Origin of the sequence: Kitasatospora sp. NPDC097643 (assembly GCF_040302625.1) — a bacterium.
In the GTDB taxonomy this organism is placed as follows: Bacteria; Actinomycetota; Actinomycetes; order Streptomycetales; family Streptomycetaceae; genus Kitasatospora.
The window spans coordinates 1-113,803 of the sequence record NZ_JBEOSA010000010.1 but is presented as its reverse complement, the minus strand read 5'-3'; the positions used below and the strand labels follow the sequence as shown (position 1 = coordinate 113,803).

The window sequence follows — 113,803 nt, the reverse complement described above, 5'->3', positions numbered from 1 at the left end:
GAGCCTCGCCGAGGCCGTCGTCACCGAGCCGCACGCGTGCGGCGGTTGGGAGCGGTTCCCGCTGGACGCGCTGCCGGAGCCGATGTTCTACCCGTCCGCGCTGGTCCTCGGCAGCTGGCTGCCCGAGCGGCCGTCCGCGGTGCGGGCCGGCACGAGCGCGTACCCCGTCGCCCGCTGAGCACAGCCGGGACGACGGGGTACGAACGGCACCTGGCCGTCAGCCGTTGCGGGCGGCCTCGGGGCCGGTGATCCGCTTCAGCAGCGGCAGCGTCGAGGCGATGATGCCGAGCGAGGCGACCAGCCCGAAGGCCGTCAGCCCGTAGTAGAGCGCGCCCGGCGACACCAGGTCGTACTTCATCTGCGACTTCAGGAACATGGCCGCGGCCGCGAAGCCCGTCCCGATCGAGAAGGCCGACACCAGCAGCAGCGGCAGCGCGCTCTCCAGGCCGATCACCCGTTGCAGCAGCCGCAGCGGCGCGCCGGTGAGCCGCAGCATCGCGAACGGCCGGCGGCGGTCGGAGAGTCCGGCCACCACGCTCACCGCGAGGCTGCACCCGGCGATCGGCAGGGTGGTCAGCAGCACCACGTCGGCGAGCTGGCGCCAGCCCTGGAGCTCCTTCTGCGAGGTGGTGCCGAAGTCCTCGACCATGCGGGCCTCGAAGGTCGGCTGGGCCCTGGTGAGCACCGTCCGCACCTGCTCCATGGCCGCCGGCGAACCGTCGGTGGTCACGTAGACCATCTTCACGGGCAGCTTGGCGACCCCCTCCGGCGTGACCGGGGCGGTCGGCCACTGCTCCGGTGTCGCCCCCCGCAGGTCGAGGAACTGGGTCATCGGCACAGCCGCGACGCTCGCCCCGGGCGCGCAGTGGCCGAGCACCGGCGCCTGCGCCAGCTCCGAGCAGAGCACCAGTGCGGGCACGAACGGACGGGGATCGGTCGGATCCTTGCCGATCCCGGTCGGATTGACGTGCGCCAGCGCCAGCCCCCGGTACCCCGGGACGGCCCGGGTCTCCGCCAGCACGCCCTCGGGCACGCTGTCGATCGCCCGCGGGCCCAGGATGTCGCCCGGGGTGAGCACCACGGCCTTGCGGGTCTGCGGATCTCCGCTCAGCACACCGCGGTTCTCGTTGATGGTGCCGATGATGCAGACCGTCGCGGTGGTCACGAACAGCGCCAGCACCAGTCCGGCGACCGAGCGGAACCCGGCCTTGGGATCGTCCGCGAGCCGGCGCACCGCGATCAGCGCGGCCGGGCGGCTGGTGCGCCGGGCCACCGCGCGGGCGGCGACCATGGTCAGCCACGGCCCGGCGATCACCAGCCCGAGCATCACCAGCAGGAAGCCGGTGAGGTAGGCCGCCGTCTGCCCGTTGGTGGTGGGCGGGCGGTTGTCGACGAAGTACCCGAGTTCGGCGAGGCCCAGCACCAGCGGGACCACCCGCCAGACGCTCGGCGGCCGCGGGGTCACCCGGCGGCTGACGCCCAGCGGGGAGATGACGACCCGGCGCAGCGCGAAGCGCGCGGCGAGCGCGGCCGCCAGCGGGACGCCGAGGGCCACCCCGACGGCCTGCACCACGCCCAGGCTCAGATCGGCGGGGAAGAAGCGGTCCCCGGTGAACGGCACCGTGGCGACCACCGGGCGCAGCGCGAGGTACACCCCGAAGCCGACGACCGTGCCGATCACCGCCGCGACCGTCGACTCGACCGCCGAGATCACCGAGATCTGCCCGGGCGTGGCCCCCACCAGCCGCATCGCGGCGAAGCGCTGTTCGCGGGTGGCGGCCGACAGCCGGGTGGCGGTGCCGATGAAGATCAGCACCGGGAAGATCAGCGCGCCGGCGACCACGGAGAGGATGAGCGTCAGCGCGTCGCCGCGCACACCGTGACCGAAGCACTCGTTGTCGCAGTCCGCCGGCACCGCGGCGGCGATGGTGGTGACCTGGGTGGCGTGCGGCCCGGCCCGCACCTCGTCCACCGTGCGGCCGATCACGACGGAGAGGGTGTCCGGGGAGATCAGCGCGTCGTCGCCGAGGACGCCGGCCAGCCTGCCCGGGAGGCGGTCGGCCAGTTGAACCGCCGGGACGTCGCGCAGCAGCTTCGCCAGGGCGGGCGAGGCGTAGTACTCACCGGGGGCCGGCAGCCGGGTCAGCCCGGGCGGGACCGGCGAGCTCGGCCCGGTCGGCGCGACCTCGGCCTCGAAGATCGTCTTGCCCTGGTAGTAGTCGCCGTGCGCGTACCACCAGAGCGGGTCCACCTGTGCCGTCTCGGTGCCACCCTTGACACCGGTGTTCATCCAGAGCTGGCGCTCGTTGGCGCGGTCCACCGCGTTCAGGCTGGCGAGCGTGGACAGCAGCAGGCCGACGCCGATCGCGACGGCCGCGGCGATCATCAGCAGCCGGGCGACGGCCTCCCGGCCGCCGCTGACCGCGAGGCGCAGCGCGAAGGGGATCACCCGGCCGGCGGCGGCGGTCGGCCGACCGTAGGCGGAGCTCATGAGGCCACCGGTCCTGACGCCACCGGTCCTGCGGCCACCGGCCCCGACGCCACCGGTCCGGCCGAGAGGACCCGGGCCCGGCCGTCGCGGACGATCGCCTCGCGGTCCGCGTAGGCGGCGACCCGGGGCTCGTGGGTGACCAGGATGACGGTGGTGCCCTGCTCGCGGGCCGCGCCGACCATCAGCTCCATCACCTGCTCGCCGGTCAGCGAGTCCAGCGCGCCGGTCGGCTCGTCGGCGAACAGCACCTCGGGTCGGGCCACCAGGCCGCGCGCCAGGGCCACCCGCTGCGCCTGGCCGCCGGACAGCTCGCCCGAACGGCGCCCCTCCATGCCGTCCAGGCCGAGCCGGGCGAACCACGGCCGGGCCTCGGCCAGAGCGGCCGCCCGGCGCACACCGTTCAGCAGCAGCGGCAGGGCGACGTTCTCCTCGGCCGTCAACTCCGGTACCAGCTGGCCGAACTGGAAGACGAAGCCGAAGCGGTCCCGGCGCAGGGCGCTGCGCTGGGCCTCGTTCATGGAATCCAGGCGCTGCCCCTTGAACAGCACCTCGCCCGTGTCCGGCACCAGGATGCCCGCCAGGCAGTGCAGTAACGTCGATTTGCCCGAACCGCTCGGGCCCATCACGGCGAGCACCTCGCCGGCCTCGACGGACAGGTCGGCCCCGCGCAGGGCGGGCGTCTCCCCGAAGGCGAGGGCGACGTTCCGGGCCTCGATCACGGCGGTCATCCGCGCACCTCGCTCGCCAGCGCGTCCAGTCGGGCGGAGGTCAGGTCGATCCAGCGCAGGTCGGCCTCCAGGTGGAACAGGCCGTGGTCGGCGAGCAGGGCGTCCACCAGCGGTCCGGTGCGGCGCAGTTCGGTGAGCTCGCGCATCCGGCGCAGGTGGGCGGAGCGCTGGGTGTCCAGGTACTCCTGGGCGTCGCGGCCCAACATCAGGGCGAGCACGACCTTGGTGAACAGGACGGTCTGCAGGGTGGGTTCGGGGGCGACCGGCTCGGTGAGCCAGGTCTCGAACTCCGTCACCCCGGCCTCGGTGATGACGTAGCGCTTGCGCTCGGGCCCGTCGCCGGGCTCCGCCTCGCCCGCGACCACCTTGCCGTCCCGGGCCAGCCGACCGAGGGTCGCGTACACCTGGCCGTACGGGAGGGGCTTGCCGCGGCCGAAGAAAGCGTCGTAGTCCCGCTTGAGGTCGTAGCCGTGGCGCGGCTCGCACTCCAACAAGCCCAACAGGGTCAAAGGAACACTCATGGGAGGACCATACACCGGGAGTACACACCGAGTGTATAGCTGGCGAGAATACGGCCCTGAACTGAGGAGACGTCAAAGCTGGTGACCGGCAGAAGTCCTGATGGACGGAAAGGCGGCGCGGGCAGGAGGCGGCCCCACCCGCCTCCCGCACCGCACCACAGCCCGGCACCCCCACGGTCGACCGGGCGAGGACCGCGCCCCGGCACGTGAGGCGCGACCGGACCCAGCCTGCCCCGGAAGCCGTACGGCTGCCGAGGGCCGAACGTCCCGGGTCGGGGCCGCGGCCTGGCCGGGGCCTGGGTCCGCGCCCCGGCCCGGGTGGTGCGGACGCGTGCGGCTCTTGTGCGGGGACGGCCATCGGGTGGAGATTGGGTGACGGAACCGCGACGGACCCACCGCCGCACCGCCACAACGTCTTTGAGGAGTCCTCACCGTGCGCAGCACACCCCGCCCGGCCCGGCCCGCGTCGCTCCTGCGGCGAACCGGCCGTCAGCTGCGGTGGGCCCTCGGTACCCGGCACGCGCCGCTCGTCCGGGCCGTCGACCGGGCCCGCGCCCGGACCTGGCTGCTGGCCGTCCTCGGCGGACTCGTCGCGCTCGTCCTCGCCACCGGCGGCGCCCTCCTCGACTACCGCACCGCCGCGCCCCGGGCCGACGCCGACCGCGGGCGGCTCCACCAGGTCGACGCCGTCGTGCGCACCGTCCCCGACAAGGCCTCCGCCGGCAGCCGCTACGCGGGCGGCTACGACACCCGGATGGACGTCCAGGCCTCCTGGACCGGCCCCGACGGCAGTCCGCACACCGGCACCGTCGAGGCCCCCCGCTCGGCCACCGCCGGGAGCGTCGTCCCCGTGTGGATCGGTCCCGACGGCGCCGCCACCGGCGCCCCCGCCGACCACGCCGCACTCGCGGTCGCCGCCGGCTGCACCGGGGCCGGGGCGTTCCTCGCCCTGCTCGCCCTGCTGGTCGTCGCCGTCCGGGTCCGGCTGCACCGGCTCGACCGGCGCGCCGAGGAGGCCTGGGGGCGCGCCTGGGAACGGCTCGAACCCCGCTGGAGCGGCCGGGCCGGGCACCGACGGGAGGAGTGAAACCGGCGGACGTGTCCACGCGTCTCCCCCGGCAGGCAACCAGTCCCCGGGGGAGGACACATGAAGGACCGTCGTACCGTCGGCGCCGCTGCGCTGCTCGGCGTCTGCCTCGGCGCACTGCTCACCGCCTGCGGACCCGACGACCCCGACCCGGCTCCGGCCGCCGCCCCACCGGTCGCCACCACGGCCGCCGGCTCCGGCCCGGCGCCGGCCCCGACCTCGGCCTCACCGCAGCCGACCGGCCCGGCGCCGACCGCGACCGCCACCCCCTCGGAGGCGGTCAAGCCCTGCTACCAGGACCCGGCCCGCCCGGAGACCGCCAAGCTGAACTCCGCCACCACCGCCAACGGGGTCACCCGGGCCAACCTCACCCTGGTCGGCTGCACCTACCAGGTGAGCAACGAGGAGAACGTCGAGTACACCCCGACCGCGGCCCCGGCGGACTACCGGCTGACCCGGGACGCGGTCATCCACGTGATCCGGATCAGCGGCAAGGGCACGAGCGAACACACCATCTCCCCCGCCGAACTCCCCACCTACCACCTCGCGAGCACCCCGTACTTCACCATCCACCGCGACGCCCAGGGCCGGATCACGGCCATGACGGAGATCTACCACCCGTAAGGCATGCCTCGCGGATCCGGTCTTATCGGATCGAGCCGGATCGAGCCGCAACGGCGGGGCGCGGGCATCGCGAGGGTGACGTGGGGCCCGGCGCCGCCGATCCGACCGCGCCCGAGGAGGCGCCGCCCGGACCGGGGGGGGCGGGGCCCAGGCCCGGTCACGGGCGCAGGCCGGACGCAGCGCCCACGCCCGGCCCAGGCTCCGGCGGGGGCGGTCACTCTCCCCAGGGGGAGGCTGCGGCGGCGCGTTCGAGTTCCGTGGTGCCGGCGGCGCGGCGTTCGCGGAGCAGTTCGCCGCCGAGCGAGTAGCGGGGCGCGGCCGCGGTGGAGCGGGCCGCGCGTTCCACGATGGCGTCGGTCAGCGAGCGGGCCGTCGCGAGCCGCGGGTACGCGGCGTGGATCTCCTTCTCCCGGTGGGCGACGATCTCCACGGTGCGTCCGAAGTCGATGCCGATGCCCCCGCGGGTCAAGTGGGCGAGCAGTCCGCGTCGTTCGGCGATCCCGGGCGAGGTGTGCAGGGCGATCGCCTCCCAGACCCGGTCCACGTCGGCCGCCTCGACGTCGTGCTCGGTCAGCAGTGCGGCGGCGAGGTCCGCGCCTTCGACCTCGAACCGGGCCCGGCCGGGGGCGAGTTCGCCGGCGCCCAGATCGTGCATGACGGTCGCCGCGAAGAGCAGGTCGCGGTCGTAGGCCGCATCGTCCAGGGCGCCTTCGTGTTCGGCGAGGAGCTGCGCGAAGTAGAAGCTGCGCACGCTGTGGTGGGCGATCGGGGTGCTGACCGAGCTCCGGACCGTGTGCAGCACCGCGTCGGCGAGCGGCCCGGTCGGCAGATCAAGGGTGAAGGTCATGCCCGGAACGCTATGCAGCGCCGCCCGGCACTCGCGAGTGGCCCGATGGCCAGGTACCGCGAGGATCGGGCCAGCCCGCCGGGCCCGGACCTCAGCGGGCGGCGGGGCGGGTCCAGGCGGGCTGGGGTTTGGCCGCGTGGTGGGTGAGGGCGGCAACGGCGAGGAGGAGGGTGAGCGCGAGGGCCAGGGCGACCGGGACGGTGGTGTGCCGGACGAGCAGAGCACCGACGAGGGCTCCGGCGAACATCCAGGCGGCGGAGGCGAGGCGGCGCGGGCCGGTGCGGTCGGCGGCGAGGGCGGTGATGGTCATGGTGAGCACCGTGGTGGTCAGGTCGGGCACCCTGAGGGCGCGGACCACCGCGTTCTGGCCGCCCATGGCGAAGCCGAGCAGCCCGATCAGGGTGTACCGGACCTGGTCGCCGGTATGTCCGGCGAACGCGGCCAGGGCGGTGCTCGCCGTGACGAGCACCGCCTCGGCCGCGACGACGGCCACCAGCAGGCGGCCCCGGTGGCCGGGGAGCCGTTCGGCGAGGTGACCGCCGGCCAGTGCGCCGAGCAGGAAGGCGGCCAGCGCGGTGAGTGAGGACGTGGCGGAGAGCCCCGGGTCGCCGGCGAGGGCGAAGCCGAGGAAGACGACGTTGCCGGTCATGTTGGCCACGAAGACGTGGCCGAGGGCGAGGTAGCTGACGGCGTCCACCACGCCGGTGACGACGGTGAGGAGCAGCAGCATCGGCACCAGCGGCCCGTGTTCGGGGTCGGGCGTGAGCACGGGTGCGAACAACGGGGGCCTCCTGGTGCGATGCGGTGCGGTCGGACGCGCGAGCGGTCGGATGCGCGCGGGCTGTCGGACGCGCGCGGGGCGGTCAGGCGAGCGCGGGGCGGGCCGGGTCGTCGGGGTCCTCGTCGAGGTGCCAGTGCAGGTCGCGGACGCCGGGTTCGAGCGAGAGCCGGGTGACGACCTGTTCGAGCGCGGGGGCGACGTGCCCGGTGATCGCCACGGTGGCCCGCAGGCTGGTGGCCTCGCCGCGGTCGTCCCGGCGGGCGCGCAGGCCGGTGGGGGCGAGTCCGGAGGCGGTGAGGGCCTGGAGCAGCAGGGCGCGGATGTGGGTCTCGGTGTTGCGTTCGCACTCCAGGTGGACGGTGGCGCGGGTGGTGGAGTCCGGGTCGCTGCCGGCCTGCGGGGCGCGGTCGAGCATCCGGCCGGCCGGGCGGAGGACGAGGTGGACGGTGAGGACGGCGAGCGTGCCGAGGACCGCGAACTCCAGCTTCCCGGCCGCGGCCAGCACCCCGACGGCAGCCGAACACCACAGGGTGGCAGCGGTGTTGAGGCCGCGGACGCCGGCGCCGTCGCGCAGGATCACGCCACCGCCGAGGAAGCCGATGCCGGAGACCACGTACGAGGCGACCCGGGTGGGGCTGCCGGCGTCGCCGACGGCCTCGCTGTAGAGGACGAACAGGGTGGCCCCGGCGGCCACCAGGGCGTTGGTGCGCAGGCCCGCCATCCGGGCCCGCCACTGGCGTTCGACGCCGATCAGCGCGCCGCAGGCGACCCCGGTGGCCAGCCGGATGAGGAACTCGACGGTGGTCAGGGTGTGCACGACGGCACCTCCTTCGGGTGCGGAGGGGACGGTCCGGCGGCGGGCGGCGGCGCCCGCCACCGGTCGGCGGGCCGGTCAGGCGCCCAGGGCGGTCTGGACGATCTTCACGATCACCAGGATCATCGCGACCAGCAGGTACGTCCGCAAAGCTCCCATGCCGAGCTTGTAGCCGGTGGAGACGACGGGCTTGGCGAGGCTCTCCAGCGGCGGCATCCGCCAGTCGGCCCGGCCGGTGCGGTCGAGGGGGTCCTCCTTGGTGGCGGTCCGACGGCGGGTGAAGGCGTACCCGGCGGCGAGCACACCGGCGGTGCCGCAGCCGGCCATGATGGTGAGGATGGCACCGGCGCTGATCCCGGGGAACAGCACCGAGGCGGTCAGGATGACCGAGAGCGTCACCAGGACGCCGACGACGGCCGAGGTGAAGGCGTTGGTCCGGGGGCCGTTGACCCAGGGGCCGAGGACGTCCTTGTCGTTGCAGAGCAGCAGCAGGAAGACCGAGGCGGAGGGCAGCAGCACCCCGGCGAGGGTCTGGACGCCCGCAGTGAGCAGGCCGAGCGGCGAGCCGGGGATGAGCACGACGGTGGCGGCGAGCGCGACCAGGCCGGCGTAGACGGCGTAGAAGCCCTTGGCGCCGCCGACGCCCCGGTGCAGCGAGTGCTTGATCCCGAAGACGTCGCCGATCGCGTAGGCGGTGGAGAGCGAGACCGCGAAGGCGCCGATGATCGAGGCGTCCAGCAGGGCGATCGCGAACAGCACGCCGGCGGTCCGGCCCGCCTTGTCGGCGAGGCCCTGCGCGATGCCGGCCGCGTCGGTGAACTGCCCGAGCCCGTCGGTGTTCGCGAAGGCGGCGGCGGTGAAGCCCGTCATGGCGGCGGCGCCGACGATCACGACGGCGATGCCGATCCACAGGTCGATCTTCTCGTACGTCATGAACCGGGGGGTGATCCGCTTGTCGATGACGTACGACTGCTGGAAGAACAGCTGCCAGGGCGCGACGGTGGTGCCGACGATGCCGATGATCAGCAGCATGACGCCGGACAGTTCGCCGGTGCCGCCGGGCAGCTGCGGGACGACGAGGTCGTGGGCCATCCGCCCGGTCGACGGGTGGACCAGGAAGTAGACCGGCACCAGCAGCAGCGAGCCCGCGCACAGGGCTATCGCGACCCGCTCGAAGCGCCGGAACGAGCCGGTGAACGCGGAGGCGATGATGACCGCCGCGGCGAGGACGACGGACAGCGCCTTGGGCAGGCCGAGGTAGCCCGCCGCGAGGGTGATGCCGATGAACTCGGTGACCAGCGTGAGCGCGTTGAGCAGGAAGAGGTCGATCACCGAGAACGCGCCCCAGAACCTCCCGAAGCGCTCCAGGATGAGGCGGGCGTGGCCGACTCCGGTGACGGCGCCCAGGCGCAGCACCATCTCCTGGTTGACGTACAGGACGGGGATGAGCAGGAGCAGCGTCCAGAGCAGCCCGGTGCCGTAGTTCTGGCCGGCCTGGCCGTAGGTGGCGAAGGCGCCGGCGTCGTTGTCGCCGACCATGACGATCAGGCCGGGGCCGACGACCGCGAGCAGCGTCTTGAGGCGGGCGGACAGCCCGTGGCGCGGGGCGGTGTCGTCCAGGCGGACGGTGCCGAGCGCGCCCTTGATGTCGCCGAGGTGGGCGTCGTCGAGGACGGCGGTGCGGGTGGGAGTCGTGGGGACCTTCGGGTCGAGCGTCAGGTTGGTCATGTCGGGCCTCCCTGCCCCCTCACCGGAGGGGGCGTTCGGGCAGCACGCGCCAGCCCTCCCCTGCGAGGACGTGCGGGCATGACGCCGCGCCGGACGGCGGAGTCACGGACAGGAGCGCGTGACGGCGCGTCAGGAGAACGTGCAGGGAGGGTTGTTACCGCGTGCCGGAGGTGGTCGAGGGCATGCGGGGGCAGGGGCAACTGTGGCCCGGACTACTGCAGTCCATGTCTCTCGCCTCCTCCCGGCCGGGGCGCACCGAGCGGGGCGCCGTTTTGCAACCTCGCCGAGCATAACCCCTTCCACTGACAACTTCGACAGTCCTGTAGAAGATCGCGGCCGTGCGGCCCGCCCGGGCCGGTGCGGGCCGTACGATGGGCGGGTTCCAGCGGGCGGAGGTCGCCGGCGGTCGGCGAGGGAGGAATCGGACGGTGCTGCGCGGGTTCGGTGACCTGGAGGCCGAGATCATGGACCGGCTCTGGTCCTGGGGCCGGCTGGCCACGGTGCGCGAGGTCGTCGACGACCTGCAACAGCAGCGGCCGGTCGCGTACACCACCGTGACCACGGTGGCCGACATCCTGCACACCAAGGGCTGGCTGCGCCGGGACAAGGTCGGCCGGGCCTGGGTGTACGAGCCGACCTGCACCCGGGAGGCGTACACCGCCCAGCTGATGCACCAGGCGCTGGAGACCACCCCGGACCGGGCGGGCGCGCTGCTGCACTTCGTCGACGGCATCAGCGGCGACGAGGCCGGCGCACTGCTGGCCGCCCTGGAGCAGGTGAAGGCCCGGGACGCCGAGTGACGCTCGCGCTGCTCGTCCTCTGCCTCGCGGTGACCGGGGTGCTGCTCCCCCGGCGGCTGGCCGGCTCCGCCCGGCTCCAGGCGCGTCCGGTGGCGGGCGCGGTGCTCTGGCTGGCCCTGATGGCCTCCTTCCTGGTCGCGCTGCTGCTCGCCGCGCACCACGCGGCGCAGCCCTTCGCCCACGAGCCGGCCGGACTGATCGGACTGCTCCCGCACGTGGAGCCGGCCCGGCCGCTCGCCGTCCACGCCCACGGCTGGTGGCTGCCGACGGCCGCCGCGGCCGCGCTGGGCGCGGTGGTGACGGCCGTCGGGCTCCGCGCGGAGCGGGCGCGGCGGCGGCACCGGGCGGTGCTGGACGTGGTCGCGGTGCGCGACCGGCGCTGGGGCGCCCTGGTCCTGGAGCACGCCCACCCGACGGTCTACTGCCTGCCCGGCCGCCGCTCCCGGGTGGTCCTCTCGCGCGGGGCGCTGCGGCTGCTGGACGAGCGGCAGGTCGCGGCGGCGGTGGCGCACGAGCGCGGGCACATCCGCGGCCGCCACCACCTGTTCCGGCTGCCGGCGGACGCCTTCGCGGTCCTGCTCGGCCCGCTGCCACTGGCCCGGCTCGGGCGGTCGGAGCTCGCGCTGCTGCTGGAGATGGCGGCCGACGACGCCGCGCTGCGGCAGGTGTCGCGCGCTGAACTGGCCTCCGCGCTCTGCGCCCTGGCCACCTCGGCGGGCAGCCCGGTCGACACCCCGCCGGGCACCTCGTCGGGCGCCTCGCCGGACACCCCGCCGGACACCCCGCCGGGGACCTCACCGACCCGGACGGACGGGTCGCTGGCGGTGGCCGCCACCGGGGTGCTGGCCCGGGTCCGGCGGCTGGCCCGGCCCGGCGCGACCGGGCGCGGCCACCAACTGGCCTGCCGGGTGGGCGCGCTGGCGGCACCGGTGCTGCCGTACCTGCTGGCCTGCGCCCCGCACCCGTAGCCGCACCCGTGGCCCGCGCTCCGTACCCGTAGGCGGCCGTGGCCCATCGCCGCCGGGAAACGGAGGAGCGCTGATCGTCCATCAGGATGTCGGACCGATCCGCTAGCCTGCCCCCGACACCGCAACGTGCGGTGCACAAGGGGGATGTGATGTCCAAGAACACTCGGGTGAAGACCGTCCGCTGGACCACTGTGGCCGCGGCCGCGGCCGTCCTGGCGCTGACCGGGACCACCGCCGGGGCGGCCGCTCCGGTCTCCGGCACCGAGGCCGTCATCACGGTGGGCGCCCGCGCGGCCCTGCCGGTGGTCAGCCCGGACGGGTCCAAGGCCTACGTCGTGGCGACCGAGGCCGACAACACCGTGAAGGTCAAGGCGGTCAACACCAGGACCGACGCGGTCACCGGCCAGGTCACCCTGGGCACCACCACGTGGAGCGTGTACGCGGCACTCAGCTCGGACGGCTCGCGCCTGTACGTCCTGAACGGGCCGCAGCTCACCGTGGTGAACACCGCCTCGCTGACCGTCGTCAGCACGGTCGCCCTGCCCGACCAGCCCCGCCAGGCCGGCTGGAGCGCGGGCACCGTCACCGGGCTCGTGGTCAGCCCGGACGGCACCACCGTCTACGTGGCCCAGAACGGCCCGACGGCCTACCGCCAGTTCGGTCAGGGCCGGGTCCTGACCTTCGCCACCGCGCAGCAGGCGTTCACCGGCTCCGTGCAGGTCTCCGCGAGCTTCACCGGCTCGGTCGTGGTCCGGCCGAACGGCCGGGACGTGTACGTCGGCGGCAACGCGGGGGTGCTGCACCTGAGCACCGCCGGCGGCGCGCCGACCGTCGTCGGCACCGTCACCGGCACCGCCACCGCGGTCGAGTACGACCTCGCCCTCACCCCGGACGGCAGCAAGCTGCTCGCGCTGGCCGGCGGCGCCGGCGGCGGCCAGGGCGATCTGATCAACCCCGCCACCGACACCGTCACCAAGCACGTCACCCTCACCGCCGGCTACGCCGACCTGCACGCCCCGCGCGCCAGCGCCGACGGCAGCCGCTTCTACGTGGCCCAGGAGGACTACAACGCGGGCCCGTCGGTGCTCTCCCTCGACGCCGTCGCGGGCACCACCGTCGCGGACGAGACGGTGAGCCCCGACGAGGAGCAGATCAACGGCCTGGCGGCCGGCCCCGACGGCCACACCCTCTACGTGGGCGGCACGATCGGCAGCAGCGCCAAGCTCCAGATCATCAACAACTGATCCGTCGGCCCGGCCGCTCCCCACGAGCGGCCGGGCCCCGATCGGTCGAAACGCAGGCGACAGGTCTTAGGGCCGGACGGCGCCGACGTAGGGCATGGCGTCGATCGGGAGGATCTCGACGTTCTTGCCGGTGCGCGGGGCGTGGATCATCTTGCCGTCGCCGACGTAGAGGCCGACGTGGTGCAGGTCGGAGTAGAAGAAGACCAGGTCACCGGGCTGGAGGTCGGCGCGGGCGATGCGCGGGCCGTCCTTCCACTGGTCCTGGGAGACCCGGGAGAGCGAGACGCCGGCCGCGCGGTAGGCGGCGCCGGTGAGGCCGGAGCAGTCGTAGCCGGACGGGCCGGTGGCGCCCCAGACGTAGGGCTTGCCGAGCTGGGCGTAGGCGAACTGGACGACGGCGGCGGCGCGGCCGGTGGCCGGGCCGGTGTAGCTGGGGCGTTCGGCGGAGCGGGAGGCGCGGGCGGCGGCGTCCTGGGCGTTGACCTTGGCCCGGTCGGCGGCGCCGAGCTTGTTGAGCAGGGCCTGGGCCTGCGCCAGCCGGGTCTGGATCTGCTTCTTCTGCTCCGCCAACGAGGCGCCCACGGAGTCGAGTTGGGCGAGGGTGGCGGTGGCCTCGGCGCGGTCCTGGTCGAGTCGGCGCTGTTCGTCGCGGGCCTGCTTGAGCAGGGCGGTCTGCGAGTCGGCGACCTGGTTCTGCACCGAGGCGCGTTCCAGGTAGGCGGCCGGGTCGGAGTCGAGCATCAGCTGGACGGACGGGTCGATGCCGTTGCTGCGGTACTGGTCGGCGGCCACCGCGCCGAGCCGGCCGCGCAGTTCGTTCATCGCCTCCTGGCCGCGGGCGACCTTCTCCTGGATCCGGTTGGCCTCGCCCTGGAGCTTCTGCTGCTTGTCCTGGAAGCCGTTGTAGCGCTCGATGGACTGCTCGGCCTCCTCGTTGAGCTGGTCGACCTGCTCCTTGACGGAGGCGAGGGTGGGCGTCGGTTCGGCGTGGGCGCTGCCGGCGGTGAGGACGGCGCCGCCGGCCAGGGCCGTGGTGACCGTGCTGACCACCGCGAGGCGGGCCCGGCTCGGGGGGCTGGGCTTGCGGCGCTTTCCCATCGCGGTGGGCTCCTTCGGGGGACGGGCACGAGCACGGGGACGGGCACGGGGGGCGCGCCCGGGGGCGGGCACGGCGGAGGCAGGCGGGGGCGCACGGGGGAACGCCCCCGCCTTCTTCTAAGTAACTTAATAGATGAGGTGCCGGGTTCCGCAATCCCCCCGCCCCCACCCCGCGAACGCCACCCGCGACACCGCCCCTGACCTGCGGTGCCACCGTTTCGGGCACTCCTCGGCGTCCGGAGTGCTGAGAACTCACCAAATCGAGGGAAAGGTCACACCGGCCGCCCCTGCTGTGCCTACGCGAACGGGCGCTAACCTGCGGTCATGAAGGTCCCGCCCGAAGGGCTCCCCCTCGCCGCCGAGTTCCCGGCCGCGCACCGTGAGCAGTGGCAGCAGCTCGTCGAGGGCGTGCTGCGCAAGTCCGGTGCCCAGCCCGAGGACGGCGCCGCCGCCGAGCAGGCGCTCACCACCGAGCTCCAGGACGGGCTGCGCGCCCGCCCGCTGTACACCGCCGAGGACACCGCGGTCGCGCCCGGCTACCCGGGCTTCCCGCCGTTCCTGCGCGGCGGCCGGCCGCAGGGTTCGGCCGTCGCCGGCTGGGACGTCCGCCAGCGGCACGCCGACCCGGACCGGCGGCGCGCCAACGAGGCGGTCCTCGCCGACCTGGAGAACGGCGTCGGCTCGCTCTGGCTCGAACTCGGCGGTGACGCGCTGCCGATCGCCGCGCTGCCCGAGGCACTGGCCGGGGTGTACCTGGACCTGGCCGCCGTGGTGCTCGACGCCGGCGCCGAATTCGCCGACGCCGCCGAGCAGTTGTTCAAGCTCTACGAGGAGCGCGAGGTCTCCCCCGGCGCCGCCGCCGGCAACCTCGGCGCCGACCCGCTGGGCCTCCAGGCCCGCACCGGCGACGGCGCCCGCACCGACGCGCTGCTCACCGACGCCGCCGCGCTCGCCGCCCGCTGCGCCGACGGCCACCCGCAGCTGCGGGCGCTGACCGTCGACGCCCTGCCCTACCACGAGGCCGGCGCCTCGGCCGCGCAGGAGCTCGGCTGCTCGCTCGCCACCGGCGTCGCCTACCTGCGCACGCTGACCGGGGCCGGCCTGTCCGTGGACGCCGCGCTCGGCCAGCTGGAGTTCCGCTACGCGGCCGACGCCGACCAGTTCCTGACGATCGCCAAGTTCCGTGCCGCGCGCCGCCTCTGGGCCCGGGTCGCCGAGGTGTCCGGCGCCTCCCCGGCGGCCTCGGCGCAGCGCCAGCACGCCGTCACCTCCCGGGTGATGATGACCGCCCGCGACCCGTGGGTGAACATGCTGCGCACCACCGTCGCCTGTCTGGCGGCCGGGGTCGGCGGAGCCGACGCCGTCACCGTGCTGCCCTTCGACACCGCGCTCGGCCTGCCCGACGCGTTCGCCCGCCGGATCGCCCGCAACACCCAGTCGATCCTGCTGGAGGAGTCCCACCTGGCCCGGGTGATCGACCCGGCCGGCGGCTCCTGGTACGTCGAGCAGCTCGGCGAGGAGCTGGCGCAGGCCGCCTGGGCCTGGTTCCAGGAGATCGAGCGGGCCGGCGGCCTCCAGGCCGCGCTCGCCTCCGGGCTGGTCGGCGAGCGGATCGCCGCGACCTGGGCCGAGCGCTCGGTGCGCCTGGCCAAGCGGCGTGAACCGGTCACCGGCGTCAGCGAGTTCCCGCACCTGGACGAGCAGCCGCTGGTCCGCGAGCCGGCCCCGGCCGGGCCCGGCGGCGGGCTGCCCCGGGTGCGCCGCGCCGAGGCCTACGAGGCGCTGCGGGACCGCTCGGACGCCCACCTGGCGGCCACCGGCGCCCGTCCGGCGCTGTTCCTCGCCTCGATCGGCGGCGCCGCCGCGCACACCGCGCGGACCACCTTCGCGGCCAACCTGTTCCAGGCCGGCGGGATCGCCACCACCTCGGTGGAGTCCGTCGACCCGGCCGCCTTCGCCGAGGCCTTCGCCGCCTCCGGCGCCACCGTCGCCTGCCTCTGCTCCAGCGACACGCTGTACGGCGAGCACGCCGAGGCGGTGGCCGGGGCCCTGAAGGCGGCCGGCGCGCAGCGGGTGCTGCTGGCCGGCCGGCTCGCCGAGGTGCCCGCCGGAGTCGACGGGTTCATCTTCGCCGGCGGTGACGCGGTCGCCGCCCTGACCTCCCTGCTGGACCTGATCGGAGTGGCCCGATGATCCCTGACTTCACCGGAATCGGGCTGGACGGCAACGCCCCCGGCGTCACCGGCGAGCAGTGGCAGGCCGCCTGGCGGCAGTCCACCGGCAAGGACGTCGACGAGCTGGTCTGGGACACCCCGGAGGGCATCGGCGTCAAGCCGCTGTACACCCCGGCCGACCTCGCCGGCCTGGACTTCCTGGAGACCTACCCCGGCGTCGCCCCGTACCTGCGCGGGCCGTACCCGACCATGTACGTCAACCAGCCGTGGACGGTCCGCCAGTACGCGGGCTTCTCCACCGCCGAGGAGTCCAACGCCTTCTACCGCCGCAACCTCGCGGCCGGCCAGAAGGGCCTGTCGGTCGCCTTCGACCTGCCGACCCACCGCGGCTACGACAGCGACCACCCGCGGGTCACCGGCGACGTCGGCATGGCGGGCGTGGCGATCGACTCGATCTACGACATGCGCCAGCTGTTCGACGGCATCCCGCTGGACAAGATGTCGGTGTCGATGACCATGAACGGCGCGGTGCTGCCCGTCCTGGCGCTGTACATCGTGGCGGCCGAGGAGCAGGGGGTGCCGCCCGAGAAGCTGGCGGGGACCATCCAGAACGACATCCTCAAGGAGTTCATGGTCCGCAACACCTACATCTACCCGCCGCAGCCCTCGATGCGGATCATCTCGGACATCTTCGCGTACACCTCGCAGAAGATGCCCCGGTACAACTCGATCTCCATCTCCGGCTACCACATCCAGGAGGCCGGGGCCACCGCCGACCTGGAGCTGGCGTACACCCTCGCCGACGGTGTGGAGTACCTGCGCGCGGGCCTGGACGTGGGGCTGGACGTGGACGCCTTCGCGCCGCGGCTGTCGTTCTTCTGGGCGATCGGCATGAACTTCTTCATGGAGGTCGCCAAGCTGCGCGCGGCCCGGCTGCTCTGGGCCAAGCTGGTCAAGCAGTTCGACCCGAAGAACGCCAAGTCCCTCTCGCTGCGCACCCATTCGCAGACCTCCGGCTGGTCGCTCACCGCCCAGGACGTGTTCAACAACGTGACCCGGACCTGCGTGGAGGCGATGGCCGCCACCCAGGGCCACACCCAGTCGCTGCACACCAACGCCCTCGACGAGGCGCTGGCGCTGCCCACCGACTTCTCCGCCAGGATCGCCCGCAACACCCAGCTGCTGCTCCAGCAGGAGTCGGGCACCTGCCGGGTGATCGACCCGTGGGGCGGCTCGGCCTACGTCGAGAAGCTCACCCACGACCTGGCGCGTCGGGCCTGGCAGCACATCCAGGAGGTCGAGGCGGCCGGCGGCATGGCCAAGGCGATCGACGCGGGCATCCCCAAGATGCGCGTCGAGGAGGCCGCGGCCCGCACCCAGGCCCGGATCGACTCCGGCCGCCAGCCGGTGATCGGCGTCAACAAGTACCGGGTGGAGAGCGACGAGCAGATCGACGTGCTCAAGGTCGACAACTCCTCGGTGCGCGCCCGGCAGCTCGAGAAGCTCCGCCGGCTGCGCGCGGAGCGCGACGAGGCGGCGTGCCAGGACGCGCTGCACGCGCTGACCCGGGCCGCTGAGGCCGGCCCGCAGCGCGGCGGTTCGCTGGACGGCAACCTGCTGCACCTGGCGGTCAACGCGGCCCGCGCCAAGGCCACCGTCGGCGAGATCTCCGACGCCCTGGAGAAGGTGTACGGCCGGCACTCCGGCCAGATCCGTACCATCTCCGGTGTGTACCGAGACGAAGCGGGCCCGTCGGCCTCCCTCCAGCGCACCCGTGACCTGGTCGAGCGGTTCGAGCAGGCCGAGGGCCGGCGGCCGCGCATCCTGGTCGCCAAGATGGGCCAGGACGGCCACGACCGCGGCCAGAAGGTGATCGCCACCGCCTTCGCCGACCTCGGCTTCACGGTGGACGTCGGTCCGCTGTTCCAGACCCCGGCCGAGGTCGCCCGCCAGGCCGTCGAGGCGGACGTGCACATCGTCGGCGTCTCCTCGCTGGCCGCCGGTCACCTCACCCTGGTGCCCGCGCTGCGCGCCGAGCTCGCCGCGGCGGGCCGGGAGGACATCACCATCGTGGTCGGCGGGGTCATCCCCCCGCAGGACTTCGACGCGCTGTACGAGGCGGGGGCGGCGGCGGTCTTCCCGCCCGGCACGGTCATCCCGGACGCCGCGTACGACCTGCTGAAGTCGCTGGCGGCCGACCTCGGCCACGAGCTGTGAGCCGCTGAGCTCCATGCCTCCGCGGACGATCGACCTCGACAGCTATGTGACGGGTGTCCTCGACGGCTCGCGCGCCTGGATCGCGCGGGCCGTCACCCTCGTCGAGTCCACCCGGCCCGACCACCGCGCGCTCGCGCAGCAGTTGCTCCAGCGGCTGCTGCCGCACGCGGGCGGGGCGGTCCGGGTGGGCATCACCGGCGTGCCCGGTGTCGGCAAGTCGACCTTCATCGACTCCTTCGGCTCGATGCTGACGGCGCTGGGCCGACGGGTCGCGGTGCTCGCCGTCGACCCGACGTCGAGCCGGACGGGCGGCTCCATCCTGGGCGACAAGACCCGGATGGAGCGCCTGGCCGTCGACCCGCACGCCTTCGTCCGCCCCTCCCCCACCTCCGGGACCCTCGGCGGCGTCGCCAAGGCCACCCGGGAGTCCATGGTGGTGATGGAGGCGGCCGGCTACGACGTCGTCCTGATCGAGACGGTCGGCGTCGGCCAGTCCGAGACGACGGTGGCCGGGATGGTCGACACCTTCCTGCTGCTCAGCCTGGCCCGCACCGGCGACCAGCTCCAAGGCATCAAGAAGGGCGTGCTGGAGCTCGCCGACGTCATCGCGGTCAACAAGGCGGACGGCCCGCACGAGCCGGATGCTCGCGCTGCCGCCCGTGAACTCGCGGGCGCGCTGCGGCTGTTGCAGGCCCCGGACGCGCCGTGGACGCCGCCGGTGCTGACCTGTAGCGGGCGGGACGGCGCCGGTCTGGACGTGCTGTGGGAGCGCCTCCAGCAGCACCGCAAGGTCCTCGACGCCACCGGTGCGCTGGCGGCGAAGCGCCGCGACCAGCAGGTCGAGTGGACCTGGGCGATGGTCCACGACCAGCTCTACGCGAGGTTGCACGAGCACCCCGACATACAGCGCCTCGCCCCGCAGTTGGAGCACCAGGTGCGGGACGGCTCGCTGCCCGCCGGCCTGGCCGCCCAGCAGCTCCTGGACGCCTTCTTCGGCGCCGCGCAGCAGGGGGCGTAGCGGTCACACCCCGCCGCGAACGTGAAGGCTGAGCGCCGTGCCCCACCCGTGTGGGGGCACGGCGCTTCTGCGTCTGCACGCACTCGGACCGGCCCTCATCCGGTTCGCGGAAAAGCGGTAGCGCTCGCACAGATGATCGATATGCTCTCGCCGATCACGCGGGCGCACAACCAAGTTGACGGTTCGTCCGGTGATCTTCCATTGGCACGAACAGGGGGACTGCTGGTGAGCGAGCCGATCATTGTCGTGGGTGCGGGCCCGGTGGGGCTGACCGCCGCATTGGAGCTGGCCCGGCGCGGGGTGCCGGTGCGGATCGTGGACCGGCTGGCCGAGCCCACCACGGAGTCCCGCGCCATCATCGTGCACGCCCGCAGCCTGGAGATGTTCGAACGGCTGGGCCTGGTGGACGAACTGGTCCGGGCCGGGGTGCGGACCACCGCGATGGAGATGCACTCGGACGGCGAGGTGGTCGCCAGGATCGCCCTCGACCTGGTGGACAGCCCGTTCCCGTACTCCGTCACGATCGCGCAGACCGAGACCGAGCGCATCCTCACCGAAGCCCTCGCCGGGCACGGCGTCACCGTCGAGCGCGAGGTGACCCTGACCGGCCTGACCCAGGACGAGCACGGTGTCCAGGTGGTGCTGGAGCACGCCGACGGGCGCCGGGAGACCGCCGGCACCAGCTGGCTGGTGGGCGCCGACGGCGGGCACAGCAAGGCACGCCGCCTGGTCGGCAGCGCGCTGGAGGGCAGGTTCAAGGGCGAGAAGTTCCTGATGGGCGACGTGAACGCCGAGCACGACCTCGACCCGCACAGCATGTACACCTTCTTCTCGCCGCACGAGGGCCCGCTGCTGGTCTTCCCGATGGAGGGCGACCGGCTGCGGCTGATCGCGAACATCCCCACGACCGAACAGCGCACCGCGACCCGGGAATGGCTCCAGCAAGTGGTGGACGCACGGGCCGAGCGCCCGATCCGGATCCGCGACGCGCGCTGGCTCACCGTCTTCGAGGTGCACCACGCCCAGGTGCCCGCGTACCGGATCGGCCGGGTGCTGCTGGCCGGCGACGCGGCGCACGTGCACAGCCCGGCCGGCGGCCAGGGCATGAACACCGGCATCCAGGACGCGCACAACCTGGCCTGGAAGCTCGCCCTGGTGAGCCGCGGCGAGGCCGCTCCGGCCCTGCTGGACAGCTACCACGCGGAGCGCCACCCGGTCGGCGCCCAGGTGATCCAGTTCGCCGGCACGCTGACCAGGGTCGGCACCCTCGCCAACCCGATCGCGCAGAAGCTGCGCAACAAGGGGATGCAGCTGCTCACCGCCCTGGCCCCGGTCCGCCAGGCGATGGCCGACCGCACCGAGGAGACCGCGGTGGCGTACCGGAAGAGCCCGATCGTGGTCCAGGGCCGCGGCCGCGGTGAGCTGCACGCCGGCGACCACCTCCCCGCGGCCGGCCCGGAGCTGCGCGCGGTGCTCGCCGGAGCGCACGAGCACGTCCTGCTCACCGTGGCGGTCGACGCCCCGGCCCCGGCCCCGGTGCCCGGCGTGCCCGCCCGTCAGCTGCTCGTCGCCCCCACCGTCACCGCCGACACCGCCTCGGCCGGCTACGACGCGGTCTTCCAGGACCCCGACGGCCACACCGCCACCCGCTACGGCCTCCCGAACGGCGGCCGGATCATGGTCCGCCCGGACGGCTACGTCGCCGCCATCGCCCCACTCGACAACGACGCACCCCTGCACACCTACCAGGCCCTGCTCCAGCCGTAGCACGCACCACGGCCGGGGTGGGCCCTGCCCACCCCGGCCACGCGGTCAGCTGTCCGGAGGGGGTGGGGTCACGGGGTGGTGATGACCGGGAAGCCGGTGGGGCGGCCCTGGTCCTTGAGCCAGGTGAGCACCTGGTCGAGGGCCTCGACGGTCTGCTGGCGGTCGCCGCCTCCGTCGTGGAAGAGGAGGGTCGGGCCGTTGCCGATCTCCTTCTTGACCGTGTCGACGATGGCGGCGGTGCCGGGCTTGTTGAAGTCCTTGGAGTCGATGTTCCAGCCGAGCGGGCGCATGCCGTTCGCGGCGGCGATGCGGCGGTTGTCGGGGGTGAACGAGCCGCCGGGGGCCCGGAAGTACAGGACCTTGGCGCCGCCGGCGGCGTCCTCGATCATCTTCTTCGCGTCCAGGACCTGCTTCTCCTGGTAGGGCACGGGCTTCTTGTCCATCGAGGTGTCGTGGTCCACGGTGTGGTCGCAGAGCCGGTGGCCGGCCGCGACGACCTGCTTGACCAGGTCGGGATGGGCCTTGGCCTGCGGGCCGATCATGCAGAACGTCGCCTTCACGCCGTGGCGCTTGAGCAGGTCGAGGACCTTCGGGGTCCAGGTGGGGTCGGGGCCGTCGTCGATGGTGATGTTGACGGCCTTGCCTCCGCTCTCGGAGGCGTGGGCGATGGACTCGGGCATACCGCCCGGCTGCGGGCCGCCGTCGCCGCCCTTCGTGCCGCCCTTGGCGCTGTCGTCGCTGCCGTCGCTGCTGCCCTCGCCGCCGGACGGGTCACGCTGCTGCGTCACGTTCTGCTGGGGCGTCCCGTCCGGCCCGGCGAGGGCCACCGCCCCCCACACGCTCGCCGCCACCACGGCCGCCGCCACGGCGAGTGCCACCCGGCTGCGGCCCAGATCCCGCATGCGCGCCTTGACGTCCATCAGTTGACCGCTCCCCCATCCGTCTTGCGAACTCCCTGAGGCTCAGGACGTGAACGGCGACGGAAGGGTTCCCACCATTCGCACGAATTTGCAGGTGAACGCCTTGATCACCGACGGAAGGGCCCCGGGCCGCGCGCGCCCCGGGGCCGTTCGCCTGCCGTGGGATCAGGCGCTCTGGACGGCCGCGAAGCGGGCCTGGACGTCCTGCCAGTTGACGACGTCCCACAGGCGGGTGACGTAGTCGGGGCGGACGTTGCGGTACTGGAGGTAGTAGGCGTGCTCCCAGGCGTCGAAGGCGAGCAGCGGGGTGGTGTTCTGGCCGACGTTGCCGTGGTGGTCGTAGACCTGCTCGACGATCAGGCGCTTGCCGAGCGGCTCCCAGGAGAGGATGCCCCAACCGGAGCCCTGGACGCCGGTGGTGGCGGCGGTGAGCTGCTTCCTGAACGCCTCGAAGCTGCCGAAGTGCTCGGCGATGGCGTCGGCCAGCTCGCCCTCGGGGCGGTCGCCGCCCTCCGGGGAGAGGTTCTGCCAGAACAGCGAGTGCAGCACGTGGCCGGACAGGTGGAAGGCGAAGGTCTTCTGCAGGCCGACCAGGCCGCCGAGCTGGTCCTTGTCGCGCGCCTCGGCGAGCTGCTCCAGGGTGTCGTTGGCGCCCTTGACGTAGGCGGCGTGGTGCTTGGAGTGGTGCAGCTCCAGGATCTCCGCCGACATGGCGCGCTCCAGCGCGGAGTAGTCGTACGGCAGGTCGGGAAGCGAGTAGGTGCCCATCAGGACACGGCCCCTTTCGGCAGGTCGAACATCGGCGATCTTGCTCAGGACAACACTATTGCGTATCAGTTGCAAGAACGAACTCTCAGCTTCTGCTTATTCCTGACGCCACGGCGGGTCGCGACCGGTCACGACAGGTAGAGGTGCGTCGCGGCGGATCTGACAACGTTTCGGTTGCGGCCGGAGGCAATCCATTCCCGGGTCTTCCCGCACTGGCCACTCGTGTGACATTTTACATGTCACACATCGAGCGGCCGCGTCCCCAACCACGCGGCCACCACTCTTCGGAGACCCCCACAGATGCGTCCCTTCCGGATATCCGCGGCCCAGGCGCGCAAGTTGCCCGCGCTCGGCGCCGCCTTCTTCCTCGCACTCGGCCTCTTCGCGCCGCAGGCACACGCGGCCGACACCTCGTCAGCCGCCCAGGCAGGCAAGCCGGCGACGGCCACGCAGGCCAGTGCCGCCAAGGCCGCCGCCCCGCACGCGATCCCCGTGCCCAAGTCCCCCGACACGCCCAAGGACGCCCGTCCGCTCGCCTCGGACGCGCAGGCCAAGGCCGTCGCCCCGAAGGCGGGCAGCGCCCTCGGGACCGCCAAGGCGCCGAAGCAGCTCGCCGCCGCTCCCTCGGCGACCACCGGCTGCGACGTCTCCGCCTTCACCGGCAACTCCGGTGCCGCACTGGTCCAGCAGGTCAAGGCCGCGAGCCTGGACTGCATCAACACGCTGTACAACCTGACCGGCAACGACGCCAAGGGCGCCTTCAACGAGGCGCAGATGGCCACCGTCGCCAACGCGCTGCGCGACGTCTCCGCCGCCTACCCGGGCGACAACTCCACCTCCGCCGGACAGCTGGTCGTGTTCCTCCGCGCCGGCTACTACGTGCAGTGGAACCACGCCGACGTGGTCGGCACCTACGGCACCACCCTGCAGACCGCCATCCGCGGCGCGCTGGACGGCTTCTTCGCCGCCCCGCACAGCAAGGACGTCACCGAGGCCAACGGCCAGACCCTCGCCGAAGCCGTCACCCTGATCGACAGCGCCCAGGAGAACGCCCGCTACACCGGCGTCGTCAAGCGGCTGCTCGACGGCTACACCACCTCCTGGTCCGGCTCGATGGCCACCGCCGTCGCCAACACCAAGACCGTCATCGAGCGCGGCTTCGACCGGACGGACTTCACCGCCGCCCTCCAGGCCGACCCCTCGTTCGCCACCTCCATGGCGTCCTTCGTCACCCGCAACGCCTCGCAGCTCACCGGCTCGGACACGGTGACCTCGATCGGCATCCTGATCGGCAACCTGGTCGCGGTCGACGCGCTCAAGGCCCAGGGCCGCCCGATCGTCAAGGACCTGATCAACCGCTACCCGCTGGTCGGCGCCACCGCCCCGCTCACCATGAACCTGGTCTGGTTCGCGGAGAAGAAGGACACCGGCAACTGCGCCTACTACGGCACCTGTGACCTGCCCACCCGGCTCGTCCCGCTCGTGCTCACCATCAACTACACCTGCAACGCGAACCTGCGCATCCGCGCGCAGGACATGACCGCGCAGCAGCTCACCGACACCTGCACCAGCCTGGTCAACGAGGACGCCTTCTTCCACAAGCTGGTCAAGGACAGCGGCCCGGTCGCCAACGACAACAACACCAGCCTCGAGGTCGTCGTCTTCGACGACTACTACAACTACAGCCTCTACGCCTGGGAGATGTACAGCATCGCCGTCGACAACGGCGGCATGTACGAGGAGGGCGACCCGTCCAAGGTCGGCAACCAGGCCCGCTTCATCGCGCACGAGGCCGACTGGCTGCGCCCCACGTTCCAGATCTGGAACCTCAACCACGAGTACACCCACTACCTCGACGGCCGCTACGACTTCTACGGCAACTTCGACGACGGGATGACCACCCCGACCGTCTGGTGGGTCGAGGGCCTCGCCGAGTACGTCTCCTACAGCTACCGGGGCGTCCACTACGACGCCGCCGTCGCGCAGGCCGGCCAGGGCACCTACGCGCTGAGCACCCTCTTCGACAGCACCTACGCCAACGCCGACTCCACCCGGATCTACAACTGGGGCTACCTGGCGGTGCGTTACATGCTCCAGTCGCACCCGCAGGACGTCGACGCGCTGCTCGCCAAGTACCGGGTCGGCGACTGGACCGGCGCCCGCGCCCTGCTCAAGAACACCATCGGCACCTCGTACGACGCCGACTTCGCCAGCTGGCTCAAGGCCTGCGCCGCCGACAACTGCGGCTCGCTGCCCACCAGCCAGGCCCCGCTCTGCACCGCCACCGACGCCCGGCAGTACGACAAGAACTGCCGCCGCGACGGCGTCGCCGCCACCACCGGCAACTACAGCTACAGCTTCCTGTACCTGCCCGCCGGGGTGAAGCAGCTGACCATCACCAGCAGCGGCGGCACCGGCAACGCCGACCTGTACTACAACGGCGGCGCCTGGGCCACCACCGGCTCGTACCTGGCCAAGTCCGCGACCGCGGGCAACGGTGAGACCCTCACCATCGCCAACCCGCCGGCCGGCTGGGTGTACTTCAGCCTCTACGCCCAGCAGGGCTTCGGCGGCGTGACCGTCACCACGACGTACAACTGAGCCGAACACTGAACCATCCGCCAGGAGGAGGGCCCCGCACGGCGCGCGGGGCCCTCCTCGCGTCTCACCCCGCCGACCAGCTCACCAGCGGGGGGCAGACGGCGGCGCAGAGCGGATACCCCTTGACGTCCGTCAGGCCCAGCCGGGCGACCAGCAGTCCGCTCGCCGCGGCCGCCTCGACGGTCTCCCGGTCCACCGCCTCCAGCAGCAGCTTGGCCCGGCGGAACATCTCCCGCGCCTCACCGTGCCCGGCCACCCAGTTGAGGTAGACGAACCGGCCGCCGGGCCCGCCCTGGACGTACGGTCCGGTGACGTCCAGCCCGCCGCCCGGCGCCGGCTTCACCACGCACTCCAGCGACCACCGGGCGCGCGCCGCGTCCCCCGGCTGCGGGTCGAGCAACTCGGCCGGCTTGCCCCGGCGTTGAACGGCCACGTGGATGTCCTGGTACCCCGGGTGGTCGGGCCCGGCGGCGCACTCGCGGCCCGGCAGGTCGGTGGCCTCGATCCTCAGCTCCATACCGCCATGGTCCCTCATCCGGCCCGGTTCTCCTCCTGCCACCGCCGGACGCCGCGCACGATGTCCTGGCCGATCCGGTCCAGGAAGGCGGCCGCTTCGTCCATCCGGGCACCGGCCGGCGTGGCCCGGCCGAGCAACCCGGCCCCCTGGCGGAGTCAGGGGGTCGGCGGCTGGAGGGTGAGGACGGCGGGGGTGGTGGTGGGGGCGGCCAGGCGGAGGAGGCCGTGGCCGATGCCGGCGAGACCGACCAGGAGGGAGGGGCTGTGGACGCCGTGGGGCAGGCCGCAGATCCAGCCGCGGGTGTCGAGGTCGTCGAGGGTGGCCCGGGCCTGGCGGAGGCCGGCGGCGCGCCAGGTGCCGCCGGCGCGGAGGAGGGGTTCGAGGTTGCCGAGGTCGCCGTGGCAGAGCGAGAAGTTGTGGCCGAAGCCCTCCCGGAGCACGGTGTCGAGTGCGGTGTCACATTCCTTGCGGAGCAACTCGGAGCCGTCCGGGAGCAGTTCGGCGCCTTCGAGGAGTTCGACGAGTTCGACGCGGGCCAGGGCGATCCCGGCCGCGCCGTGGCACCAGAGGGTGGGGAAGGACGGGGCGTCGGGGCCGCCGTCCTCGCGGACGTCGCGCCAGTTGGCGGCGGCCGGGTCGAACAGGGTGCGTTCGTACTCCAGGGCGGCCAGGGCGAGTTGGGGCAAATGCGGATCGCCGAGGCGGTGGCCGGCCCGGGTGAGCGCCCAGGCGATGCCGGAGCCGCCGTGGGCGAAGCCGGCCAGCGGGCGGGTGACGGTGGCCGCGAGGGTGGCGGGCAGCCAGCCGACGCCGCCCTCGGGGTGCGGGGTCGCGGTCCGGACGAGGCGTTCGGCGCAGGCGGCGAGGGCGGCGGTGACGGCCGGGCCGGGGCGGACGGCCGCCCAGGCGAGCAGGCCGCCGATGGTGCCCGCATTGCCGGCCACGAGGTCGTGGTGGGTGTCCTCGGGGGCGGCGACGGCGACCCGGTCGAGCACCAGCGCGGCCAGCGCGTCGAGGTCGGCGCCGGGGTGGTGGGCGGCGAGCTGGGCGAGGGTGTAGAGCACACCGCCGGCGCCGGCGAGTCCGCCGCCGAACCGGTCGGCCCGCCGTCGGATCTGCTGACGTAGCGTCAGCTCTGCGGCCTGGGCGGCTCGCCGGTGCTCGCGGTCGCCGGTGGCGGTGGCCAGCTGGTGCAGGAAGAGGGTGACGCCGGCGGTGCCGCTGTAGAGGTCGGGGCCGAGTTCGGCGGGTGCCCAGCGGCCGGGCGGCGCCCAGTTGGGGCCGACCCAGGCGAGGTCGGCCCGGCCCCGGTAGGCCTCGCGGAGCAGTTGCTCCCCCGCTTCGACGGCCTTGGCGAGGGCGCGGTCGGCGAGGGTGTCGAGCGCTTCCACGGGTTCCGCGCCCACGGCGACCACGGCCGCACCCGGGCGGCGGCGCGGCTCGCGGGCGCCGTCCGCCGTGGTCACCGAGAGTCGCAGCAGCTGGAGTTGGCGGGCCAGGTCCTCCTCGCCGAGCGCGGCGAGCTTGGCCAGGGCGAGGTCGAGTGCGGGCCGGTCGGCGACCCCGGGGAGGACGGCGCCGGTCGAGGAGCGGGCGTCCACGCCGTCCGGGCGGATGGTGAAGACGGGGACGTCGCCGCGCCACAGGTCGGCGCGTTCGTGGTCGAGGTAGGCGAGGGCGTGCTCCTCCCACGCGGCGAGGGCCCAGAGCCGGTCGAGGTGGCGGTCCTGGTCGAGGCCGTCCCGGAGCAGGTCGGGGTGGCAGGCGGTGGCGAGCAGGCTGCGGTACTCGAAGGTGTCGCGGCGCAGTATCCGGGTCTCGTCGCTCGCGAACGCCCGTATCAGCTCCCCGAGTTGGCCTCGGTGGGCGGCGAGGATCCGGTACGCCTCGGTGAACCCGGCGGCCAGTTCGTCGACGTGCTCGGCGAGGCGCAGCGGCTGCCCGGCCGGGACGGGTCGGCTGCCGGGCGCGGCGACGGCCACCCGGCGGTACTCCAGCCGGAGTCGGTCGGTGCCCTGGTCGACCAGGACGGGCGCGGGGCGGGGCGGCAGGCTGGCCGGGTCCCAGCCGAGCGCGGAGAGGTCGGTGCCGCCGTTGCCCTCGTCCCACATCCGTTCGGGGAGCAGGCCGGAGCGGAGCACCGAGTGCCGGGCCTGGTGGCGGGCAAGGCGTTCGGACTCGGAGAGGTCCTTGGCGGGTTCGGGCAGGTCGGGGTGGAGCAGGGCCTCCAGGTCGATGAGGACCGGCTGGTCGTGGACGGCGAGCAGGTTCTGGGCGTGGCAGTCGACCGCGTCCAGGGTGTGGAGCAGTGCGGCGAGGGTGCCGGCGCGGTGGTAGAAGGCACTCAACTCCGCGCCGTCGCGGGCTGGTTCGGCGGTGACGTGCTCGACCCAGCCGTAGCCGTCGCGGGCCAGGTGGGCGAGGTCGTGCAGGGGCAGTCGCAGCTGCGGGTTGAGCCAGCGCAGGAGTTGCTGGAAGTGGGTCTCGGCGGCGAGCGGGCGCGGCTTGTAGACGAGGCGGGTGCCGCGCTCGAAGCGCAGGATGCTGACGGTGGCGCCGCCCCGGTGCGGGTCGCCGAGGCCGGTGGTGAGCTCGGTGAGCCGGCCGAGCGGACGGCCGTCGGCGAAGGTGCGGACGAGGTCGGGCAGGTCGGCGGCGAGGCGGCGGAGCAGGGTGAGGCCGGTGTCGGCCCACTGCTCGGCGGTGGTGGCCAACCGGTGGGCCAGGACGGGGTATTCGGTGAGGAGCTGGAGCGCCCGACCGGGTTCGGTGAGCCGGTCGAGGAAGTCCCGGTAGCGCTGTTCGGGGGTGTCGCCGGTCAACTGGTGGGTGAGCCGGGCGACGTGGAGTTCGGTGATGACGGTGCGGACGGCCGTCCCGTGGGCGGCGGCGGTGAGCGCGGGCAGCAGCAGCGCGGTCAGCTGCTCGGGGGTGCCGAGGGTGGTCGCGTCCGGGGTGGTCCCGCCCAGGGCCGCGAGGCCGGTGCGCAGACGGTCGCGGGCCTCGGCGAGCAGCGGGGCGGCGAGCCGGGCGAAGGCGTGTTCCTCGGGGATGTCGAGGGTGCGGCCGGCTTCGAAGGCGGTGGCGAGGCGTTCGGCCCAGGGGGGTGTGCCGAGGCGGTCGGCGAGCGTGTCCGGGTGTTCGGCGAGCAGGGCGCGCAGGGCTTCCGGGTCGAGGCCGTCGGCGGCGAGGCGGCGCTCGAACCAGCCGGCCCGGTCGAAGGGCGGCTGGGCGCGCCAGCGGTCGAGGACCCGTCCGGCACGTTCGAGGCGTTCCGGGTCGGCGGCGGCCCGGGTGTCCGCCGGGATCCGCCCACGGGCGGCGAGCGGGACGGCGCGGGCGGCGGCCCGGCGGAATTCGGACGCGTCGACCACGGGGTGGTGCCGCCTCTCTGGGCTCGGTGCGGGGGAATCGGGTCGGAGCCGGAACCGGCTGGGGGCCCGTGGGTGCGCGGCGGCGTCGGGGCCGGGGTGCGCGCGCCCACGGGCCGTCGGCTCAGAAGCTGCAGACGTGCGCGCAGCTGGACCAGCCGCCACAGGTGCTGGCCTGCACCGCGGCGGTCACGTACACCTCGTCGGACAGGTCTCCGGCCGGGTGGGCCTGGCCGCCCTGGCCGAGGGTGAGCCGGAAGTCCTCGTCCTTGAGCGCGCGAACCTGCTCTGCTGTGGGCTGCATGGTGCCTCCTTCAGACGTTCGGTCCTGGCACGGGTGTGCCGGGTCGGGATCCTGACAGCGCCCCACCCGACACACCAGAGGGGTGGTCTGGACCGGGCCCAATTTCGGCCAGGATCGAAATAACGCCCTTCGTCCTCCCCCGCCCGCCGTTCCCTGGGCGCCGAGCACCCGTCCGTCCGCACACCCGCCCGACGACCGCCCTACACCTGTCCTGAATCCGGACGGTGACGCCCGCCCGAACGACGCCCCACGTTTGAACGGCGACTGCCGGGGCAGCCCGGCCCGCCCCCGCTACTCCGCGCGCAACGCCTCGACGGTCCGCGCCCGGGCCGTCCCCCAGGCGGGCGGCAGCGCCCCGAGCACCGCGATCAGCACACCACCGAGGCCGAGCAGCACCAGCGCCGGTGTGCCGAACACCCCGGTGGCCGCGGCCGGGAAGCGGAGCCCGGCGCTCTCGCCCATGGCGGGTACGGTCAGTCGGTGCAGCGCCAGCCCGGCGGGCAGGCCGACCGCGCCGCCCAGCAGGCCGACCAGGACGACCGAGGCGAGCACCGTGCCCATGGTCTGTGCCGGGGTCATGCCGAGCGCCTTGCCGACGCCCAGGTCCCGCCGCCGCTCCCGGACCTCCAGGACGACGGTGTTGAGCACGCCGAGCCCGGCGACCAGCACCAGCAGCAGGGTCAGCGTGCCGGTGAGCGCGTCCAGTGCGGCGATCACGCCGCTGGAGCCGCCGGGTGAGCCGGCCTCGGCCACCAGGCCGAGCGGGGCGAGCGCGCCGCCGAGGGCGCGCGCGTAGGCGGCGCGCTCGGTGCCGGGCTTCAGCCTGACCGACCAGGTCTCGGGCCGCGGGGCCGCCCCGGACGGGAAGGTGGCGACGTCGGTGAACAGTTCGTCGGTCTGCGTGTGCGGGTCGAACACTTCCCCGACGATCCGCAGGACGACCGCCGTGCCGTGGGTCTCGACGGTCACCCGGTCGCCGACCCGCACCGACGCCGCGGCCAGAAAGGTGCTCGGCGCGACGGCCTCGCCCGGGCCCTGGAACCAGCGCCCGGAGACCATCCGGTAGCCGGACCAGGACGCGTCGCCGTCGAACGCGAACACCGTGGTGGCGCCGGCCACTCCGGCGACGGTGACGTCCGTGGTGGCGGTGCCGTAGGACGCGGCCGTACCCGGCTGGGCCGTCAGGGCGGCGCTGACCGCGGCCGGATCGGCAGCGGCCGCATCGGCCCCGCCCGGCCGCGCGGACGGCACCGGGCCGGCCGGGCCGACCGGGCGGACCGGGCCGACCGGGCGGGCGGGGTGCACCTGGACATCGGCGGTGTCATGGTTCTTCGCCCCCTGCACCCAGGCCAGCGAGCCGCCCATGCCCACCGCGAAGACCGCCGCGGCGGTGCCGAACGCCACGGCCGCGAGCATCCCGGCCGCCCGGGCCGGGCGGGCGAAGGGCTGGGCGAGCCCGAGGCCGATCGGCCGGGGCAGCGGCAGCCGGGCGGCCAGCGCGGCGGCGCGGGCGGCCGCCACGTCCCGCCGGGTGGCACCCGCCGTACGGCCGACGGCGAGCGCGTCCACCGTGCGCAGCCGTCCGGCACGGGCCGCGGCCGCCCAGGCGGCGAGGGCCACCGCCCCCAGGGTGCCGCCCGCCACCGCGACGTCCACCCACGGCGCGATCCCGGCGGTCGGACTCCCGTACAGCTGCGCGGTGGTGGCGAGGACCGGGACGGTCAGCAGGTTGCCCGCGACCACACCGCCCAGCGTGCCGATCCCGGCCGGGACCAGGGCCTGCGCGAGGTAGGCGCGGACCACCTGGGCGGGGGTGCAGCCGAGCGCCTTGAGGACGCCGATCCGCCGGGTGGCGGCGCCGACCGCGCCGGCCACCACGTTCCCCGCCACCAGCACCGACAGCACCACGCCCAGCAGCCCGAACGCGACCAGGAAGGGCAGGAAGAGCGCGGTGTTGCGGTCGCTGCCCTGTTTGACGGTCAGCCAGGACTGGGCACCGGTCAGCGCGTCGGCGGGCACCGCGGCGGCGACGGCGCTCCGGTCGGCGGCCACCGCGGCAGGGTCGGCGGCGTCGGCGAAGCGGTACAGCATCTCGTACCCGGGCGTGCTGCCGGGCGCGGTGAGCGCGGCGACGCCCCCAGGCAGCACCCAGGCGTCCGCGGTGCGGCTGACCGACCGGGCCAGGCCGACCACGGTGAGCGTCGGCGCCCCGGGCAGGCCGGGCAGCCGGAGCGTGCCGCCGGGCGCCGCGATCGCGTCGGCGTACCCGGCGGCGACCACCACCTCCCCCGGTCCGCTCGGCCAGCGCCCGCGCAGCAGGGTGACCTCGTCCACCCCGCCGGCTGGATCGGCGCGGCCGGCGACCAGCATCGGCGCCATCCGCGCGCCGGGCGGGACGGCCACGCCGGGGCCGGGCTCGGGATCGACCGTGACGGTGCGGAACGGCCCGGCGGCCGCGGTCACCCCGGGGGCGTGCGCCGAGTCCGCGAGCTGGGCGGCGCTCACCCGGGCGCCGTCGAACCGCGCGGTGAGATGGGCTCCGCGCTGGCCCGCGAAGGCGTGCTCGAAGGGCTCCTGCGAGGCCACCAGCAGCGAGCCGCCGAGGACGGAGGAGGCGGTGGCCACCAATGCGGCCAGCCCGATCGCGACCGACTGCGTCCGACGGCGGCGCACCCCGGCGCGGGCGACCCTGCCCAGCGCGGTCATGCCGCCACCGCCGTGTCCGAGGCGATCCGGCCGTCGGCCATCCGGACCGTCCGGGTGGCGCAGTCCTCGGCGAGGGTCAGGTCGTGGGTGACCAGCAGGATGGTCTGGCCGTCCGCGTGCAGCTCCCGGAACAGTTCCTTGACGTCCTCGCCGGCCGCCGAGTCCAGCGCGCCGGTCGGCTCGTCGGCCAGCAGCAGCGCCGGTCGGTTCATCAACGCCCGTGCCACCGCGACGCGTTGACGCTCACCACCGGATAGCCGGGCCGGGTGGGCGCGGGCGTGCCGGTCGATGCCGAGCGCGGACAGCAGCTCGGCGGCGCGGCGCCGGGCCTCGCCGCGCGGGACGCCGGCCAGTTCGCCGGCCAGCGCGACGTTGTCGGCCACGGTCAGGTCGTCCAGCAGGTTGAAGAACTGGAACACCATGCCGATCGTGCCGCGCCGGTAGCGGGCGGAGGCCGCCTCGGTCAGCCGGTCCACCCGGACCCCGGCGACGGTGACCGTCCCCGCGCTCGGCCGGTCCAGCCCGGCCACCAGGTTGAGCAGGGTGGACTTCCCGCTGCCGGACGGGCCGAGCACGGCCACCGACTCCCCCGCTCGCACGCTCAGCGTGACCTCGTCCAACGCCGCCCGCGCGCCCTCGTAGTGGCGGCTCACACCGCTCAGTTCGATCACCGGTCCGCTGCTCATCCCCGCTCCTCCATCGCCTGCCGAAGTGGCCGGGAAGAACGTACGAACGGGCGGCCGGGGCTCGCGTCCGCCGCCCGTGGCACTTTCGGTACCGCGTCGGAGGTACGTGCCGCGGGGTCATCCTTCCGATGTAGTCGCCGGGTGTACGGCCGCCCGCCGGGTGCGGGGCTGTGCCGGACGGCGCCGGGCCGCCACAATGACCCGGTGATCAACGCCCCGACGGTGGCCCGGCTGCGCGCCGCGGCCCGCCTGACCAGCGACCCGGACGCCACGCCGCCGCCCCGGCCGACCCGGCGCGGGCTGGCGTTCGACGCCGCCCTGGCCCTCTTCCTCGCCCTGGTCGGCGCCCGTTACGTCACCACCGCGAGCGAGTCGGACGGGGCCGTCTGGACCGGGCTGATGCCGCTGGTCCCGCTCGTGCCGCTGCCTCTGGCGTTGCGCCGGCGCCACCCGTTGACGGTGCTCTGGACGGTGCTGCCGGCCGCTCTGCTGGTCCGGCACCAGTCGGCGGACATCGCGTACACGGCGGGCGTGGTCGTCATCGTCGCCGCCTACAGCGCCGCCGCGTACGGGCGTCGCCCGGCGGCCGTCCTGCCGAGTCTTCCGGTGGCCGCCGCCGTGCTGGTGGTGCTGTTCGACGCCGCCCAACTGCCGCACTTCCCCAACGCGGTGGTGGCCCTGCTGGTACTCGTCCCGGTCTTCGCGGTCGCGTACGAGCTGCGGATGTGGCGCCGGCGGGTGGACGAGGGGCGCGAGCGGCTGTCCGCCCTGGAGCGCGCGCAGCTGGCCGCCCTCCGGCACGCGGTGGAGCTCGAACGGGCGCGCATCGCCCGGGAGTTGCACGACGTGGTGACCCACAACGTGAGCATGATGACGATCCAGGCCGGGGCGGCCCGCAAGATCCTGGACACCGCCCCGGACAAGGCGCGCGAGGCGATGGCCGCGGTGGAGGCGGGCGGACGCGCGGCGATGACCGAACTGCGCCAGGTGATGGGCCTGTTGACCGTCGACGCGGAGACCGGGGACGCCCCCGCCGCGGTCGTCGAGCTCAGCCCGCAGCCCGGCCTGGACCGGCTGGGCGCGCTGGTCGAGGGCGTCCGGCGGGCCGGGCTGCCGGTCGAGCTGACCGTCACCGGGGAGCCCCGCGCCGTCCCGCCCGGGGTCGAACTCGCCGCCTACCGCGTCGTCCAGGAGGCGCTCACCAACACCGTCAAGCACGCGGGCGGGGCCGACGCCGCGGTGACCGTCGAGTACGCCGCCGACCACCTGCGGGTGGAGGTCACCGACACCGGCGGCCGCCCGACCGGCGCCGCCGCCACCGGCAACGGACGCGGCCTGCTCGGCCTGCGCGAACGCCTCGCCGTCTACGGCGGCACCCTGCACACCGGCCCCCGGATGCGCGGCGGCTACCGCGTCAAGGCCCTGATCCCGCTGGAGAGTTCGTGAACGAGAACGCGCTGCGCGTGGTGGTCGCCGACGACCAGGCCCTGGTCCGCACCGGGTTCCGGCTGATCCTGGAGTCGGAGGGGATCGAGGTGGCCGCCGAGGCCGAGGACGGCGAGCAGGCCGTCGCCGCCGTCCGCCGCACCCGGCCGGACGTCGTCCTGATGGACATCCGGATGCCCGGGCTCGACGGGCTGGAGGCCGCCCGACGCATCCTCGCGGACCCGGCCGGCGATCCGCCGCGGGTGATCATGCTGACCACCTTCGACCTCGACCAGTACGTCTACGCCGCGATGGCCGCCGGGGCCAGCGGCTTCCTGCTCAAGGACGTCACCCCGGAGCACCTGGCCGCCGCCGTCCGGCTGGTGCGTACCGGGGACGCGCTGCTGGCCCCGGCCATCACCCGTCGACTGGTCGAGCGCTTCGCCCGCCCGGGCGCGCCCGGCGCGGTGGCCCCGCACCGCGAGCTCGGCACGCTCACCCCGCGCGAGCTGGAGGTGATGTCCCTGCTCGCGCGCGGCCTGAGCAACGCCGAGCTGGCCGCCCGCCTCCAGTTGTCCGAGGCGACGGTGAAGACGCACGTGGCCCGGATCCTCGGCAAGCTCGGCCTGCGGGACCGGGCCCAGGCGGTGGTCGCCGCGTACGAGACCGGCCTGGTCAGCGTGGGCACGGCGCCCGAACCCAGGTAACGGCAACGAGGACGCAAACGGGAGCCCGGGGCCGTGGCCCCGGGCTCCCGTCAACCGACCAGCCGGGATCAGACCAGGTCGAACCGGTCCAGGTTCATGACCTTGACCCACGCCGCGACGAAGTCCGTCACGAACTTCTCCTCGGCGTCGTCGCTCGCGTAGACCTCGGCGACCGCGCGCAGCTCGGAGTTCGAGCCGAACACCAGGTCGGCGCGGCTGCCGGTCCACTTGAGCTTGCCGGCGGCGTCCCGCGCCTCGAAGGTGTGCGCGTCCTCCGAGGTGGCCTTCCACTCGGTGTCGAGGTCGAGCAGGTTGACGAAGAAGTCGTTCGTCAGCGTGCCCGGGTTGTCGGTGAGGACGCCCAGCGCGGACTGCTGGTGGTTGGCGCCCAGCACGCGCAGGCCGCCGACCAGGACGGTCAGTTCGGGGGCGCTCAGGGTCAGCAGGTTCGCCTTGTCCAGGAGCAGGTACTCGGCCGGCAGCCGGTTGCCCTTGCCGACGTAGTTGCGGAAGCCGTCGGCGGCGGGCTCCAGGTTGGCGAAGGACTCGACGTCCGTCTGCTCCTGCGCGGCATCCACCCGGCCGGGCGAGAACGGCACCTCGACGGTGTGGCCGGCCGCCTTCGCGGCCTGCTCCACGCCGACGCCGCCGGCCAGCACGACCAGGTCGGCCAGCGAGACCTGCTTGGCACCGGCCTGCGCGTTGAACTCCTGCTGCACGCCCTCCAGGGTGCGCAGCACCGAGGCCAGCCGGTCCGGCTCGTTGACCTCCCAGCCGATCTGCGGCTGGAGGCGGATCCGCCCGCCGTTGGCACCGCCGCGCTTGTCGCTGCCGCGGAAGGACGAGGCGGCCGCCCAGGCGGTGGAGACCAGCTCGGCGACGGAGAGGCCGGTGGCGGCGATCTTCTGCTTGAGCACGGCGACGTCCGCCGCGTCGATCCCCTGGTGGGTGACGGCCGGCAGCGGGTCCTGCCACAGCAGCGGCTCGGTCGGGACCTCGGGGCCGAGGTAGCGGACGACCGGGCCCATGTCGCGGTGGGTCAGCTTGAACCAGGCGCGGGCGAAGGCGTCGGCGAACTGCTCGGGGTGCTCCAGGAAGCGCCGGGAGATGGGCTCGTAGACCGGGTCCAGGCGCAGCGACAGGTCGGTGGTGAGCATCGTCGGGGCGTGCCGCTTCGCCGGGTCGTGCGCGTCCGGGACGGTGTCCGCGCCCGCGCCGTCCTTCGGCTTGTACTGGTACGCGCCGGCCGGGCTCTTGGTCAGCTCCCACTCGTAGCCGAACAGGGTCTCGAAGAAGCTGTTGTCCCAGGTGACCGGGGTGGGCGTCCAGGCGCCCTCCAGGCCGGAGGTGATCGCGTCGCCGCCGACGCCGGTGCGGAAGGCGCTCTTCCAGCCGAGGCCCTGCTGCTCCAGCGGCGCGGCCTCGGGGTCGAGGCCGACGTTGTCGGCGGGGCCGGCGCCGTGGGTCTTGCCGAAGGTGTGGCCGCCGGCGATCAGCGCGACGGTCTCCTCGTCGTTCATCGCCATCCGGCGGAAGGTCTCACGGATGTCGCGGGCCGCGGCGATCGGGTCCGGGTTGCCGTTCGGGCCTTCGGGGTTGACGTAGATGAGGCCCATCTGGACGGCGGCGAGCGGGTTCTCCAGCTCGCGGTCGCCGGTGTAGCGCTCGTCGGCCAGCCAGGTGGTCTCCGGGCCCCAGTAGACGTCCTCGTCGGGCTCCCACTCGTCGACGCGGCCGCCGCCGAAGCCGAAGGTGTCGAAGCCCATGCTCTCCAGCGCGACGTTGCCGGCCAGGATCATCAGGTCGGCCCAGGAGAGGTTGCGGCCGTACTTCTTCTTCACCGGCCACAGCAGGCGGCGGGCCTTGTCCAGGTTGGCGTTGTCCGGCCAGCTGTTGAGCGGGGCGAAGCGCTGCTGGCCGGCGCCGGCGCCGCCGCGGCCGTCGCTGATCCGGTAGGTGCCCGCGCTGTGCCACGCCATGCGGATGATGAACGGGCCGTAGTGCCCGTAGTCGGCGGGCCACCAGTCGTGCGAGGTGGTGAGGGCCTCGGCGATGTCGCGCTTGACCGCCGGGAGGTCGAGGGTGTTGAACGCCGCGGCGTAGTCGAATTCCCCGCCGAGCGGGTTGGCCACGGCCGGGTTCTTCGCGAGGATCTTCAGGTTGAGCCGTTCCGGCCACCACTGGCGGTTCCCGCCGCCCTGGGTGGGATGCGGCGCGCGCCCGTCGTGGGCCACCGGGCAGCCGCCCGCGCCCTCCGCCTTCGCCTGTACGCCGGTTGCATCGTGGTTCTCAGACATGGGAATCCTTCCCTACACGGCGGATCACGGTGTCTTCCTGGTACCTAGGCTATCGCCGGAGCCGATCCTACGATGGACCCAATCCAAGTCAAGAAAGACACCAAACCCATATCCGATCAGGAACCGGAAAGCGGTTGATAAACTCCGGTCTTCCCATTGACCTGAATAGGTGAACCGATATGAGTGACCTGCTGGAGCGGCTGCGCGGACGCGGCTGGCGTCTCACCTCCCAGCGGCGTGTCGTGGCCGAGGTCCTCGACGGCGAGCACGTCCACCTGACCGCCGACGAGGTGCACGCCCGGGCGGCCCAGCGGCTGCCCGAGATCTCCCGCGCCACCGTCTACAACACCCTGGGCGAGCTCGTCACCCTCGGTGAGGTCACCGAGGTCGCCACCGACGGCCGTGCCAAGCGGTACGACCCCAACGCCCACCAGCCCCACCAGCACCTGATCTGCACCGGCTGCGGCACCATCCGCGACGTCCACCCCACCGGCAACCCGCTCGCCGACCTCCCGGCGGAGCAGCGCTTCGGCTTCACCGTCTCCGACGCCGAGGTCGTCTACCGCGGCCTCTGCCCGTCCTGCGCGGGCTGAGCGGCCGCTCTTCTGCGGTCGCGGTTCACCGGCGGCCGGGGTCGAGCACGACCACCTCGTGGCCGGTCGCGACGACGATGGCGCCGTCCTCGGCCATCGCCAGCATCTGGACGCGATAGGGGAAGGGCCAGTGGCCGAGCTCCGTGCCGCTGGCGGCGTCCCAGAGCCGCACGGTGTCGTCCTGGCCTGCCGTAGCCACCCGTAGGAAGCCGTCGATCTCACGACCGGCCAGGGCCCACACCTTCGAGGGCGTGGTGACCACCGGTCGGCCCTCGTCCGAGGTGCAGTCCCAGCGGCGCACCTCCCCGGACCCGGTGCCGTAGAGCAGGAAGGACCCCTCTGCCGACTCGGTGAGGGCGAGCGCGGTCACCGAGCCCGTGTCGACGTCCGCGCAGTGTCGCAGCACGCCGGTGTCGAGGTACCAGGCGGTCAGGTGGTCGCGCCCGAAGTCCGGCTCCTCGGGCCCGTCGGGACGACCCAGCCCGATGACCACGACGACGTCCTCGCCGCCGATCCGGGCGCCGAGGGCGCGTCCGCCGGGGTGCGGAGAACCCTCAAGACTAGACATCTGCCGACCCGTCTCCAGGTCGTAGGCCCGAAGCGCCCCGTCGGCCTCGACGAGGACCGTCGGCCGTCCACGCAGGGACATGCAGCCGTACACGTACGCGTTGATGTCGCTGGTGGCCAGAAAGCCCACCGTCGCCCCGCTGAACGGGTCGCTGACGCGGACGCCCGCGGCCGAGCGGTCCTGGCAGGCCACCAGGAGCTCTCCGTCCAGCACCACGCAGTGCGCAAGGTCGTAGACGGACGAGCCCGCCGCGAAGGAGGCCACCGCTTCACCGGTTGTCAGGTCCCACACCCAGGCGTGGCCGTCCGTACCGCCGGAGGCCACGAGCGGCCGGCCGTCCCGGGCCAGGAGAGCGACGGAGCAGACGGTCCCGGTGTGACCGGCATGCTCCCGGCGGAGCGTGGCGCGCGTGAGGTCCCACACCCGTACCTCCCCGTCGTACCCGCCCGTGATCGCGACCGGTAGTCCGGAGACATCGGTACACGCCGCCGAATACACGATATTGGTGTGCCCGCTCAACCGGCGCGGCTCGGCATGGTCCGTGAGACTCCAGACCGACGCCGGGCCGTTGGCCTCACCGCACACGGCCACCACGGCCCCGTCCAACTCGGTGACGGCCAGCGCCGTGGTCCTCTCGCTCTCTCCGTCCATGGGAACGATCCGGTGGCGCCCGCCGCCGGTCAGATCCCACAGGCGCAGGAAGCCGCCGACGCTCCCGACCACCACCGGCAGGCCGTCCACCACGACCGGGGCCAGATCGTCGATCCAGTACTCCCCGATGTCGAAGGCCGTCCGCTCGGCGCCCGAGCGCAGGTCCCACACCCGCACCCGGCTGTCCCGGCCGCCCGACACCACGACCGGCACACCGTCCACGACGTGGCAGGCGAGCGCTTGGACGAACCCGTCGTGCGCCGCGATCACGTGCCGCGCCGTGGCTGAAGGCCAGTTCCACACCCGGACGGTGCCGTCCGCGCCGCCAGTGACCACCACCGTCTCCCCGTCGACCACCGCGAACGCCACCGCGAACACCGTGTCGTCCCGGAACGTCTTGTGCCCCCGGTCCCCGTGGCCGCGCAGAACCGCCAACTCCTCGCCGGTGCCGAGGTCCCAGACCCGGGCCGTCCCGTCGCGGGAGCCGCTCACGGCCAGCGGCCGTCCGTCCACCACGGCACACGCCACCGCGTCCACGGTGGCCCGGTGCCCGACCAGGGTGCGCAGCTCACGGTTGGTGACGAGGTCCCAGACCTTCAGCGTGTCGTCCGAACTGCACGTGACCGCGACCGGCACGCCCTCGACCACCGCGCACGCCACGCCGAACACCCAGCCCGTGTGCCCCGCCAGCGTGGCCCGCAGCGCGGGGCTGACCTGGGCCCCGGTGGCCCAGCGCAGGCGCCACGGGTGCGGTCCGGCCAGCCGCCGGGCCAGTTCGGCGTCCTGGTTGCGCAGGGCGTCCAGCGCGAGCACCAGCCGCCGGTCGGCGGCCGGCAGCGCGGCGTGCCGCCCGGCCGAGATCCGGTACGCCGCCGCGATGCGCCGGCCCCACTCCGTGGTCACCTCGCCGAGCGCCCGCAGTAGGGTGTCGGGCGCCGCGGCGGCCAGGTAGCCGAGGTCGTCGAGGAGTTCGTCGACCCGCCCGGCCCGCACCGCGTGCGTCGCCAGGTGCCGCAGGACGTACGGGTGCGCCCTGGCCCAGTCCCGCTCGCCGGTCATCGCGCGCGGCACCGTCCCCAACAGGACGTCCACGAAGGCGTGTTGCACGCTCCGCTCGTCGACGCCCCGGCGCAGGTGCTCGTCCAGCGCCATGTGGTAGAGCCGGTAGGCCGAGCGGCCGCCCTCGGTCGCCTCCACCACGTAGGAACCGGCGTGGTGCTTGAGCCAGAACAGGTCCGCGTTGGTGAACGGCCGGCCGGCGACGGCGGCGGCGAGGGGTGCCCAGACGTCCTCCCAGGGCAGGCCCTGCCCCTCGCCGTACGCGAGCGGCCGCAACAGCTCGCGGGCCCGGACGGCGTCCGCCCCGAGCCGTCGGTCGAGGTCGCGGGCCATCGCGTCGTCCGCGGTGCGCGGCAGCGCGGCCACCCAGGCGGGGTCGTCCGGGTCGGCCGGGCCCGGCTCGGCAGCGAGCGTGCCCGCGACGATCCGGGCGACCAGGAACGACGGGCCCGCGGCCGTCGCGACGGCCTTCGCCACCCGGACGGTCCGTCCCGGCGGAAGGGCGAGGTAGGGGCTTCCGGGGTGGGACTCCAGCAGTGCCCGCAGCACGTACTGGGCCACCGCGGCCGGGTCGCGGTGCTCGGGACCGTCGAGGTCGAGCAGGCGCACGCCGGGTGGCAGGTGGCGCAGCAGGTGCGGCCTGGTCCCCAGCAGCAGCCGCAGCCGCCCCTGTCCGTGTTCCAGCAGCGGCCGGACGAGCTGGGTGAGCAGGGTGTCCGGGGTCGACGCCTCGTCGACCGCGTCGATGATGGCGGTGAACGGGCGCGCCCGTCCGGCCAGGGCGTCCACCAGGTCCGCGGGGGTGCGGGCCGAGGTGCGGGCCGCGGCCGCGAGCCCGCGCAGCACGTCCTCGTTGCTGAGGGACTGCGCGAAGATGGTGACGTCGACCGAGCCCTGGTCCGGGACGTCGCCGGGTGCGGCCAGGCCCAGCGCGTCCAGCGGCACGGTGGCCCGGTGCTCGGGGTGGGCCAGCGCGGCGGTCAGGCCGAGCACGGCCGTCTTGCCGGAGCCGGGGCCCGCCGTGACCACCAGCGCGGGGCTGGTCGGGTCGGGACGGGCGAGCCAGCGGGCGACCGCGCCCACCGCGCTCCGGCGCCCGGCGAACCACCACCGCGCGTCGTGGCCGAACGCGGCCATCGCCCGGACGAGCATCCGCTGGTTGAACTCGGTTTCGCGGCGCCGCTCCTCCGCGTCCCAGGCGACCGCGTTCTGGACGGCGAGGTCCAGCGCGCGCGGCCCGGCGTGGTGGCGCGGGTTGGGGAAGAAGTCCGGGACGACACCGCCGAGCCGCGCCGCGTCCCACTCGATGCGCTGGGTGGGCGGCTTGGCCGGGTCGGCGTTCATGTGCGCGACCAGGGCGCCCAGGTCGAGGCTGCGGGGCCGGGTGCCGGCCAGGGTGTGGCTCTCGACGGCGGCGGCCAGCAGCTCGGGGAACGCCCCTTCGAGCGCGAGCTGGGCGGGTTGCGCGGAGGCGATGACGGCGATGCCCGAGGGGTCGTCGTCGATGCTGCGCCGAAGGCTCTCCAGCGCCGCCCCCATGGCGTCCCCGCCGCCCTGGCCCGCGTGACAGGAATCGATCATCAGCAGCAGCTGGGTGATCTTCGTGTCATCGGTCAGCGCCGTCGCGATCTGGGCCGTGGGCAGGGCCAGTTGGGGCCTGCTCAGGTCGGCGTCGGCGGGGAAGAACACGTGCCGGCGCGGCCCGGAGCCGAGGAGTTGGCCGTGCCCGGCCAGGTAGACGGCCACGATGTCGTCGGGGCGCCGGTCGGGATCGGCGGCGAACCGGTAGAGGTGGTCGAGCAGCGTGTTGCGGTCGGGGTCGAGCCCGAGGTCGCTGACGTGGGTGTAGCCGAGCCGGCGGGTGAACAGGTCGATGATCTGCTGGCGGGCCTGGACCAGACCGGGCCGGTCGCCCTCGGGCGAGCGCTGGTGGTGGGCCACCGCGGTCGCGATCAGGAAGCGCCGGGGTTCCTGGCCGCGGATCCCGCCGGGCTCCCCCGCCGAGCTGGGGAAGGTGCTCACCGGAGCGCCGCCGCGAGTGCCGCACCCGTCTCCGCCTTGCCGAGGTAGTGGGTGGCGTCGTGGGCGTGCGACCCGTTGGGGACCAGGTGGCAGACCACGCCGTCGCCGAACCGCGGCCGCAGGTCCTTGACCAGCGCCACGACGTCCCGGGCGTCCGCGACGTTCGTCCAGGTCAGCGCCGTCCCGCCGGGCCAGGCGCCGCGGCCGTCGGCCGGCTCGGGCAGCAGCCGGTCGAAGACGAGGTTCGGGATGCCCAGCGGCGAGCCGAGCGTGACGAAGGACCGCACCCGGTGGCCCGGCAGCGCGCACAGCGCCTCGTAGGCCACCACCGAGCCCAGCGAGTGCGCCACCACCGCCTCGGTGTCCGGGCCGATCAGGGCCTGGACCCGGGCCGTCGCGGCGCTGCGCACCTCCGGCTCCCGCAGGTACCGCCGCAGCTGCCGCAGATCGCTGATCAGCGCGCGCTCGGCCATCCCGGCGAAGAACCGCGCCTGGGAGAGTGCGAGCAGCCCCCGCTGCACGGGCGCGCCGACCCCACCCAGCGTGCCGTTCGCGCCGGGGCCCACGACCTGCGGTTCGGCCTCAGCGGCCGCCGCCCACCAGGCCATCAGCAGCTCGGTCTCCCAACCGGGTTGGACGTCCGCCGCGGTGAGGTACGGGTACGGGTCGGCACCGGAGAGCGTGCGGCCCGGCGGCAGGAACAGGTCGCCGTAGTAGGCCATCGCGACCTCGTCGGCGCCCAGCAGGCCCGGCGCGCCGGCCCGGGCGAGGCCGTCGCGCAGAGCGGGCAGCCAGTCCTTCAACAGCTGCTCCTCCCCGAGCTGCTGCTTGCCGACCCCATGCACACAGACCACCCGCGCCATCGCGCCCCTCCCCAAATCCACGGTCGGACAAGCCTATAGACCGCTCGACCCGCCCGGCGCCACCAGCGCGGCGGCACGCGGCGCGGGGTGATTGCAGTCGATCGGACACGAACGTAGGGTGGCGACGCCTCCGCCGCCACCGTGCCGAAGGCGTCACCGACGGTCACCGCGCACCGCCGCGGACCGGCACACGCCGACGGAGCAGGCGGCTCCACCCACCTCCCCGAGGGGCTGTCATGACGCTGACGCTGATCCAGGGTTCGTACCAGGTGCTGGGCCTCCAGCCGGACGGCGACACCGTCGCCTTCAAGCCGACCGACCCGAAGGCCTTCGACAAGGTCGACGGGTGTCCGGTCAAGGTCGACAAGGGCACCGTCCGGCTCCGACTGGAGGCCATCGACGCCCTGGAAACGCACTACAGCCGGACCGGTCCGAATGTCCACCAGCCGCTGGAGTTCGCCCACCGGGCGGCCGAGGAACTGCTCTCCTTCCTGGGGTTCACCGGCGTGCGGCACAACGGCGAGACCGTCACCGACGCCTCCCCCAAGGAGACGCCCGGCTTCATCCTCACCAAGGGCGCCGACAAGTTCGGCCGCTGCGTCGCGCTGCTCGGCGTCGGCGCGCCGCCGAGCCCCGACGGCAGCCAGGTCAACGTGGACGTGCCGCTGCTGCGCACCACCGCCAACCACCACATGCTCGCCACCGGCCTGGCCTACCCGACCTTCTACAAGGGCTTCTTCCCCGAGCTGCGGGCCGAGATGGCCGCCGTCGCACAGCAGGCCCGCGCGGCCGGTCTCGGGCTCTGGCCCTCGGACGTCACCAACTCGCCCGACGGGGCGGTCATCACCGGCATGTCCTCGCTCACCGGCGACGTGGTCATCCTGCCGAAGCTGTTCCGGCGGCTGGTGGACCACTTCAACCTGGTGGGGCCGTCGCTGAACGGCTTCCCCACGTTCCTGGCCGGCGGCGGGGACGAGCTGGTGATCGAGCCGGCCGGCACCCAGGAGCTGAGCCTCAAGCCGCTGGTCGAGATCGTCAACGGCGACACGGCGGTCCGGATGATCGCCGCGCCCGAGGACCTCGTCTTCACCGAGGGCTGAGGACGGCTCAACCCTCCTGAGGGCAGCTGGACTTGGCCGGGTCACGGTACGCCGTGGCCCGGCCGGGTCCCCGGCGGTCCCGGCCTGGTCCCGGGCGAGGACGGACCGGCCGGCCCCGGCCGGTCCGCCGACCGGCGTTGCGGCCCGGGCCGGTCGGGGGACACGCTGGTGACAGGACCACCCACCACCCGACCGCCCGTCCGCGGTCCTCGCAACGGAGCCTGCGATGCCGACCAGGATCCTGCTGGAGGGGCGCCCCGGCAGCGGGAAGACCACCGCGATCCGACGGCTCGCGGCGCTCGTGCCGACCCGGGACACCACCGGCTTCACCACGGAAGAGATCCGTACGGGCGGCCGCCGGGTCGGCTTCGCCCTGGAAACGCTCGCGGGCCAGCGTGCCGTGCTCGCCCACGTCGACTTCCCGGGGCCGCCGCGGGTCGGACGCTACGGTGTCGACCTGGAGGTCATGGCACGCCTGGCGTTGCCGTCCCTGGTGTGGTCGGCGGGGACGCTGGTCCTCGTCGACGAGCTCGGGCGGATGGAGCTGGCGTACCCGCCGTTCGAGGAGGCCCTCCGAGCGCTGTTCGCCGCCGATGCCGACGTCGTGGCCACCGTGCAGGCGCAGCACGCCGCGTTCACCGACGCCCTCAAGCGCCGCGCCGACATCGAGCTCCTTCGACTCACCCCGGCGAACCGGGACGCCCTCCCGGAGCGCCTGGCGGCACGCCTGGCACCGGCGCGGCGCTGACCCGGCGACCCGGCGACCCGGCACGAAGGGACCTGTCCGATGGCCCGCCACGGCCGAACCACCACCGCGACCGCCCGCCGGCGCGACGGCCGCCACACCGGGCTGCTGCGCGCCGCGGCCCGCTGGTCCGAGCGCGCCGACCGCTCCACCGGGTGGACCCGCCGGGGTGTCGAGCGGTGCCGCCGCTGGGCCCGCGAGGGCGCCCGGCGGCCAGGAGAGCTGGCGCCCCCGTCCTGGTTCGCCATCGCCCTGCCCTTCGGCGTCGGGTGGTACCTCGTCCTCGGGGGGATCGCCCGGGTGTGGTGCCGGGTTGCCGACCGGTCCTGCCGGGTGCTCGCCCGCGCTCTGTGAGGCGGCGCGGCGGCGCGGTGGGCAGACTTGGAGGGAGACCGGTCGGCACGGAGGTCAGGTGGTGGCAGCAGACCCGCCGGCGAGGTATCCCGACATGCCGGACCCGTGGACGCTCCGCTACCGGGGCTTCGTCCCGGGCGAGGAGGGGATGCGGGAGGCGCTGTGCGCGGTCGGCAACGGGTACGTGGTCAGCCGGGGCGCCGCACCGGAGGCGGTGGCCGACGGGGTGCACTACCCGGGGACGTACCTGGCCGGCTGCTACGACCGGGCGGAGTCGGCGGTCGCAGGGCGCGTGGTCACCAACGAGGACCTGGTCAACTGCCCGAACTGGCTGCCGCTGACGTTCCGCCCGGCGGGCGGGACGTGGTTCACCGGACCACCCGCCGAACAGACCCTGGAGTTGGACCTGCGACGGGGGCTGCTCACCCGCACCGCCCTCCTCGTCGACGAGCGGGGACGGCGGACCCGGCTGGTGCAGCGCCGCTTCGCCAGCCAGGCCCGGCCGCACCTGCTCGCGCTGGAGAGCACCTTCACTCCGGAGAACTGGTCCGGCCCGCTGGAGGTCCGGTCGGGTCTGGACGGCGACGTCGCCAACACCGGGGTCGCCCGCTACCGGGGGCTGGTCGAGCGGCACCTCGTCCCGGCCGGGCAGGGGGTGAACGGGGACGGACTGCTCTGGCTGGAGGCCGACGCGGCCAACTCCCCGCTGAGGATCGCCCTGTCCGCCCGGACGAGGGCCGGTGCGGCGCGGGCGGAGGTCGCGGCGGAGTCCCGTGAGGGCTGGGCGGCCCACCTCCTCACCCTGGACGCCGAGCGCGGCCGACCCGTCGCCGTCACGAAGACGGTCGCCGTGCACACCTCCCGCGACCGGGCGATCGAGACCCCGCTGCGGGCTTCCCTCGTGCTCGCCGCCGAGGCCGGCGACTTCGAGCAGATGCTCGCCGAACACGTCCTGCGCTGGGCGGAGTTGTGGCGCCGCTGCGGGATCGAGGCCGACGTCGACGACGTCGGTCCGCTGCACCTGAACCTGTTCCACCTGCTCCAGACGTACTCCGAACACTCCGTCGACCTGGACGTCGGCATCCCGGCCCGGGGACTGCACGGCGAGGCGTACCGGGGACACGTCTTCTGGGACGAGCTGTTCGTGCTGCGGCTGCTCAACCTCCGCTTCCCCGAACTGGCCCGGGCCGTGCTCCGCTACCGCCACCGCCGCCTGGACGCCGCCCGCCATCAGGCCCGCGAGGTCGGGCTGCGCGGCGCGATGTACCCGTGGCAGAGCGCCGGCGACGGGCGGGAGGAGTCCCAGCAACTGCACCTCAACCCGCTGTCCGGCCGCTGGCTGCCTGACCACAGCCACCTGCAGAGGCACGTCGGCTCGGCGGTCGCGTACAACATCTGGCAGTACTACCAGGCCACCGGGGACCGGGACTTCCTCGCCTCGGCCGGCGCCGAGACACTGCTGGAGATCGCCCGCTTCTGGTCCTCCACGGCCACCTACGACCGGACCCGGGAGCACTGGTCGATCCGCGGTGTGCTCGGCCCCGACGAGTACCACGACGCCTACCCCTGGGAAAGCCGACCGGGCCTGGACGACAACGGGTACACCAACGTCCTGGCGTCCTGGGTGCTGGCCCGCGCCCAGGACGCCCTGGACGTCCTGCCCGGCTACCGCCGCGACGAACTGCGCGAGCGTCTGGCCCTCGACGACCCGGAGCTGGACCGCTGGCAGGAGGTCGGACGGCACCTGCACGTGCCGTTCCACGACGGCGTCCTCAGCCAGTTCGACGGCTACGAACGGCTCGCCGAACTCGACTGGCAGTCGTACCGGCTCCGTTACCCGGACCTGCGCCGGCTCGACCGGATCCTGGAGGCCGAAGGCGACACCGTCAACCGGTACAAGGCCTCCAAACAGGCCGACGCGCTGATGCTCTGGTACCTGTTCTCCGCCCGCGAGGTGCGCGACCTGCTGCGCCGCCTCGGCCACCCGGCCGACCACGAGCTGCTGCGCCGCACGACCGACTACTACCTGCGGCGCACCGTCCACGGCTCGACGCTCAGCTCGGTGGTGCACGCCTGGGTGCTCACCCGCTCCGACCGCCGCGCCTCCTGGCGGTACTTCCGCGACGCCCTGGTGGCGGACCTGCGCGACAGTCAGCACGGCACCACGGCGGAGGGCGTCCACCTGGGCGCCATGGCGGGCGCGGTCGACCTGTTGCAGCGCTGCTACACCGGCCTGGAGGTCCGCGAGGACGCGCTCTGGCTCGACCCGCGCCTGCCCTCCGCCCTCGGCCGGCTCGACCTGGACCTGCGCTACCGGGGCCACTGGGGCCTCGCGATCGCCGTCGACCGCCGTACGGTCACGGTGAGCCTGCGCGAGGACCGCCAGGAGCCGGTCCGGATCCGCCTGCGCGGGATCGAGGCGACGATCCGGCCCGGCGAGACCCGGCGCTTCCACCTCTGATGGGCCGGGCGAGCCCGACACCGGGGACCGTCCGGCCCCAGCCGTGGCCCGTGTTCGGTGGTGCCGTGGAAGAAGGACCACAGCCGGGCCCGGCCCCGAACCCGGCCAGGGAGGACGACGACATGAAAGCCGCCGTGGGAGACCGCATCATCGTCCAACGGATTCGACGGCTCGCCGGAGAGCCTCGCCGCCACCGGGTGGGCCGCCCGCGAGGCGCAGCGCCGGGCCCCGTCGAACTGTTCCGGGTCCGCCGGCGGGGCCGAACGGCCCCGGTGCGGCGGCCGACCGGGCCAGGCCCGAGGAACGAACGCCTCTCGCCCCTCCGGCTCCGTCGGCGGACAGTAGCAGGAACGGAGCCCCGGCGCGTCCAACACCGCCGGGCCACCCCGTCGACGCGTCTGGAGGCAGTCATGCGCCGTGTCATCCGATTCCGCGACCTCGGCCGGGAGGACGTCGGCCTGGTCGGCGGCAAGAACGCCTCGCTCGGCGAGCTGATCAACGGCTTGGGCCCGACCGGGGTCCGGGTGCCCGACGGCTTCGCCACCACGGCGGACGCCTACCAGGAGCTGCTCGACACCGGAGGCCTGCGCGAGGGGATCGCCGAGCAGGTCGACCGGCTCCACCACGGCTCCCCGCTGCCCGAGGTCGGCGCCGCCATCCGGTCCGCCGTCCTGGCCGCTCCGCTGCCCGCCGCGCTCGAACGGGACGTCCTGGCGGCGTACGAGCACCTCGCCCGTGAGTCCGGACGCGCGGACCCGGACGTCGCGGTGCGCAGCAGCGCGACCGCCGAGGACCTGCCGCAGGCGAGCTTCGCGGGCCAGCAGGAGACCTTCCTGAACGTCCGGGGGCCCGCCGCCCTGCTGGTCTCCTGCCGCCGCTGCTTCGCCTCGTTGTTCACCGACCGGGCGATCGACTACCGGGAGCGGATGGGCTTCGACCACCTCTCCCTGGCACTGTCGGTCGGCGTTCAGCTGATGGTGCGTTCCGATCTCGCGGGCGCGGGCGTGGCGTTCACCCTGGACACGGAGACCGGTTTCCCCGGTGTGGTGGTGATCAGCGCCGCGTGGGGGCTGGGTGAGACGGTGGTCAGCGGCCGGGTGGACCCGGACGAGTACACGGTGTTCAAGCCCGTGCTCAAGGACCACCACCTCGACCCCGTGGTCCAGGTGCAGCTCGGTGCGAAGCGCCGCAAGGCGGTGTACGCCGAGAACGGCTCGACCACCACCGTCGACACCGACGCCGCCGAACGGATCCGCCCGGTGCTCGGCCAGGGCGACATCCGCACCCTGGCCGAGTGGGCGGTGGCCGTCGAAGACCACTACGGCTGCCCGATGGATCTGGAATGGGCCAAGGACGGCATCACCGGGCAGCTGTTCCTCGTCCAGGCCCGGCCGGAGACGGTGCAGTCCCGCCGCCGGGGCGAGGTGCTTCGCCGCTTCCGCCTGACCGGCTCGGGCGAGCGGCTGGTGGACGGCATCGCGGTCGGCGAAGCGATCGGTGCCGGGCCCGTGTGCGCTCTGGCCGAGCCGGTCGGGCTGGAGCGGTTCCCGCAGGGCGCCGTCCTAGTCACGGAGATCACCGACCCGGACTGGGAGCCGCTGATGGAACGGGCCGCCGCGATCGTCACCGACCACGGCGGCCGGACCTCGCACGCAGCCATCGTCAGCCGTGAACTGGGCGTGCCCGCGCTGGTCGGGACCGGTTCGGCGACCGCCGTGCTGACCGACGGGCAGGAGGTCACGGTCTCCTGCGCCGAGGGCGCGGAGGGGCACGTCTACGCGGGCCGCGTGGCGTACGAGGCGACCGAGACCGACCTCGACTCGCTTCCGGCCACCCGGACCAAGGTGATGCTCAACCTGGCCGACCCCGGCGCGGCGTTCCGCTGGTGGCGCCTGCCGGCGGACGGTGTGGGCCTGGCGCGTACCGAGTTCGTGGTCGCCCACCAGGTCCGCGTCCACCCGATGGCGCTGGTCCACCCCGAGCGGCTGTCGGCCGAGGACCGCCGGCTGGTCGACGAGCTGACCTACGGCTACCCGGACCGGACCGACTACTTCGTGGACCGGCTCGCCCACGGCGTGGCCCGGATCGCCGCCTCCCGCTGGCCCGATCCGGTGGTGGTGCGCACCAGCGACTTCAAGACCAACGAGTACGCCCGGCTGGTCGGCGGCGCGCCCTTCGAACCGGCCGAGGCCAACCCGATGATCGGCTGGCGCGGCGCGAGCCGCTACTACGACCCCGGTTACCGCGAGGGCTTCGCCCTGGAGTGCCGGGCGCTGCGCCGGGCCCGCGACGAGCTCGGGCTGACCAACGTCGTGGTGATGATCCCGTTCTGCCGCACCCCGCGGGAGGCCGACCAGGTGCTGGCCGTGATGGCCGACAACGGGCTCGCCAGGGGCGCCAGCGGCCTGCGGGTGTTCGTCATGGCGGAGATCCCCGCCAACGTCCTGCTCGCCGAGGAGTTCGCCGAACGCTTCGACGGCTTCTCCATCGGCAGCAACGACCTCACCCAGCTGACCCTCGGCGTCGACCGCGACTCCGGTCTGCTCGCCCACCTCTTCGACGAACGCGACCCGGCCGTCACCCGCAGCATCGAGTCCCTGATCGCCACCGCCCACGCGGCCGGCCGCCACGTCGGCCTCTGCGGCCAGCGCCCCAGCAACGACCCGGACTTCACCCACTTCCTGGTGCGGGCCGGGATCGACTCCATCTCCGTCACCCCGGACAGCTTCGCCACCGTCAAACGTGCGGTGGCCACGGCCGAACAGGAGGGCTGACCGCGCCTCCTGCGCGCGGGCCGCGACGACCGGGCCACCAACGACCGCTCCGGAGCCGGCCAGGAGACCGCGCCTCGGGGTGAGGAAAGGAGAGGCCGCCATGGCCACCCCCACGGACCGGGGAAGCACGGACGGGAGCCGGCGATGAACGCGACCGGAGCAGGCCCAGCGGAGACCGGGGCCTGGGTGGTGGCCCACCCGGGCCCGGTGGAGGGCACACTCGGCGGGCCCCTGGTGTGGGAGCGGCGGCCACTGGACGCGCCCGGGCCGCACGAGATCCTGGTGGAGGTGGAGGCGTGCGGGGTGTGCCGCACCGACCTGCACCTCGCGGAGGGGGACCTCGCCCCCAGGACGGTCAGGTGCACACCGGGCCACGAGGTGGTCGGGCGGGTGCGGGCGATCGGTTCCGCGGTCGGGGAGTTCACCGTCGGGGACCGGGCCGGGGTCGCCTGGCTCGCCCGGACCTGCGGCACCTGCGGCTACTGCCGCAGCGGACGGGAGAACCTCTGCCCCGACTCGCGCTACACCGGCTGGGACCGGCACGGCGGCTACGCCGGGCACCTGACCGCTGACGCCCGCTTCGCCTACCCCCTCCCCGAGGGCCCGCCCGCCGAGGAACTCGCCCCGCTGCTGTGCGCCGGAATCATCGGCTACCGGGCCCTCGAACGAGCCGAACTACCCGGAGGCGGCCTGCTGGGCATCTACGGCTTCGGCGCCTCCGCCCACCTGACCGCGCAGCTCGCCATCGCCCGCGGCGCCCGGGTGGCCGTCTTCACCCGGGCCCCCGCGGCCCGGCGACTGGCGCTGGAGCTCGGCGCCGCCTTCGCCGGCGACTCGTACGACCCGCCCCCGGAACCGCTGGACGCCGCCATCCTCTTCGCCCCGGTCGGCGAACTGGTACCGACCGCCCTGAGCGCCCTGGACCGCGGCGGCACGCTCGCCGTCGCCGGCATCCACCTCTCCGACATCCCGACGCTGGACTACCAACGGCACCTCTTCCAGGAACGCACCCTGCGCAGCGTCACCGCCAACACCCGCGCGGACGGCCGGGCCTACCTCGCGGAGGCGACCCGGACCCGCCCGGCCGTCCACGTGACCCGCTACCCCCTGCGACGGGCGGACGAGGCGCTCGCGGACCTCGCCGCGGACCGCGTCACGGGGGTCGCCGTACTCGTCCCGGAGTAGCGCGAGCCGGCCCGGGTGCGGCGGTCGATCACCGCCAGCGGATCCTCAGGTCCTTCAACCCGTTCTGGAAGTTGGAGACGAGCCGCGTCGGCGGCCCGCCCGGAGCGAGCTCCAGCCCGGGCAGCTCGGCGACGATCCGACGGATCAGGGCCGACATCTGGATCCTGGCGAGCCGCGCTCCCACGCAGAAGTGCGGGCCGAACCCGAAGCTGACGTGGTCGTTCGGCGTGCGGGAGATGTCGAAGCGGTCCGCGTCGGGGAACACCGACTCGTCCCGGTTGGCGGAGGCGTGGTAGACGACCACCTTGTCCCCACCGCGGATCGGGGTACCGGCCAGCACCACGTCCCGGGTGGCCGTGCGCCGGAACTCCAGCACCGGCGGCCAGAACCGGAGCATCTCCTCGACCGCCGGAGGGACCAGATCGGGCCGTCGGGACAGCCGACCGTACTGATCGGGGTGGATCAGCAGGGAGTACAGACCACCGGGCAGACCGTTGCGCAGCGTCTCGTTGCCCGCGACGGCGAACAGGAAGAACATCGTCTCGAACTCGGCGGCACTCAGGCCGGCTTCCCGCAGGCGGGCGACGATGCTGCCCGGCGGCGGCTGTTCGGCGAGCGCGTGGGCGTACCCGAACATGTCGGCCAGGGCCGCCCGGGAGCGCGGGTTGAGCGGACGGCCGTCGGGGGTGGTGCGGATCGTGGGGCGCAGGGCGAGTGCCGCACGGCCCGCGTCGGTGAGCCGAGCGGGGTCGACCGTACGGGACTGGGCGTGGTCGGGGTCCTGGTAGCCGATCACGCGGTTCGACCAGTCGACCAGGAGCTGCCGGTCCTGCTCCGGCACTCCCAGGATCCGCGCCAGCGTCCACACGGGCAGGTCGGCGGCGATCGGTACGAAGTCGGCCTCGCCCAACGGGCGGATCGCCGCGACGAGTTCGGCCGCGCGCCGCTCGATGGCCGTGGTCAGCTCGTGCAGCACCCGCGGGGTGAAGGCGGCCGCGACGGTCCGGCGCAGCCGGGAGTGGTCGGGCGGGTCCTGGTTGAGCATCATCGTCCGGGCGAAGTCCAGGTCGGCCGGGCTGTCGGGGTCGCGGATCTGGGTGGCGCCGAGGTGCGAGGAGAAGTCCTCCGGGCTGCGCAGCACGTGCTTCACGTCGGCGTGCCGCAGCACCGCCCAGTAGCCGGTCCCGGCCGGCCAGTCCCCCACCGCCGGCTCCTCCACCCAGCAGACCGGCGCTTCGGCCCTCAGCTCGCGGAAGAGCTCGTACGGCACGCCGTCGGCGTAGGTGGCGGGCAGGAAGATCCCGTTGACGCGCGCCTGATCGAGGGTCATGGGGATGGACGGTACGGCAGCGGTCCGGCGGCCGCCAGGGTGCGGCGGCGGGGCCTACGAGGGTGCCGGGCGGCGGGTGGCGGGCGTCAGGCGGCGGCGAGGGTGGCGAGCTCGCGCAGGTCGACGCCGCGGTGCAGCGCGCGCAGGTCGGCGTGCAGGGTGGACGGCGGCACCACGAGCACGGTGCTGCGGGCGCGGGTGAGGCAGTACTGGGTCACCGAGCCGCGCAGCAGCCGGCGCAGGGTGCCGCGGACGGTGCCCTGCCGGCCGGTGCTGACCACCAGCAGGTCGTCCGGCCGGTCGGCCAGCCGGGTCAGCACCGACCCGGCCTCGCCGCGCACGACCAGCGGCTCCACCCGCACGCCGACCGGCAGGCCGCCGAAGGCCTCGTCCAGCGCGCGCTCCAGCCGCCGGTCGGCGGCCTGCTGCCACTCGCGGAGCAGCGGCGGGCACGGCTGCGCACGGTAGTTGCGCTCGCCGCCGACCGGCGTCCAGGCCAGCACCGGGACCAGCACGGCGTCCCGGGCACGGGCCTCGTCCGCCGCCCGGTGCAGGGCGGTGAGGCTGTGCAACGAGCCGCTGACTCCGACGATGACGCGCGCGCCGTCCGACATGATCCTTCGCTTTCTCACGTTCAAGCCGTTTGATGTCTGCGATTATATTGCCAGATTCGGTCCACGTCCTGCAAATCTAAGGTCAATGGCGCATCTGACCTTGCATCTCTGCTGGTAGACGGCACAGTCGGACATCGGCCCCGGGCATCACCCCACCCGTGGCCGCACCTCCTGGAGCAGCCCCCAGGTGAAGTCGGCGGTGGACGGACACGGCCGGCCGGCGGCGTCCGGAGCGGTGAAGTCCAGCTGGAAACGGGTCGGCGCGCTGCCCTCGCGCGGCACGGCCGGCGGGAACGCGGCGCCCAGGTCGCCCACCACGCAGCTCCACGGCGTCAGGTCGGCGAGCGTACGCAGCACCGGCGCGGGCGCGTCCGCCGCCCGGACCAGCCACTCGTTCAGCACCGGGCCACCCGTCCCCGCCGGGCCCAGCAGCACCTCGAACCGCAGCTCCGGCCAGAGCGCCAGCGGCCACTGCTGCGCCGTACAGACCAGGTCGCCGATCCGGCGGCCCACCGCCGCCTCCGGCGGACCCAGCACGGCGGCGAAGCGGCGGGCGCCCGACGGGAACCCGCGCGAACGGAGCATCGCCTGCCAGCGCTTGTTCGCCTCCCGCATCGCGGCGCGGGTGGCGCCCAGGCGCCGCACGGCCTGCTCCACCAGCACCGGATTGAAGTCGGCCATCCGGCGCAGCAGCACGAGCTGGAACTCGGTGGCCCCGAAACCGTGAATCGCCATGGCAGCAGGCTAGGGGGCGCCCACCGGCCCGCCCGAGCACCGGGAACCGGCCGCGCCGCCGGTGGCGACACCCCCGGCCCGCCGGGAGACTGGCTGCCGACCTGGCCAAGGACGACAGGAGCAAACACCGTGGACGCGATCATCGGCACCTGGAACCTGGAGAACTTCTGCCGGCCGCTGCCGCCCGGCACCCCGCCCGACCCGCTCAAGTGCGCCGCCAAGGACCAGGCGACCTACGACGCCAAGGTGCTCGCCCTGGCGGGCGTCATCGCCGACATCGGGCCCGACCTGCTCGGCGTGCAGGAGGTCGGCAGCCAGGAGGCGCTGGACGACCTGGTGGCCAAGCTGCCCGGCACCTGGCACACCGCCCTCTCCGACCACCCGGACCCCCGCGGCATCCGGGTCGGCGTCATCAGCCGTTTCCCGCTGCTCGACGTCCGGCAGACCAAGGACTTCCCGCCCGGCCTCCACCCCGTCCAGGTCGAGGACGACGGCATCCCGGGCAGCCCGACCGGCGAGATGGGCCGCGGCGGTCTGGCCGTCCGGGTGGAACCGGCCGCCGGCCAGAGCCTCCAGGTGGCCGTCTGCCACCTCAAGTCCAAGCTGCTGACCTTCCCGAACAAGCAGCACACCACCGACGACGAACGCCTGCGCGCCCGCTACGAGGCCTACGCGCTCTTCCGCCGCACGGCCGAGGCCGTCACCATGCGCGCCCTGGCCGACGACCTGCTCCAGGGCGACGGCCGGACCCACGACGTCATCGTCCTCGGCGACTTCAACGACGAGTGGCAGGCCGCCACCACCCAGATCCTGTACGGCCCGCCCGGCTCCCAGATGGGCACCGCCGGCTTCGACCGCCCCGACCAGGGCGACGCCGAGCGGCTGTGGAACCTGGCCCCGAAGATCCTGGAGCAGGGCGGGTTCTCCCGGGTCTTCGAGGGACAGCACGAGCTGATCGACCACATCATGATCAGCAACTCGCTGCTGGCGAAGTTCCAGAAGGTCACCACCGTCGGCAACAGCCTGCCCAACGTGCTGGAGTCCCGGCCGACCGCGCCGCACAACAAGCCCTCCGACCACTCGCCGGTGGTCGCCACGTTCACCTTCCAGTAGCTCCTGACAGCTTCCGGGAACTTCTAGGAGGCGTCCTCCAGGAACGCGAAGGACTCGGCCCAGGTGGCGTACCACTGCCGGAACCACGGATGCCCCTGGGCCAGCGGCACGACCGAGCGCAGCGTCTCCCGGTAGTACGAGCGGCGCTTCTCCGGGCGCGGGTGGGTGTCCAGGCGCTGCACGTTGCTCAGCCGGTCGGCGAGTTTCACCAGCAGCGCGTCCTCGGGCGCCTGCCGCAGCCGCTCCAGGTACGCCGCCCGCACCTGCTCGCGGGACTGCCCCTCGACGGGCTCGGCCTTGGTCACCCAGTCCACCAACTCCGCGACGGCGGGGCCGAACCGGCCCCCCACCTCGGACAGCGAACAGCCGGTGTCCTCCACCACGTCGTGCAGCACCGCCGCCCGCAGCACGTCCACGTCGGTCACCCCGACGCCCTCCACCAGGACCAGCACCGCCTCCAACAGGTGCTCCAGGTACGGCTCCCCGGCCGGCCGGCGCTGCTCGCCGTGCCAGCGGACGGCGAACTCCACTGCCTCGTCCAGCAGTTGGAGCTCCGATTCCGACAGCCGCGTCGCCAGCCGCTCGCGCAGCGCCGGCCAGCCCGCGCGCGCTTCGAAGGTCCGCAGGGCGGTCATCGCTTCCCCCGTTCTCCCGGGGCCGTTCGGTGGGTGCCCCGGGTGGTGACGGGATCCTACGGTGTCCGTCAGCTGCGGTGGGTGGTCAGGACGTCGTGGACGGCGACCAGTTGTTCGAGCAGATCGGGGCCGGTGGTCGCGGTGGCGCGGGCGAAGGCGGCCTCGACGGCGGCTGCGGCGGTGTGCGGGCCGTCGGCGTTGAGCCAGTCGAGCAGGGTCCGGTAGGCGGGGCCGTCCTGCTGCCAGTAGGCGTTCTGCGGGCGCAGCAGGCCGTCGCGCGACAGGTGCAGCCGCGTGCGGACGAGGTCGTGGAGGCGCTCGACGGCGGGCGGGGTGTCGAGGCGGGCCCAGGCGGCCAGGTGGCCGTCGATGCGGAGTTCGGCGGCGCCGAGGGCGCAGAGGACCGCCTCGGCGTCCCACCACTCGGTGGTGTTGTGCAGGACGTCAGCCCAGAGGGCGTCGAACAGCTTGTGCAGGTAGGGCGCTTCGGGCCAGCTCCGCCAGCGCGCCCGGGCGAGCGCGTCGGCGATCAACTCCAGGTCGGGGAGCAGGAGTTCGTCGGTCAGGGAGAGGTGCAGGATCCTCGGGGCGAAGTAGCGCAGGTCCTCGGCCGAGCCGACGGTGTTCAGCACGGAGAAGGCGTAGCGGCCGAGCTCGTCCGGGCCGAGGCGGGTGAGGGGCGTGCGGAGCAGCGTCTCGACGGTGTCCTGCCAGCCGCAGTTGCCGCAGGGGCAGGCATCGATGCGGGTGGGGCGGGGAGCGGCGGCGAAGGCGGGGACGAGTCCGTCGATGAGGTCGCCGAGTGCGTTTCCTTCCATAATGGGAGCCATTCAACACGCCGGTCGGGTTGGTGGGGGCGAGCAGGTGCACGACAGCGCCAGGAACGGGATCGACAACAGCACGGTGCATCGCGACGCCTTCCAGGCCGGACTGATGACCGTCAATCAGTACGCCGCACCCGCCGTCGCCGTCGCGGAGGTGCAGTGGCCGGTGGTGGTCGGACGGATTCCGGCGAAGGCCAGTGCGTTCCAGCCGCGCAGCGAGCTGCGGCAGGCCATCGACGAGGCCCGTGAGCAGCACGGGACGGTCGTGCTCAGCCAGGTGCTGGCCGGCGGCGGGGGCGTCGGCAAGACCCAGCTCGCCGCCCACTACGCGCGTGAAGCCCTCGACGCGGGCGCGGAGTTGGTGCTCTGGGTCGACGCGGCGGAGCCGGCGACGGTGACGGACGTCTACGCGCGGGCGGCACTCGCGGTCCGGGCCCCGGGGGTCACCGGTCGGGCGGAGGACGCCGAACGGGACGCGGAACGGTTCCTGGGGTGGCTCGCCACGACGGGCCGCAGCTGGCTGATCGTCCTGGACAACACCACCGAGGACACGCCGGACGGCCTGTGGCCCGCGACCGGGCGGGACGGCTGCGGGCGGGTCATCGCCACGACCCGGCACCGGGGCGCGGCGAGCACGGGGAGCGACCGGGCACTGGTGGACATCAGTACGTACTCGCCCGGGGAGTCGGCCGCGTATCTGCGCGAGCGGATGGAGCGGGCGGGGTGCGGGCGGTTCCTCGACGAGCGGGCCGGGGAGCTCGCGGAGGAGCTGGGGCACCTGCCGCTGGCGCTGGCGCACGCGGCCGCCTACATGATCAACACCCGGCGCAGCAGCGGGCGTTACCTGGAGCTGTTCCGGGACCGCAGCCGGAGCCTCGACGCGGTGCTGCCCGCGCGGTCCGGCGCCGACGGCTACCGGGGGCCGGTGGCGGCGGCGCTGCTGCTGTCGGTCGACGCGGCGCAGAAGGAGGAGCCGGTCGGGCTCGCGCTGCCCGCGCTGCGGCTGGCGGCGCTGCTGGATCCGGCGGGGCACCCGGAGGCGCTGTGGGAGATGCAGCCGGTCCTGGACCACCTGGGCGAGGAGGTGGACGCGGAGAGCGCGGCGGAGGCGCTCGCGGTGCTGCACAACTACAACCTGATCACCCTCGGCGAGGCGCCGAACCGGGAGGTGACCCTGCACGCGCTCACCGCCCGGGCGGCGCTGGACACGGCGGCGGAGGAGGAGCGGCCGTATCTGGCGGCCGCCGACGGCCTGGTCGAGCTGTGGCCGGAGGAGGACCACACCGACCGTGAGCTCGCCGCCGTCCTGCGTGCCAACGCAGAGATCCTGGGCGAGCACGCCGGCGACCGGTTGTGGGAGCCGTCCGACGGGCCGCACCCGCTGCCGTTCCGCGCGGGCAGCAGCCTCCATGACGCGGGCCTCCACGTCATCGGCATCCAGCACTGGGACCGGGTCGCCGCCACGACCCAGCGCATCCTGGGGCCCGAACACGAGGACGCGCTCACGGCCCGGGTCAACCTCGCCTTCTCCTACTGGCAGGCCGGCCAGACCGGTGAGGCCATCGCCATCGAGGAGAGCGTCCTCGCCGACCGCGAGCGCATCCTCGGCTCCGACCACCCCGACACCCTCACCACCCGCAACAACCTCGCGGCCTCCTACCAGGACGCCGGGCGCAACAACGAGGCCATCACGCTCAAGGAAGGCGTCCTCGCCGACCGCGAGCGCCTCTTCGGGACCGACCACCCCGACACCCTCAACACCCGCCACAACCTCGCCGTCTCCTACCACGACGCCGGGCGCACCGGCGAGGCCATCACCCTGCTGGAACAGGTCCTCGCCAGCCGCGAACGCATCCTCGGCACCGACCACCCCGACACCCTCAGCACCCGCAACAACCTCGCCACCTCCTACCAGGACGCCGGACGCAACAACAACGCCATCACCCTGCTGGAACAGGTCCTCGCCGCCCGCGACCACATCCTCGGCACCGACCACCCCAACACCCTCACGGCCCGCAACAACCTCGCGACCTCCTACAGCATGGCCGGGCGCACCCATGCCGCCATCGCGCTGCTGGAACAGACCCGGGACGACACCCATCGCGTCCTGGGCACCGACCATCCCCTGACCCTGGCCGCCCGCCACAACCTCGCGGTCTCCTACCAGGACGCGAACCGCACCGACGATGCCGTCACCCTGCTCGAACTCGCCCTCGCCGGCCGCGAACGCGTCCTCGGCACCGACCACCCGGACACCCTCACCACCCGCAACAACCTCGCGGCCTCGTACAGCATGGCCGGGCACCACGACCGCGCCGTGACCCTGCTCGAATCGGTCCTCGCCGACCGCGAACGCGTCCTGGGCGCCGACCACCCCAACACCCTCCTCACCCGGGTCAACCTCGCCCGGTGCTGCCAACGGGCGGGACGTCGGGCCGACACGATCCGGCTGCTGCGCCAGGCGCTGGCCGAGTACGACCGTGTCCTCGGGAGCAGGCATCCGGACACCGTCGAGCTCAGGACGGTCGTGCTGGCCCTCGCGAGCGGCCGGGTGCCCACCTCGGTGAAACGGCAGCAGGGCTCCGGTAGGAAGGGCAAGCGCCGGTAGACCCCCCTCAGGCCGGGCGTCGAGGACGGGCCCCGGGAATTCGCACGATCACCGCATGGTTGGGCCTGGACGGCAACGGGCTTGTGAGACTGGCGAGAAGGGGTGTCCCCATGAAGATCGGCATCATCGGCGCGGGCAACATCGGCGGCAACCTGACCCGGCGGCTGACGGCGCTCGGGCACGAGGTCGCGGTGGCGAACTCGCGTGGCCCGCAGTCGCTCGCCGCGCTGGTGGCGGAGACCGGTGCGACGGCCGTGCCGGCGGCGGAGGCCGCGCGCGGGGCGCAGGTGGTGGTGGTCACCGTGCCGCTGAAGAACGTGCCGGACCTGCCCGCCGGGCTGCTGGCGGGCGCCGCCGAGGGTGTGGCGGTGATCGACACCGGCAACTACTACCCGAAGGAGCGCGACGGCCGGATCGACGCGATCGAGGACGGCGGGGTCACCGAGAGCCGCTGGACGGAGCAGCACCTGGGCCATCCGGTGGTGAAGGCGTTCAACGGCACCTACGCCGAGGACCTGCTCGCCCGCCCGCGCCCGCAGGGCGACCCGGAGCGGATCGCCGTGCCGGTCGCGGGGGACGACGAGGCCGCCAAGCGCGTGGTGCGGGCGCTGATCGACGAGCTGGGCTTCGACACGGTGGACGCCGGCGGGATCGACGAGTCCTGGCGCCAGCAGCCCGGCACCCCGGTGTACGGGCTGCGGGCCGGGGCGGAGGCCGTCGCCCGGGCGCTCACGGAGGCCGCTCCGGAGCGCCCGGCCGCGCACCGAGCCTAGGGCTGGCCGATCCGGTGGGCGCCCGCCGCCGGGACGGCGGTGAGGGTGCGCGGGGTCGCGTAGCCGGCGGTGCGGAAGGCGGCGGTGACGGCGGCGGCCACGGTGTCGGCGGCGTCCGCGTCGACGAGGGCGATGACGGAGCCGCCGAAGCCGCCGCCGGTCATCCGGGCGCCGTACGCGCCGGCCGCGACGGCGGCCTCGACGGCGAGGTCGGTCTCGGGGCAGGAGACGCGGAAGTCGTCGCGCAGGGAGGCGTGTCCGGCGGTGAGGATCGGGCCGAGGGCGGCGAGCTCACCGGCGTCGAGGCGGGCGACGGCCGCCTCGACCCGCTGGTTCTCGGTGACCACGTGGCGGACCAACGGCCGCAGCTCGCCGGGGAGTTGGCCGAGGGCGGCGGGCAGCCCGGCCGGGTCGAGGTCGCGCAGGGCGGGCAGGCCGAGCAGAGCGGCCGCCCGTTCGCAGTCGGCTCGCAGGCCGGCGTAGGTGCCGTCCGCCAGCTCGTGCTTGACCCGGGTGTCGAGGACCAGCAGCGCGAGTCCGGCCCCGGCCAGGTCCACGGGCACCTGACGAATCGTCAGATCGCGGGCGTCCAGGTGCAGGGCGGCTCCGCTCCGGCAGCACATCGAGGCCATCTGGTCCATGATCCCGCAGGGGACGCCGACGAACCGGTTCTCCGCGCGCTGGGCGAGCAGGGCCAGCTCGGGCGCCGAAAGGCCCAGCCCGTACAGGTCGTTGTAGGCGAGGGCGACGGCGCATTCGAGGGCGGCGGAGGAGGAGAGCCCGGCACCGACCGGCACCTCGCTGTCCAGGTGGACGTCCGCGCCACCGACCGGGTGTCCGGCGTCGCGCAGCGCCCAGATCACGGCGGCCGGGTAGCCGGCCCAGCCGCTCACCGTGCCGGGCGCCAGCTCGGCGACCCGCAGCTCGACGACCACTCCGTCGCCCTGCGCGGAGTGGAGCCGCAGCAGGTCGTCGTCGCGCCGTCGGGCCTGGATCCGGACGGCCTGCGGGAGGGCGATGGGCAGGACGAACCCCTGGTTGTAGTCGGTGTGTTCGCCGATCAGGTTGACCCGGCCCGGGGCGGCCCAGGTGCCGTCGGGGGCGTGGCCGTACAGGGCCGTGAAGGTGTCGGCGGAGGTGGCGACCGAGGTCTCGGCGGGGGTGCCGGCGGGGGTGGTCACGGGGCGATCTCCCGGAGTCGGTGGGCCGCCTGCTCGGGCGACACGTCGTTGACGAAGGCGTCCATGCCGGATTCCACCCCGGCCAGGTACTTGAGCTTGTCGGCGGTCCGCCGGATGGTGAACAGCTCCAGGTGGAGGGCGAGTTCGCCGCGCTGGTCGACGGGCGCCTGGTGCCAGGCGGAGATGTAGGGGGTGCGGCCGGCCGGGAAGAGGCGGTCGAAGCGGCGCAGCAGGTCGAGGTAGAGCCGGGGGAACTCCTCGCGCTGGCCTTCGTCGAGGGCGGTGAGGTCGGGGACGCGGCGGTGCGGGTAGAGGTGGACCTCGTACGGCCAGCGGGCGGCGAAGGGGACGAAGGCGGTCCAGTGCTCGCCGACGGCCACGACGCGTTCCGGGTGGGCGCGCTCGGCGGCGAGCAGGTCGTCGAAGAGGTTGCGGCCGGCGGCGGCGCGGTGCCGGGCGGCCTGGCGGACCATGGCGGCGGTGCGCGGGGTGGTGAAGGGCAGGGCGTAGATCTGGCCGTGCGGGTGGGCGAGGGTGACGCCGATCTCGGCGCCGCGGTTCTCGAAGCAGTAGACCTGGCGGACGCCGGGCAGTGCGGACAGTTCGGCGGTGCGGTCGGTCCAGGCGTCCAGCACCAGGCGGGCGCGGGGTTCGTCGAGGTCGGCGAAGGAGGCGTCGTGGTCGGCGGTGAAGCAGACCACCTCGCACCGCCCGCCGCCGGGCGCCGCGGTCCACGGGCCGTCGCCCGCGGTCTCGGCCTGGCCCGCCGGCCCGGCGAGGGAGGGGAAGCGGTTCTCGAACACCGCGACCTGGTAGTCGGCGGCCGGGATCTCGCTGAGCCGGCCGTCCCGGGACGGGCAGAGCGGGCACTCCTGGGCGGGCGGCTGGTAGGTGCGGGCCTGGCGGTGGGCGGCGATGGTCACCCAGGCGCCGGTGGCCGGGTCGAGCCGCACCTGGGAGCCGTACGCGGGCGGGTCGAGCGGGCGCCGGTCGACGGCGTCCCGGGGGACGGCCTCGCCGCTGTCGTAGTAGATCAGCTCCCGCCCGTCCGCGAGGGTGGTCACGGTTCTGGCGGTGGGCTCGGTCACGGTCCCGGCCATCGGCCTGTCTTCCTTCCGCAGGGATGCGCGCTGCTTCCACACAGCGACATGAATAAACATTATCAAACATGATTGAACAGATGCCATGATGGCGGTGACCGTGGTCGGCCCGACCACACCGACCAGACCCGAGGAGGCCCCCGATGGCCGACAGCGCCCAACCGCTCGCCGGGCAGCGCCGCGTGCTGATCCTGGAGCAGGTCCGCGCGCGCGGCGGGGTCCGGGTCACCGAACTGGTCCGCGACCTCGGGGTCTCCGACATGACGATCCGCCGCGACCTGGACGCGCTGGCCCGGCGCGGGCTGGTGCAGAAGGTGCACGGCGGGGCCGTCCGGATCGAGGCCGCGGCCAGCGGTGAGCCCGGTTTCGAGACCAAGGCCACCTGGGAGCTGCCCGCGAAGGACGCGATCGCCCGGGCCGCCGCCGCGCTGGTGCCGCCCGGCTCGGCGGTCGGCCTGGCCGCCGGGACGACCACCTTCGCCGTCGCCCGGTACCTGCGTGCCGTCGAGGGTCTGACCGTGGTCACCAACTCGCTGCGGATCGCCGAGCTGCTGGAGCAGCCCGACGAGGACGGCACGCCCGCCACCGCGACGGTGATCCGCACCGGCGGCGTCCGCACGCCCTCGGACGCGCTGGTCGGGCCGGTGGCCGACCAGGCGATCCGCTCGCTGCACGTGAACGTGCTGGTGCTGGGCTGCCACGGCCTCTCCGTCGAGGCCGGGCTGACCACCCCCAACCTGGCCGAGGCGGAGACCAACCGGAGCTTCCTGCGCTCCGCCCGCCGGGTGGTGGTGGTCGCCGACCACACCAAGTGGAACGCGGTCGGGCTGGCCTCCTTCGCGACGCTGGACCAGCTGGACGTGCTGGTCACCGACGACGCACTGCCGGCCGAGCAGCGGGCGGCGGCGGCCCGGCTGGTCGGCGAGCTGGTGGTCGCACCCGCCGGGGCGTCGTGAGCCTCGCCGCGACCCACGTCGTGAGCCGCCCGTCGGTGCACCCGTCGGTTCACCCCGAACTGGCCCGCACCACCAGCTCGGTGGGCAGCTCCAGCCCGGCCGCAGGCGGCGCCTCCCCGCGCACCTGGGCCAGCAGCCGCCCGACCAGGCCCGCCGCGATCGCCCGCAGCGGCAGCCGGACCGAGGTCAGCGGCGGGTGCAGGTGGCGGCAGAGCGGCGTGTCGTGGAAGCCGGTGACCGCCACCTCCCCCGCCTCGGCCCCGCCCGGCCCCACCGTCAACCCCTCGGCCCGCACCGCCTCGTAGACGTCCAGCGCCAGCAGGTCGCTGCCCGCCACGAAGGCGGTCGGCCGGTCGGGCCCGCGCAGCAGCGCCCGGACGGCCGCCACCTCGGGCCCCGCGGCAGGCCCCGCGGCGGTCACCGGGGCGGTCACCCGGGCGTTCACGGGGGCGGTCACCGCGGACAGGCCCAGCCGCCCGGCCTCGGCGAGGAAGCCCGCCCGCCGGGCCGCCATCCACGGCAGCTCCTCGCCCGCGCCGAGGTACCCGATCCGCCGGTGGCCGAGCGCCGCGAGGTGCCGCACCACCGCGGCCGTCGCCGCGTCGTTGGCAATGTCCACCCAGTGCTGCGGCTCGCCGGGCCCGGTCCGTCCGAAGGTGACGAACGGGACACCGGCCCGGCCGACCTGCCCGATCCGCGGGTCCTCGCGCAGCACGTCCGCGAGGACCAGGCCGTCGACCTGCCGGGCGGCCACCAGTTCGTCGATGGCCGGGCCGGCGTCGGCGCCGCCCGGGGCGGGGCGGAACAGCAGCACCCGCTGGCCCTCCGCGCCCGCCGCGTCGACCAGCGCCTCCAGGAAGCCGGCCATCAGCGGGTTGGGGTCGAAGGGGTCGTCCACCGGGACGAGGTAGCCGATCGTGCGCCGGGCGCCGCTGCGCAGCGAACGGGCCGACTGGTCCGGCTGGTAGCCGAGTTCGCGGATCGCGGCGGTCACCCGGGCCAGGGTGTCCGGGCGGACCCGTTGGGGGGCGTTGAGCGCGTTGGAGACCGTCTGCCGGGACACCCCGGCCGCCCGGGCCACCTCCTCGATGGTGGTGGCACCGCGGCGCGGTCGGGGTGTTCCCTCGGTCATGCGGACTCTCCCAGCGTGGTCGTCCCGGTGCGGCGCATCCGGGGTGCGGTGCATCCCGGTCCGCCGTACCGGTTCAGGTCGTCCCCGGTGCGGATCAGGCGCGGCGCAGGGTCAGCAGCCCGCCACGCGGCACGGGGATCACGCCGTCCCGGTCGAGCTCGACCTCGCCCTGCCGGACGATACGCCCTCGGGCGTCCCGCACGGTGGCCTCCGCGGCGCCCGTGCCGCCCGTCAGCCGGACGTCCGGGTCGGCGTCGGCGTTCGCCACCAGCAGGGTGCGCCACTGCGGGCCGGAGACGTCCACCGGCAGCGCCGCGTACCGGGCCACCGCGACGGTGGCCCCGCCGAGGGCGGTCACCATCGGGTAGCCGAGGTCGGGCCGGGCCGGGCGCAGTTCGCCGAGCTGGAGCGTGTCCAGGTGCTCGCGGAAGACGCCCAACCAGAAGGCGATCGCCTCGCGCTGGTCGGGGCCCTGCGCGGCCAGGTCGACGGAGATCTGCGGGACCGAGAACAGCACGTTGATCAGGTGGCAGGCGATCTGCTCCGGCGGCTCGGCCGGGTGCCACATCAGCATGTCGGAGTGGACCGGGACGGGCCCGGCGGCGAGCCGCACGTCGACGGTGCGCTGCCGGTTCTCCTGCGGGCCGAGCGGGCAGTCGACGGCCCGGATCATGGTGACGTACGGCCACAGGCCCGGGCTGACGTACGGCTGGCGGTGCTCGATCATCGCGCCCGGGTGGGCGGCGGTGATCCGGCGACGGATCCCGTCGAGCAGCCGCTCGACGCCCTCGTCGACGCTGGTGCAGTCCGCCTCGGGGCCGGCCTCCGGCGGCTCGGCCCGGGCGAACCAGTCGACGAAGTCGACCTTGAGCCCGTCCATGCCCCACTCCTCGACGGCGCGGGCGAGCCGGTCGGTGAGGAACGCGCGGACCTCGGGGTAGCGCGGGTCGGCGACGACGGCCCCCAGCTGGGCGGCGTCGGCGAGCGCGTAGCGGCCGATCCGTTCGAACGCGGCGCTGTCCTTGCCGATGAACGGCAGCGCGTACCAGAGCAGGTACTGGACGCCCAGGTCGTGGACCCGCCGCACGTGGGCGGCGGTGTCGGGCAGCGAGACCGGCTCCCAGTCGCCGCAGTGCGCGTAGCCGCGGGTGCGGTCGGCGGTCATCCAGCCGTCGTCGACGATGATCACGTCCAGGCCGAGCTCCTTGCCGAGCGCGGCCTGGGTCTCGACGCCCTTCGGCGTGATGTCCTGGTGCATCGCGTACCAGGTGGAGTAGGCCGGACGGCGGGCGGCGTCGGGGATGTCGACGGTCCGGCCGGTCCCCCACCAGGCGGCGAGGTCGGCCAGGCAGCGGCCGAAGTGCCGGCGCGAGGTGTCGATCCGGACGGTGAGCCGGCCGGCGGCCTGCGCCCAGAACCGGAACTCGCCGGTCTCCTCCACCACTCCGGCGGCCGCCAGGACGTCCGGGCGCTCGGCGGCGAAGGCGCAGACGGCGACGTCACCGGTGCCGACCAGCGCGGCGATCGGCGCGCCGTTGGCGAGGCCGACGCGGCGCGGGGCGGTCCAGGCGGCGGGCAGCCACCCGGTGCCGCGCGGCTCCGGCGTCCAGAAGGCGGTGACGTCGACGCAGGGCACCCGCCACTCGATCCGGACGTCGCCCTGTCCTTCCGCCGTCACCTCGACGACCCCGTCGGCCACCGCGCGGGCCGTCCCCGCGCCGCTGACCCGCAGGTCCAGCCCCTCGGCGTACAGCGGGCGCAGCCCCCCGGCCGCGGCGGGCGCGTGCGGCTCCCAGATGTCGGTCATGCTCATCCTTTCGTGGCGCCGGCCAGCAGGCCGGAGATGAACTGCCGCTGGAGGACCAGGAAGAGGACCATCATCGGCAGGGTGGACAGCGCGGTGCCGGAGAGGATCGCGCCGTAGTCGGTGGTGGCCTGGGTGCCGTGCAGGGTGGCGAGGGCCACCGGCAGGGTGTGCATCTCACGGGTGCGCAGCGCGACCAGGGGCCAGACGAACTGGTTCCAGGAGCCCAGGAAGAGGAAGATCGACAGCGCCGCGAGCACCGGTCGCATGACCGGGACGACCACGCTCCACAGCACCCGGAACTCGCCGGCGCCGTCGACCCTTGCGGCGTCCAGGAGTTCGTCCGGCAGACTGGTGAGCGACTGGCGCATCAGGAAGATCGCGAACGGGACGCAGAGGCCGGGCAGGATCAGCGCCTGGTAGGTGTCCAGCAGGCCGAAGCTCATCATCATCTTGAACAGCGGTACCAGCATGACCTGTTCGGGCACCACGAGGGTGGAGAGCAGCAGCGCGAAGAGCAGCGTGCGGCCGCGGAAGCGGAACTTGGCGAAGGCGTAGCCGGCCAACAGCGCGATCACCAGCGCGCCGGCCGTCTGGACCCCGGCCACCAGCAGGGAGTTGCCGAGCACCCGGAGCACGCCGATCCGGTGTTGCAGGTGTTCCAGGTTGTGGCCGAGGTTGCCGCCGGGCAGCAGCTTGGGCGGCCAGTCGAAGATCTCCTCGTCCTTGTGGGTGGTCGCGACGACCAGCCAGTAGAACGGCCCGATGGACAGGCCGGTGATGCCCGCGAGGAAGAAGGTCAGCGGCCAGCCGCGCAGCTTTTTGATGTTCACTTCTCGCGCTCTCCCATCAGGCGCATCTGGACGGCGCCGAGCACCGACACCAGCAGGGTGAGCGCGTAGGCGATGGCGGAGGCGTAGCCGAAGTCGAAGTACCGGAAGCCGTTCTGGTACAGGTACATGGAGACGGTGAGGGTCGCGTTGTCGGGCCCGCCGCCGGTCAACACGTACGGCTCGTCGAAGAGTTGGAGCGTGCCGATGGTGGAGAGCACGACCGTGAAGAGCAGCACCGGGCGCAGCGCGGGGACGGTGACCGCGGTGAAGCGGCGGACCGGACCGGCGCCGTCGACCATCGCGGCCTCGTACAGCTCCTTGGGGATGCCCTGGAGGCCGGCCAGGTAGATGACCGCGTTGTACCCGGTGTAGTGCCAGGTGAGCACCAGGACGACGGCCATCCGGGCCCAGAACGGCTCGCCCAGCCAGTTCTCGGTGGGCAGGCCGACGGCGTCCAGCGCCCAGTTGACGGCGCCGTCGTCGGTCTTGAGCAGGAAGGCGAACATCACGCCGGTGGCGACCAGGCCGGTGACGGCGGGCATGAAGACGCCGAGCCGCCACACCGCCCGCCAGCGCACCAGGGCCGAGTTGATGCCGACGGCCATCAGCAGGGCCAGGCCGAGCATCAGCGGGACCTGTACGACGAGGATCTGCGCGGTGTTGCGCAGGGCCGTCCAGAACAGCGGATCGTCCAGCAGGCGACGGTAGTTGGCGAGGCCGGCGTCGCGGGTGGCCTGGCCGGCGCCGGTGGTGAAGGAGAGCAGCAGGGAGTCGACGACCGGGTACGCCTTGAACACGCCGAAGGTGATCAGGGCGGGGGCCAGCAGCAGGTACGGCACGGCCCGGCGCCGCAACCGGGCCCGGCGGTGGGCCCGTTCGGCGGGCTGCCGGGCGGGCTGCCGGGCGACCGCGGCCGGTCGGGGGGCGGGCTGCGTGGCGGCGGTCATGCGAGGCCGCGTCCGGTCTGCTGGGCGAGCTGCTTGGCGGCGTCCTGGAGGACGGCGGCCGGGTCGCCGCCCTTGAGGAAGACCTTGGTCTGGGCGTCGCTGGCGAGCTTGAGGGCGCGGGCGTAGTCGCCGGAGTAGTTGGTGGCGTCGCCGCCGTCGGTGAGCAGTTCGGTGAAGGTCTTCAGGACGGGCTGGCCGCCGTAGTAGGCGCTGGGCGCGGCGTACATCGGGTCGCCGTAGGCCTCGGTGAGCGCGGGGAAGACGCCGCCCGCGTTGAACATGCTGTTCACGGAGGCGGGCCGGGTGAGCGCGTACTCGACGAACTTCCAGGCGGCGCGGCGGCGCGGGCTGGAGGCGGCGACGGCCAGGTGGGTGGAGTTGACCAGCGCGGTGCGCTTGCCACCGGGCACCGCCGCCGGGGGCTTGGCGATGCGCCAGTTGCCGCTCTGGTCGGCGAACTTGGTCTCCAGGTAGTGCGCGCCCCAGGCGGGCACCGGGGCGACGGCGAGCTTGCCGGCCTTCATCAGGTTCGCCCAGCCGTGGTCGCCGGAGGCGTCGGCGATCAGCCCGGCCTGGTCCAGCCGCTTGACGATGGTCATGGCGCGGACCGACTCGGCCGAGCCGAGGGTGATCTTGCCGCCGAGGTCGAAGTAGAACGCGCCCTGGAGCTGGAGCAGGGACTGCAGGAAGTCCAGGTCGGGGTCGGGGTTGGCGGACTTGCTGATGCCGATGAGGGAGATGCCGGGGTTGGCGGCCTTGAACCGGTCCGCGGCGGCGATCAGGTCGTCCCAGGTGGCGAGGGCGGCGGGGTCGAGGCCGGCCTTGTCGAAGTAGTCCTTGCGGTAGAAGAAGCCGAGCGGGTTGGCCTCCCAGGGCAGCGCGTAGGCGTGGCCGTCCTTGCCGGTGACGACCGGCCACAGGCCCTTGGCGAACTTGTCCTTGTGCGCGTCGGCGCCGAGCTCGGACAGGTTGGCGAGGCCGCCGGGGAACTTCTCCAGGTACCCGGGCAGGTAGTCGCAGCCGATGTGCAGCACGTCGCCGAGGCCCTGACCGCCGGCCGCCAGGCCGACGGTGATCTTGTCCCAGATGGCGGGGTTGCCGATGTCCTGGACGTCGACCTTGATACCCGGGTTGTCCTTCTCGAACGCCGGGACGACGCCGCGCAGGGCCGCCGCGGCGGTGGCCCAGGACCAGACGGTGACGGTGCCGGTCTCGGCGTCCCCGCCGCCGGAGGAGCCCCCCGAGCCGGAGTCGCCGCAGGCCGCGAGCGTGCCGCCGGCGGCGAGGGCCAGCAGGCCGGCTCCGGAGGCGCGGAGCAGATCACGACGAGAAAGGTGTGACATTGCATTCCTCTCTGAGGGGTGGCGAGGACGAGGAGGGTGAAGGGGGGTCGGGTTGGGGCTGCCCATGAGGCTGCTCGCCGATTTGAACGTTCAAACCCACAAAACAGACCAGAACCAAACAGGCTCGAACGAGCGGGTCACAGCAAACGCCCACCCTCCCCGCGCCGTCAACCCCTGCGCGCGAGGAGGATGCGCTCCGCAACCGTTCCGTTATCCGGCCCGCACACCCCGGCCACCTCGACTACCCCCGCGTGAGAAGTCGGCCCAGCCGACTTCTCACGCAACCTTCGTCAGGCCGCCCACCCGTCGGGCCAATCCGTGAGTGCACGAAGTGCAGGACCACCCACGGGTGGCTAGGCTCCCGACCAGCAGATGCCTCGGCACTGGGCCAAGCCGCCCGAAGCACGCGGAACAAGGCTTCGAGCCTTCCGGGCCCTCCTTCAGAATTCCTTCCCGCACGCGACCGCAGCCGGGCCGGCGCGCGCCGAACGCCTGGAGAGTGACATGGGCGAGAAGAATTTCGTCGACGACATCAGGAGCAAGGTCAATTCGCCCGACGGAAAGGACATGCAGGGGCTGACGGATGAGGTCAGCCGCCAGGTCGTCGACATCATTCAAGCGAACCTTCCCAAGATCCTGGCCATGGAGGCCATGAAGATCCCCGAAAAGGACGGCGGCCTCGGCTACGCCTGCACGTCGACCTCGTTCACCTGCGGGACGTACAGCTGCACGGGAATCGTCTCCTGTTCCGGGGACTTCAACTGCACGATCCAGTTCGCCGGCTGAGCACCAGCCGAAGGAGGTCACGATGTCAATCGACGCCAGCGCAGTCGCCCCCGCACCGGAGAACGGTCTGGCCACCACCATCCAGCAGAGTCTCCTGGTGGAGAGCCCGGACATGGACGCCCTCTCGGCGGAGGTGATGACCAGACTTGCGCTGACGCCGGACGCGTCGCGGGGGCTGATCTACCGGGTCGTCGCAGAGGCCAACGCGGCGATGTTCCCGCCCGTGTCCAAGCTGGAACTCATCCTCACCGAGGGGTGCAACCTGGGTTGCGCCTACTGCTTCGAGGCCGAGATGCTGGGCCCGCGCCGAATGTCCCTCGACACGGCGCGGGCCGGGATCGACCTGCTCTTCGACTACGCGAGGGACGAGCCGGAGGTCACGATCACGCATTTCGGCGGAGAGCCGACCCTCAACCTGCCGGCCATCCGGTTCGCGACGGAATACGCCGAGCAGAAGGCCGAACAGTCCGGCAAGACCGTCAATTTCCATATGACGTCCAACGGCGTCCGGATCAACGCACCGATGGCGGAGTACTTCGCCCAACACGACATCAAGGTCCTGCTGAGCGTCGACGGCCTGGCCGAGACCCACGACCGGCACCGGCGGGACAAGCGCGGAAACGGCACGTTCGCGCAGGTCGTCGACGCCATCAAGCTGCTGAAGCGAACACAGCCGTGGATCGGCGTCAAGATGACGGTCATGCCGGACACCGCGTCGATGCTCTTCGACAACGTCGTGGGCCTGCACGCCCTGGGCGTGAACCAGTTCCTCATCAGCTACGCGACCGGAGTCGCGTGGTCCGACGAGGACATGCAGGTCTACGCCGCCGAGTTCGGCAAGGTCTACGCCTGGTACAAGAGGGAGAAGACCTCGGGCCAACTGCGGATCTCCGAGCTCGACCAGATCGAGGAGACCGCCCCCGGCTACTTCGGCTGCCAGGCCGGCCGGAACAGCATGACGGTGACCGTCGACGGCGAGGTGTCCCCGTGCGCGAAGGTACTGGCACTCGACAACAAGAAGCTGCTGGCCAAACTCGGTGACGTCAGGTTCGGGTTGACCCACCTCCTGAACCGGGTCGAACTCGTCAGCGCCCGCCGGGTCCAAGCGGCCTGCCGGACGGCCGGCATCGCCGACGACTACGAGGGCGGCTGCTTCGCCCAGAACCACGAGGACAACGGCTCCCTCTTCGCGCCCAGCCTCGACGGCTACAAGCTCAACCTCCTGCAACGCGGAGCATGCAACGGCTGCAGCGGTTCCTGCTCCTGAGCCCTGCGGCTCAACGTCAGTCAGTTGCGCGAGAAGTAGACTCGGTCGACTTCTCGCGCAATCGTGCGAGCGCGGAGAGCATCGGGGAGGATCGCGTCTTTGCCGGCCCTCGGCCCCGGTCAGGCCGTGAAGCCCGGGACCACCAGGCCGGACTCGTAGGCGATCACTACGGCGTGGGTGCGGTTCTGCGCGCCGAGCTTGGTGAGCACGTTGCCGACGTGCGTCTTCACCGTCTCCAGGCTCACCGTGAGCGCGTCGGCGATCTCCGGGTTGGACAGGCCGGTGGCCATCAGCCGCAGCACCTCCTCCTCCCGACCGGTCAGTGCCGCCTGCGGCAGGGCCTGGGCGGAGCCGAGCGGGCGGGCGGTGACCATCCGGCGCAGGGCCGCCGGGAAGAGGATCGCCTCCCCCGCCGCCACCACCCGGACCGCCTCCGCGATCTGCCGGACCGGCAGGCGTTTGAGCACGAACCCGCTGGCCCCGGCGCCGAGCGCGGCGGTGACGTAGTCGTCGTTCTCGAAGGTGGTGATCACCACGATCTTCGGCGGCTCGTCGGACGTCGGCTCGGCCAGCAGCTGCCGGGTGGCCTCGATCCCGTTGCACCGGGGCATCCGGACGTCCATCAGGACCACGTCCGGCCGCAGCCGCCGGGCCTGCTCGATCGCCTCGACGCCGTCGCCGGCCTGCCCGGCCACCGCGATGCCCGGCTGGAGCGCGAGCAGGGTGCAGAGCCCGCTGCGGGTCACCTCGTCGTCGTCCGCGACCAGGACGGAAACCGCGACCGGGAGCGTCATGCCGACAACCGTACCGGCAGCCGGACGGCCAGCCGCCAGTGCTGCGGACCGTCCGGGCCGGCCTCCAGTTCGCCGTGCAGCAGCCGGACGCGTTCGGCCAGCCCGGGCAGCCCGTGGCCGGAGGTGGGGAACGCGGGGACCGTGCCCGCCCGCGCGGCCCCGATCCGGTTGACCACGCCGAGTTCCAGCCCGTCCGGCGCGACCGCGACCCGGACGGCGATCGGGCCGCCCGCGCCGTGCCGCAGCGCGTTCGTCAGCCCCTCCTGGAGGATCCGGTACGCCGCCCGGGAGAGCGTCCCCTGCACCTGCGCGACGTCCCCGGACAGCTCCGGCTCGACCACGGCGCCCGCGTGCCGCAGCCGGTCCAGCAGTTCGGGCAGGTCGGCGAGGGTGCGGGTGGGTGCCGTGCCCGCCTGCTCCTCGCGCAGCACGCCGAGCACGTAGTCCAGGTCCTCCAGTGCGGCCCGGGCCGACTCCTCGATGCTGCGCATGGCGGCCCGCGCCGCCGCCGGGTCGTCGGTCAGCACCTCGCCGGCCACGGCCGCCTGGATGGTGGCCGCCGTCAGGGTGTGCCCGATCGAGTCGTGCAACTCGTGGGCCAGCCGGTTGCGTTCGGCCAGCTGCCGCTCCCGCTCGCTCGCCAGCGCGAGCAGTTCGGCGGCGGACGGCCCCAGCAGCCGGGGGGCCAGCCACCGCAGGGCGCGCGTCACCGCCACGCACACCGCCGCCGCCAGCAGCAGGCAGAGCGGCGCCAGGATCCAGCTCCAGACGCCCGCCACCTGCACCGACCGGCCGAAGAGGCCCACCCGCGCCTCGGCGTCGAACCAACCACCGGGCAGGGTCAGGCCGATGAGCAGCAGCACGCCGCTCGCCAGCCCGCCCGTCCACCCCAGCGCCACGTGCAGCACCAGGAAGGCCGGGGTCCGCCAGCGGTCGACGGCCGGGGTCGCGCCCGCCGGGGTCGGCAGGGACACCTTCAACAGGCGGCGGGCGGCGGCGATCAGCACCCGCCGGGTGCCGCGGGCCAGCCCGACCAGGCCGATCAGCACCGCCCCGAACAGCAGGGAGAGCACAGCGTTGACGCCGTACGGAGCGGCCCGCAGCCCCAGCGTCGGCAGTGCGGCGAAGGGCAGCAGGGGGAGGCTGGCCAGTGCGCCGCACCAGGCGAACAGCGCACCCGTGTAGGTGGAGCCGCGCAGCAGCGGCCGGAGTCCGGTGATCATGGTCCTCAGTATTGCCGGGGCAGGTCAGGGCGGGCCTCCCCCGATCGGGGGAGCGGATCCTCCCCCCTTCCCGGGCACCGCCGGGCGGCATCGGCGGCCATGAGTTCGTGTGCGGGTCGCCGCGCCCGTGCGGACCGGACGCGGAACAAACGCGGAACGGACGCGGAGCCGATGTCGATCCGATTTCGACCGGGCCATTGAGGCCGGACCACTCGCGCGCCTACACTCGCGCCCGTCCGTGACCCTTCCGTCCCGGACACCCCACGTGCCCGGGCCGCTCGATCCGACCCGGGCTCCCCGCCGATGTCCCCCAACCAACCCTCGTGGAGGACTACTTGAAGGCACCATCCATACGCCGGATGCTCCTGGCAGGAGTCAGCAGCCTGGCCCTCGCGGCCTCCGGCGCGCTCGCCGTCCCGACCGTCGGCAGCGCCGTGGCCGCCGGCTACCCGGCGATGCACCCCACGGTGGCCGACTTCGCCCAGGTGTCGACCGGCACCACTCCCCCCACCCAGGCACAGTGCGCCGGTGCGGGCCGCCGCTGCTTCAGCCCGCAGGCGATCCGGGCCGCCTACAACCTCGGCCCGCTGTACGCCAACGGCTACGACGGCCGCGGCCAGACGATCGCCATCTTCGACTCGTACGGCAGCGACACGATGGCGCACGACCTGCACGTCTTCGACCAGGCCTTCGGCATCACCGCGATGTGCGGCGAGGAGGGCGTGACCTGCCAGCCCGGCATGCCGACCTTCAGCGAGCTGCACGTCCAGGGTTCGCCGGGGACCACCGCGCCGCCGGACACCAGCAAGGGCACCGGCCAGGAGTCCAAGGCCGCCTGGGCGCTCGAAGTCGCGCTCGACGTCGAGACCGCGCACGCGATGGCCCCGGGGGCCAACATCCTGCTGGTCAGCACTCCCACCGCGGAGACGCTCGGCGTGCAGGGCTTCCCCGCCATGATGAACGCCGAGCAGTACGTGGTCGACCACCACCTGGCGAACGTCATCTCGCAGTCCTTCGCCTCCGCCGAAGGGGCCTTCGCCAGCCCCCAGTCGATCGAGCCGCTGCGGCACGCCTTCAAGTCCGCGGCCCTGAACGGCGTCACGGTGCTCGGCTCCTCCGGCGACGACGGCTCGTCCGGCTCGAAGAAGACCCCGGTCAAGCAGGGCGGCACCACCCTCCCGGACCCGGCGGTCGAGTGGCCGGCGTCCGACCCGCTGGTGACCGGCGTCGGCGGCACGTACCTGTGCACCGACCCCAACGCGACCGGCACCCGGGCGGCGGACAGCACCGACAACCCGGCCAAGTGCCAGGCCAACCCCGGTGCGGCCGAGGTCGGTTGGACCTTCGCGGGTGGCGGGTTCAGCCAGGTCTTCGACAAGCCCGCCTACCAGTCGGCGCTGCCGGCCGGTTCCACGCCGATCGGCGCCAAGCGCGGCGTGCCGGACATCTCCCTCCAGGCCGCCCCCGGCACCGGCGCTCTGGTCTACCTGTCGCTGCCGCCGGACGGCTCCGGCGGCCTCAAGTGCGGCGCCACTCCGTGCAGCACGGGCTGGTACGACATCGGCGGCACGTCGCTCTCCTGCCCGGAGTGGGCCGGCCTGGTCTCGATCGCGGACCAGATCAACGGCGGCGGCCTCGGCCAGATCAACCCGGCCCTGTACAAGCTGAGCACCGACCCGGCCAAGTACGCGGCCGACTTCAACGACGTCACGCTCGGCAACAACACCGCCGACCCGACGGTCCCGGGCTACCCCGCCACCACCGGCTGGGACCCGATCACCGGCCTCGGCACGCCCAACGCGGCGAAGCTGCTGCCCGACCTGGTCAGCGCCGTCCGCGCCGGCTGATTCCGACCCCCGAGGCCCCCGCCGCACCGAGACCGTGCGGATGAATCCGGGGTCCTGAGCGCTTCGCCCCCGTCGAGCCCGGCCCGACGGGGGCGAAGTCGTGCGCGCGGGAAGTCGGCCCGGCCGACTTCCCGCGCAATGCCACCGGTGACGATGAATCCCTCTTCCCCGTCCCCAGGGGCATGGTCGGCCGATCTGGTGGTGCTGGCGGGGAGCAATACTCCTACGCGCCGAATGCCGCCGGAAGCGGTTACTGAGTGCGATGGCTCGGAGCCAGGACGGGGCAGGCTCGAAAACGTGGACAGCTTTTCCGCTGAGGCGCCGCTCGTCCGATGCGGGTTGCCGGACCGCACCGCGTCGACCGCGCAAGGCGGTACTGTCCTGTACAGCAGGGGAGTTGGGCCTCGCCCCGGCCGGTCGGGCTATATGCGTCACGATGCACATCTGTCAGACTTCGGCCCGGACGCCGCCGGACGTCGTCCGGATCGGATGTCCGAGGGTTGACGGGTAAGGGGCCGAAGTGGAGCCGGTGCTCATCGTTATCATCGCGTCGGTTGTACTGCTGGCCCTGGCCCGACCGATCCGGGTGATCCCGCAGGCCCGCGCCGCGATTGTGGTGCGCTTCGGCCGCTACACCCGGACGCTCAACGCAGGCCTGAACATCGTCCTCCCGTTCATCGAACGCGTCCGCGCCCGAATCGACCTGCGCGAGCAGGTCGTGCCGTTCCCGCCGCAACCGGTGATCACCCGGGACAACCTGGTCGTCAACATCGACACGGTGGTCCACTACCAGGTCACCGACCCGCGCGCCGCCACCTACGAGGTCGCCAACTACACCGAGGCGATCGAGCAGTTGACCGACACCACGCTGCGCAACATCATCGGCTCGATGGACCTCGAATCCATCCTGACCTCCCGCGAGGTCATCAACACCGGCCTGCGCAGCGTCCTGGACGAGGCCACCGGCAAGTGGGGCGTCCGGGTCAACCGTGCCGAGCTCAAAACGGTCGAGCCGCCGACCTCCATGCTGGACGCACTGGAGAAGCAGACGCGCGCCGAACGGGACAAGCGCGCGGCGATCCTCACCGCCGAGGGCCAGCGCCAGGCGCAGATCCTCAAGGCCGAGGGTGAGAAGCAGGCCGAGGTGCTCAAGGCCGAGGGCGAGGCCCAGGCCGCGGTGCTGCGCGCCGACGCAGGGGCGGTTGCGGGAGGCGTCATCGGGGTGGACGGGGGAGCACCGGCCGCGCCGCCGCTGCCCCCACAGGCATTGCTCGGGCCCAGCCATCAACCGTTGAGGGGGGACGACCCGCACAGTATCGGCCGCTATCAGCTGACCGCTCGGCTGGGCGAGGGCGGTATGGGGACGGTCTTCCTCGGGCGCTCTGCTGGCGAGCGCCTGGTCGCGGTCAAGGTCATCAGGCCGGAGCTGGCCGCGGACGCCGAGTTCCGCCGGCGGTTCGGCCGCGAGATCGAGGCCGTGCGCCGGGTCGGTGGATTCCACACCGCGCCGGTGGTCGCGGCCGACCCACAAGGTGATCCGCCCTGGCTGATCACCGAGTACATCCCTGGCCTGCCGCTGCACGAAGTCCTGAAGCATTACGGTGCGTTGCCGAGCCGGACTCTGCACACCTTGGCCGTCGGTATTGCCGAGGCGCTTGAGGGGATCCACGCCTGCAACATCGTCCATCGCGACCTCAAGCCGAGCAACATCATCATCTCCGGCACTGGGCCTCGCGTCATCGACTTCGGCATCGCTCGGGCGCTCGACGACACCATGCTCACCCGTTCCGGCCAGCTGATCGGCACGCGGGGATTCCTGGCCCCGGAGCAGTACATCGGAGGGCCGGTCACGTTCGCCACGGACGTCTACGCCTTCGGCATGGTGCTATGCCATGCCGGAGGGGCAGTGCCGGTGGATGAGAGTGAGGTCTTCGAGTCCGTCCTCAGTCTGCTGCCGGCCCAACTGGCCGACCTGGTCGTCCGCTGTCTCGACCATGACCCCCGCCGCCGTCCGACTCCCACCCAGATCGTCGAGGACCTCTCCCGAAGCCGCCCGGCCGCCGGGGACTGGTTGCCGCTACCGGTGCGGACGATGGTCGACCTGCACAACACGTCCACCAGCTAGTGGCTTCTCACACGGCCTACGGCCTGCACCTGAAGGGCGAGCATCAGCTGAACATGCGTCGGCTCGAGCTACAGCACCTGGCGGAGGAGCGGGCGGCGGCCGATACCCGGGCAGTGGAGGAGCGGCAGGCCCAAGCGGAACTGCACCGCCGCCAGCACGCGCTCCGCGTCGCCGGACTGTACGCCGGGTGCGCGGTGAGCGTGGCCATGCTCGCCGCAGGCGTGTACGTGGCCCGGGACGTGTCGTGGCTGGCGGTCCTGCTGTGCGGGCCCTCGTTGCTCGCAGTGACGAAGGTGTTCGTGCTGCGACGCAGCGATCCGGGGGACATGGCGGGGGTCTCGCTGGGGCTGCGCCGGGCACCCGCCAACGGGGAGCAGCCGCCAACGCCTTAGGTAGGGAGGGAGGTTCAACCGAACGAATCTTGAGCGGCCCGGCGGAGTACGGCGTTCAGGAGGGCTTCGGCGTTGCCCGGGGCGGCCAGCCAGCGCTGCATCTCGACGTGCGCGGCCTGCCGGCGGGGGCTGATCGCGCGGATCGGACGGGAGAACTGGGCGTTGAGGCACCACCACATGTGGACGCGGGCCCAGACAGGGCGCCGACGGCCGGGGCCGGTCACTCGGTGACCGCGCACAGGTAGACGGGGTGGACGGACTCGGTGCCGATGAAGGCGATCGCGCGCACGGCGCCGAACTCGACCAGCTGGTGAGCGATTCGGGCGGCGGAGGCATCGGAGAAGAGGTCGGCGAGGTAGGCCGCCTGGTCCTCGTCCAGCGGGAGCCGGGCGAGGCTGGTGCGGATGGCGGCGAGGGCGTCGGCGAGCTTGGCGAAGGTGGCGGCCTTGGTGACGCCCCTGATCTCCGCCGTGACGGCGAAGGGGAGTTCAGGGATCATCGGGCGCCCCCGACCAGCGCCCAGACCGCCTTGCCGATGCCGCCCTCGCGCGGGTGGCACCCCCAGCTGGTGGACAGCTGGGAGACGAGGAGGAGACCGCGGCCGGCCTCGTCGTGCTCCGTCGTCGGGTGGAGGGTCGGCTGCTTGGGGTCGGCGTCGTGCACCTCGATCCGGAGCTCGTCGGGCGACAGGTCGAACTGGATGTAGATGAGGCGGTCGGGCGGGGCGACGGCGTGCAGGACGGCGTTGGTCACCAGCTCGCTGAGCACCAACTCACCGTCGGAGAAGTACGGTTCGCAGCCTGGGAGTTCGGCGAGGAAGTCACCGAACAACTGTCGGGCGAGCCCGACGGACTTGCGGTGCCGGGGCAGCCAGCACGAGTACGTCGAGAGGGTTCCGGGCATGGCAGGGCCTCCTCCGGGTGGGGTGGGAAAGATCGCGATCCGGCGCACAGGCAAAGGGATGCCCGGGCAATGATCCGCCAGGATCACGCTGCGTGGTGCAGTGAACTACGCCAAGTAGCATGCTCCCTGCGAGGCTCATCTCGCAACACTGGACACCAATTCGCATATGCTCTTTGGAATCTGACGTGACGAAGCCCAATCCGCCACGACAGACTGTGATGCGACAACAGAGCGCGATGAGGGGAGGCCGGAGCGTGACCGCAATGCCAACGGTGCGCCGCCGGATGCTGGGTGCCGAGCTCCGGAAGATCCGAGAGGGCCTGCGCCTCACGGTTGACGAGGTGTCGGCCCGGCTCGGGTGGCACCAGTCCAAGGTCAGCCGATTGGAGAACGGCCGCTACGGCGTGCGGGCGAACGAGGTCGGGATACTGCTCGACGTCTACCAGGTCACCGAACCGGAGACCCGCGAGGCGCTCGCGACGCTGGCACGCGAAGGCAAGCGCAGGGTGTGGTGGCAGCCCTATTCGGATGTGATCTCGCAGCGCTACGCCTCGTTCATCAGCTTCGAGGCGGAGGCTGTGTCGATTCGGAACTTCGAGTCGTCGCTCATCCCGGGACTGCTACAGACCCCTGACTACGCACGGGCAGTGATTCGTGGGCTCCGGCCAGAAGCCACCCCCGAGGTCATCAATGCCCTGGTCGATGTGCGTCTGGCTCGCCAGAACGCGGCCCTTCGACGAGAAGACCCACTGAAGCTCTGGGCCATCGTGGATGAGGCCGCTCTTCGGCGGGTCGTCGGAAGCAAAGCCATCATGGCCAAGCAGCTGCAACAGCTTGTTACCGCTTCCAAGGAAGCACATGTCACCTTGCAGATCGTGCCGTTCGAAGCTGGCGCTCACGCTGGTGTGCTCGGCTCGTTCGTAATCCTGGAGTTCCCCGTTCGCGGCGACCTCGACGTGGTGTACACGGAGGCCATGACGAGTAGCCTCTACCTCGAACGAGATGACGACATCGCAGCCCACGATCAGGCATTTGACCGACTTCGGGCAGCAGCACTTGATGTCGGGCCGTCGCGGCGGCTTGTCGCACAGATTGCAAAGGAACTTGAGTGATGGACACCGATCGGGGCGCTGCGGACCTGAACCACGCCATGTGGCGCAAGAGCACTTTTAGCGGAGACCAGGGCAACTGCGTCGAGGTCGCCGACGGCTTCGCCGACGCCGTCCCGGTCCGGGACTCCAAGGACCCCAACGGCCCGGCGCTCATCTTCCCGGCCCACGCCTGGACGGCGTTCGTCACCGCCATCAAGACCGGCGAAATCCCCAGCGCCTGAACGCCGTTGCGCGAGAAGTCGGCCTCGCCGACTTCTCGCGCAGCCTGCCCCACGGCTACAGCAATCGACCCTAATCAGCCCTTGTGGATGGAGTAGGCGATGCTGGTGCCCGCGCAGCTGGTGGTGTTGTACGAGCGCGTGATGGACCACCCGGCCGGGATCGGGGAGTAGGAACACACGTCGGCGTAGGTCCGATTGGTGACGTTGCTGATGGAGTAGGCGACGCCGGTGCCGGCGCAGTTGTTGATGCTGTACCCCTGCGTGACGACCCACCCTGCGGGGATCGGCGAGAGGGAGCACACCTCCGCGGACGTCCGGTTGGTAACGTTGCTGATCCCGTAAGAGACGCCACTGCCCGCGCAGTTGATGCTGCTGATCGAGCTGCTCACGACCCACCCCGTCGGGATCGGCGAGAACGAGCACACGTCGATGTACGTCCGGTTGGCGGCGTTGGTGAGCCCGTAAGCGACGCCGCTGCCCGCGCAGTTCATGCTGCTGTACGAGCTGGTGACGACCCACCCTTCCGGCTTCGGCGAGAACGAGCACACCTCAAGATAGGTCCGCCCGCTGGTATCGGTGATGGTGTACTCGACACCGGAGCCAGGACAGTAGGTGTTGTACGAGCTGGTGATGACCCACCCTGCCGGTATGGGGTTGAAGGAGCAGATGGTCCTGCTGGCGGTGAGCTGCTGCGGAGCCGCCTGCGCATGCGCTGTTGCGGCGGTCATCATGCCCAGCAACATGAGCACGACCGTCACCAGGTGCGAGACGTTGTTCCGTAAGGTCTTCATTGTCGGCCTCAGATCCTCTCGACGCACTACGACTACGTTGTGCAAGAGAAGTGAACGATTGACACACCGTTTGTTCACATCTGCCGAGATGGTGTCAGAGTTTCTCCAGGGACACCAGAGTGCACAGAGAGGCCGAACGTCTCAGCGCCCGACTTCACGGAGGCGGAAGTCCTCGACCGTCTCCCGCCTGATCAGCAGGCGGGCGCGTCCGTCCTTCACCGCCGCCACGGCCGGGCGGCCGACCAGGTTGTAGCCGGACGCCATCGACAGCTGGTAGGCCCCGGCCGCAGGTACCGCCAGCAGGTCGCCCGGGCGCAGGTCGGCGGGCAGCACCGCATCGCGGACCAGCACGTCGCCGGCTTCGCAGTGGCGGCCGACGACATCCACCCGGGCCGAGCCCGCGTCGGAGCGGCGGCCCACCAGGCGGACGCTGTACGGCGATCCGTACAGCGCCGGGCGCGGGTTGTCGCTCATTCCGCCGTCCACGGCGGCGAAGCTCCGGCCGTCCGCCGTGTGTTTCACCGACAGGACCCGGTAGACCGCCACGGCGGCCGGGCCGGCGATCGCGCGGCCCGGTTCGACGATCAGGCGGGGCACCTCCAACCCGGCCTCGGCGCAGCGGACCGCCAACCGGTCCGTCACCCGTAGCGCGAACTCGGGGAGGTCGAACTCGGCGTCCCCGGGCAGGTACGTGATGCCATGGCCGCCGCCGAGGTCGAGTTCGGGCAACTCGACGCCGTGCCGGTCGCGGACCTCGGCAAGTAGCAGGACCAGGGCGTCCACGGCCTGGAGGAACGGCTCGATCGTGGTGATCTGCGAGCCCAGGTGGCAGTGCAGCCCGGTGAGGTCGAGCGCGGGCTGGGCGAGGACCCGGGCGACGGCGTCCGCCGCGTCGCCGCCCTCGATCGGGAAGCCGAACTTCTGCCCGCCGACGCCGGTTCGGACCGCCGCGTGGTGTCCGGCCGCGATCCCGGGGACGACCCTGACCAGCACCCGCTGCGGGGTGTCCGCCGCCACCAGGGCGGCCAGCCGGGCGATCTCCGCCGGGCCGTCGATGACGATCCGCCCGACCCGCAGCCGCCGGGCCAGCCGCAGCTCCTCCGGGGACTTGGCGTTGCCGTGCAGCAGGATCCGCTGCGCCGGGAAGCCCGCCGACGCGGCCAGCCACAGCTCGCCGGAGGAGCAGACGTCCAGCCCGAGCCCCTCCTCCGCGACCCATTCCGCCATGGCGCTGCACAGGAACGCCTTGGCCGCATACAGCACCTCGGCGTGCGGCAGCGCCTGCCGGTACGCCCGGGCGCGGGCCCGCACCTCGGCCTCGTCGACCACGTACAGCGGGGTGCCGAACCGTTCGGCGGCCTCCGCCAACCCGACGCCGCCGACCAGCAGTTCGCCGCCGGGGCCGGGTCGCGCCGAGGCCGGCCAGGGGGCGCCGAGGGAGTCGACGACGGCCGGGACGGGAGGGGCGGTCAGCTGGGTCATGGTGGCGGCTCCGTCGGGTCAGTCTTCGAACTGCATGGCGATGCGGCAGTGCGCCGGGCGGGTACGGTCGTGCGCGAGCGGCAGCGGCAGCGGCAGCGGCCGATCGGAGGCCGGTTCCGGGTCGGCCTGGCGGTCGGTCACGGGCAGCAGCCGGACCACGCGGCGCAACGGGTTCGCGAGGGCGGTGTCGGTCATGGCGGGGATCCCTTCGGGCGGTGGCCGGACAGTTCCAGTGGAGACCCTCCGGGCACCGAGCGGGCCCGTCCTTGACGCAGGCCCTACGCCCTCGCCGCCGACCTTGACGCCACCCTGACACCGAGCGTCGGCAGTGTCAGGGAACTGTCAAGGACCGCCGGTCCGACGCCAAGGCCGCGTCAAAGCGGGCATGGCGGGCGGACGTCCGGTGGTGGGCTGTCCGCCGTTCCACGCCCCGTTCCCCCGAACCGCCGCCCGGATCCGAACCGGGCGGCCCGGAAGGTCCTCCGAGACGATGCGCCGTTCGGCCCTCACCCCACCGGACACCACCCCCGACCAGCAGAGCCCCGCACCCGCCCCACCCCAGCCGCCGCAGCACAGCCACCGCCCGTCGACCGGCAAGCGGCGCCGGCTGATCACCCGCCGCCAGCTCGCCGAGGCCCTGCCCGCCGCCGCGCGCAAGCTGCACCCGCGCACCATGGCCCGCAACCCCGTGATGCTCGTGGTCGAGACCGGCTCGGCCCTCACCACGCTCAGTGCGGTCGTCCACCCGAGCGTGTTCGCCTGGGTGATCAGCTTCTGGCTCTGGCTGACCGTCCTCTTCGCCAACCTCGCCGAGGCCGTCGCCGAGAGCCGCGGCAAGGCGCAGGCCGAGTCGCTGCGCCGCGCGCAGTCCGCCACCACTGCCCGGCGGCTGCTGCGCTGGCGGGTCGGCACCCGCGACCACCGCCACGAGGTCATCCCCGCCGGGCAGTTGCTGCTGCACGACATCGTGCTGGTGTCGGCCGGCGAGGTCGTCCCACAGGACGGCGAGGTGGTCGAGGGGTGCGCGACCGTGGACGAATCGGCGATCACCGGGGAGTCCGCGCCGGTCATCCGCGAGTCCGGCGGTGACCGCACCGCGGTGACCGGCGGCACCCGGGTGCTCTCCGACCACCTGGTCGTCCGGGTCACCTCCCGGCCCGGACAGAGCTTCGTCGACCGGATGATCTCCCTCGTCGAGGGCGCGAACCGGCAGAAGACCCCGAACGAGGTCGCCCTCAACATCCTGCTCGCCTCCCTCACCATCGTCTTCGTCCTCTCCGTCGTCTCGCTCCAGCCGATGGCCATCTACGCGCACGCGCCGCAGACCACCGTGGTGCTGGTGGCGCTGCTGGTCGCGCTCATCCCGACCACCATCGGCGCCCTGCTCTCCGCGATCGGCATCGCCGGGATGGACCGGCTGGTGCAACGCAACGTGATCGCCCTCTCCGGGCGGGCCGTCGAGGCCGCCGGGGACGTCGACGTCCTGCTGCTCGACAAGACCGGCACCATCACGCACGGCAACCGGCAGGCCGTCGCCCTGCACCCGCTGCCCGGCGCGACCGTCGAACAGCTCGCGGAGGCCGCCCAGTTGGCCTCGGCCGCGGACGAGACGCCGGAGGGTCGCTCGCTCGTCGAACTGACAGATCGTCAGTACTGGTTCCCGCCACGGCAACCCGGCGAACTCGGCGAGCAACTGCCCGTCCCTTTCAGTGCGCAGAGCCGGATGAGCGGCGTCGACCTGCACTGGCCGGACGGCACGAACTGCCTGATCCGCAAGGGTGCGGCCGGGGCCGTCGCCCAGTGGGTGGTGCGCAGCGGCGGGCACCTGCCGATCGAGGCCGAACCGCTGGTCGACCGGATCGCCGAGGCGGGCGGCACCCCGCTGCTGGTCGCGGTGCACGACCGGCACGGCGCCCGCGCGCTCGGCGTGGTCGAGCTCAAGGACGTGGTCAAGGAGGGCATCGCCGAACGCTTCGCCGAGTTGCGCCGGATGGGCATCCGCACCGTCATGGTCACCGGCGACAACGCGCTCACCGCCCGGGCGATCGCCACCGAGGCCGGGGTGGACGACGTCCTCGCCGAGGCCACCCCCGAGGACAAGCTCGCCCACCTGCGGCGCGAACAGGCCGCCGGGAACATGGTGGCGATGACCGGCGACGGCACCAACGACGCCCCCGCCCTCGCCCAGGCCGACGTCGGCGTGGCGATGAACTCCGGCACCCCGGCGGCGAAGGAGGCCGGGAACATGGTCGACCTCGACTCCAACCCGGCCAAGCTGATCGACATCGTCCGGGTCGGGAAGCAACTCCTCATCACCCGGGGCGCGTTGACCACCTTCTCGATCACCAACGACGTGGCCAAGTTCTTCGCGATCATCCCGGCGATGTTCGCGAACACCTACCCCGGCCTGCACCACCTCAACATCATGGGCCTGCACAGCCCGACCTCGGCGATCGCCTCCGCGATCATCTTCAACGCGCTGATCATCGTGGCGCTGATCCCGCTCGCGCTGCGCGGCGTCCGGTACCAGCCCGCCTCGGCGACCGACCTGCTGCGGCGCAACCTGCGGGTGTACGGGCTGGGCGGGCTGGTGCTGCCGTTCCTGGGCATCAAGGCGATCGACCTGCTGATCCAGTTCGTGCCGGGGCTGGGGTGAACCGGGGTGGCGGTGGCGGGAGTTGAGCCGGCCGCCCCGCCGTCACGCCGGGTCGGCCAGGTGGGCGCTCAGCCAGGAGAGGGACGGCGGCAGCAGCCGGTTCCAGGTGGTGAAGTTGTGCCCGCCGGTGTCCACCGTGGCCTGGTTGACGACCAGCGGCGGGCGGGCGGCCGCGGCGAAGGCCTGCGAGTCGGCGTAGGTGCGGCCGTCCTCCTTGCTGTCGGCCAGCAGGACGGCGAGGTCGGGCATCGGCAGGTGGGCGAGGCGCCAGTTCAGGTCGGCCTCGTCGCGGCGCTGCGGGCTGCCCGCGAAGAGGTCTCCGGTGGTGACGTCGTCGGCGGCCTTGAAGTAGCCGGACAGCGACACCGCCGCCGGGAAGGTCTTCGGGTGCTCCATGCCGAGCTTGAGCGCGCAGTAGCCGCCAGTGGAGTCGCCGATCACGCCCAGGCTGCCCGCCCCGGTGAGGACCCGGTAGGAGGCCCGAAGGTCGGCCGGCACGTCGGTGGTGAAGTAGCTCTGCGCCTGCGGGCCGCCCGGGACGTCCTCGCACTCGCTGTCCCGGGGCATGGACGGGGAGGGCCGCATCAGCACCAGGACGGTCGGCTTCATCGTCCCCTTGCGCAGCAGGTCCAGCTCGGTGGCCGGGTAGCGGAGCTTGGTGACCAGATTGGTGGCGTCCCCGGGGAAGCCGGTCAGCACCAGGAGGGCCGGGAAGTGCCGGCCGGCGTTGCCGGGCTGGAAGTACTGCGGCGGCAGGTAGACGTAACCGTCGGTGCTCAGCCCGGTGGTGCCGCCGGGGATGCGGACCCGGTCGAGCCGGCCGATCCGGGCCGGGTCCCGGCTTACCCCGCCCGGTCCGACGGCGGCCCCGGCCCCGGTGATCTCGGCCCCGCCGAGCACCTGCACCCCGGCCGGTCCTCCGCCGGAGCCGGCCCCCTGGATCACGCCCGCCCCGTGCTCGTGCCCGAACAGGTCGGACCAGCTGCTGTAGAACACGAAGTAGTCGTTGACGGCGAGGCCGAGCGTGAGCAGCAGGGCGATCTGGGTGACCACGATGGTGCCGAGCCGCAGGAACATCGCGGGCCAGCTGCGGACGGCGAGCTTCGGCCAGACCCAGAGCGTGCCGAGCACCGTGAACACCGCGAACAGTGCCATCAGCGCCAGCAGCTTGTGACTGGTGAGTCCCATGGGTCTCCAGGTGTCCCGGCCGTCCCTTCCACTCTGGACCACCGGGCGCCCTCACTCCTGTCGGAGCCCCTGTCCGAGCTCCTGCCCGAGCCCCTGTCCGAGCTCCTGTCCGAGCTCCTGTCCGAGCTCCTGTCGGACCTCCGCTCGGGCCGCGAGCGCCTGCCAGACCTTGTCGCGCAGGAACGGCGCCTCGGTGAAGCGGATGCCGGTGGCGTCCCGCAGGGCGTTGGCGAAGGCGGGCGGCACCGGGTTGAACGGGCTCTCGCTCATCGACTTGGCGCCCAGCGGTCCGATCGCGTCCGAGGTCTCCGAGAAGTGGACCTCGGTGCGCGGCACGTCCGCGTACGCCGGGAGCCGGTAGCGGCGGAACGCGGCGGTGGTGACCTCCCCCCGGTCGTCGGTCAGGACCTGCTCGAAGAGGGTCGCGCCGAGCGCCTGGGCGACGCCGCCCTCCACCTGGCCGCGGCACTGGAGCGGGTTCATGACCTTGCCGGCGTCGGCGCCGTGCACGCTGCGCAGGATGCGGATCTCCCCGGTGTCCGGGTCGACGGCGATCCGGAACCACTGGGAGTTGAAGGCGACCGAGCGCGGCGAGCCGCCGAAGTGCCCGTCGGCCCGGAGCTCGACGCCCCGGCCGCGGGCCGCCTGGAAGACCTCCTTCAGCGACACCGCCCGCCCGTCGCAGTCCACCCCGTCGGCGGCCAGCCGCAGCAGGCTGCGCGGGGTGCGGGCGTACTCGGCGGTGAACGAGAGGATCCGCTCGGCGAGGGCGTTGACGGCCTTCATCACGGCCTTGCCCGCGACGACCGTGTCGGCCGATCCGAAGGCGCCGGTGTCGTGCCTGACGACGTCGGTGTCGGACTGCCGGATCGCGATGCGGTCGACGGTGGTGCCGAGCGCACCGGCGGTGATCTGCTGGTGGACGGTGGTGGTGCCGTTGCCGAACTCCGCGGTGCCGACGGCGATGTCGTACGTGCCGTCCTCCAGCAGGGCCACCGTGGCGTCGGCGAGGTGGCCGCCGGGCGGGCCGCAGGCGATCGCCGCCATCGCAAAGCCCTGGCCCACCAGCCATCCCTCGGGGGCCAGTTCGGCGCTGGTGTCGGTCGCGAGCGCGGTGCGGACGACGCCGAGGCACTGGTCCAGGCCGTAGCTGGCGATGTGCAGGTCCTCCTCCTCGCCGAGCGGGCCCGCCATGTGCTCGCCGGGGCCGATGATGTTCCGCTCGCGCAGCACCAGCGGGTCGATCCCCAGCCGACGGGCGAGTTCGTCCATGGCCGACTCGACGGCGAAGGTGACCTGGCCGAGGCCGTAGCCGCGGAAGGCGCCGGCGGGGACGGCGTTGGTGTAGACGGAGTAGGCGTCGACCTTCTTGTGCGGCGCCCGGTAGACGCCCATCGACTCGCCGACGCTGTGAAACATCACCGCCGGCCCGTGGTTGCCGTACGCGCCCGTGTTGGCGACGACCCGGAACTGAATGGCCGTCAGGGTGCCGTCCCGCTTGGCGCCGAGCTTGACCGTGATCCGGAACGGGTGCCGCGTGGTGGCGCCGTGGAACTGCTCGGCCCGGGTGAACTCCAGCTTCACCGGCCGGTGCAGCCGCAGCGCCGCGAGCACCGCGATGTCCTCGGTGAGCATCTCCTGCTTGCCGCCGAAGCCGCCGCCGACCCGGCCCGCGACCACCCGGACCTGCTCCATCGGCCCGTCACCGCTCCGACCTGGTCGATCGTCCAGCGCGGGTGGGTGGGGCGAGGCAGGGGCGGGCGCGGGGCGGAGGCCAGGCCGGCGAGCGGGGTCGACGAACCTCGACAGCGGTGTAGAAGTTCGGTCGCAACCCGTCTATCCTGGCGGGGTTTGACGGCGAACTCCCTGCTCCGAACTCCCGGTGTGACCGCTCCGAGTCCCCCGCCGAGAAGAGGTGCCCGTGCCGACCCCTCACCTCCACCCGAGCCCCGTCGAAACAGCCGTCCTGCTCGTCGTCCTGGCCCTCCTGGTCGCCGAGGAGATCGCCCTCGGCCTGGCCGAGGAGGAGGACCGCCCGACCATCAGCGGCGTCCTCGCCTGCGCCTCCGGCTCGGGCCTGCTCGCCGTCGGCGCGGTGCTGCTCGGCCGCTGGCTCGCCGCCCGACGCCCGCTCCCGCTCCCCCCGCCCGGCCCCAACGGCCGCGAGTACAGCGCCCGCGCGCTGGAGGGCTTCCCGATGGAGGCGGTCCGCCCCCTTCTGCTCGCCGAACAGGCCCCCCAGTTGGGCCAGTTGTACTCGGCCTGGATGCTCGCCCGGGCCGGCCGCACCGCTCCCTGGATCGCCCGACGCCTCGCCATCCCGCTCGACGCCGCCCAACTCCTCGTCGACGCCACCCACGCCGAACACCCCGCGCGCCGGCGGGGCCGGCCGGTTCAGCGGCGTTGATCCGTTCAGCGCCGCTGACCGGGCGACGCGCTCGCCTGCGCGACCAGGAACGGCACCAGCCCGCGCTCCGCCAGCGCCGAGCGCCAGGTCTGCCGCGCCGCCGGCACCAACCCCCCTGCGCCGCCCGGCTCTTCACCCGCCACCGAGCGCGAGCGCGAACGGGCGGCCGCGGCCAGCAGCCCCACCCCGCCGAGCAGCCCGCCGACCGCCGCCACCCCGACTGCGGCCCAGCCCGCGTCCACCAGGGCCTCCGACAGCACCTCGACGTCCTCGACGAGTTCCAGCAGGTACCCGAGCAGCAGCAGGATCACCGCGACCGCCCCCGCCACCATCGGCAGGATCACCGCCAGCACCCCCCACCACCCGGAGGCCCGCTCCCGCGCCGGCGCGTCCACCGGCAGCCGCGCCACCGAGTCCGCGTCCGCCCGCAGCGCCGCGTACGTCTCGTACTCGGGCGCCGCGGCCGCCAGCACGTACTCGGCGTTCTCCCGCGCACAGCGCCGCAAGCGCTCCACCTCCTGCGGCCCCTCCCCCGCCGCCCGCAGCGCCGCCCGCACCTGCGGCCCGGCGAGCGCCCGCCCGAGCTCGGCCTCGAAGTCGGCCCGGTCCTGCTGCGGCAGTCGAAGCGGCCTGTCCATGGTCGGTTCCCCCGTTCACGCGCGGTAGTTCTACAGCACTGTAGAGCATGGGGGTGGGCGGCAGCAGTACTGCTCAGCTGGGAAGTCGGGCCGTCACGCAGGGTCGGCGAACGGGACCCGGGCGAGGGCGGCACGGATCATCTCGGCGGCGTCCGGCACGTCGACGCCCCAGGCGTGGAACCACTCGACGATCTGCCACGCGGGCCGTCCGTTCTCTCGGGCGATCCGCAGCAGTCTCGCCAGCGAGTAGCGCTCGTCGCGTCTCCTCCGAGAACGGCCGACCAGCTGCGCAATGAGCTCCCGAGCCTCCTCCAGGGTGAGCCCCACGGGCAGTTCCTCGCAGGACGTCGCAATCCCCCGCGACCTGAGATGGCCTGCCAGCACACTCGGAGCCAGGTCCAACCGGGCCGCTTCGATCAGGCGGGCAAACGGGACGACGTCCCCCACCGCCAGCCCCGACCAGTCCATCGGGCCGTGGGTGGAGAACAGCAACAGGTCCAGCAGGGACGGTTCGTGAGGAATGGCCATCGCGGTCTCGGTCCCGTACGCCCGGTACACCTCGACCGCATCGCACAGGGTGATCTTCCGAAGCTCCGCAAGCTTGAAGACCTGCCAGTAGGACGTCTTCGAGCCGGTGTCCCCGCCTTCGAACAGTTCCAGATCCTCCACTCGGGCACCCTCTGGCAGCGTGGCCACCTGAAATCCCGCGACGGACAGGGTCTCGACGACCTCGGAGATCGGCAGGTCCTCCTTCTTAGCCGCCCGCAGGACGTGTGCCGCCGGGACGGGCTCGGAGCGCCGCAGCCACGGGTTGGCCCCGTTGAGATGCACACTGACAAGCCTGCACAGTTGCGGTGAAGCGGCCACCGCGGACTCGGGGCCACGGAAGGTCTCCAGCAGCTCCCGCAGCAGATCGGCGTCGACCGCTCCCCGCACCGGCTCTTCCGGTACGACGAGCCCGAGCCCTTGTGCCCGTACGACGACCTCCTCCGGCGCGATGCCGAGACCATAGGCGCATCCTGCCACCCAGTCGTTCTCCACTGTCCTTCGCCAACGGTCGGCCCTGCTGCGCGCGCCGCGCGAGGCCAGCACCGCCAGGTCGGAGGGCATCGCCACGCGAACGCTCCGGACACCGAGGAGCTCCGGGCACAGTCGGCCCAGATCACTCAGTTGCTCCGCACAGCCGTGCGCCAGCAACCGCCAGAGCACGACATGGTCCGGCGGGCCGTCCAGTAACCATCCGGGGTCGGCGCCGTAGAAGGAGCGGAAGCCCACCGAGTGCAGGATGGCGGGGTCCGCCGGAAAGCAGCCTGTCCGGCCGAGATCGAACGTCCGACCGCGGACGTCCAGGCGCCGGCCCTGCCGTACGGCCTCCGCCGTGACCAGGTCAGCGAGCTGGGCACTGCGCTGCGCCACCCGGTCGAGCCATTCCAGGCTGAACAGCGGTGACCCCGAGCGCACCAGGTGCTCGGCCGCCGCCGTCAGCAGCTCGCCCACGGGCTGGGACAGGTCGTCCATCACCCGGCGGCGGTCCACCGACAGCCGCGCCGGGGCGAACGGTCCCGAGAGGTTCACCACGGCGCCGGTGAGCCCGCCACCCCCTCGGGACAGGACCCCGCGCACCGCCTCCGGCTCCACGATCAGCCCGTCCACGAGCAAGGCGCCGCCGTGTTCGCACCAGGTCACCTGGGCACCCTCCGGGGCATCGGGCCAAGCGACGGTCGTGCCATGGGCGTTGAGCCCGAAGGGTTCGCCCGCGGACGCCTCGCGGACCCGCAACACCCCCGGCTCCCAGCTCGCCTGCTTCTCACCGTGAACGGCCGTGGTGGCGAACTCAGCCATCCCCAGCAGGCGTTCGAGCACTCCGACGGCGGACCAGGAGTCCCCGAGGTCGATATCGTCCCGCAGGTGGAGCCGGATGACCGTACCCGGTTCCCGCCTCTTGCAGGCCCGTTCGACGATCCGGAAGAGGTGCCCGGGGCCGTGGATGGCCACGTGCAGCAGCGGGCCGAGCTCGCCGGAGGCGTCCATCCGGCAGGTGGTCACCTCGATCTCGTCGGCGAGCATGAAGTAGCTCAACACCCCGATGCCGAAACGGCTGTTGGGATACAGCTCGACCGGCGGGTCGGCCTGGCGCCAGGCGGCGCGCTCCAGCTTGAAGTCCAGTTGCTCGGCGAACCGGGCGCCCGCGTTGGAGAACACCCCGCGCAGCTCCGCCTCGCCCATGCCGACGCCGTTGTCCAGGCACTCCAGGTAGGCCCGCCCCTGCTCGTCCACGCCCTGGCGGAACTCGATCCGGCCGTCGTAGCGGTAGCTCGCCAGCGGGTGGGTGCGGTCCAGGTACTCGGTGCGGGCGCGGCGGTAGCGGCAGGCGTCGAGGGCGTTCTGGTAGAGCTCGCGGACGGCCAAGTCCCGGTCGCGGTAGAGCTCGACGCCCATCAGCAGGCTGCGCACCCGCCGTTCGTCGAGCCGGAAGCGCGCCCAGCCGGTGAAGGCTCCGGCGGCGGGGGCGGCCTCGTCGCAGGCGAGGCGGGTCGGGAGCGGATGGCCGGGGAGCAACCGCCGTACGGTGTGCAGGAGTTCGTCCGCCCGGGCGGTGTACTCGCGCAGGCCCTCGACCACCGCCTCGTGGTGGCACTGGGCGCGCAGCACGGGCAGGTCGTAGGAGCCGCCCCAAGCCGACTGGTCGAGGGTGCGGCGCAGTTCGGCGAGGTCGACCTCGTGCGGGATGCCGATGTGCTCGGCGACGATCTCCGGCAGCGCGGTCAGCTCGATGGCGACCCCGTAGGCCAGCGCCAGCAGCAGGGCCAACCGCTGTTCCCGGACGTGCTGTTCGCCGGGCGCCCGCAGGTGGTCGTCCTCCCGCAGCCCCGCGAGGTGGTCGCGGTTGGCGACGTCCGGGCCCCGGCGCAGCCCGTGCAGCAGGGCGCAGATCCGCTGGGGCGCGAAGGTCTCGCCGAGTTCGGCGAGGGCGGGCAGCAGGTCGAGGAGTTCGCGGACGCCGTCCGGGTCGGCAAGGTCCTCGTCCTGGGCGAGCCAGCGGTGGAACAGCCACCAGCCGAGCGGCCGCGCGCAGTCGGGGCGGGTGCGGGCGCGGTGGGTGAGCAGGTCGTACGACTCGACGAACCGCTCGTAGGACAGCCGGTCGCCGTCGGCCCCGGGGGCCGACTGGAGCTCGGTGGGGCGGACGGCGGCCCGGCCGGCGACCAGGCGCAGCGAGCGGACCCGGTAGAGGAACGGGACGACGACCAGCAGCGCCGCCTCGGCCGGGTAGAGGTCCAGGCCGGGTTCGCCGAGCAGCCAGCCGGCCCGCTCGGCGAACCGGGTGGCGATCCCGTCGTCCTGCCAGGGATCTTCGGTGCGCGCCGCTTCGTCCCGCAGCCTGGCCAGTTCCCGTACGACCGCGAGCGCGGCCCGCCGGTACGGCTCGACGTCCCGGTCGGCCCGGACGTGCCGCCAGGCGACCGACCGCGCCGCACACCGCACCCAGGCGTCCTCCCCGTCCGTCGTGTCCGGGGGCGGCCCGCCCAGGTGGAGGTGCTCGATGCGCCCGGCCTGCACGGACGCGCCGTACACCGTCCCGCTCAGCGTGTTCGCCACCCCACTCGGCGAATTCGACAGCTCGGCCACCGCTTCGACCCCTCCCCACAGGTGCAGGGGACGAGCGTAGGGCAACCCCACCGCACCCCGCCGCCCGTCGCGGGTCCGTCGCTGCGCGAGCGCTTATGACAACAGCATTGACGTGTTTCCCACCCCCCGGTTTCATGTCCGCACTCCCCCACACACCCCCACACCCGAGGCGGTGATCCCTTGGCACCGACGGCGAAGGAAACGAACTCCGGTCCGAGAACAACGGCGGGCCACCTCGCCATGCGCAAGTCCCTCGGCCTGCTGGACGGGGCGGCGCTCGCCGCCTCCAGCACGGCCGCCACCAGCAGCATCGGCATCGGGCTCGGCCTGATGGCGGGCGTGGTCGGCCTGCACCTGCCGGCGATCATGCTGCTGGCCTTCCTGCCCGTGCTCGCCATCGCCGGCGGCTACGGGCGGCTGAACCAGGTCGAGCCGGACGCCGGCAGCAGCTACCGCTGGGTGGGCCGTACGCTCAGCCCGTGGCTGGGCTTCCTCACCGGGTGGGTCAACACGGTCGGCACGATCGTGTTCATGGCCTACACCACGACGGTCACCGGTTCGGCGATCGTCCAGTTGCTCGACCAGGCGACCGTGCGCAGCGTGGCCGGGCTGCGGCTGGACCCGGACTCCACCGTCCAGTGCACCCTGATCGGCCTGGTCGTGCTGGTCGGCGCGGCGCTGGTCGCGGTGCGCGGGCTCGACCTGGCCGCCCGGTTGCAGAAGGCGCTGCTGGTCTTCGAGTACGCGGTGCTGCTCGGCTTCTGCGGGTACGGGCTGTTCGCGGGCGACCAGCCGTTCTCGCTCCAGTGGTTCAACCCGTTCGACATCCCGTCCTTCGACGCGGTCGCGCAGGGCATGGTGCTGGCGGTGTTCTGCTACTGGGGGTTCGAGTCGGTGTTCAGCGTCGGCGAGGAGGTCCGCGACCCGCGCGACGCCTCCCGGGGCGGGCTGCTCGCCCTGGTCGTCATGATGCTGCTCTTCCTGCTCGCCGGGACGGCGTTCCAACGGGTACTGCCCATCGACGAGTTGGCCGACAACGGCGCGCACGGACTGACCTACTTCGGCACCACGCTGGCCCGCCAGCCACTCGCCGCGCTGCCGCTGATCGCACTGACGTTCTCCGCCGTCGCCTCCCTCCAGGCCTCGGTGATCCCCACCGCCCGCGGGATGTACGCGATGGGGCGGGACGGCACGCTCGGTCCGGTCTGGACCAAGCTGCACCCCCGGCACTCGACGCCGGCCGTCGGCACCCTGCTGATCACCGGGATCGCCGTGCTGCTCGCCCTCGGGTCGATCGCGATCCCCACCGTCAACGACCTGATCTCGGCGGCCGTCAACGCGATCGGCATCGTCGTCGCCCTGTACTACGCGCTGACCGCCGTCGCGGCCGCCATCCGGTTCCGGCACCTGCTGCGCTCCGGCCCGGCGGAGGCGCTGCGCGCGGTGGTCGGCCCGCTGCTGGGCGCGGCGGCGCTGCTCGCCGTCGGCGGCTACCTCGCCTGGAGCTTCTACGACTCCGCCGACCACTTCGAACTCGCCGCCGACAACGGCTGGTTCGAGCTGTCCGTGCCGGTGCTGATGATCGCCACCGGGCTGCTCGCGGCGGCCTGGGCGCGCTGGCGGCGGCGCTCGCCGTACTTCCTCCGCGACGCGCACTGAAAAGTCACGCGGAAAACCGAACCGAGAAACCAAGGAACGGAGCACCACCCATGACCAAGGCCGATCTGGTCTTCACCCATGGCCCCGTCCACACCGGCGACGCCGCCCGCACCCGGGCGACCGGCCTGGCCGTCACCGGCGAACGGATCACCGCCGTCGGCCACGACGAGGTGCGGGAGCTGATCGGGCCCGGGACCGAGGTCGTGGACCTGCGGGGCAAACTGCTGCTGCCCGGGTTCCAGGACGCACACGTGCACGCCGTCTACGGCGGCACCGAGCTCGCCACCTGCGACCTCACCGGCACCGTCGGCGTCGCCGACTACCTGGAGCGGATCCGCGCCTACGCCGAGGCCCACCCGGCGCAGGCGTGGATCACCGGCAGCGGCTGGTCGCTGGAGAGCTTCGACGGCGGGCTGCCCACCCGGCAGCTGCTCGACTCCGTCGTCCCGGACCGCCCGGTCTACCTCACCAACCGCGACCACCACGGCGCCTGGGCCAACACCCGGGCCCTGGAACTCGCCGGCCTCACCCGGGACACCCCCGACCCGGCCGACGGCCGCATCGAACGCGAACCCGACGGCACCCCCGCCGGCACCCTCCAGGAGGGCGCCACCACGCTCGTCGCCCGGCTCGTCCCGCCCGCCACGGCCGCCGACCGGCTCGACGGCCTGCTCCGGGCGCAGCGGCTGCTGCACTCGCTCGGCATCACCGGCTGGCAGGACGCCCTGCTCGGCGAGTTCAACGGCCAGCCGGACCCCTCCGACGCCTACCTGGCCGCCGCCCGTTCCGGCGCGCTCACCGCCCGGGTGACCGGTGCACTGTGGTGGGACCGCGACCGGGGCGCCGAACAGATCCCCGAACTCGTGGAGCGGCGCGCCGAGTTGAGCCACGGGCGGTTCCGGGCGAGCTCGGTGAAGGTCATGCAGGACGGCATCGCGGAGAACTTCACCGCCGCGCTGACCAGCCCCTACCTGGACGGCTGCGGCTGCGCCACCGGCAACACCGGTCTCAGCTTCGTCGACCCCGTCGCGCTGCGCGGGTACGTCACCGAACTGGACGCGCTCGGCTTCCAGGTGCACTTCCACGCACTCGGCGACCGGGCCGTCCGGGAGGCGCTGGACGCCGTCGAGGCCGCCCGGGCCGCCAACGGGTGGCGCGGGAACCGGCACCACCTCGCCCACCTCCAGGTGGTCCACCCGGACGACCTCAACCGCTTCGCGCGGCTCGGCGCGATCGCCAACATCCAGCCGCTGTGGGCCGCCCACGAACCGCAGATGGACGAGCTCACCATCCCCTTCCTCGGCCCCGAACGCGCTGCCTGGCAGTACCCGTTCGGCGCCCTCCAGCGTGCCGGGGCCACCCTCGCGGCGGGCAGCGACTGGCCGGTCAGCAGCCCCGACCCGCTGGCCGGCCTGCACGTGGCCGTCAACCGGATGGAGCCGGAGGCCCGCGACGGCCGGGTCTTCCTGCCCGAGCAGCGCCTCGACCTTGCCTCCGCCATCGCCGCCTACACGGCGGGCTCCGCCCACGTCAACGGCCACGACGACGCCGGCACCCTGACCGTCGGCCACCTGGCCGACCTGGTCGTCCTCGACCGCGACATCCTCACCGCCCCCGCCGAGGAGATCGCCCAAGCCCACGTCCTCCGCACCTACGTCGCCGGCCACCTCGTCCACTCAACCGACTGACCCCCACCCCCGGCCGGGCCGCACCCCCTGGGGCGGCCCGGCCCTGCACGGCGAATCCGCCTCCACGGCCCGCGCTGCGGGTCTCCGCCCGGGCAGAGACCCGCAGCGCGGGCCGGACAGTTCCCCGCACACGGCGAGCGGCAGCCCACCGGCGCCCGAGCGCAGCCCCGGTCCTCCCCTCACAGCCGGAACAACCCGCCGCCCGAAGCGGCACACGACGGCCACCACCCGCGCTGCACAGGAAGTCGACCTGACCGACTTCCCACACATCCCACCCGCGGCAGGGTCAGCGGCCCCAGCACGCTGCTCGACAGCCAGGGGGCGACGGCTGTGACCGGAAGCGACAGGTGGCGGTTGGAACCGTCAGGTGGCGGCTCTGCGATCTCACCACGGTGAGTGACTGTGACCACGAAGTAGACGTACGGAGGCCCCATGCCAAGCGTTGTCCGTCCACTGCGCTTTACTCGGCGCCGTGGAAACAGCGGCAATGTGGAGTGAGAAGCTGGCAGCCATCACGGGCTGGGAGAACCCGACGGCGAGGGTGATCGACTGGCCCTCGGTCGAGGCACGGCTCGGCGTCGCCCTGCCGACCGACTACAAGCAGCTGGCGCAGTGGTTCGGCTCGGGGGCATTCGACGGGTTCCTACAGCTCTCCACTCCTGACACGCCGGGCCCGCACCACGACCTGATCAAGTACGCCGAGTGGCTGGGCTCACGCGCCGCTGCCGACTCCTCGATCGGCGACCTCTTCAGTCCGCATCCCGTGTTTCCCGCCACCGGCGGCCTGCTTCGGTGGGCGGACTCGGTCCAGGCCGACCAGTTCTTCTGGCTGACCGATTCCGCCGATCCCGACCGCTGGCCGATTCTCGCCCAGCCGCATGATGACGTCGCCGCCGGCTGGGAGCGATTCGACGGTTCCACCAGCGAGTTCATCTACCGGGTCCTCACGGATCCCCAGCAGTCGTTCTCCATCGCCTGCTTCTTCGACACCCACACCTTCGAGTCGTACGAGCAGATCAGCGAACCGGACCCCGAGTGGGACGCCGATCCACATTGGTGAGGAAGTCAGCACCCGTCCGCTGACACGGGGGGATCCACCCCACCGTCCACAACCACAGCCAGCAACCAACCCGACAAACCGGTGTGCCCACCCCCGCTCCACCATCCAGGGCAGAGGCGGGACGGACGACCACCCGGGCTGCGCAGGAAGTCGACCTGTCCGACTTCCTGCGCAGCAGACCGGGGATCGGGGGCGGCGGCCCCAGCGAGCTGTTCGGCGGTGAGCGGTTCGCCGACCGCCCGTCCCTCCTCGGCCCGCAGCGAGCGGGCGCCCCGGCGACGACGGGCGCGCCGCCTCCGCCCCGACGTACGGAGACGGGCAGGGCCACCCGGCCCCGTCACCACCCACCCGGCCACCCCGCCCACCGCCGGGCCGCACCTCCCGGGGCGGCCCGGCCCCGTCACGTCACCGTCAGGATGCCGCGCATGAAGTGGTGGTAGGTGCAGAGGTAGGAATACGCGCCGGGTTGGGCCGGGGCGGTGAACGCGGCGGTGGTGCCGGGGGCGATGGGGCCGGTGTCGAAGCTGCGGTCCTGGGCGGTGAGGGTGTGGGTGGTGGTGTCGGCGTTGTGGACCGTGACGACGGCGCCCCGGTGGACGGTGAAGTTCGCCGGGTCGAAGAGGAAGTTCCTGATGGTGACCGTCGCCTGACCGGAAGCCGGGGCCGAGGTGCCCGCGGCCGACGCCCCCGGGGCCGTGGTGCTCGGCGAAGGCGGTGACGCCGAGGTGGTGGGGCCGGGCTCGGTGGGAGCCGGCCCCACGAAGCTGCTGAGGCAGCCGCCGAGGGTGGCGCTGAGCAGCAGGAGGGCCACGGCCCGCGGGAGTGGTCTCATCGGCCGGCGGTCAGCCGGCTCCGACGGCCAGCTGGATCCGGCGGGCGTCCGCCGAGGCGGGCGGGGTGGCGCCGAGGTTGGCCACCGTGGCGATGAGGACGGCGTCCGCGCCCGGGATCCAGTTGACCGTCTTGGACTGCACGATGATCTGGCGCTGCTGCTGCGTGCCGTCGCAGTGGACGTCCGCCTCGGCCGTCCGGCTGGAGCCGAAGGCGATGGAGGAGGAGTCCTGCGGGTCCTTCTGCTCGACCGAGACGGTGAGCGAGCGGGCCTCCTCGGCCACTCCGCAGAGGTAGCCGAGGTCCACCCGGACCCGGCCGGGCAGCTTCGGGTCGATCGTGGCCCCGGCGATGGCGACCGCCGTGACCGCCGCCGGGGTGTCCGTCACCGGTGTGGGGTCGGTCACCGGCGTCGGATCGGTCACCGGCGTGGGATCGGTCGGCGGCGTGGGATCGGCGGCCAGGGCGGGCGCCGCGAGCCCGACGAGGACCGAGGTGAGAGCGGTCAGGACGATCCACCGTTGCATTGCCAACCTCCCGTTGACGGGGACGCGCTGGGGCCGACGCTAACCGCCCGGCCGGGGGCCCGCGCGCTGAGCCGTCCGGTCGTCGTCCGGACGGCTCAGCCGGCTCCCCACCCCCCGATCACCTGCTCACCTGCTCACCTGCTCACCGCCGCCGCAGCCACACCGCCCAGGTGAGCACCGAGCACCCCAGGTAGGCCGCGAGGAAGCCGAGGTAGGCCGTGTCCCCGTTGTGGCTGCTGAGGAAGGACTGCCGGAAGGCCAGGTTCACCAGTACCCCGCCGAACGCCCCGATCGCGCCGGCCAGCCCGATGAGGGCGGCGGCCCGGCGCCGGGAGTCGGCCTCGGCGGCGGCCGGGTCGGCGCCGGCCGCCACCGCCGAGCGGGCGAGGGCCTGGTAGTGGGCCGGGATCATCTTGTACGTCGAGCCGTTGCCGATCCCGCTGAGCACGAACAGCGCGATGAACCCGGCGAGGAACAGCGGCAGCGAGCCGGCCCGCGAGGCGGCCAGCACGACCGCCGTCCCGGCGCCCATGGCGACGAAGGTGACCAGGGTGACCTTGGCACCGCCCCAGCGGTCGGCGAGCCGCCCCCCGACGGGCCGCAGCAGGGAGCCGAGCAGCGGCCCGAGGAAGGTCAGCGCGGCGGCCTTGACCGGGGTGTCGAAGCGCTCGTGGAACTGCACCTGGAGCACCTGCCCGAAGGCGAAGCCGAAGCCGATGAAGGAGCCGAAGGTACCGATGTAGAGCGTGGAGACGGCCCAGCCGTACGGGTCGCGGGCGACCTCGCGCAGAGCCCGGCCCTCGCCGTTGGGGCTCACCGCCAGGTTGTCCATCCGCCACCAGGCGCCGGCCGCCGCGAGGATGATCAGCGGCAGGTAGAGCAGCGGCAACAGCCGCGGGTGGGCGGCGCCGGCGGTGGCCAGCACCAGCAGTCCGAGCAGCTGGACGGCCGGGACGCCGAGGTTGCCGCCGCCCGCGTTGATGCCGAGCGCCCAGCCCTTGAGCCGGTGCGGATAGAAGGCGTTGATGTTGGCCATGGAGGAGGCGAAGTTGCCGCCGCCGACGCCGGCCACGCAGGCGACCGCGAGCAACGTGCCGTAGGAGACGCCCGGTTCGAGGACGACGGCGGCGAGGGCGGTGGGGACGAGCAGCAGCAGGGCGCTGATCACCGTCCAGTTCCGCCCGCCGAAGCGGGCGACGGCGAAGGTGTACGGCAGCCGCAGCAGCGCGCCGAGCGCGGTGGGCAGGGCAGTGAGGGTGAACTTGCCCGCCGTGTCGATGTGGTACTGGGGGCCGAGGAAGAGCACCAGGACGGACCAGAGGCTCCACACCGAGAAGCCGATGTGTTCGGAGAGGACGGAGTAGACCAGGTTGCGCCGGGCGATCCGGGCGCCGCTGCGGGCCCAGAATTCCTCGTCCTCCGGGTCCCAGCCGGTGAGGGCGGTGGGCTGTCTGACGTCGACGACGGTGGTCATTGCGCGTCTCCTTCGGAAGCGGGCTCCTGCCGGACCGGCCAGAGCCGCAGGACGGCCGGGGCGCCGTCCGGGGTGGTGTCCTCGTCGAGGCAGCGGCCGTCGGTGAGGTCGTAGACCTGCTTGTACATCGGTGAGATGAGGGTGGGCCGGTCGCCACGGCTGCCGAGCAGGCCGCGCGAGAGGACCTGGGCGCCGCTGAACGGGTCGAGGTTGTCGACGGCGTACAGCGTCCCGACGCGGTCGCGGAACAGTGCGACCTGGGCGGCGTCGGGGAGCAACACGGCCACGCCGCGGCCGGGTTGCAGGTCGTCGAGGGTGCAGACGGCCTGCCAGCGGACGCCGTCGTGGATCTGCACGGTCACGGGGTGAGCACCTCCAGTCGGGCCCCGGCGACCAGGACCGGGGCGGTGAGGGTGTGTCCGGCCTCGCCGGGGCGGGCGGGGCGGATCTGGCCGCGTTCGGGGACGAAGGTCACGGCCGGGTCGGGGGTGCCGGGGGCGTTGACGAAGGAGGCGAAGCGCCGCATCCGGTCGGGGTCGGCGAGGGTTTCGGCCCATTCGTCCCGGTAGCCGGCGATGTGACGTGCCATCAGGTCGTCGAGCTCGGCGGCGATGCCGAGCGAGTCGTCGAGGACGACGGCGCGCAGGTGGTCGAGGCCGCCTTCCAGCCGCTCCAGCCAGACCGAGGTGCGTTCGAGCCGGTCGGCGGTGCGGATGTAGAACATCAGGTAGCGGTCGATGGTGCGGATCAGCGTCTCGCGGTCCAAGTCGGCGGCGAGCAGGTCGGCGTGACGTGGCGTCATGCCGCCGTTGCCGCCGACGTAGAGGTTCCAGCCGGCCGAGGTGGCGATGATGCCGAAGTCCTTGCTCTGCGCCTCGGCGCATTCGCGGGCGCAGCCGGAGACGGCGGACTTGAGCTTGTGCGGGGAGCGCAGGCCCCGGTAGCGCAGTTCGAGTTCGATGGCGAGGGCGGTGGAGTCCTGGACGCCGTAGCGGCACCAGGTCTCGCCGACGCAGGACTTCACGGTGCGCAGCGCCTTGCCGTACGCGTGGCCGGACTCGAAGCCGGCGTCGACCAACCTGCGCCAGATGACCGGGAGTTGGTCGACGGTGGCGCCGAACAGGTCGATCCGCTGACCGCCGGTGATCTTGGTGTAGAGGCCGTGGTCGCGGGCGATCTCGCCGATCACGATCAGGCCTTCGGGGGTGATCTCGCCGCCGGGCACCCGGGGGACGACGGAGTAGGAGCCGTTGCGCTGGAGGTTGGCGAGGAAGTGGTCGTTGGAGTCCTGGAGGGTGCCCTGTTCGCCGTCCAGGATGTGGCCGTTGCCGAGGCTGGCCAGGATGGAGGCGACGGTGGGCTTGCAGATCTCGCAGCCCTCGCCGCTGCCGTGCCGGGCGAGCAGTTCGGTGAAGCCGGTGATCCCGGTGACCCGGACGATCTCGTACAACTCGGCGCGGGTGTGGGCGAAGTGCTCGCACAGGCCCTTGGCCGTGCTGACGCCGGAGGCCTCCAACTCCTCGGCGACGACGGTGCCCAGCTGCTTGAGGCAGCTGCCGCAGCCGGTGCCGGCCCGGGTGCACTTCTTGACGGCGGCGACGCTGTCGCAGCCCTGCTCGTGGACGGCGGCGCGGACCTCGCCCTGGGTGACGTTGTGGCAGGAGCAGAGCACCGCGTCGTCGGGCAGGGCGACCGGGCCGGCGTTGGCGAACCCGGCGGGCAGCACCAGCTGTTCGGGGGCGACGGTGAGCGGCTTGCCGGCCACCGCGAGCGGGCGCAGGGTGCCGTAGGAGTCGGTGTCGCCGACCAGGACGCCGCCGAGCAGGGCGCCGTCCGAACCGATGACGAGCTTGCGGTACACGCCGCTGCGGCTGTCGCTGTACAGCACGTCGAGTGCGCCCTCGGCGGTGCCGTGCGGGTCGCCGAAGCTCGCCACGTCGACGCCGAGCAGCTTGAGCTTGGTGGAGGTGTCGGCGCCGGTGAAGCCCTCGCCGTCGAGGCCGGCCAGGGTGCGGGCGGCGGTCTCGGCCATCTGGTAGCCGGGGGCGACCAGGCCGTAGACCCGGCCGTCGGCGGCCTGGGCGCACTCGCCGATGGCGAGGATGTCGGGATCGGCGGTGCGGCAGTGGGCGTCGACGACGATGCCGCCGCGTTCGCCGACCGGCAGGCCGCAGTCCCGGGCGAGCTGGTCGCGGGCGCGCACCCCGGCCGAGAAGACCACCAGGTCGGCGGCCAGCTCCCGGCCGTCGGAGAGGGCGAGGGCGCGGACCCGGCCGTCCGCGCCGGTGACGACGCCGCTGGCGCCGGCGCTGGTGTGCACGGTGACGCCCAGGTCCTCGATCTTGCGGCGCAGCACCGCGCCGCCGCCGTCGTCGACCTGGACGGCCATCAGCCGGGGCGCGAACTCGACCACGTGGGTGGCCAGTCCGCCGGCCCGTAGCGCCCCGGCGGCCTCCAGCCCGAGCAGCCCGCCGCCGACCACGACGCCGGTGGCGGCCGCCGTGGCGTCGGCGCGGATGGCGTCCAGGTCCTCGATGGTGCGGTAGACGTGGCAGCCCGCCGCGTCCTTGCCGGGCACCGGCGGCACGAACGGGACCGAGCCGGTGGCCAACACCAGCGCGTCGTAACGGACTTGGGCACCGGACCGGGTGGTGACGGTCCGCCCGGCCCGGTCGATCGCGGTGACCGGGTCGCCGAGGCGCAGGTCGATGCCGTGCTCGGCGAGGAAGCCGGGCGGGCAGAGCGAGAGGTCCTCGGGGGTGCGGCCGTCGAAGAGCGAGCTCAGGTGGACCCGGTCGTAGGCGGGCCGGGGCTCCTCGGCGAGGACGGTGACCCGCCAGCCGCGCGCGGCCGGCTGCTCCGTCCAGGCCTCCAGGAAGCGCTGGCCCACCATGCCGTGGCCGACCAGGACGAGGTCCCGGATGCTGCGGCGGTCGTCGGAGGTCGTCATCGGGTTACTCCTCGGGTGATCAGGTGCAGGGGGTGGCCGTCGAGCGGGCCGTCGCTCTCCCAGGCGCCGGCCAGCGCGTCCACGGTGGCCAGGTCGCCGAGCAGGATGGCGCCGACCAGGCGGTCGCCGCGCAGGACGAGCTTCTTGTAGCTGCCGCGGGTGGCGTCGGTGATCCGCAGGACGTCGAGGCCCGGGTCGAGGGTCTCGTCGACGGTCCCGAAGGCCGCGTACTCCAGGTCGCCGGTGCTCAGCCGGGCCCGGGGGCGGGTGCCGGGGTAGCGGGCGTCCGGGTCGGCGCCGGACAGCCGCCGGGCCAGCACGTCGGCCATCTCCCAGGCGGGGCCGGCCAGGCCGTGGACGGTGCCGCGGTGTTCGGCGCAGTCGCCGATCGCGGACACCCGCGGGGCGGCGGTGGCGAGCCGGTCGTCGACCAGCACGCCGGTGGCGACCGGCAGGCCGGCGGCGTAGGCGAGCGCGGTGCGCGGCCGGGTGCCGCAGGCCAGCACCACCAGGTCGCAGTCCAGCCGGTAGCCGTTGGCCAGTTCCACCGCGGCGACCCGCTCCCAGCCTCCGGCCGAGGGGGCGCCCATGCCGGCGTGCACGGCGCGGGCCCGGTTGCCGGGGTAGCACTCCACGCCGAGCGCGAGCAGCCGCTCCCGCAGCACCGCCGCCGCCTCGTGGTCGAGTTGACGATCGATCAGATGCGGCCCCTGGTGGACGATCTCGGTGCGGACACCGAGCGCGGCCAGCGCCCGGGCGGCGCTCACCCCGAGCACCCCGCCGCCGATCACCACCGCCCGCTTGGCATCGACCGCCTCCTCGGCGAGCCGGGCGCAGTCGTCCAGGGTGCGCAGCGTGTGCACGCCCTCGATCAGGCCGTACCCGTCGGGGCGGCGCAGTCCGCGCACCGGCGGCAGCACCGGGTTGGAGCCGGTGGCGAGGACGAGTTCGTCCCACGGCTCGACCCGCCCGTCGGCCAGCCCCAGCGTGCGGGCGTCGACGTCGAGCGCGACCACCTCGCAGCCGGGCCGGGCCTGCGCCCCGCCGAGCGGCAGCGCGATCGACTCGGCGTCGTAGCGGCCGGCCAGCACCTCGGCGAGCAGCACCCGGTTGTAGGGGGCGCGCGCCTCGGCGCCGTACACCGTGACGGTGCCGGGTCCGCCGAGCGCGCCGTACCGCTCGGCGAAGCGGGCGCCCGCCATGCCGCCGCCGACGACGGCGATCCTCGGTTCGCCGGTCACCCTCGGTTCGCCGGTCATGCCGTCACCTCCTTTCCTTGCACGGGTTCCTGCACGTCCTTTCGCTGCACGGGTTCGACCCGCACCGCGCAGAGCTTGAACTCCGGCATCCGCGACACCGGGTCGAGCGCCGGGTTGGTGAGGCTGTTGGCCCGCCCGGCGCCCGCCCAGTGGAAGGGCATGAAGACGGTGTCCGCGCGGATGGTGTCGGTGATCCGGGCCGGGGCGACCGCCCGTCCGCGCCGGCTGACCACCGCCACCGGCTCGCCGTCCGCGATGCCGAGCCGTTCGGCCAGCCGCGGGTGCAGTTCGACGAACGGGCCGGGCGCGGCCGCGTTGAGCTCGGCGACCCGACGGGTCTGCGCGCCGCTCTGGTACTGGGCGAGCACCCGGCCGGTGGTCAGGTACAACGGGTACGCCTCGTCCGGCTCCTCGCCGCCGGGGCGGTGGGTGACCTCGGCGAACCGGGCCCGGCCGTCCGGGGTGGCGAAACGGTCCAGGAACAGCCGCGGCGTGCCAGGGTGGTCCGGCGTCGGGCAGGGCCAGAACACACCGTCCTCGGCGGCGATCCGCCGGTAGCCGATGCCCGCGTAGTCGGCGTCCCCGCCGGCCGAGGCACGGCCGAGCTCCGCGAAGGCCTCCTCCGGCTCCACCGGGAAGCCGGTCGGCACCCCGAGGCGTGCCGCCAGCTCGCGCAGCAGCCACAGCTCGCTGCGGACGCCGTCCGGCGGGTCGAGGGCCTTGCGGCGCAGGATCACCCGGCCCTCCAGGTTGGTGGTGGTGCCGTCCTCCTCGGCCCACTGGGTGACCGGCAGCACGACGTCCGCCAGCCGGGCCGTCTCGGAGAGCACCAGGTCGGCGACCACCAGCAGGTCCAGCGACCGCAGCCGGTCGACGACGTGGCCGGCGTTCGGCGCGGACACCGCCGGGTTGGAGCCCGCCAGCAGCAGCGCGCGGACGCCGTCGGGCCGTCCGAGGTCGTCCAGCAGCTCGTACGCCGATTTGCCGGGGCCGGGGATGCTCTCGGCCGGGACGCCCCACACCGCGGCGACGTGCTCGCGCGCCGCCGGGTCCTCGATCGAGCGGTAGCCGGGCAGTTGGTCGGCCTTCTGACCGTGTTCGCGCCCGCCCTGGCCGTTGCCCTGACCGGTCAGGCAGCCGTAACCGCTGTACGGGCGGCCGGAGTTGCCGGTGGCCAGGCACAGGTTGATCCAGGCGCCGACGGTGTCCGTCCCCTTGCTCTGCTGCTCGGGGCCGCGCGCGGTGAGCACCATGCCGGTCGCGGCATGTCCGAACATCCGTGCCGCTTCGCGGAGTTGGTGGGCGGGCACGCCGGTGATCCGCTCCACCCGGTCCGGCCAGTGCGCCATCGCCGACTCCCGGGCCGCCTCGAAGCCGTTGGTCCGCTGCTCGACGAACGCGCGGTCCACCATCCCGTCGGCGATCACCAGGTGGAGCAGGCCGAGGGCGAGCGCGAGGTCCCCGCCGGGCCGGGGTTGCAGGTGCAGGTCGGCCAGTTCGGCGGTGCGGGTGCGGCGCGGGTCGACCACGATCAACCTGCCGCCGTTCTCCCGCAGTTCGCGGAAGTAGCGGACGGCCGGGGGCATCGTCTCGGCCGGGTTGCCGCCGACCAGGATCAGGCAGCCGGTGTGCGGGATGTCGGCCAGCGGGAACGGCAGTCCGCGGTCCAGGCCGAAGGCCCTGCGGTGCGCGGCCGCCGCCGAGGACATGCAGAACCGGCCGTTATAGTCGATGTTGGCGGTACCCAGCACCACCCGGGCGAACTTGCCCAGCAGGTAGGCCTTTTCGTTGGTCAGTCCGCCGCCGCCGAACACGCCCACGGCGTCCGCGCCGTGCTCGGCCCGGGTCCGGGCCAGCCCGGCAGCCACCCGGTCCAGCGCCTCCGACCAGCTCGCCGAGCGCAGCGGAGCGCCCGGCCGGTCGCGCAGCAGCGGGCCGGTCAGCCGGACGTCGCGGGCCAGCAACACGGGCGCCGAGCGGCCCTTGCCGCACAGCGCACCACGGTTCACCGGGAAGTCCGGGCGCTCCAGCACCTCGACCGGGATGCCCGCGCCGTCCACGGCCGGTGCCAGCCGCATGCCGCACTGCAAGGAGCAGTACGGGCAGTGGGTGTCGGTGGCGGCGGTGGCGGTGCTCGTGGGGGCCGCCGTCGGGCTGGTCAACGTCATGGCCAGAAATGTCGCCGTCCGCTGTTTCGCCACCTTGTCACGTGTGTTGCGGGCGCGGTACACCTCCCTCACGCCCTTCGGCGCCCGGGGTGCGCGGCCGGACATCAGCCGTAACCGGAACGGCACTTTCGCTTACGCGCGGGTGACGGGCGGGCAATCCCCCCGTAACGTGCGCACCCCACCCTGGCCCGCATGGCAACCCTCACCGCCCAGCCCGGACCGCTCACCGGCTTCACCGTCGGCGTCACCGCGGCGCGCCGCCGCGAGGAACTCGTCGCGCTCCTCACCAGGCGCGGCGCACAGGTGGTCGAGGCCCCGGTGCTGCGCATCCTCCCGCTCGCCGACGACCTCGCCCTGCGCGAGGCCACCGACCGCTGCCTGGCCGCGCCGCTCGACTACGTGGTCGCCACCACCGGCGTCGGCTGGCGCGGCTGGATGAGCGCCGCGGAAGGCTGGGGCCGCGGCGCCGCACTCGCCGAGGCCTGCCGGGGCGCCGTCGTGCTCAGCCGCGGACCCAAGGCCACCGGCGCGGTGCGCGCCAGCGGGCTCGGCGAGGGCTACTCCCCCGACACCGAGGCCACCGACGAACTCCTCACCTGGCTGCTCGCCCGCCCGCTCGCCGGGCACCGGATCGCCGTCCAGGAGCACGGCATCCGCCTGGACGCCTTCGCGGCGGCCCTGCGCGAACGCGGCGCCGAGGTGATCTCCGTGCCCGTCTACCGCTGGGCGCCCCCGGAGGACCCGGGCGCCGTGCGCAAGCTGCTCGACCAGACCGTCCGCCGCCAGGTGCACGCCCTCACCTTCACCAGCGCGCCCGCGATCACCGCCCTGCTCGCCACGGCGGAGAACGAGGGACTGTACGAACCGCTGCTCGACGCCCTGCGCGCCGACGTCCTGCCGGTCTGCGTCGGCACCCTGTGCGCCCGGCCCCTGGTCGACCTGGGCCTGCCCGCCGTCTTCCCCGAACGCGGCCGACTCGGCTCCCTCGTCCGGCTGCTCGCGGACACCCTGCCCACCCTCGGCCGACGCGAACTCTCCCTATCCGGCCGGGTGTTGACCCTCCAGGGCAACGCCGCCCTGGTCGACGGCGAGAGCCGCCTGCTCAGCCCGCGCGGCGCCGCCGTGCTGCGCGCCCTCGCCGAACAGCCCGGCCGGGTGCTCAGCCGGGCCGAACTCCTGCGCGCCGCCTGGCCGGACGCCACCGCCGACGAACACGCCGTCGAAGCCGCCGTCGGCCGCCTGCGCGCCGCCCTCGGCCCGCACGCCACCCTGATCCGCACCGTCCCCAAGCGCGGCTACCGGCTGGCGGCCGGCTGATGCTGCTCGCCGTTGCGCACGGCAGTCGAGACGCGGCAGCATCCACCACAACACGCGCCCTGCTACGCCTCGTCCGCTCCCTCCGCCCCGAACTACCCCTCCACTGCTGCTTCCTGGACCTGGCGCGACCATCGCTCGCCGACACCCTGGCCCAACTGGCCCACCGGCAACCGATCCTGGTCCCCCTCCTCCTCGGCACCGGCTACCACATCCGCGTCGACCTCCCCGCCGCCCTCGCCACCGCCGGCCTGCCACCCGAGCGCCTCGCCCCCGCCCTAGGCCCGCACCCCCTGCTCGCCGACGCCCTCGCCGACCGCCTCACCGAAGCCGGCGCCCCGCCCGACGCCCCCGTCGTCCTCGCCGGCGCAGGCTCCTCCGACCCGGTTGCCCTCGCCGACACAGCGCGCATGGCCCACCTCCTCGCCACCCGCCTCGCCCGCCCCGTCACCCCCGCCCACCTCTCCGCCGCCACCCCCACCCCCCACCAGGCCGTCACCACCCTCCAATCCGCCGGCCACCCCCACGTCGCCCTCGCCACCTACCTCCTCTCCCCCGGCTTCTTCGCCCACCGCGCCACCACCACCCCCGCCACCTGGACCACCACCCCCCTGGGCGCCCACCCCGCCGTCGCCCGCCTGGTGCTGCGCCGCTACGACGAGGCACGTGCCGCGTCCCGCTTGCTCGCGGCCGCCTGAGCTTTCCCGCGTTCCAAAAGTGCTTTGCGCGTGCGAACGGCCTGCCCGATGATCACAGGATGGACCTCCCACTGCACGTGATCGAGCTCGACGGCGGCCTCACCCTGAGGCGCTTCAGGGGCGAGGCGGACTACCCGGAGTTCCTGCGACTGATCGAGGAATCCGCCGAACACGTACGGCCCTGGATGTCCTGGATCGCCGACCACACCCCGGCCGCAGCCGCCGAGTTCGTCGCCACCCGCGACGAAAAGTGGGAGCGCGGCGACAGCTACACCTACCTGATCGTCCAGGACGGCCGGATGGTCGGCGCCGCCAGCCTCTACCGGCGCGAGGAATCCGGGCCCGACGTCCGCGAGATCGGCTACTGGCTGCACCCCGGCGCCACCGGCCGCGGCCTCGTCACCCGGGCCACCCGCGCCATGACCGCCGAAGCCTTCCGACTCCCCGGCGTCAACCACGTCGAGATCTGGCACGACCCCGGCAACCACCGCAGCGCCGCCGTCCCCGCCCGCCTCGGCTTCACCGTCCACCTCCGCCGCCCCGCCGAACGCCTCACCCCGGCCGCCACGGGGGAAGAGCAGATCTGGCGCCTCTCCCGCGGCGCGAAGCCCACCCCGGCGGCCGACTGAGCTTGATCTTCACCCGCACCGCGCACGGATGAAGACCAAGGCATCACGACACCACGCTGCACAACTCCGCGCCTCGCCCAGCCCACCATTTCAACCGGTACGACATCCGCCTCAGCATGCGTCAGCAGATCGGCGACTACCTCGCCGCCACCTACCTCCCCGCCCCCACCGGCAACGACGACACCGTCTGGGTCGGCTCATGAACATGGGTTGTTCGCAGCGGCGGTGGACGCGTAAGAGTTCGTGGGTTTCAGTGAGAAAGAAGTCGACTGAATCGAGGCCTGTCGGGTTCTTGGATTTCACACGTTACTATCAAGGCAATTGGCAGCTGCCTCGCCACGCGCAGCCGCACGGCTGCCTGCTCGGGCGGAGTTCCCGAACGAGCAGGCGGCTCTGAAGCGTGTGCATGTCCCTGTGCGCGCTGCACCTTGGTGTCACATCGCAGGGGTCACGTTCCCATCGGAACCCATGACAGGCAAGATCACCCGAGTGTGTCGACTGGCCGGCTATCAATCAACGCGCAACTTGGGATTTACTGTGCAGAAATAAACGCGGCTACCCTGCTTCTCAAAATAGAACCTCCCCGAGTATTGACTCCGTGTCACTTCGCCATCGAATGAATCACTGTGAAGCCAGGCCTTGGCGCCCCCAATTTCGGCGGCGAGTACGCTCGGAATATCACACGAAATATTTTCCTCGCGCCACTTCCCGGTTGCGGTGATCGTCGCCATCGCGCCCGACTCAATCCAGGCGAGCCCATCCAGCGTCACGTCGGTAGGTCCGGGAACATCGGTCCGGGGATTCGTCTCCGTTTCGCCTCCGAGGGCCTGACCGACCCACTTTGCGGCCGACAGCTCGCCCAGCTGTGGGAAGCGGCGTTTCAGCGGCTCGACATCCTGGCGCACCTCGGTCGCTCGTGTCGATGTGACGGTCGGCCGTGCGATCGATTGACTCGAAGTGCAGGCCGAGACGCACGCGACCGCGACTAAGATCGAAGTGAAAATCGCGAGGCGCGGCCGATCTGAAACCTTCCATGCTATGTCGTCCACGAGTTCATCACCTCAGTTCTTCCCTTCTGCTGAAGAGCTCAACACCGTAGCGCTGGGAGCCTGCCCAGGGAAGGAGGGTCCAGGTGAGCTCCCAGCGCGCTCAATAGATGTGATCAATCGGACACTACTGCAGCAGTATCACCGATGCTCTACCCCTCCGTCCGGGCTGAACGTCCCTCCTGGCCTGCCTATCGTCCAGGAGACTGTCTTCTCGAGTCCGCCTCGTGTTGTGAACGGCTTGGCCCACCCGAGGGTGGCGAATCTGCCATTCACGTTGTCGGAAATCTTGCTTGTGATGTCTTTTGCCCCCTTGTTGAAGTCATACTGGTCCAGTGCGTGGATGGTAATCTTCATCGTGATCTGGTCCCCGTTCACGAAAACGCCGGCACTTCCCCAGATCCGGCGGTCACCCAAAGCCTTCTGCCAGTTCCCCGTTTCCGGATAATGTTTTGCGCGTCGCGCAGAGGTGTTGTCGCCAGTCATGCTGAACGAACTACGGCCAGTCCGATTGGCAATCCTCTCGGCCCATTCCCTGGCGGAATCTATCTCCTCGTCTACAAGCTTTCGAATCTGGGAATCATCGTCATACGCTTTTGCGTAGTTCACCCAGTAGTCAGACCCGGACCCGTCCATGTAGTGCATGTACGCATCACTTGCATCTGGCATCTGAGATGCATTTTTCTTGGCCTTGTCGCAGAGCCCGATCTTGAATCGACTGCACTGTTACGTTGCCATTCCCATGTTCCGCCATGCGTCGTAGTCTTTTTCGTCGTCTGCAGTGGTCTTGACCGACGGGTCGTACGGGAAATCATTCCCAAAATCAACCGAAGGCTCGGACGGGGCGCCGACATGGTACTTGTCATCTGGGTCCCCTAGATCAAGGAGAACCTGACTGTTCACCTTCTCTGCGCTGTTGCAGCCAATATTTCCAGGGCTCCTTTCGCAACGGAGGTCGGGGTCGTACAGGCCCGTTCCATCGGACCGGTTCACTGGGTTGTTGTGCGAATACGAGTAGGCAGCCCACTGCTGAGGATCGTTCTCCGCAAGCACCGGGTCGGGACTGAGGAAGCGGCCGGTGGTGGGTTGGTATTGGCGGGCGCCGAGGTTGGTGAAGCCGGTGAGGTCGTCCTTGAGGCCGCCCGCGAAGCCCTTGTCGCCGGACCAGGGGGTGGTGTTGGAGCCGGGGCCGCGGGGGGTGCCGAAGGGGTCGAGGGTGCGGCGGGATTCGGTGAGGGTGGTGCGGTCGATGGAGAGGTCGTTGGTGCCGTGGTGGTCGGAGAACTGGTAGGTGAGTTTGGTCGGGCCCTGGCGGACGAGGGTGATGCCGCCGGGGATGTTGTAGTAGCGGGTGCCGGTGCTGGTCTTGGTACCGGTGTCGTAGCTGAGTTCGTCGCCGCCGAGGTTGACGGTGACCTTGCCGGGGTTGCGGCGGATCAGCTGGTTGCCGTCGGCGTCGTAGAGGTAGCTGGTGGTGGCGCCGCCCTGGGTCAGGGTGGCGAGCTTGCCCTCGACGTCCCAGGTGAGGGTGGCGGAGTTGGCGGCGTCGACGGCGTTCCAGGTGGAGGTGGACCACTTGGACTTCCAGCCGGGCGCGTAGACGATGAAGTTGCCGTCGTCCTGCATGGTGGCCCAGGCGCCCGGGTGGTTCTGGGTGTTGGTCGACCAGGTGACCTGGCCGGTGCGCAGCGAGCTGAGCACCAGGTTGCCGTCGGCCTGCATGGTGAGCTGGGCGCCGTTGGAGCGGACGGACTCACCGGACTTGAGCGTGTATCCGGCGTTGAGGATCTTGATGCCGTTGGGGTTGTTGATCTTCGTGGTGTTGCCGGCCGCGTCGTACTCGTCGGTACCCTGCGCCGCGGCGGCCTACCCGGGATGAATTGCCGCTCACTCCATGACCGCTGGTGTACGACCACAATGCCACCTTCAGGAGACATGACCCTCGGTCATCCGGCTTGTCGGGCCGACCAATACCAACCCAAAGCGGTTGAAAAGCAATCAGATTGCTGATGCTGCCTATAAGGACCGCAGTACCACCGTCGGCGCTGGGAGTCGTTGCCGGACCGTGACGCGTGGGTCCGCTGATGCACGTGTTCGCATCGCGTCACCCATAGTTGATTCCCTTCGGGGCCATCTCCTGAAATCATGTCACCATGCTCTTCCGAATGCACCACGTTGCCACCGCTACCGCCACTGCCTTTGCGGCAGCAGCAGTCATTGCGGCGGCGGGGTGGGCCTATGAGACCTACTCGCCTGAGCCATCGAACCCTTCCATCAGTGCGAATTCGGAGTCATCAGTAGCAGTTTCCTCTTCACCGTTGGCCACCCCGGATGCTGCTGCAGTTGCCAGGCTGGTCAAGGCCCTTGGGCAGATCGATCTTGAACTGCGATATGGAAGCCCCGAGCTCAAGGCTCTAGATGTGTGCTACGACATTAGCCATGGCGCGTCGGAGGGGAAAGTTCACGATAATGCACGGTCATACTTCTCGCAGGGCGGGAGCATACCTCTGAATGACGACCAAGGGATCCGGATCGTTGCGGTAGTCCAGGAAAACATCTGCCCGTATACTCGGAAGTAAGTCTTTCGAGTCCGAGCAGCCTTCCCTTACTGGGCTGCGGGTGATGTCGGTGCCGGCTGAGGTCAGCCGTCCGTGGGCGCCGTCGTCGGCCGAGCGGATCTCCCAGGTGTTCCGGGAGGATCGCCGCAATTGTGCGGGCGTTCTGCCCCGAGGGGCTTGCAAGGCCGCAGGCCGGGCATGGCCTGGCCTGCGGCCTAAGGCGTGAATCAGGGTGCCTTAACCAGCGACTTCACTGGGGAGGGGGCATAGCTGAACCACAACTCGGCATTTCCGTTGTGGGACACGTATGCCATCCAGAAGTTGCATCGCTCATTTCCTCCCTTCCGTGCCGCGTCAATCCGGACACCATCACCTGCGTCCGTGAAGTATTCCTCCTTCCATGTTCCCTCGATTTCAGTGGGCTCATCCTTCCGGGCGTCCGTGGTGCCACCGCAGACACTCAACGGAACCTTCGCTACCCCGACTTTCCCGCCAGCCTTAAGCTCCAGAAAGACGGATCCGTTCCGCCAGGCCCCCTCCAAGTCGGGCGTCGCACGCTCGTTCATTACTCGCCACCCGACCGAAGCGGCAAGAGCCACCGCTAGTGCCGCAGCGGCCGAGATGAGAAGCTTTCCTCTGGGAGCCACAGATTTCCTTTCTTTCGATTGTGCATCATCTGCTGCGCGCGTTAAAGGTCGTCGTCATGGAAGTCGCCAGGCCTTGCGTACTGCCCGCCATCAACATAGAGACGAGCCTCATGGGTGACATAGTTCTCCACCCACAGCTTGATCAGCAGGCCGTTCCAGCCGAGCTCCTTGGCCGGTACAGCAGCCTGGGCCCGCAGCCCGATGCTCCTGCCCCTCTCGTTATTCGCTAGTGCTCTGACCGCATACGTTCGCCGGGTTGGTGATGGCAGGCCGGAACAGGTTGGATGTGGCGGACATCCAACGGGTTGGGGGCGTGGTGGC

At 72.9% G+C, this 113,803-nt stretch carries 91 protein-coding genes and 2 pseudogenes (1 of these 93 cut by a window edge); 40 read left to right on the top strand and 53 right to left on the bottom strand.

Annotation, left to right across the window (positions count from 1 at the left end; translation table 11 throughout):
* A protein-coding gene (locus ABTY15_RS09845; protein ID WP_350579004.1) for a nucleotide triphosphate diphosphatase NUDT15 crosses the window boundary here: on the top strand, positions 1-178 show its 3' portion. It extends 308 nt beyond the left edge of the window; 178 of the gene's 486 nt are visible here — the last part of the coding sequence; its start codon lies off the left edge, out of view; the stop codon is at positions 176-178.
* 39 nt (positions 179-217) lie between these two features.
* On the opposite strand, the gene ABTY15_RS09840 is transcribed toward ABTY15_RS09845, so the two are convergent.
* The 3 genes from ABTY15_RS09840 to ABTY15_RS09830 are packed head-to-tail and all read right to left on the bottom strand — an operon-like array spanning position 218 to position 3,740.
* Positions 218-2,491, bottom strand: coding sequence for an FtsX-like permease family protein (locus tag ABTY15_RS09840; RefSeq protein WP_350579001.1), 2,274 nt, complete (start codon positions 2,489-2,491; stop codon positions 218-220).
* Complete coding sequence (locus ABTY15_RS09835) at positions 2,488-3,219, bottom strand: ABC transporter ATP-binding protein (protein WP_350578998.1); 732 nt, start codon at positions 3,217-3,219, stop codon at positions 2,488-2,490. Before ABTY15_RS09835 ends, ABTY15_RS09840 begins: the two co-directional genes overlap by 4 nt.
* Positions 3,216-3,740 (bottom strand): PadR family transcriptional regulator, encoded by a 525-nt coding sequence (locus tag ABTY15_RS09830; protein WP_350578995.1) that lies wholly within the window; start codon positions 3,738-3,740, stop codon positions 3,216-3,218. The genes ABTY15_RS09835 and ABTY15_RS09830 overlap by 4 nt, the downstream gene beginning before the upstream one ends.
* A 433-nt stretch (positions 3,741-4,173) precedes the next feature.
* On the opposite strand from ABTY15_RS09830, the gene ABTY15_RS09825 reads away from it, so the two are divergent.
* Together ABTY15_RS09825 and ABTY15_RS09820 are read left to right on the top strand one after the other, a co-directional pair.
* On the top strand, positions 4,174-4,827 hold the full coding sequence (locus ABTY15_RS09825) for an Rv1733c family protein (protein WP_350578989.1): 654 nt from the start codon (positions 4,174-4,176) through the stop codon (positions 4,825-4,827).
* A 60-nt stretch (positions 4,828-4,887) separates the two neighbouring features.
* The gene (locus tag ABTY15_RS09820; RefSeq protein WP_350578986.1) at positions 4,888-5,451 is read left to right on the top strand and encodes a hypothetical protein; all 564 of its coding nucleotides are present in this window, start codon (positions 4,888-4,890) and stop codon (positions 5,449-5,451) included.
* A gap of 214 nt (positions 5,452-5,665) precedes the next feature.
* Here ABTY15_RS09820 and ABTY15_RS09815 read toward each other — a convergent pair whose 3' ends face one another.
* The 4 genes from ABTY15_RS09815 to ABTY15_RS09800 form a co-directional block, all read right to left on the bottom strand.
* The gene (locus ABTY15_RS09815; protein WP_350578983.1) at positions 5,666-6,298 is read right to left on the bottom strand and encodes an HD domain-containing protein; all 633 of its coding nucleotides are present in this window, start codon (positions 6,296-6,298) and stop codon (positions 5,666-5,668) included.
* A gap of 91 nt (positions 6,299-6,389) precedes the next feature.
* Entirely contained in the window at positions 6,390-7,028 is a 639-nt protein-coding gene (locus tag ABTY15_RS09810) for a YoaK family protein (protein ID WP_350579134.1), read from the bottom strand.
* Positions 7,029-7,161: 133 nt separating this feature from the next.
* Entirely contained in the window at positions 7,162-7,896 is a 735-nt protein-coding gene (locus ABTY15_RS09805; protein WP_350578981.1) for an MgtC/SapB family protein, read from the bottom strand.
* A 75-nt stretch (positions 7,897-7,971) separates the two neighbouring features.
* Positions 7,972-9,621, bottom strand: a complete 1,650-nt coding sequence (locus tag ABTY15_RS09800; RefSeq protein ID WP_350578978.1) for an NRAMP family divalent metal transporter — start codon at positions 9,619-9,621, stop codon at positions 7,972-7,974.
* Between the two features lie 431 nt (positions 9,622-10,052).
* On the opposite strand from ABTY15_RS09800, the gene ABTY15_RS09795 reads away from it, so the two are divergent.
* The 3 genes from ABTY15_RS09795 to ABTY15_RS09785 all read left to right on the top strand — a co-directional run bounded on the left by ABTY15_RS09795 (position 10,053) and on the right by ABTY15_RS09785 (position 12,633).
* Positions 10,053-10,421, top strand: coding sequence for a BlaI/MecI/CopY family transcriptional regulator (locus ABTY15_RS09795; RefSeq protein ID WP_350579127.1), 369 nt, complete (start codon positions 10,053-10,055; stop codon positions 10,419-10,421).
* Positions 10,418-11,389, top strand: a complete 972-nt coding sequence (locus tag ABTY15_RS09790; RefSeq protein ID WP_350578975.1) for a M56 family metallopeptidase — start codon at positions 10,418-10,420, stop codon at positions 11,387-11,389. Before ABTY15_RS09795 ends, ABTY15_RS09790 begins: the two co-directional genes overlap by 4 nt.
* A 149-nt stretch (positions 11,390-11,538) precedes the next feature.
* Entirely contained in the window at positions 11,539-12,633 is a 1,095-nt protein-coding gene (locus ABTY15_RS09785) for a hypothetical protein (RefSeq protein ID WP_350578973.1), read from the top strand.
* Positions 12,634-12,699: 66 nt separating this feature from the next.
* Here the strand turns inward: ABTY15_RS09785 and ABTY15_RS09780 are convergent, their stop codons facing one another.
* On the bottom strand, positions 12,700-13,731 hold the full coding sequence (locus tag ABTY15_RS09780; RefSeq protein WP_350578970.1) for a C40 family peptidase: 1,032 nt from the start codon (positions 13,729-13,731) through the stop codon (positions 12,700-12,702).
* Between the two features lie 324 nt (positions 13,732-14,055).
* On the opposite strand from ABTY15_RS09780, the gene ABTY15_RS09775 reads away from it, so the two are divergent.
* From ABTY15_RS09775 to ABTY15_RS09760, 4 genes are all read left to right on the top strand, one after another.
* Positions 14,056-15,924 carry a methylmalonyl-CoA mutase family protein gene (locus tag ABTY15_RS09775; protein ID WP_350578968.1) on the top strand — a complete coding sequence of 623 codons (1,869 nt, stop codon included), beginning with the start codon at positions 14,056-14,058 and terminating at the stop codon, positions 15,922-15,924.
* Complete coding sequence (gene scpA, locus ABTY15_RS09770; RefSeq protein ID WP_350578966.1) at positions 15,921-18,122, top strand: methylmalonyl-CoA mutase; 2,202 nt, start codon at positions 15,921-15,923, stop codon at positions 18,120-18,122. Before ABTY15_RS09775 ends, scpA begins: the two co-directional genes overlap by 4 nt.
* Positions 18,123-18,135: 13 nt before the next feature.
* The gene (gene meaB / locus ABTY15_RS09765) at positions 18,136-19,140 is read left to right on the top strand and encodes a methylmalonyl Co-A mutase-associated GTPase MeaB (protein ID WP_350578963.1); all 1,005 of its coding nucleotides are present in this window, start codon (positions 18,136-18,138) and stop codon (positions 19,138-19,140) included.
* A 225-nt stretch (positions 19,141-19,365) separates the two neighbouring features.
* Positions 19,366-20,907 carry an FAD-dependent monooxygenase gene (locus ABTY15_RS09760; RefSeq protein ID WP_350578961.1) on the top strand — a complete coding sequence of 514 codons (1,542 nt, stop codon included), beginning with the start codon at positions 19,366-19,368 and terminating at the stop codon, positions 20,905-20,907.
* 68 nt (positions 20,908-20,975) lie between these two features.
* Here the strand turns inward: ABTY15_RS09760 and ABTY15_RS09755 are convergent, their stop codons facing one another.
* Both ABTY15_RS09755 and ABTY15_RS09750 read right to left on the bottom strand, forming a co-directional pair.
* Positions 20,976-21,827 (bottom strand): polysaccharide deacetylase family protein, encoded by an 852-nt coding sequence (locus tag ABTY15_RS09755; protein ID WP_350578958.1) that lies wholly within the window; start codon positions 21,825-21,827, stop codon positions 20,976-20,978.
* A 165-nt stretch (positions 21,828-21,992) separates the two neighbouring features.
* On the bottom strand, positions 21,993-22,595 hold the full coding sequence (locus tag ABTY15_RS09750; RefSeq protein ID WP_350578954.1) for a superoxide dismutase: 603 nt from the start codon (positions 22,593-22,595) through the stop codon (positions 21,993-21,995).
* A gap of 300 nt (positions 22,596-22,895) precedes the next feature.
* Here ABTY15_RS09750 and ABTY15_RS09745 point away from each other — a divergent pair, with 300 nt between their 5' ends.
* The gene (locus ABTY15_RS09745) at positions 22,896-25,196 is read left to right on the top strand and encodes a M9 family metallopeptidase (RefSeq protein WP_350578952.1); all 2,301 of its coding nucleotides are present in this window, start codon (positions 22,896-22,898) and stop codon (positions 25,194-25,196) included.
* Between the two features lie 64 nt (positions 25,197-25,260).
* Here the strand turns inward: ABTY15_RS09745 and ABTY15_RS09740 are convergent, their stop codons facing one another.
* The 5 genes from ABTY15_RS09740 to ABTY15_RS09720 all read right to left on the bottom strand — a co-directional run bounded on the left by ABTY15_RS09740 (position 25,261) and on the right by ABTY15_RS09720 (position 32,780).
* On the bottom strand, positions 25,261-25,713 hold the full coding sequence (locus ABTY15_RS09740; protein ID WP_350578949.1) for a DUF5990 family protein: 453 nt from the start codon (positions 25,711-25,713) through the stop codon (positions 25,261-25,263).
* 155 nt (positions 25,714-25,868) lie between these two features.
* Positions 25,869-29,087, bottom strand: coding sequence for a type 2 lanthipeptide synthetase LanM family protein (locus ABTY15_RS09735; protein WP_350578948.1), 3,219 nt, complete (start codon positions 29,085-29,087; stop codon positions 25,869-25,871).
* Positions 29,088-29,208: 121 nt separating this feature from the next.
* Entirely contained in the window at positions 29,209-29,388 is a 180-nt protein-coding gene (locus tag ABTY15_RS09730; RefSeq protein WP_350578946.1) for a hypothetical protein, read from the bottom strand.
* 291 nt (positions 29,389-29,679) lie between these two features.
* Complete coding sequence (locus ABTY15_RS09725) at positions 29,680-32,094, bottom strand: FtsX-like permease family protein (RefSeq protein ID WP_350578943.1); 2,415 nt, start codon at positions 32,092-32,094, stop codon at positions 29,680-29,682.
* Positions 32,091-32,780 (bottom strand): ABC transporter ATP-binding protein, encoded by a 690-nt coding sequence (locus ABTY15_RS09720; RefSeq protein WP_350578940.1) that lies wholly within the window; start codon positions 32,778-32,780, stop codon positions 32,091-32,093. The genes ABTY15_RS09725 and ABTY15_RS09720 overlap by 4 nt, the downstream gene beginning before the upstream one ends.
* Before the next feature lie 204 nt (positions 32,781-32,984).
* Between ABTY15_RS09720 and ABTY15_RS09715 the strand changes: the two genes are divergently transcribed.
* Positions 32,985-34,226, top strand: a complete 1,242-nt coding sequence (locus tag ABTY15_RS09715) for a sensor histidine kinase (RefSeq protein ID WP_350578937.1) — start codon at positions 32,985-32,987, stop codon at positions 34,224-34,226.
* On the top strand, positions 34,223-34,912 hold the full coding sequence (locus tag ABTY15_RS09710) for a response regulator (protein ID WP_350578934.1): 690 nt from the start codon (positions 34,223-34,225) through the stop codon (positions 34,910-34,912). Before ABTY15_RS09715 ends, ABTY15_RS09710 begins: the two co-directional genes overlap by 4 nt.
* A 68-nt stretch (positions 34,913-34,980) precedes the next feature.
* Here the strand turns inward: ABTY15_RS09710 and katG are convergent, their stop codons facing one another.
* Positions 34,981-37,209, bottom strand: coding sequence for a catalase/peroxidase HPI (gene katG, locus ABTY15_RS09705; protein WP_350578931.1), 2,229 nt, complete (start codon positions 37,207-37,209; stop codon positions 34,981-34,983).
* Positions 37,210-37,388: 179 nt separating this feature from the next.
* Between katG and ABTY15_RS09700 the strand changes: the two genes are divergently transcribed.
* The gene (locus tag ABTY15_RS09700) at positions 37,389-37,802 is read left to right on the top strand and encodes a Fur family transcriptional regulator (RefSeq protein WP_350578928.1); all 414 of its coding nucleotides are present in this window, start codon (positions 37,389-37,391) and stop codon (positions 37,800-37,802) included.
* A 25-nt stretch (positions 37,803-37,827) separates the two neighbouring features.
* Here ABTY15_RS09700 and ABTY15_RS09695 read toward each other — a convergent pair whose 3' ends face one another.
* Both ABTY15_RS09695 and ABTY15_RS09690 read right to left on the bottom strand, forming a co-directional pair.
* Entirely contained in the window at positions 37,828-42,102 is a 4,275-nt protein-coding gene (locus ABTY15_RS09695; RefSeq protein ID WP_350578925.1) for a caspase family protein, read from the bottom strand.
* Entirely contained in the window at positions 42,099-42,965 is an 867-nt protein-coding gene (locus ABTY15_RS09690) for a lipase family protein (RefSeq protein ID WP_350578922.1), read from the bottom strand. The genes ABTY15_RS09695 and ABTY15_RS09690 overlap by 4 nt, the downstream gene beginning before the upstream one ends.
* Positions 42,966-43,201: 236 nt before the next feature.
* On the opposite strand from ABTY15_RS09690, the gene ABTY15_RS09685 reads away from it, so the two are divergent.
* From ABTY15_RS09685 to ABTY15_RS09660, 6 genes are all read left to right on the top strand, one after another.
* On the top strand, positions 43,202-44,065 hold the full coding sequence (locus tag ABTY15_RS09685) for a thermonuclease family protein (protein WP_350578915.1): 864 nt from the start codon (positions 43,202-43,204) through the stop codon (positions 44,063-44,065).
* A 226-nt stretch (positions 44,066-44,291) separates the two neighbouring features.
* Positions 44,292-44,813: a nucleoside-triphosphatase gene (locus ABTY15_RS09680; RefSeq protein ID WP_350578913.1), complete on the top strand. Its 522-nt coding sequence runs from the start codon at positions 44,292-44,294 to the stop codon at positions 44,811-44,813.
* A 39-nt stretch (positions 44,814-44,852) separates the two neighbouring features.
* Positions 44,853-45,164, top strand: a complete 312-nt coding sequence (locus ABTY15_RS09675; protein ID WP_350578910.1) for a hypothetical protein — start codon at positions 44,853-44,855, stop codon at positions 45,162-45,164.
* 94 nt (positions 45,165-45,258) lie between these two features.
* Positions 45,259-47,625, top strand: a complete 2,367-nt coding sequence (locus tag ABTY15_RS09670; RefSeq protein WP_350578907.1) for a glycoside hydrolase family 65 protein — start codon at positions 45,259-45,261, stop codon at positions 47,623-47,625.
* A 410-nt stretch (positions 47,626-48,035) separates the two neighbouring features.
* A complete protein-coding gene (gene ppsA / locus ABTY15_RS09665; RefSeq protein ID WP_350578905.1) occupies positions 48,036-50,399 on the top strand; it encodes a phosphoenolpyruvate synthase in 2,364 nt (787 codons plus the stop codon).
* Positions 50,400-50,543: 144 nt separating this feature from the next.
* Positions 50,544-51,584, top strand: a complete 1,041-nt coding sequence (locus ABTY15_RS09660; RefSeq protein WP_350578903.1) for a zinc-dependent alcohol dehydrogenase family protein — start codon at positions 50,544-50,546, stop codon at positions 51,582-51,584.
* Between the two features lie 28 nt (positions 51,585-51,612).
* Here the strand turns inward: ABTY15_RS09660 and ABTY15_RS09655 are convergent, their stop codons facing one another.
* The 3 genes from ABTY15_RS09655 to ABTY15_RS09645 all read right to left on the bottom strand — a co-directional run bounded on the left by ABTY15_RS09655 (position 51,613) and on the right by ABTY15_RS09645 (position 54,263).
* Positions 51,613-52,914, bottom strand: a complete 1,302-nt coding sequence (locus ABTY15_RS09655; protein ID WP_350578900.1) for a cytochrome P450 — start codon at positions 52,912-52,914, stop codon at positions 51,613-51,615.
* Positions 52,915-53,000: 86 nt separating this feature from the next.
* Positions 53,001-53,528 carry a universal stress protein gene (locus ABTY15_RS09650; protein WP_350578899.1) on the bottom strand — a complete coding sequence of 176 codons (528 nt, stop codon included), beginning with the start codon at positions 53,526-53,528 and terminating at the stop codon, positions 53,001-53,003.
* A 147-nt stretch (positions 53,529-53,675) separates the two neighbouring features.
* Positions 53,676-54,263, bottom strand: coding sequence for a hypothetical protein (locus ABTY15_RS09645; protein ID WP_350578897.1), 588 nt, complete (start codon positions 54,261-54,263; stop codon positions 53,676-53,678).
* Positions 54,264-54,392: 129 nt separating this feature from the next.
* Between ABTY15_RS09645 and ABTY15_RS09640 the strand changes: the two genes are divergently transcribed.
* Positions 54,393-55,376, top strand: coding sequence for an endonuclease/exonuclease/phosphatase family protein (locus tag ABTY15_RS09640; RefSeq protein ID WP_350578894.1), 984 nt, complete (start codon positions 54,393-54,395; stop codon positions 55,374-55,376).
* A gap of 23 nt (positions 55,377-55,399) precedes the next feature.
* Here ABTY15_RS09640 and ABTY15_RS09635 read toward each other — a convergent pair whose 3' ends face one another.
* Complete coding sequence (locus tag ABTY15_RS09635; RefSeq protein ID WP_350578891.1) at positions 55,400-56,011, bottom strand: HD domain-containing protein; 612 nt, start codon at positions 56,009-56,011, stop codon at positions 55,400-55,402.
* Positions 56,012-56,079: 68 nt separating this feature from the next.
* Entirely contained in the window at positions 56,080-56,829 is a 750-nt protein-coding gene (locus ABTY15_RS09630; RefSeq protein WP_350578889.1) for a hypothetical protein, read from the bottom strand.
* Position 56,830: 1 nt separating this feature from the next.
* On the opposite strand from ABTY15_RS09630, the gene ABTY15_RS09625 reads away from it, so the two are divergent.
* Positions 56,831-59,443, top strand: coding sequence for a tetratricopeptide repeat protein (locus tag ABTY15_RS09625; RefSeq protein ID WP_350578886.1), 2,613 nt, complete (start codon positions 56,831-56,833; stop codon positions 59,441-59,443).
* A 110-nt stretch (positions 59,444-59,553) separates the two neighbouring features.
* Positions 59,554-60,216, top strand: a complete 663-nt coding sequence (locus ABTY15_RS09620) for an NADPH-dependent F420 reductase (RefSeq protein WP_350578883.1) — start codon at positions 59,554-59,556, stop codon at positions 60,214-60,216.
* On the opposite strand, the gene galK is transcribed toward ABTY15_RS09620, so the two are convergent.
* Complete coding sequence (gene galK / locus ABTY15_RS09615; protein ID WP_350578881.1) at positions 60,213-61,397, bottom strand: galactokinase; 1,185 nt, start codon at positions 61,395-61,397, stop codon at positions 60,213-60,215. The genes ABTY15_RS09620 and galK overlap by 4 nt on opposite strands.
* Positions 61,394-62,497 (bottom strand): galactose-1-phosphate uridylyltransferase, encoded by a 1,104-nt coding sequence (galT, locus tag ABTY15_RS09610; protein ID WP_350578878.1) that lies wholly within the window; start codon positions 62,495-62,497, stop codon positions 61,394-61,396. Before galT ends, galK begins: the two co-directional genes overlap by 4 nt.
* 143 nt (positions 62,498-62,640) lie before the next feature.
* Between galT and ABTY15_RS09605 the strand changes: the two genes are divergently transcribed.
* Entirely contained in the window at positions 62,641-63,453 is an 813-nt protein-coding gene (locus ABTY15_RS09605) for a DeoR/GlpR family DNA-binding transcription regulator (RefSeq protein ID WP_350578874.1), read from the top strand.
* Between the two features lie 49 nt (positions 63,454-63,502).
* Here ABTY15_RS09605 and ABTY15_RS09600 read toward each other — a convergent pair whose 3' ends face one another.
* The 5 genes from ABTY15_RS09600 to ABTY15_RS09580 all read right to left on the bottom strand — a co-directional run bounded on the left by ABTY15_RS09600 (position 63,503) and on the right by ABTY15_RS09580 (position 69,512).
* Complete coding sequence (locus ABTY15_RS09600; RefSeq protein ID WP_350578872.1) at positions 63,503-64,585, bottom strand: LacI family DNA-binding transcriptional regulator; 1,083 nt, start codon at positions 64,583-64,585, stop codon at positions 63,503-63,505.
* A gap of 94 nt (positions 64,586-64,679) precedes the next feature.
* Positions 64,680-66,392, bottom strand: a complete 1,713-nt coding sequence (locus tag ABTY15_RS09595) for a glycoside hydrolase family 36 protein (protein ID WP_350578870.1) — start codon at positions 66,390-66,392, stop codon at positions 64,680-64,682.
* Positions 66,393-66,394: 2 nt separating this feature from the next.
* Positions 66,395-67,222: a carbohydrate ABC transporter permease gene (locus ABTY15_RS09590; protein WP_350578866.1), complete on the bottom strand. Its 828-nt coding sequence runs from the start codon at positions 67,220-67,222 to the stop codon at positions 66,395-66,397.
* Positions 67,219-68,169: a carbohydrate ABC transporter permease gene (locus tag ABTY15_RS09585; RefSeq protein ID WP_350578863.1), complete on the bottom strand. Its 951-nt coding sequence runs from the start codon at positions 68,167-68,169 to the stop codon at positions 67,219-67,221. The genes ABTY15_RS09590 and ABTY15_RS09585 overlap by 4 nt, the downstream gene beginning before the upstream one ends.
* On the bottom strand, positions 68,166-69,512 hold the full coding sequence (locus tag ABTY15_RS09580) for an extracellular solute-binding protein (protein WP_350578860.1): 1,347 nt from the start codon (positions 69,510-69,512) through the stop codon (positions 68,166-68,168). The genes ABTY15_RS09585 and ABTY15_RS09580 overlap by 4 nt, the downstream gene beginning before the upstream one ends.
* A gap of 504 nt (positions 69,513-70,016) precedes the next feature.
* On the opposite strand from ABTY15_RS09580, the gene ABTY15_RS09575 reads away from it, so the two are divergent.
* Both ABTY15_RS09575 and ABTY15_RS09570 read left to right on the top strand, forming a co-directional pair.
* Positions 70,017-70,298 (top strand): hypothetical protein, encoded by a 282-nt coding sequence (locus ABTY15_RS09575; RefSeq protein WP_350578854.1) that lies wholly within the window; start codon positions 70,017-70,019, stop codon positions 70,296-70,298.
* A 22-nt stretch (positions 70,299-70,320) separates the two neighbouring features.
* Positions 70,321-71,565 carry a radical SAM protein gene (locus ABTY15_RS09570; protein WP_350578845.1) on the top strand — a complete coding sequence of 415 codons (1,245 nt, stop codon included), beginning with the start codon at positions 70,321-70,323 and terminating at the stop codon, positions 71,563-71,565.
* 119 nt (positions 71,566-71,684) lie between these two features.
* Here ABTY15_RS09570 and ABTY15_RS09565 read toward each other — a convergent pair whose 3' ends face one another.
* Positions 71,685-72,359 carry a response regulator transcription factor gene (locus ABTY15_RS09565; RefSeq protein WP_350578842.1) on the bottom strand — a complete coding sequence of 225 codons (675 nt, stop codon included), beginning with the start codon at positions 72,357-72,359 and terminating at the stop codon, positions 71,685-71,687.
* The gene (locus ABTY15_RS09560) at positions 72,356-73,582 is read right to left on the bottom strand and encodes a sensor histidine kinase (protein WP_350578839.1); all 1,227 of its coding nucleotides are present in this window, start codon (positions 73,580-73,582) and stop codon (positions 72,356-72,358) included. Before ABTY15_RS09560 ends, ABTY15_RS09565 begins: the two co-directional genes overlap by 4 nt.
* A 359-nt stretch (positions 73,583-73,941) precedes the next feature.
* On the opposite strand from ABTY15_RS09560, the gene ABTY15_RS09555 reads away from it, so the two are divergent.
* The 4 genes and pseudogenes from ABTY15_RS09555 to ABTY15_RS09540 all read left to right on the top strand — a co-directional run bounded on the left by ABTY15_RS09555 (position 73,942) and on the right by ABTY15_RS09540 (position 77,946).
* Entirely contained in the window at positions 73,942-75,429 is a 1,488-nt protein-coding gene (locus tag ABTY15_RS09555; RefSeq protein ID WP_350578836.1) for a S53 family peptidase, read from the top strand.
* A gap of 520 nt (positions 75,430-75,949) precedes the next feature.
* Positions 75,950-76,636 (top strand): annotated as a pseudogene (locus ABTY15_RS09550) (SPFH domain-containing protein); the annotation flags it as partial.
* Positions 76,637-76,651: 15 nt separating this feature from the next.
* Entirely contained in the window at positions 76,652-77,554 is a 903-nt protein-coding gene (locus ABTY15_RS09545) for a serine/threonine-protein kinase (RefSeq protein ID WP_502893462.1), read from the top strand.
* Positions 77,554-77,946 carry a hypothetical protein gene (locus ABTY15_RS09540; protein WP_350578833.1) on the top strand — a complete coding sequence of 131 codons (393 nt, stop codon included), beginning with the start codon at positions 77,554-77,556 and terminating at the stop codon, positions 77,944-77,946. The genes ABTY15_RS09545 and ABTY15_RS09540 overlap by 1 nt, the downstream gene beginning before the upstream one ends.
* 14 nt (positions 77,947-77,960) lie before the next feature.
* On the opposite strand, the gene ABTY15_RS09535 is transcribed toward ABTY15_RS09540, so the two are convergent.
* Genes ABTY15_RS09535 through ABTY15_RS09525 form a run of 3 tightly spaced genes read right to left on the bottom strand, consistent with a single transcriptional unit; the run spans position 77,961 to position 78,849 of the window.
* The gene (locus ABTY15_RS09535; protein ID WP_350578830.1) at positions 77,961-78,170 is read right to left on the bottom strand and encodes a hypothetical protein; all 210 of its coding nucleotides are present in this window, start codon (positions 78,168-78,170) and stop codon (positions 77,961-77,963) included.
* Positions 78,167-78,445 (bottom strand): hypothetical protein, encoded by a 279-nt coding sequence (locus ABTY15_RS09530; protein ID WP_350578827.1) that lies wholly within the window; start codon positions 78,443-78,445, stop codon positions 78,167-78,169. Before ABTY15_RS09530 ends, ABTY15_RS09535 begins: the two co-directional genes overlap by 4 nt.
* On the bottom strand, positions 78,442-78,849 hold the full coding sequence (locus ABTY15_RS09525) for an ATP-binding protein (RefSeq protein ID WP_350578824.1): 408 nt from the start codon (positions 78,847-78,849) through the stop codon (positions 78,442-78,444). The genes ABTY15_RS09530 and ABTY15_RS09525 overlap by 4 nt, the downstream gene beginning before the upstream one ends.
* A 263-nt stretch (positions 78,850-79,112) precedes the next feature.
* Between ABTY15_RS09525 and ABTY15_RS09520 the strand changes: the two genes are divergently transcribed.
* Both ABTY15_RS09520 and ABTY15_RS09515 read left to right on the top strand, forming a co-directional pair.
* On the top strand, positions 79,113-79,961 hold the full coding sequence (locus ABTY15_RS09520) for a helix-turn-helix domain-containing protein (RefSeq protein ID WP_350579122.1): 849 nt from the start codon (positions 79,113-79,115) through the stop codon (positions 79,959-79,961).
* On the top strand, positions 79,961-80,182 hold the full coding sequence (locus ABTY15_RS09515) for a DUF397 domain-containing protein (protein ID WP_350578821.1): 222 nt from the start codon (positions 79,961-79,963) through the stop codon (positions 80,180-80,182). The genes ABTY15_RS09520 and ABTY15_RS09515 overlap by 1 nt, the downstream gene beginning before the upstream one ends.
* A gap of 74 nt (positions 80,183-80,256) precedes the next feature.
* Here the strand turns inward: ABTY15_RS09515 and ABTY15_RS09510 are convergent, their stop codons facing one another.
* From ABTY15_RS09510 to ABTY15_RS09500, 3 genes are all read right to left on the bottom strand, one after another.
* Positions 80,257-80,973, bottom strand: a complete 717-nt coding sequence (locus ABTY15_RS09510) for a hypothetical protein (protein ID WP_350578818.1) — start codon at positions 80,971-80,973, stop codon at positions 80,257-80,259.
* 141 nt (positions 80,974-81,114) lie between these two features.
* A complete protein-coding gene (lysA, locus tag ABTY15_RS09505; protein ID WP_350578815.1) occupies positions 81,115-82,455 on the bottom strand; it encodes a diaminopimelate decarboxylase in 1,341 nt (446 codons plus the stop codon).
* Positions 82,456-82,473: 18 nt separating this feature from the next.
* Positions 82,474-82,650 (bottom strand): hypothetical protein, encoded by a 177-nt coding sequence (locus tag ABTY15_RS09500; protein WP_350578812.1) that lies wholly within the window; start codon positions 82,648-82,650, stop codon positions 82,474-82,476.
* Positions 82,651-82,945: 295 nt separating this feature from the next.
* On the opposite strand from ABTY15_RS09500, the gene kdpB reads away from it, so the two are divergent.
* Positions 82,946-85,111 carry a potassium-transporting ATPase subunit KdpB gene (gene kdpB, locus ABTY15_RS09495; protein ID WP_350578808.1) on the top strand — a complete coding sequence of 722 codons (2,166 nt, stop codon included), beginning with the start codon at positions 82,946-82,948 and terminating at the stop codon, positions 85,109-85,111.
* A 42-nt stretch (positions 85,112-85,153) separates the two neighbouring features.
* Here kdpB and ABTY15_RS09490 read toward each other — a convergent pair whose 3' ends face one another.
* Positions 85,154-86,299 carry an alpha/beta hydrolase gene (locus tag ABTY15_RS09490; protein WP_350578805.1) on the bottom strand — a complete coding sequence of 382 codons (1,146 nt, stop codon included), beginning with the start codon at positions 86,297-86,299 and terminating at the stop codon, positions 85,154-85,156.
* A gap of 51 nt (positions 86,300-86,350) precedes the next feature.
* A pseudogene (locus ABTY15_RS09485) lies at positions 86,351-87,997 on the bottom strand (xanthine dehydrogenase family protein molybdopterin-binding subunit); the annotation flags it as partial.
* 223 nt (positions 87,998-88,220) lie between these two features.
* Here ABTY15_RS09485 and ABTY15_RS09480 point away from each other — a divergent pair.
* A complete protein-coding gene (locus ABTY15_RS09480; protein WP_350578802.1) occupies positions 88,221-88,706 on the top strand; it encodes a hypothetical protein in 486 nt (161 codons plus the stop codon).
* A gap of 5 nt (positions 88,707-88,711) precedes the next feature.
* Here the strand turns inward: ABTY15_RS09480 and ABTY15_RS09475 are convergent, their stop codons facing one another.
* Entirely contained in the window at positions 88,712-89,344 is a 633-nt protein-coding gene (locus ABTY15_RS09475) for a hypothetical protein (protein ID WP_350578799.1), read from the bottom strand.
* Positions 89,345-89,437: 93 nt separating this feature from the next.
* Complete coding sequence (locus ABTY15_RS09470) at positions 89,438-92,974, bottom strand: HD domain-containing protein (protein ID WP_350578796.1); 3,537 nt, start codon at positions 92,972-92,974, stop codon at positions 89,438-89,440.
* Between the two features lie 240 nt (positions 92,975-93,214).
* On the opposite strand from ABTY15_RS09470, the gene ABTY15_RS09465 reads away from it, so the two are divergent.
* The 3 genes from ABTY15_RS09465 (at position 93,215) to ABTY15_RS09455 (ending at position 97,381) form a co-directional block, all read left to right on the top strand.
* Positions 93,215-94,633 carry an APC family permease gene (locus ABTY15_RS09465; RefSeq protein ID WP_350578793.1) on the top strand — a complete coding sequence of 473 codons (1,419 nt, stop codon included), beginning with the start codon at positions 93,215-93,217 and terminating at the stop codon, positions 94,631-94,633.
* Between the two features lie 50 nt (positions 94,634-94,683).
* The gene (locus tag ABTY15_RS09460; RefSeq protein WP_350578791.1) at positions 94,684-96,321 is read left to right on the top strand and encodes an amidohydrolase; all 1,638 of its coding nucleotides are present in this window, start codon (positions 94,684-94,686) and stop codon (positions 96,319-96,321) included.
* A gap of 472 nt (positions 96,322-96,793) precedes the next feature.
* The gene (locus ABTY15_RS09455; RefSeq protein ID WP_350578788.1) at positions 96,794-97,381 is read left to right on the top strand and encodes an SMI1/KNR4 family protein; all 588 of its coding nucleotides are present in this window, start codon (positions 96,794-96,796) and stop codon (positions 97,379-97,381) included.
* A 400-nt stretch (positions 97,382-97,781) separates the two neighbouring features.
* On the opposite strand, the gene ABTY15_RS09450 is transcribed toward ABTY15_RS09455, so the two are convergent.
* From ABTY15_RS09450 to ABTY15_RS09420, 7 genes are all read right to left on the bottom strand, one after another.
* The gene (locus ABTY15_RS09450) at positions 97,782-98,213 is read right to left on the bottom strand and encodes a cupredoxin domain-containing protein (RefSeq protein WP_350578785.1); all 432 of its coding nucleotides are present in this window, start codon (positions 98,211-98,213) and stop codon (positions 97,782-97,784) included.
* Between the two features lie 10 nt (positions 98,214-98,223).
* Positions 98,224-98,739 carry a hypothetical protein gene (locus ABTY15_RS09445; RefSeq protein ID WP_350578782.1) on the bottom strand — a complete coding sequence of 172 codons (516 nt, stop codon included), beginning with the start codon at positions 98,737-98,739 and terminating at the stop codon, positions 98,224-98,226.
* A 142-nt stretch (positions 98,740-98,881) separates the two neighbouring features.
* The gene (locus tag ABTY15_RS09440) at positions 98,882-100,213 is read right to left on the bottom strand and encodes a nitrate/nitrite transporter (RefSeq protein WP_350578779.1); all 1,332 of its coding nucleotides are present in this window, start codon (positions 100,211-100,213) and stop codon (positions 98,882-98,884) included.
* On the bottom strand, positions 100,210-100,575 hold the full coding sequence (gene nirD / locus ABTY15_RS09435) for a nitrite reductase small subunit NirD (protein WP_502893461.1): 366 nt from the start codon (positions 100,573-100,575) through the stop codon (positions 100,210-100,212). Before nirD ends, ABTY15_RS09440 begins: the two co-directional genes overlap by 4 nt.
* Positions 100,572-103,163 carry a nitrite reductase large subunit NirB gene (gene nirB, locus ABTY15_RS09430; RefSeq protein WP_350578776.1) on the bottom strand — a complete coding sequence of 864 codons (2,592 nt, stop codon included), beginning with the start codon at positions 103,161-103,163 and terminating at the stop codon, positions 100,572-100,574. Before nirB ends, nirD begins: the two co-directional genes overlap by 4 nt.
* The gene (locus ABTY15_RS09425) at positions 103,160-104,422 is read right to left on the bottom strand and encodes an NAD(P)/FAD-dependent oxidoreductase (RefSeq protein WP_350578773.1); all 1,263 of its coding nucleotides are present in this window, start codon (positions 104,420-104,422) and stop codon (positions 103,160-103,162) included. The genes nirB and ABTY15_RS09425 overlap by 4 nt, the downstream gene beginning before the upstream one ends.
* Positions 104,419-106,590 (bottom strand): molybdopterin oxidoreductase family protein, encoded by a 2,172-nt coding sequence (locus tag ABTY15_RS09420; protein WP_350578770.1) that lies wholly within the window; start codon positions 106,588-106,590, stop codon positions 104,419-104,421. The genes ABTY15_RS09425 and ABTY15_RS09420 overlap by 4 nt, the downstream gene beginning before the upstream one ends.
* A gap of 192 nt (positions 106,591-106,782) precedes the next feature.
* Between ABTY15_RS09420 and ABTY15_RS09415 the strand changes: the two genes are divergently transcribed.
* From ABTY15_RS09415 to ABTY15_RS09405, 3 genes are read left to right on the top strand one after another with little or no spacing between them, the layout of a single operon-like run.
* A complete protein-coding gene (locus tag ABTY15_RS09415; protein WP_350578767.1) occupies positions 106,783-107,907 on the top strand; it encodes a uroporphyrinogen-III synthase in 1,125 nt (374 codons plus the stop codon).
* Complete coding sequence (locus tag ABTY15_RS09410) at positions 107,907-108,602, top strand: sirohydrochlorin chelatase (RefSeq protein ID WP_350578759.1); 696 nt, start codon at positions 107,907-107,909, stop codon at positions 108,600-108,602. Before ABTY15_RS09415 ends, ABTY15_RS09410 begins: the two co-directional genes overlap by 1 nt.
* Positions 108,603-108,661: 59 nt before the next feature.
* Positions 108,662-109,231 (top strand): GNAT family N-acetyltransferase, encoded by a 570-nt coding sequence (locus ABTY15_RS09405; protein ID WP_350578756.1) that lies wholly within the window; start codon positions 108,662-108,664, stop codon positions 109,229-109,231.
* 509 nt (positions 109,232-109,740) lie between these two features.
* On the opposite strand, the gene ABTY15_RS09400 is transcribed toward ABTY15_RS09405, so the two are convergent.
* The 4 genes from ABTY15_RS09400 to ABTY15_RS09385 form a co-directional block, all read right to left on the bottom strand.
* Positions 109,741-110,280 (bottom strand): hypothetical protein, encoded by a 540-nt coding sequence (locus ABTY15_RS09400; protein ID WP_350578753.1) that lies wholly within the window; start codon positions 110,278-110,280, stop codon positions 109,741-109,743.
* Positions 110,281-110,418: 138 nt separating this feature from the next.
* Positions 110,419-110,922: a hypothetical protein gene (locus ABTY15_RS09395; protein WP_350578750.1), complete on the bottom strand. Its 504-nt coding sequence runs from the start codon at positions 110,920-110,922 to the stop codon at positions 110,419-110,421.
* Positions 110,923-111,003: 81 nt separating this feature from the next.
* Positions 111,004-111,999, bottom strand: a complete 996-nt coding sequence (locus ABTY15_RS09390; RefSeq protein ID WP_350578747.1) for an RHS repeat-associated core domain-containing protein — start codon at positions 111,997-111,999, stop codon at positions 111,004-111,006.
* Between the two features lie 1,063 nt (positions 112,000-113,062).
* Positions 113,063-113,401 (bottom strand): hypothetical protein, encoded by a 339-nt coding sequence (locus tag ABTY15_RS09385; RefSeq protein ID WP_350578744.1) that lies wholly within the window; start codon positions 113,399-113,401, stop codon positions 113,063-113,065.
* Positions 113,402-113,803 lie beyond the last annotated feature (402 nt).

Excerpts from the sequence above, each read along its gene's own strand:
- galT (WP_350578878.1), bottom strand. The coding sequence starts at position 62,497 with ATGGCCGGGACCGTGACCGAGCCCACCGCCAGAACCGTGACCACCCTC.
- ABTY15_RS09570 (WP_350578845.1), top strand. The coding sequence starts at position 70,321 with ATGTCAATCGACGCCAGCGCAGTCGCCCCCGCACCGGAGAACGGTCTG.
- ABTY15_RS09510 (WP_350578818.1), bottom strand. The coding sequence starts at position 80,973 with ATGAAGACCTTACGGAACAACGTCTCGCACCTGGTGACGGTCGTGCTC.
- ABTY15_RS09685 (WP_350578915.1), top strand. The coding sequence starts at position 43,202 with ATGACGCTGACGCTGATCCAGGGTTCGTACCAGGTGCTGGGCCTCCAG.
- ABTY15_RS09800 (WP_350578978.1), bottom strand. The coding sequence starts at position 9,621 with ATGACCAACCTGACGCTCGACCCGAAGGTCCCCACGACTCCCACCCGC.
- ABTY15_RS09725 (WP_350578943.1), bottom strand. The coding sequence starts at position 32,094 with ATGACCGCGCTGGGCAGGGTCGCCCGCGCCGGGGTGCGCCGCCGTCGG.
- ABTY15_RS09810 (WP_350579134.1), bottom strand. The coding sequence starts at position 7,028 with ATGCTGCTGCTCCTCACCGTCGTCACCGGCGTGGTGGACGCCGTCAGC.
- ABTY15_RS09690 (WP_350578922.1), bottom strand. The coding sequence starts at position 42,965 with ATGGCGCGGGTGGTCTGTGTGCATGGGGTCGGCAAGCAGCAGCTCGGG.
- ABTY15_RS09675 (WP_350578910.1), top strand. The coding sequence starts at position 44,853 with ATGGCCCGCCACGGCCGAACCACCACCGCGACCGCCCGCCGGCGCGAC.
- ABTY15_RS09425 (WP_350578773.1), bottom strand. The coding sequence starts at position 104,422 with ATGACCGGCGAACCGAGGGTGACCGGCGAACCGAGGATCGCCGTCGTC.
- ABTY15_RS09450 (WP_350578785.1), bottom strand. The coding sequence starts at position 98,213 with ATGAGACCACTCCCGCGGGCCGTGGCCCTCCTGCTGCTCAGCGCCACC.
- ABTY15_RS09580 (WP_350578860.1), bottom strand. The coding sequence starts at position 69,512 with ATGTCACACCTTTCTCGTCGTGATCTGCTCCGCGCCTCCGGAGCCGGC.
- ABTY15_RS09500 (WP_350578812.1), bottom strand. The coding sequence starts at position 82,650 with ATGACCGACACCGCCCTCGCGAACCCGTTGCGCCGCGTGGTCCGGCTG.
- ABTY15_RS09595 (WP_350578870.1), bottom strand. The coding sequence starts at position 66,392 with ATGACCGACATCTGGGAGCCGCACGCGCCCGCCGCGGCCGGGGGGCTG.
- ABTY15_RS09780 (WP_350578970.1), bottom strand. The coding sequence starts at position 13,731 with ATGGGAAAGCGCCGCAAGCCCAGCCCCCCGAGCCGGGCCCGCCTCGCG.
- lysA (WP_350578815.1), bottom strand. The coding sequence starts at position 82,455 with ATGACCCAGCTGACCGCCCCTCCCGTCCCGGCCGTCGTCGACTCCCTC.
- nirB (WP_350578776.1), bottom strand. The coding sequence starts at position 103,163 with ATGACGACCTCCGACGACCGCCGCAGCATCCGGGACCTCGTCCTGGTC.
- ABTY15_RS09410 (WP_350578759.1), top strand. The coding sequence starts at position 107,907 with ATGCTGCTCGCCGTTGCGCACGGCAGTCGAGACGCGGCAGCATCCACC.
- ABTY15_RS09520 (WP_350579122.1), top strand. The coding sequence starts at position 79,113 with ATGCCAACGGTGCGCCGCCGGATGCTGGGTGCCGAGCTCCGGAAGATC.
- ABTY15_RS09490 (WP_350578805.1), bottom strand. The coding sequence starts at position 86,299 with ATGGGACTCACCAGTCACAAGCTGCTGGCGCTGATGGCACTGTTCGCG.
- ABTY15_RS09835 (WP_350578998.1), bottom strand. The coding sequence starts at position 3,219 with ATGACCGCCGTGATCGAGGCCCGGAACGTCGCCCTCGCCTTCGGGGAG.
- ABTY15_RS09655 (WP_350578900.1), bottom strand. The coding sequence starts at position 52,914 with ATGACCCTCGATCAGGCGCGCGTCAACGGGATCTTCCTGCCCGCCACC.
- ABTY15_RS09555 (WP_350578836.1), top strand. The coding sequence starts at position 73,942 with ATGCTCCTGGCAGGAGTCAGCAGCCTGGCCCTCGCGGCCTCCGGCGCG.
- ABTY15_RS09440 (WP_350578779.1), bottom strand. The coding sequence starts at position 100,213 with ATGACCACCGTCGTCGACGTCAGACAGCCCACCGCCCTCACCGGCTGG.
- ABTY15_RS09750 (WP_350578954.1), bottom strand. The coding sequence starts at position 22,595 with ATGGGCACCTACTCGCTTCCCGACCTGCCGTACGACTACTCCGCGCTG.
- ABTY15_RS09560 (WP_350578839.1), bottom strand. The coding sequence starts at position 73,582 with ATGATCACCGGACTCCGGCCGCTGCTGCGCGGCTCCACCTACACGGGT.
- ABTY15_RS09625 (WP_350578886.1), top strand. The coding sequence starts at position 56,831 with ATGGGAGCCATTCAACACGCCGGTCGGGTTGGTGGGGGCGAGCAGGTG.
- ABTY15_RS09460 (WP_350578791.1), top strand. The coding sequence starts at position 94,684 with ATGACCAAGGCCGATCTGGTCTTCACCCATGGCCCCGTCCACACCGGC.
- ABTY15_RS09740 (WP_350578949.1), bottom strand. The coding sequence starts at position 25,713 with ATGGAGCTGAGGATCGAGGCCACCGACCTGCCGGGCCGCGAGTGCGCC.
- ABTY15_RS09630 (WP_350578889.1), bottom strand. The coding sequence starts at position 56,829 with ATGGAAGGAAACGCACTCGGCGACCTCATCGACGGACTCGTCCCCGCC.
- ABTY15_RS09820 (WP_350578986.1), top strand. The coding sequence starts at position 4,888 with ATGAAGGACCGTCGTACCGTCGGCGCCGCTGCGCTGCTCGGCGTCTGC.
- ABTY15_RS09405 (WP_350578756.1), top strand. The coding sequence starts at position 108,662 with ATGGACCTCCCACTGCACGTGATCGAGCTCGACGGCGGCCTCACCCTG.
- ppsA (WP_350578905.1), top strand. The coding sequence starts at position 48,036 with ATGCGCCGTGTCATCCGATTCCGCGACCTCGGCCGGGAGGACGTCGGC.
- ABTY15_RS09620 (WP_350578883.1), top strand. The coding sequence starts at position 59,554 with ATGAAGATCGGCATCATCGGCGCGGGCAACATCGGCGGCAACCTGACC.
- ABTY15_RS09815 (WP_350578983.1), bottom strand. The coding sequence starts at position 6,298 with ATGACCTTCACCCTTGATCTGCCGACCGGGCCGCTCGCCGACGCGGTG.
- ABTY15_RS09515 (WP_350578821.1), top strand. The coding sequence starts at position 79,961 with ATGGACACCGATCGGGGCGCTGCGGACCTGAACCACGCCATGTGGCGC.
- ABTY15_RS09445 (WP_350578782.1), bottom strand. The coding sequence starts at position 98,739 with ATGCAACGGTGGATCGTCCTGACCGCTCTCACCTCGGTCCTCGTCGGG.
- ABTY15_RS09730 (WP_350578946.1), bottom strand. The coding sequence starts at position 29,388 with ATGCAGCCCACAGCAGAGCAGGTTCGCGCGCTCAAGGACGAGGACTTC.
- scpA (WP_350578966.1), top strand. The coding sequence starts at position 15,921 with ATGATCCCTGACTTCACCGGAATCGGGCTGGACGGCAACGCCCCCGGC.
- katG (WP_350578931.1), bottom strand. The coding sequence starts at position 37,209 with ATGTCTGAGAACCACGATGCAACCGGCGTACAGGCGAAGGCGGAGGGC.
- ABTY15_RS09415 (WP_350578767.1), top strand. The coding sequence starts at position 106,783 with ATGGCAACCCTCACCGCCCAGCCCGGACCGCTCACCGGCTTCACCGTC.
- ABTY15_RS09755 (WP_350578958.1), bottom strand. The coding sequence starts at position 21,827 with ATGGACGTCAAGGCGCGCATGCGGGATCTGGGCCGCAGCCGGGTGGCA.
- ABTY15_RS09660 (WP_350578903.1), top strand. The coding sequence starts at position 50,544 with ATGAACGCGACCGGAGCAGGCCCAGCGGAGACCGGGGCCTGGGTGGTG.
- ABTY15_RS09785 (WP_350578973.1), top strand. The coding sequence starts at position 11,539 with ATGTCCAAGAACACTCGGGTGAAGACCGTCCGCTGGACCACTGTGGCC.
- ABTY15_RS09650 (WP_350578899.1), bottom strand. The coding sequence starts at position 53,528 with ATGTCGGACGGCGCGCGCGTCATCGTCGGAGTCAGCGGCTCGTTGCAC.
- ABTY15_RS09605 (WP_350578874.1), top strand. The coding sequence starts at position 62,641 with ATGGCCGACAGCGCCCAACCGCTCGCCGGGCAGCGCCGCGTGCTGATC.
- ABTY15_RS09840 (WP_350579001.1), bottom strand. The coding sequence starts at position 2,491 with ATGAGCTCCGCCTACGGTCGGCCGACCGCCGCCGCCGGCCGGGTGATC.
- ABTY15_RS09465 (WP_350578793.1), top strand. The coding sequence starts at position 93,215 with ATGCGCAAGTCCCTCGGCCTGCTGGACGGGGCGGCGCTCGCCGCCTCC.
- ABTY15_RS09530 (WP_350578827.1), bottom strand. The coding sequence starts at position 78,445 with ATGATCCCTGAACTCCCCTTCGCCGTCACGGCGGAGATCAGGGGCGTC.
- ABTY15_RS09645 (WP_350578897.1), bottom strand. The coding sequence starts at position 54,263 with ATGGCGATTCACGGTTTCGGGGCCACCGAGTTCCAGCTCGTGCTGCTG.
- ABTY15_RS09635 (WP_350578891.1), bottom strand. The coding sequence starts at position 56,011 with ATGACCGCCCTGCGGACCTTCGAAGCGCGCGCGGGCTGGCCGGCGCTG.
- ABTY15_RS09600 (WP_350578872.1), bottom strand. The coding sequence starts at position 64,585 with ATGACCGAGGGAACACCCCGACCGCGCCGCGGTGCCACCACCATCGAG.
- ABTY15_RS09395 (WP_350578750.1), bottom strand. The coding sequence starts at position 110,922 with ATGCACTACATGGACGGGTCCGGGTCTGACTACTGGGTGAACTACGCA.
- ABTY15_RS09745 (WP_350578952.1), top strand. The coding sequence starts at position 22,896 with ATGCGTCCCTTCCGGATATCCGCGGCCCAGGCGCGCAAGTTGCCCGCG.
- ABTY15_RS09385 (WP_350578744.1), bottom strand. The coding sequence starts at position 113,401 with ATGAACGAGCGTGCGACGCCCGACTTGGAGGGGGCCTGGCGGAACGGA.
- meaB (WP_350578963.1), top strand. The coding sequence starts at position 18,136 with ATGCCTCCGCGGACGATCGACCTCGACAGCTATGTGACGGGTGTCCTC.
- ABTY15_RS09420 (WP_350578770.1), bottom strand. The coding sequence starts at position 106,590 with ATGACGTTGACCAGCCCGACGGCGGCCCCCACGAGCACCGCCACCGCC.
- ABTY15_RS09720 (WP_350578940.1), bottom strand. The coding sequence starts at position 32,780 with ATGAGCAGCGGACCGGTGATCGAACTGAGCGGTGTGAGCCGCCACTAC.
- ABTY15_RS09565 (WP_350578842.1), bottom strand. The coding sequence starts at position 72,359 with ATGACGCTCCCGGTCGCGGTTTCCGTCCTGGTCGCGGACGACGACGAG.
- ABTY15_RS09390 (WP_350578747.1), bottom strand. The coding sequence starts at position 111,999 with ATGCAGGCCGACGGCAACCTGGTGCTCAGCTCGCTGCGCACCGGCCAG.
- ABTY15_RS09680 (WP_350578913.1), top strand. The coding sequence starts at position 44,292 with ATGCCGACCAGGATCCTGCTGGAGGGGCGCCCCGGCAGCGGGAAGACC.
- ABTY15_RS09585 (WP_350578863.1), bottom strand. The coding sequence starts at position 68,169 with ATGACCGCCGCCACGCAGCCCGCCCCCCGACCGGCCGCGGTCGCCCGG.
- ABTY15_RS09575 (WP_350578854.1), top strand. The coding sequence starts at position 70,017 with ATGGGCGAGAAGAATTTCGTCGACGACATCAGGAGCAAGGTCAATTCG.
- ABTY15_RS09700 (WP_350578928.1), top strand. The coding sequence starts at position 37,389 with ATGAGTGACCTGCTGGAGCGGCTGCGCGGACGCGGCTGGCGTCTCACC.
- ABTY15_RS09525 (WP_350578824.1), bottom strand. The coding sequence starts at position 78,849 with ATGCCCGGAACCCTCTCGACGTACTCGTGCTGGCTGCCCCGGCACCGC.
- ABTY15_RS09670 (WP_350578907.1), top strand. The coding sequence starts at position 45,259 with ATGCCGGACCCGTGGACGCTCCGCTACCGGGGCTTCGTCCCGGGCGAG.
- kdpB (WP_350578808.1), top strand. The coding sequence starts at position 82,946 with ATGCGCCGTTCGGCCCTCACCCCACCGGACACCACCCCCGACCAGCAG.
- ABTY15_RS09830 (WP_350578995.1), bottom strand. The coding sequence starts at position 3,740 with ATGAGTGTTCCTTTGACCCTGTTGGGCTTGTTGGAGTGCGAGCCGCGC.
- ABTY15_RS09475 (WP_350578799.1), bottom strand. The coding sequence starts at position 89,344 with ATGGACAGGCCGCTTCGACTGCCGCAGCAGGACCGGGCCGACTTCGAG.
- ABTY15_RS09775 (WP_350578968.1), top strand. The coding sequence starts at position 14,056 with ATGAAGGTCCCGCCCGAAGGGCTCCCCCTCGCCGCCGAGTTCCCGGCC.